97 protein-coding genes, 1 tRNA gene and 3 pseudogenes (1 of these 101 running past the window's edge) are annotated in these 115,343 nt (G+C 45.3%); 27 read left to right on the top strand and 74 right to left on the bottom strand.

Going from position 1 to position 115,343, the window contains the following annotated elements:
• The 10 genes from CS562_RS18570 to CS562_RS18525 form a co-directional block, all read right to left on the bottom strand.
• A protein-coding gene (locus tag CS562_RS18570; protein ID WP_099857812.1) for a contact-dependent growth inhibition system immunity protein crosses the window boundary here: on the bottom strand, positions 1 to 335 show its 5' portion. The gene continues 82 nt to the left of window position 1, outside the view; 335 of the gene's 417 nt are visible here — the first part of the coding sequence; it begins with the start codon at positions 333 to 335; its stop codon lies off the left edge, out of view.
• Between the two features lie 75 nt (positions 336 to 410).
• Positions 411 to 899: a hypothetical protein gene (locus CS562_RS18565; protein WP_099857810.1), complete on the bottom strand. Its 489-nt coding sequence runs from the start codon at positions 897 to 899 to the stop codon at positions 411 to 413.
• A gap of 1 nt (position 900) precedes the next feature.
• Positions 901 to 2,196 (bottom strand): WXG100 family type VII secretion target, encoded by a 1,296-nt coding sequence (locus CS562_RS18560; protein WP_099857808.1) that lies wholly within the window; start codon positions 2,194 to 2,196, stop codon positions 901 to 903.
• Positions 2,197 to 2,375: 179 nt separating this feature from the next.
• Complete coding sequence (locus CS562_RS18555) at positions 2,376 to 2,753, bottom strand: hypothetical protein (protein WP_099857806.1); 378 nt, start codon at positions 2,751 to 2,753, stop codon at positions 2,376 to 2,378.
• A 314-nt stretch (positions 2,754 to 3,067) separates the two neighbouring features.
• A complete protein-coding gene (locus tag CS562_RS18550) occupies positions 3,068 to 5,521 on the bottom strand; it encodes an RNA-directed DNA polymerase (RefSeq protein WP_099857804.1) in 2,454 nt (817 codons plus the stop codon).
• Between the two features lie 279 nt (positions 5,522 to 5,800).
• Positions 5,801 to 7,495: a histidine kinase N-terminal 7TM domain-containing diguanylate cyclase gene (locus CS562_RS18545; protein WP_099857802.1), complete on the bottom strand. Its 1,695-nt coding sequence runs from the start codon at positions 7,493 to 7,495 to the stop codon at positions 5,801 to 5,803.
• Positions 7,496 to 7,826: 331 nt separating this feature from the next.
• Positions 7,827 to 8,597, bottom strand: a complete 771-nt coding sequence (locus tag CS562_RS18540) for an AAC(3) family N-acetyltransferase (protein ID WP_099857997.1) — start codon at positions 8,595 to 8,597, stop codon at positions 7,827 to 7,829.
• Positions 8,598 to 8,790: 193 nt separating this feature from the next.
• Positions 8,791 to 10,215, bottom strand: coding sequence for an L-arabinose isomerase (araA, locus tag CS562_RS18535; RefSeq protein ID WP_099857800.1), 1,425 nt, complete (start codon positions 10,213 to 10,215; stop codon positions 8,791 to 8,793).
• 271 nt (positions 10,216 to 10,486) lie between these two features.
• Positions 10,487 to 11,182, bottom strand: coding sequence for an L-ribulose-5-phosphate 4-epimerase (locus tag CS562_RS18530; protein ID WP_099857798.1), 696 nt, complete (start codon positions 11,180 to 11,182; stop codon positions 10,487 to 10,489).
• A gap of 3 nt (positions 11,183 to 11,185) precedes the next feature.
• Entirely contained in the window at positions 11,186 to 12,802 is a 1,617-nt protein-coding gene (locus CS562_RS18525) for a xylulokinase (RefSeq protein WP_099857796.1), read from the bottom strand.
• Between the two features lie 395 nt (positions 12,803 to 13,197).
• On the opposite strand from CS562_RS18525, the gene CS562_RS18520 reads away from it, so the two are divergent.
• Positions 13,198 to 14,289, top strand: coding sequence for a GntR family transcriptional regulator (locus tag CS562_RS18520; RefSeq protein ID WP_099857794.1), 1,092 nt, complete (start codon positions 13,198 to 13,200; stop codon positions 14,287 to 14,289).
• Positions 14,290 to 14,386: 97 nt separating this feature from the next.
• Here the strand turns inward: CS562_RS18520 and CS562_RS18515 are convergent, their stop codons facing one another.
• On the bottom strand, positions 14,387 to 15,148 hold the full coding sequence (locus CS562_RS18515; RefSeq protein ID WP_180287180.1) for a leucine-rich repeat domain-containing protein: 762 nt from the start codon (positions 15,146 to 15,148) through the stop codon (positions 14,387 to 14,389).
• A 160-nt stretch (positions 15,149 to 15,308) separates the two neighbouring features.
• Between CS562_RS18515 and CS562_RS18510 the strand changes: the two are divergent.
• The 5 genes and pseudogenes from CS562_RS18510 to CS562_RS18490 form a co-directional block, all read left to right on the top strand.
• Positions 15,309 to 15,425, top strand: a pseudogene (locus tag CS562_RS18510) (GntR family transcriptional regulator); the annotation flags it as partial.
• Positions 15,426 to 15,798: 373 nt separating this feature from the next.
• A complete protein-coding gene (locus CS562_RS18505) occupies positions 15,799 to 16,884 on the top strand; it encodes an iron-siderophore ABC transporter substrate-binding protein (protein WP_099857790.1) in 1,086 nt (361 codons plus the stop codon).
• Positions 16,877 to 17,917 carry a FecCD family ABC transporter permease gene (locus CS562_RS18500; protein ID WP_099857788.1) on the top strand — a complete coding sequence of 347 codons (1,041 nt, stop codon included), beginning with the start codon at positions 16,877 to 16,879 and terminating at the stop codon, positions 17,915 to 17,917. The genes CS562_RS18505 and CS562_RS18500 overlap by 8 nt, the downstream gene beginning before the upstream one ends.
• Positions 17,914 to 18,945: a FecCD family ABC transporter permease gene (locus tag CS562_RS18495; protein ID WP_076287221.1), complete on the top strand. Its 1,032-nt coding sequence runs from the start codon at positions 17,914 to 17,916 to the stop codon at positions 18,943 to 18,945. The genes CS562_RS18500 and CS562_RS18495 overlap by 4 nt, the downstream gene beginning before the upstream one ends.
• Positions 18,945 to 19,760 carry an ABC transporter ATP-binding protein gene (locus CS562_RS18490; protein ID WP_099857786.1) on the top strand — a complete coding sequence of 272 codons (816 nt, stop codon included), beginning with the start codon at positions 18,945 to 18,947 and terminating at the stop codon, positions 19,758 to 19,760. The genes CS562_RS18495 and CS562_RS18490 overlap by 1 nt, the downstream gene beginning before the upstream one ends.
• 121 nt (positions 19,761 to 19,881) lie before the next feature.
• Here the strand turns inward: CS562_RS18490 and CS562_RS18485 are convergent, their stop codons facing one another.
• Both CS562_RS18485 and CS562_RS18480 read right to left on the bottom strand, forming a co-directional pair.
• Positions 19,882 to 21,099 (bottom strand): sensor histidine kinase, encoded by a 1,218-nt coding sequence (locus tag CS562_RS18485; RefSeq protein WP_099857784.1) that lies wholly within the window; start codon positions 21,097 to 21,099, stop codon positions 19,882 to 19,884.
• A 272-nt stretch (positions 21,100 to 21,371) separates the two neighbouring features.
• Positions 21,372 to 22,511, bottom strand: coding sequence for a 5-methyltetrahydropteroyltriglutamate--homocysteine S-methyltransferase (locus tag CS562_RS18480; RefSeq protein ID WP_099857782.1), 1,140 nt, complete (start codon positions 22,509 to 22,511; stop codon positions 21,372 to 21,374).
• Between the two features lie 165 nt (positions 22,512 to 22,676).
• Between CS562_RS18480 and CS562_RS18475 the strand changes: the two are divergent.
• Positions 22,677 to 23,012 (top strand): annotated as a pseudogene (locus CS562_RS18475) (SDR family NAD(P)-dependent oxidoreductase); the annotation flags it as partial.
• A 98-nt stretch (positions 23,013 to 23,110) separates the two neighbouring features.
• On the opposite strand, the gene CS562_RS18470 reads toward CS562_RS18475, so the two are convergent.
• The 5 genes from CS562_RS18470 to CS562_RS18450 all read right to left on the bottom strand — a co-directional run bounded on the left by CS562_RS18470 (position 23,111) and on the right by CS562_RS18450 (position 29,764).
• Entirely contained in the window at positions 23,111 to 23,611 is a 501-nt protein-coding gene (locus tag CS562_RS18470; RefSeq protein ID WP_099857780.1) for a GNAT family N-acetyltransferase, read from the bottom strand.
• Between the two features lie 133 nt (positions 23,612 to 23,744).
• Positions 23,745 to 25,598 carry a hypothetical protein gene (locus CS562_RS18465; RefSeq protein WP_099857779.1) on the bottom strand — a complete coding sequence of 618 codons (1,854 nt, stop codon included), beginning with the start codon at positions 25,596 to 25,598 and terminating at the stop codon, positions 23,745 to 23,747.
• Positions 25,599 to 25,609: 11 nt separating this feature from the next.
• The gene (locus CS562_RS18460) at positions 25,610 to 27,901 is read right to left on the bottom strand and encodes a glycosyltransferase family 2 protein (RefSeq protein WP_180287179.1); all 2,292 of its coding nucleotides are present in this window, start codon (positions 27,899 to 27,901) and stop codon (positions 25,610 to 25,612) included.
• The gene (locus CS562_RS18455) at positions 27,901 to 28,998 is read right to left on the bottom strand and encodes a bifunctional glycosyltransferase family 2/GtrA family protein (RefSeq protein WP_099857775.1); all 1,098 of its coding nucleotides are present in this window, start codon (positions 28,996 to 28,998) and stop codon (positions 27,901 to 27,903) included. Before CS562_RS18455 ends, CS562_RS18460 begins: the two co-directional genes overlap by 1 nt.
• A 232-nt stretch (positions 28,999 to 29,230) precedes the next feature.
• Positions 29,231 to 29,764 carry a YceI family protein gene (locus CS562_RS18450; protein ID WP_099857773.1) on the bottom strand — a complete coding sequence of 178 codons (534 nt, stop codon included), beginning with the start codon at positions 29,762 to 29,764 and terminating at the stop codon, positions 29,231 to 29,233.
• A 225-nt stretch (positions 29,765 to 29,989) separates the two neighbouring features.
• Between CS562_RS18450 and CS562_RS18445 the strand changes: the two genes are divergently transcribed.
• On the top strand, positions 29,990 to 30,712 hold the full coding sequence (locus CS562_RS18445) for a YheC/YheD family protein (protein ID WP_099857771.1): 723 nt from the start codon (positions 29,990 to 29,992) through the stop codon (positions 30,710 to 30,712).
• 85 nt (positions 30,713 to 30,797) lie between these two features.
• On the opposite strand, the gene CS562_RS18440 is transcribed toward CS562_RS18445, so the two are convergent.
• From CS562_RS18440 to CS562_RS18425, 4 genes are all read right to left on the bottom strand, one after another.
• Positions 30,798 to 31,136: a hypothetical protein gene (locus CS562_RS18440; RefSeq protein ID WP_076287210.1), complete on the bottom strand. Its 339-nt coding sequence runs from the start codon at positions 31,134 to 31,136 to the stop codon at positions 30,798 to 30,800.
• A 192-nt stretch (positions 31,137 to 31,328) separates the two neighbouring features.
• Complete coding sequence (locus tag CS562_RS18435; RefSeq protein ID WP_099857769.1) at positions 31,329 to 33,452, bottom strand: 5'-nucleotidase C-terminal domain-containing protein; 2,124 nt, start codon at positions 33,450 to 33,452, stop codon at positions 31,329 to 31,331.
• 184 nt (positions 33,453 to 33,636) lie between these two features.
• Complete coding sequence (locus CS562_RS18430) at positions 33,637 to 34,899, bottom strand: polysaccharide deacetylase family protein (protein ID WP_099857767.1); 1,263 nt, start codon at positions 34,897 to 34,899, stop codon at positions 33,637 to 33,639.
• Between the two features lie 33 nt (positions 34,900 to 34,932).
• A complete protein-coding gene (locus CS562_RS18425) occupies positions 34,933 to 35,592 on the bottom strand; it encodes a hypothetical protein (RefSeq protein ID WP_246317866.1) in 660 nt (219 codons plus the stop codon).
• Positions 35,593 to 35,985: 393 nt separating this feature from the next.
• Here CS562_RS18425 and CS562_RS18420 point away from each other — a divergent pair, with 393 nt between their 5' ends.
• Positions 35,986 to 36,963, top strand: coding sequence for a YndJ family transporter (locus CS562_RS18420; protein ID WP_099857762.1), 978 nt, complete (start codon positions 35,986 to 35,988; stop codon positions 36,961 to 36,963).
• A gap of 172 nt (positions 36,964 to 37,135) precedes the next feature.
• Complete coding sequence (locus CS562_RS18415; protein WP_099857760.1) at positions 37,136 to 37,585, top strand: HEAT repeat domain-containing protein; 450 nt, start codon at positions 37,136 to 37,138, stop codon at positions 37,583 to 37,585.
• Between the two features lie 762 nt (positions 37,586 to 38,347).
• On the opposite strand, the pseudogene CS562_RS18405 reads toward CS562_RS18415, so the two are convergent.
• Positions 38,348 to 38,476: pseudogene (locus tag CS562_RS18405) on the bottom strand (ATP-binding cassette domain-containing protein); the annotation flags it as partial.
• A 252-nt stretch (positions 38,477 to 38,728) separates the two neighbouring features.
• Here CS562_RS18405 and CS562_RS18400 point away from each other — a divergent pair.
• The gene (locus CS562_RS18400) at positions 38,729 to 39,757 is read left to right on the top strand and encodes an NAD-dependent epimerase/dehydratase family protein (protein ID WP_099857759.1); all 1,029 of its coding nucleotides are present in this window, start codon (positions 38,729 to 38,731) and stop codon (positions 39,755 to 39,757) included.
• A 126-nt stretch (positions 39,758 to 39,883) separates the two neighbouring features.
• Here the strand turns inward: CS562_RS18400 and CS562_RS18395 are convergent, their stop codons facing one another.
• Positions 39,884 to 40,414: a DedA family protein gene (locus CS562_RS18395; protein ID WP_076287203.1), complete on the bottom strand. Its 531-nt coding sequence runs from the start codon at positions 40,412 to 40,414 to the stop codon at positions 39,884 to 39,886.
• 272 nt (positions 40,415 to 40,686) lie between these two features.
• On the opposite strand from CS562_RS18395, the gene CS562_RS18390 reads away from it, so the two are divergent.
• Positions 40,687 to 42,738 (top strand): serine hydrolase domain-containing protein, encoded by a 2,052-nt coding sequence (locus CS562_RS18390; protein WP_099857996.1) that lies wholly within the window; start codon positions 40,687 to 40,689, stop codon positions 42,736 to 42,738.
• Positions 42,739 to 42,864: 126 nt separating this feature from the next.
• On the opposite strand, the gene CS562_RS18385 is transcribed toward CS562_RS18390, so the two are convergent.
• Positions 42,865 to 44,667 (bottom strand): helix-turn-helix transcriptional regulator, encoded by a 1,803-nt coding sequence (locus tag CS562_RS18385; RefSeq protein ID WP_180287178.1) that lies wholly within the window; start codon positions 44,665 to 44,667, stop codon positions 42,865 to 42,867.
• A 112-nt stretch (positions 44,668 to 44,779) separates the two neighbouring features.
• A complete protein-coding gene (locus tag CS562_RS18380; RefSeq protein WP_099857755.1) occupies positions 44,780 to 45,370 on the bottom strand; it encodes a sensor domain-containing protein in 591 nt (196 codons plus the stop codon).
• A gap of 173 nt (positions 45,371 to 45,543) precedes the next feature.
• On the opposite strand from CS562_RS18380, the gene CS562_RS18375 reads away from it, so the two are divergent.
• Complete coding sequence (locus CS562_RS18375) at positions 45,544 to 45,930, top strand: aldo/keto reductase (RefSeq protein WP_083678755.1); 387 nt, start codon at positions 45,544 to 45,546, stop codon at positions 45,928 to 45,930.
• A gap of 328 nt (positions 45,931 to 46,258) precedes the next feature.
• On the opposite strand, the gene rlmH is transcribed toward CS562_RS18375, so the two are convergent.
• The 4 genes from rlmH to CS562_RS18355 all read right to left on the bottom strand — a co-directional run bounded on the left by rlmH (position 46,259) and on the right by CS562_RS18355 (position 49,619).
• A complete protein-coding gene (rlmH, locus tag CS562_RS18370) occupies positions 46,259 to 46,738 on the bottom strand; it encodes a 23S rRNA (pseudouridine(1915)-N(3))-methyltransferase RlmH (protein ID WP_062327777.1) in 480 nt (159 codons plus the stop codon).
• Between the two features lie 292 nt (positions 46,739 to 47,030).
• Positions 47,031 to 47,198, bottom strand: a complete 168-nt coding sequence (locus CS562_RS18365) for a CxxH/CxxC protein (RefSeq protein ID WP_063870633.1) — start codon at positions 47,196 to 47,198, stop codon at positions 47,031 to 47,033.
• Positions 47,199 to 47,521: 323 nt separating this feature from the next.
• Positions 47,522 to 48,043, bottom strand: coding sequence for a hypothetical protein (locus tag CS562_RS33495; RefSeq protein ID WP_240342994.1), 522 nt, complete (start codon positions 48,041 to 48,043; stop codon positions 47,522 to 47,524).
• A 298-nt stretch (positions 48,044 to 48,341) separates the two neighbouring features.
• Positions 48,342 to 49,619, bottom strand: coding sequence for a S1C family serine protease (locus CS562_RS18355; RefSeq protein WP_063567361.1), 1,278 nt, complete (start codon positions 49,617 to 49,619; stop codon positions 48,342 to 48,344).
• Positions 49,620 to 50,348: 729 nt separating this feature from the next.
• On the opposite strand from CS562_RS18355, the gene CS562_RS18350 reads away from it, so the two are divergent.
• A complete protein-coding gene (locus CS562_RS18350; RefSeq protein ID WP_053781978.1) occupies positions 50,349 to 50,561 on the top strand; it encodes a hypothetical protein in 213 nt (70 codons plus the stop codon).
• On the opposite strand, the gene CS562_RS18345 is transcribed toward CS562_RS18350, so the two are convergent.
• The 27 genes from CS562_RS18345 to rpsF all read right to left on the bottom strand — a co-directional run bounded on the left by CS562_RS18345 (position 50,530) and on the right by rpsF (position 82,446).
• Positions 50,530 to 51,336 (bottom strand): MBL fold metallo-hydrolase, encoded by an 807-nt coding sequence (locus tag CS562_RS18345; protein WP_062327768.1) that lies wholly within the window; start codon positions 51,334 to 51,336, stop codon positions 50,530 to 50,532. The two genes, CS562_RS18350 and CS562_RS18345, sit on opposite strands and share 32 nt — an antisense overlap.
• 6 nt (positions 51,337 to 51,342) lie before the next feature.
• On the bottom strand, positions 51,343 to 52,086 hold the full coding sequence (yycI, locus tag CS562_RS18340; RefSeq protein ID WP_091001357.1) for a two-component system regulatory protein YycI: 744 nt from the start codon (positions 52,084 to 52,086) through the stop codon (positions 51,343 to 51,345).
• Positions 52,087 to 52,318: 232 nt separating this feature from the next.
• Positions 52,319 to 53,599, bottom strand: coding sequence for a YycH family regulatory protein (locus CS562_RS18335; RefSeq protein WP_076287198.1), 1,281 nt, complete (start codon positions 53,597 to 53,599; stop codon positions 52,319 to 52,321).
• On the bottom strand, positions 53,583 to 55,433 hold the full coding sequence (walK, locus tag CS562_RS18330; RefSeq protein ID WP_076287197.1) for a cell wall metabolism sensor histidine kinase WalK: 1,851 nt from the start codon (positions 55,431 to 55,433) through the stop codon (positions 53,583 to 53,585). Before walK ends, CS562_RS18335 begins: the two co-directional genes overlap by 17 nt.
• Positions 55,433 to 56,155, bottom strand: coding sequence for a response regulator YycF (yycF, locus tag CS562_RS18325; RefSeq protein ID WP_099857753.1), 723 nt, complete (start codon positions 56,153 to 56,155; stop codon positions 55,433 to 55,435). The genes walK and yycF overlap by 1 nt, the downstream gene beginning before the upstream one ends.
• 262 nt (positions 56,156 to 56,417) lie before the next feature.
• Positions 56,418 to 57,950, bottom strand: coding sequence for a peptidoglycan DD-metalloendopeptidase family protein (locus CS562_RS18320; protein WP_099857751.1), 1,533 nt, complete (start codon positions 57,948 to 57,950; stop codon positions 56,418 to 56,420).
• A 610-nt stretch (positions 57,951 to 58,560) separates the two neighbouring features.
• Positions 58,561 to 59,346: a dermokine domain-containing protein gene (locus CS562_RS18315; RefSeq protein WP_099857749.1), complete on the bottom strand. Its 786-nt coding sequence runs from the start codon at positions 59,344 to 59,346 to the stop codon at positions 58,561 to 58,563.
• A gap of 226 nt (positions 59,347 to 59,572) precedes the next feature.
• Complete coding sequence (locus tag CS562_RS18310; RefSeq protein WP_076287194.1) at positions 59,573 to 60,859, bottom strand: adenylosuccinate synthase; 1,287 nt, start codon at positions 60,857 to 60,859, stop codon at positions 59,573 to 59,575.
• 444 nt (positions 60,860 to 61,303) lie between these two features.
• Complete coding sequence (dnaB, locus tag CS562_RS18305) at positions 61,304 to 62,665, bottom strand: replicative DNA helicase (RefSeq protein ID WP_062327745.1); 1,362 nt, start codon at positions 62,663 to 62,665, stop codon at positions 61,304 to 61,306.
• 1 nt (position 62,666) lies between these two features.
• Positions 62,667 to 63,110, bottom strand: a complete 444-nt coding sequence (gene rplI / locus CS562_RS18300) for a 50S ribosomal protein L9 (RefSeq protein ID WP_024629550.1) — start codon at positions 63,108 to 63,110, stop codon at positions 62,667 to 62,669.
• Positions 63,107 to 65,095 carry a DHH family phosphoesterase gene (locus tag CS562_RS18295; protein ID WP_099857747.1) on the bottom strand — a complete coding sequence of 663 codons (1,989 nt, stop codon included), beginning with the start codon at positions 65,093 to 65,095 and terminating at the stop codon, positions 63,107 to 63,109. The genes rplI and CS562_RS18295 overlap by 4 nt, the downstream gene beginning before the upstream one ends.
• Positions 65,096 to 65,106: 11 nt before the next feature.
• Positions 65,107 to 66,027, bottom strand: coding sequence for a DUF2232 domain-containing protein (locus CS562_RS18290; RefSeq protein ID WP_256716698.1), 921 nt, complete (start codon positions 66,025 to 66,027; stop codon positions 65,107 to 65,109).
• Positions 66,024 to 66,326, bottom strand: a complete 303-nt coding sequence (locus CS562_RS18285; protein WP_024629547.1) for a MazG-like family protein — start codon at positions 66,324 to 66,326, stop codon at positions 66,024 to 66,026. Before CS562_RS18285 ends, CS562_RS18290 begins: the two co-directional genes overlap by 4 nt.
• A gap of 260 nt (positions 66,327 to 66,586) precedes the next feature.
• The gene (locus CS562_RS18280; protein ID WP_063567369.1) at positions 66,587 to 67,012 is read right to left on the bottom strand and encodes a CBS domain-containing protein; all 426 of its coding nucleotides are present in this window, start codon (positions 67,010 to 67,012) and stop codon (positions 66,587 to 66,589) included.
• A gap of 185 nt (positions 67,013 to 67,197) precedes the next feature.
• On the bottom strand, positions 67,198 to 68,232 hold the full coding sequence (locus CS562_RS18275) for an LCP family protein (RefSeq protein WP_053781967.1): 1,035 nt from the start codon (positions 68,230 to 68,232) through the stop codon (positions 67,198 to 67,200).
• Positions 68,233 to 68,552: 320 nt separating this feature from the next.
• Positions 68,553 to 70,145, bottom strand: a complete 1,593-nt coding sequence (locus CS562_RS18270; protein ID WP_099857745.1) for an MFS transporter — start codon at positions 70,143 to 70,145, stop codon at positions 68,553 to 68,555.
• A 232-nt stretch (positions 70,146 to 70,377) separates the two neighbouring features.
• The gene (locus tag CS562_RS18265; protein ID WP_257219551.1) at positions 70,378 to 72,798 is read right to left on the bottom strand and encodes a S9 family peptidase; all 2,421 of its coding nucleotides are present in this window, start codon (positions 72,796 to 72,798) and stop codon (positions 70,378 to 70,380) included.
• 121 nt (positions 72,799 to 72,919) lie between these two features.
• On the bottom strand, positions 72,920 to 73,810 hold the full coding sequence (locus tag CS562_RS18260) for a D-alanyl-D-alanine carboxypeptidase family protein (protein ID WP_099857741.1): 891 nt from the start codon (positions 73,808 to 73,810) through the stop codon (positions 72,920 to 72,922).
• 251 nt (positions 73,811 to 74,061) lie between these two features.
• On the bottom strand, positions 74,062 to 75,888 hold the full coding sequence (locus tag CS562_RS18255; protein ID WP_099857739.1) for an oligopeptide ABC transporter substrate-binding protein: 1,827 nt from the start codon (positions 75,886 to 75,888) through the stop codon (positions 74,062 to 74,064).
• Between the two features lie 19 nt (positions 75,889 to 75,907).
• Positions 75,908 to 76,813 carry an ABC transporter permease gene (locus CS562_RS18250; protein ID WP_063567375.1) on the bottom strand — a complete coding sequence of 302 codons (906 nt, stop codon included), beginning with the start codon at positions 76,811 to 76,813 and terminating at the stop codon, positions 75,908 to 75,910.
• A 29-nt stretch (positions 76,814 to 76,842) separates the two neighbouring features.
• Positions 76,843 to 77,805: an oligopeptide ABC transporter permease gene (gene opp4B, locus CS562_RS18245; RefSeq protein WP_099857737.1), complete on the bottom strand. Its 963-nt coding sequence runs from the start codon at positions 77,803 to 77,805 to the stop codon at positions 76,843 to 76,845.
• Between the two features lie 7 nt (positions 77,806 to 77,812).
• On the bottom strand, positions 77,813 to 78,745 hold the full coding sequence (locus CS562_RS18240) for an ABC transporter ATP-binding protein (RefSeq protein ID WP_099857735.1): 933 nt from the start codon (positions 78,743 to 78,745) through the stop codon (positions 77,813 to 77,815).
• A gap of 4 nt (positions 78,746 to 78,749) precedes the next feature.
• Complete coding sequence (locus CS562_RS18235) at positions 78,750 to 79,748, bottom strand: ABC transporter ATP-binding protein (protein ID WP_076287680.1); 999 nt, start codon at positions 79,746 to 79,748, stop codon at positions 78,750 to 78,752.
• A gap of 732 nt (positions 79,749 to 80,480) precedes the next feature.
• The gene (locus CS562_RS18230) at positions 80,481 to 81,074 is read right to left on the bottom strand and encodes a M15 family metallopeptidase (protein WP_076287184.1); all 594 of its coding nucleotides are present in this window, start codon (positions 81,072 to 81,074) and stop codon (positions 80,481 to 80,483) included.
• Between the two features lie 216 nt (positions 81,075 to 81,290).
• On the bottom strand, positions 81,291 to 81,563 hold the full coding sequence (gene rpsR / locus CS562_RS18225; RefSeq protein WP_062327715.1) for a 30S ribosomal protein S18: 273 nt from the start codon (positions 81,561 to 81,563) through the stop codon (positions 81,291 to 81,293).
• A gap of 55 nt (positions 81,564 to 81,618) precedes the next feature.
• Positions 81,619 to 82,104 (bottom strand): single-stranded DNA-binding protein, encoded by a 486-nt coding sequence (ssb, locus tag CS562_RS18220; RefSeq protein WP_024629535.1) that lies wholly within the window; start codon positions 82,102 to 82,104, stop codon positions 81,619 to 81,621.
• A 48-nt stretch (positions 82,105 to 82,152) separates the two neighbouring features.
• Positions 82,153 to 82,446 (bottom strand): 30S ribosomal protein S6, encoded by a 294-nt coding sequence (gene rpsF / locus CS562_RS18215; protein ID WP_024629534.1) that lies wholly within the window; start codon positions 82,444 to 82,446, stop codon positions 82,153 to 82,155.
• Between the two features lie 201 nt (positions 82,447 to 82,647).
• Between rpsF and CS562_RS18210 the strand changes: the two genes are divergently transcribed.
• On the top strand, positions 82,648 to 82,842 hold the full coding sequence (locus CS562_RS18210) for a YjzC family protein (RefSeq protein ID WP_053781958.1): 195 nt from the start codon (positions 82,648 to 82,650) through the stop codon (positions 82,840 to 82,842).
• Positions 82,843 to 83,240: 398 nt separating this feature from the next.
• Here the strand turns inward: CS562_RS18210 and CS562_RS18205 are convergent.
• The 4 genes from CS562_RS18205 to CS562_RS18190 all read right to left on the bottom strand — a co-directional run bounded on the left by CS562_RS18205 (position 83,241) and on the right by CS562_RS18190 (position 84,862).
• Positions 83,241 to 83,331, bottom strand: a tRNA-Ser gene (locus tag CS562_RS18205).
• A 112-nt stretch (positions 83,332 to 83,443) separates the two neighbouring features.
• Positions 83,444 to 83,653, bottom strand: coding sequence for a DUF951 domain-containing protein (locus tag CS562_RS18200; protein ID WP_063567381.1), 210 nt, complete (start codon positions 83,651 to 83,653; stop codon positions 83,444 to 83,446).
• Positions 83,643 to 84,584 carry a mechanosensitive ion channel family protein gene (locus tag CS562_RS18195; protein ID WP_099857733.1) on the bottom strand — a complete coding sequence of 314 codons (942 nt, stop codon included), beginning with the start codon at positions 84,582 to 84,584 and terminating at the stop codon, positions 83,643 to 83,645. The genes CS562_RS18200 and CS562_RS18195 overlap by 11 nt, the downstream gene beginning before the upstream one ends.
• A gap of 14 nt (positions 84,585 to 84,598) precedes the next feature.
• Positions 84,599 to 84,862: a putative Se/S carrier protein gene (locus CS562_RS18190; protein ID WP_175380713.1), complete on the bottom strand. Its 264-nt coding sequence runs from the start codon at positions 84,860 to 84,862 to the stop codon at positions 84,599 to 84,601.
• Positions 84,863 to 84,978: 116 nt separating this feature from the next.
• Between CS562_RS18190 and yyaC the strand changes: the two genes are divergently transcribed.
• Positions 84,979 to 85,584 carry a spore protease YyaC gene (gene yyaC, locus CS562_RS18185; RefSeq protein ID WP_099857731.1) on the top strand — a complete coding sequence of 202 codons (606 nt, stop codon included), beginning with the start codon at positions 84,979 to 84,981 and terminating at the stop codon, positions 85,582 to 85,584.
• Here yyaC and CS562_RS18180 read toward each other — a convergent pair.
• The 12 genes from CS562_RS18180 to rpmH all read right to left on the bottom strand — a co-directional run bounded on the left by CS562_RS18180 (position 85,559) and on the right by rpmH (position 97,865).
• Positions 85,559 to 86,059 carry a DUF4446 family protein gene (locus CS562_RS18180; RefSeq protein WP_099857729.1) on the bottom strand — a complete coding sequence of 167 codons (501 nt, stop codon included), beginning with the start codon at positions 86,057 to 86,059 and terminating at the stop codon, positions 85,559 to 85,561. The genes yyaC and CS562_RS18180 overlap by 26 nt on opposite strands.
• A 219-nt stretch (positions 86,060 to 86,278) precedes the next feature.
• Complete coding sequence (locus CS562_RS18175; protein WP_099857727.1) at positions 86,279 to 87,460, bottom strand: aminotransferase class V-fold PLP-dependent enzyme; 1,182 nt, start codon at positions 87,458 to 87,460, stop codon at positions 86,279 to 86,281.
• A 152-nt stretch (positions 87,461 to 87,612) separates the two neighbouring features.
• Positions 87,613 to 88,458: a ParB/RepB/Spo0J family partition protein gene (locus CS562_RS18170; RefSeq protein WP_024629526.1), complete on the bottom strand. Its 846-nt coding sequence runs from the start codon at positions 88,456 to 88,458 to the stop codon at positions 87,613 to 87,615.
• Positions 88,451 to 89,212: a ParA family protein gene (locus CS562_RS18165; protein ID WP_024629525.1), complete on the bottom strand. Its 762-nt coding sequence runs from the start codon at positions 89,210 to 89,212 to the stop codon at positions 88,451 to 88,453. The genes CS562_RS18170 and CS562_RS18165 overlap by 8 nt, the downstream gene beginning before the upstream one ends.
• Positions 89,213 to 89,397: 185 nt before the next feature.
• On the bottom strand, positions 89,398 to 90,216 hold the full coding sequence (gene noc, locus CS562_RS18160; protein WP_076287180.1) for a nucleoid occlusion protein: 819 nt from the start codon (positions 90,214 to 90,216) through the stop codon (positions 89,398 to 89,400).
• 761 nt (positions 90,217 to 90,977) lie between these two features.
• A complete protein-coding gene (rsmG, locus tag CS562_RS18155) occupies positions 90,978 to 91,700 on the bottom strand; it encodes a 16S rRNA (guanine(527)-N(7))-methyltransferase RsmG (protein WP_099857725.1) in 723 nt (240 codons plus the stop codon).
• Positions 91,700 to 93,589, bottom strand: coding sequence for a tRNA uridine-5-carboxymethylaminomethyl(34) synthesis enzyme MnmG (gene mnmG, locus CS562_RS18150; protein WP_099857723.1), 1,890 nt, complete (start codon positions 93,587 to 93,589; stop codon positions 91,700 to 91,702). Before mnmG ends, rsmG begins: the two co-directional genes overlap by 1 nt.
• A 221-nt stretch (positions 93,590 to 93,810) precedes the next feature.
• Positions 93,811 to 95,187 (bottom strand): tRNA uridine-5-carboxymethylaminomethyl(34) synthesis GTPase MnmE, encoded by a 1,377-nt coding sequence (gene mnmE / locus CS562_RS18145; protein ID WP_076287177.1) that lies wholly within the window; start codon positions 95,185 to 95,187, stop codon positions 93,811 to 93,813.
• Positions 95,188 to 95,408: 221 nt separating this feature from the next.
• Entirely contained in the window at positions 95,409 to 96,110 is a 702-nt protein-coding gene (gene jag / locus CS562_RS18140; RefSeq protein ID WP_076287176.1) for an RNA-binding cell elongation regulator Jag/EloR, read from the bottom strand.
• Positions 96,107 to 96,991: a YidC/Oxa1 family membrane protein insertase gene (locus tag CS562_RS18135; protein WP_076287175.1), complete on the bottom strand. Its 885-nt coding sequence runs from the start codon at positions 96,989 to 96,991 to the stop codon at positions 96,107 to 96,109. The genes jag and CS562_RS18135 overlap by 4 nt, the downstream gene beginning before the upstream one ends.
• A gap of 74 nt (positions 96,992 to 97,065) precedes the next feature.
• Entirely contained in the window at positions 97,066 to 97,416 is a 351-nt protein-coding gene (gene rnpA, locus CS562_RS18130; protein WP_076287174.1) for a ribonuclease P protein component, read from the bottom strand.
• 314 nt (positions 97,417 to 97,730) lie between these two features.
• Positions 97,731 to 97,865 (bottom strand): 50S ribosomal protein L34, encoded by a 135-nt coding sequence (gene rpmH / locus CS562_RS18125; RefSeq protein WP_024629517.1) that lies wholly within the window; start codon positions 97,863 to 97,865, stop codon positions 97,731 to 97,733.
• A gap of 783 nt (positions 97,866 to 98,648) precedes the next feature.
• Between rpmH and CS562_RS18120 the strand changes: the two genes are divergently transcribed.
• The 9 genes from CS562_RS18120 to gyrB all read left to right on the top strand — a co-directional run bounded on the left by CS562_RS18120 (position 98,649) and on the right by gyrB (position 109,770).
• Positions 98,649 to 99,323, top strand: coding sequence for a GntR family transcriptional regulator (locus tag CS562_RS18120; RefSeq protein ID WP_076287173.1), 675 nt, complete (start codon positions 98,649 to 98,651; stop codon positions 99,321 to 99,323).
• A 249-nt stretch (positions 99,324 to 99,572) separates the two neighbouring features.
• Complete coding sequence (locus CS562_RS18115) at positions 99,573 to 100,934, top strand: GntP family permease (protein WP_076287172.1); 1,362 nt, start codon at positions 99,573 to 99,575, stop codon at positions 100,932 to 100,934.
• A gap of 98 nt (positions 100,935 to 101,032) precedes the next feature.
• Positions 101,033 to 102,568: a gluconokinase gene (gene gntK, locus CS562_RS18110; RefSeq protein WP_099857995.1), complete on the top strand. Its 1,536-nt coding sequence runs from the start codon at positions 101,033 to 101,035 to the stop codon at positions 102,566 to 102,568.
• 770 nt (positions 102,569 to 103,338) lie between these two features.
• On the top strand, positions 103,339 to 104,685 hold the full coding sequence (dnaA, locus tag CS562_RS18100) for a chromosomal replication initiator protein DnaA (RefSeq protein ID WP_024629513.1): 1,347 nt from the start codon (positions 103,339 to 103,341) through the stop codon (positions 104,683 to 104,685).
• 221 nt (positions 104,686 to 104,906) lie between these two features.
• Positions 104,907 to 106,049, top strand: a complete 1,143-nt coding sequence (gene dnaN / locus CS562_RS18095) for a DNA polymerase III subunit beta (protein ID WP_099857719.1) — start codon at positions 104,907 to 104,909, stop codon at positions 106,047 to 106,049.
• A 16-nt stretch (positions 106,050 to 106,065) separates the two neighbouring features.
• Positions 106,066 to 106,281 carry a S4 domain-containing protein YaaA gene (yaaA, locus tag CS562_RS18090; protein ID WP_024629511.1) on the top strand — a complete coding sequence of 72 codons (216 nt, stop codon included), beginning with the start codon at positions 106,066 to 106,068 and terminating at the stop codon, positions 106,279 to 106,281.
• 57 nt (positions 106,282 to 106,338) lie between these two features.
• Complete coding sequence (gene recF, locus CS562_RS18085; protein WP_024629510.1) at positions 106,339 to 107,451, top strand: DNA replication/repair protein RecF; 1,113 nt, start codon at positions 106,339 to 106,341, stop codon at positions 107,449 to 107,451.
• 13 nt (positions 107,452 to 107,464) lie between these two features.
• Complete coding sequence (gene remB / locus CS562_RS18080; protein ID WP_017691405.1) at positions 107,465 to 107,713, top strand: extracellular matrix regulator RemB; 249 nt, start codon at positions 107,465 to 107,467, stop codon at positions 107,711 to 107,713.
• 146 nt (positions 107,714 to 107,859) lie between these two features.
• Entirely contained in the window at positions 107,860 to 109,770 is a 1,911-nt protein-coding gene (gene gyrB / locus CS562_RS18075; protein ID WP_076287169.1) for a DNA topoisomerase (ATP-hydrolyzing) subunit B, read from the top strand.
• Between the two features lie 88 nt (positions 109,771 to 109,858).
• On the opposite strand, the gene CS562_RS18070 is transcribed toward gyrB, so the two are convergent.
• Positions 109,859 to 110,785, bottom strand: a complete 927-nt coding sequence (locus CS562_RS18070; protein WP_099857717.1) for a YheC/YheD family protein — start codon at positions 110,783 to 110,785, stop codon at positions 109,859 to 109,861.
• A gap of 425 nt (positions 110,786 to 111,210) precedes the next feature.
• Between CS562_RS18070 and gyrA the strand changes: the two genes are divergently transcribed.
• Complete coding sequence (gyrA, locus tag CS562_RS18065; RefSeq protein WP_076287167.1) at positions 111,211 to 113,766, top strand: DNA gyrase subunit A; 2,556 nt, start codon at positions 111,211 to 111,213, stop codon at positions 113,764 to 113,766.
• Positions 113,767 to 113,983: 217 nt separating this feature from the next.
• Positions 113,984 to 115,102 (top strand): HD-GYP domain-containing protein, encoded by a 1,119-nt coding sequence (locus tag CS562_RS18060; protein WP_099857715.1) that lies wholly within the window; start codon positions 113,984 to 113,986, stop codon positions 115,100 to 115,102.
• The last annotated feature ends 241 nt before the right edge of the window (positions 115,103 to 115,343 follow it).

Genomic DNA, 115,343 nt, shown 5'->3' with positions numbered 1-115,343 from the left:
TCAATATTAGACAGGTTTCTGTTAATATCCTGAAGCAAAGATGCAAGCTGTGATAATTCTTCAAATTGATTTAATTCAATCGAGTAGAGTATTTTTAATAAATGACCATCATACATTTCCCCAGCAAGTGGATCACCTTTTAAAATTTCCAAAGCTTTTTTTATACCAAGATCCATAAAAATATTTTGAGCTAGCATTCTACTAACATCTTCTAATTCTATCTCATCTATTGTTTTATCGATAAGTCTGTTGTACCACTGATCCAAAGGATACTCAGATTCTTCGGTCTGAATATTTTGATTTAGTGCGTAAATCTCTTTAATTGGCTTGTTCATTTATTCTACTCTCCCGCTGGCAGGATTAACTTATTATTCAAAGATAAAACAAAAGGTTCAGCTCTATTTGTAATATTAAATCATCTTCGGATCTTTATAGCACCAATCAGAGTCATAAGTCATTGAATGTATCTTTTGTATATCTTCCCAGGTGAAGACCCAATCGTAATCAGCCACCCAAAAATAGTCTGATCTATTAAGATTCAGATATTCATAAACAAAACTAAGAATGACCCCTTCTGCTCCAAACACTTCCTCTATTGTCCCCACTCGAATGAGTTCGTAATTAGGATCTAAATCAAGATCTTCATAGTCACTGAATATTACACTCTTATTTTCTTTTGCCTTCACATACATAATGAATTGATGATTATTCTCCTCACTATTATAGGAATGAGCCAGTATGTTCAACGTTGTAGAAGAAAATATTCCGTTTTCAAGGTTTTTATGATTATCAAATATAAGTCGGTTATCGGAGTTAAACACCGCAATCATAGTGTCGGACAAAAATTTTTCTGGCGTATACTTCTCACGCTCCGTTAAGAAAAATGCAGTGGTTCCCATTTTATTTTATTACCTCCTTTAATTTTTCCAACGAATTGACGACGGTAACGCCATAAGACTTAATATCTTTTAACATGCTCTCATGCTCATCTCTTAGTTTATTTAAGGGTTTATCGATATATAGGACAACTTTTTTGTTTTCAGGATTGAAAAAATCAGGATGATCGCGCTGAGTCATTTTCAAAAATTGCTCAGAGTCTACAGCTTTAATGGAAGCCTTCACTTCAATTATCACATCTTTTGTAACAACATCTAAATCTCCGGCAGGTTGACCATCCTTTTTTAATATCTTTAGTCCAAATCCAATGATTTCTGTTTCGTCTCTTACAAAATTCGCAACCTTTGCTTCCGTTGCTTTACCAATGTTGGAGCTACCCAAAAAGTTATCAACATCCCGATTAATATTCTTTGGATGCTGATCTACCCATGTGAGTTCAGACCCAGCGAGGTTAGTGTACGTTGTTTTGCTCTTTTCCTTAACTAGAGTTCCGCTATTTGTAATCTTTTGTGGATTCACAGAAGCAACAGTCTGTGCCTTATCACTCTTCGCCTTAGCAGCCTCTATATTCTTCTTAATTTTCGCCACGGCTGGACTAGATGATGGTAAGCGAAATGGACCCTTGCCTCCCGGAACACTCCCACGAACCATCTGAATCGCCATAAACACTTGGGCAAACTTTAGAGAGGTAACCATGGTTCGAGCATAAGAATCAGAGACAGTTTCTCCTGTATAGGGATGTATTCCGTTCTGGAATGCCTTGATCTGTAGTGAAAATATATCATCCCCAGGTGGTTCAACCTTCACACCTTCCATGCGATTAACATCCAGATGTCCATGATCCTTCTCATACGCCTGAAGGGCAGCCTGATCCGCATCACCATCCTCGTTGACAGGCATCCACACCCACTTTCCAAACATATTGATTCGTGCCATCCGATATCCCTTATCACCCGAGCTTGAATCACCTGCTGAATTGGTCATGATTGCTGCGGCACCGACTGCTCCAGTTGCACCACCCAGACTTACCAACTGAGCATCTGCATCCTGGAAGCGCGTAGCGATGTCCTTCAATTCCTTGGATGTATTCACCATACTCTCCAGCGCTTTATCCAGTATAGGGCGTGATTGCTCAAACTCATAGAAAAACCGCTCCTGCGTCGCACCCATCCACATTGTCTGAATGAACATGATCTGTCTCGTCAGATCACCACGTATACTCTCCAACTGTTGTCTGGCTTGATCCACCTGATTCGATACGTGATGCAGTTGTTCAGGGGTTACTTTGATTGTACTCATACGTTTCTCCGCTCATTTAAAATAGGATTAACCAATGTTAGCAGAAGTTTGTAGCATAGACCATCCGGCTAACATCCTGATTTGACCATTTCTAAAACATAAGCTGTACCCATCATCGGTGCTAGGGTCCTATATGCATTTACCTATTTCAGAGTACTTATCACCAGCAAATAATCCCCTTACCCTATCTCCTCCAAAAACGCCCGATACCGCCCAACCTGCTCCTCCGTCGCACATTCCCGCAACGATTCCAATAGTGCCGCGCATTTCTTGAAATACCGATTCATCTCAAGCTCATCCGCTAACCTGAGTGCCTGCAAAATGAACTCCACCGCTTTCTTTTGCCTTCCCATGCATTGTTCGTATAAAGCCCGGTGATAACAGTGATGGTACATATTTCCGTTGTTTGAAGAATCTATTTCTCTACCGACATCCTGAACCTGACTCGCAAACATATGTAAAACTCGATCGATCTGCCAACGATACCGGACCGCAGCCTCTACAATCGTTCTCAGACCTTCTATACATTCCTCTGGATGCTCTAGCAGAAAATTCACATACTCCTCCAGCAGCTCTGCATGCCCCGCTTCAATCTCCCGCGTATCGGAGTATTAGAAAGAGGCGAAAGAACCTTTTCCATAGATACGCTGGAAAAGGTTTTAGTCGCCTTAAATGTACCACTTATTGAGTTAATGATTACAGAAATATCCATCTCAAAATGACATACTACGACAGCAGACAATTGATGAATTCATTGTCAAGACAAGTAAAATGACAGATGAGCAAATTAGAATTATCCAAAGAGTTAATACCGAAATATTTCGTGCTTTTCGTTGATTGTTTCATTCGCTCCAAACTAAATTCCGAAAATCTAGTATTCATCTTCTTCCCCTCTGTTTCTAATTCTTGAAGTTCTATTAATGTTTGTCGTTAAAAAGTTAAATATCCAATTATCCTTAATTGTTAGTTCCCTTTCTGTTTCTGGTTGCTCCAGTTCCCTTTCTGTTCCTGATTGCTCCGGTTCCCTTTCTGTCCCTGGTTGCTCCGGTTCCCTTTCTGTCCCTGGTTGCTCCGGTTCCCCTTCTGTCCCTGGTTGCTCCGGTTCCCCTTCTGTCCCTGGTTGCTCCGGTTCCCTTTCTGTCCCTGGTTGCTCCGGTTCCCTTTCTGTCCCTGGTTGCTCCGGTTCCCTTTCTGTCCCTGGTTGCTCCGGTTCCCCTTCTGTCCCTGGTTGCTCCGGTTCCCCTTCTGTCCCTGGTTGCTCCGGTTCCCTTTCTGTCCCTGGTTGCTCCGGTTCCCTTTCTGTCCCTGGTTGCTCCGGTTCCCTTTCTGTCCCTGGTTGCTCCGGTTCCCCTTCTGTCCCTGGTTGCTCCGGTTCCCCTTCTGTCCCTGGTTGCTCCGGTTCCCTTTCTGTCCCTGGTTGCTCCGGTTCCCTTTCTGTCCCTGGTTGCTCCGGTTCCCTTTCTGTCCCTGGTTGCTCCGGTTCCCCTTCTGTCCCTGGTTGCTCCGGTTCCCCTTCTGTCCCTGGTTGCTCCGGTTCCCTTTCTGTCCCTGGTTGCTCCTCTAACTTGTTGATTTCTAAATCCAGCCTATTTCCAATGTCGTCAATTAATTCATTCTCCAATGAGAATGAATATTCTTTAATAACATCCTGTAGTATATCTTGAGTTGAGTTACAATTTTCTTCTTTGTTATACTGCTCGATACAGATTGAAATTATCGAATGTTTCAATTCCTCTAATACCTTGGAATGATTAGAATCTATGAATGATATACTACAATTCAAAAGCTGAGAAAAAAACCTATCATCTTTAATACACTGATCGTCTTTGTCTTTTCCAAGCCAGCCCTGTACACAACACTCGTAGTAGAACAACCAACTACTGTTGTATAAACTATCATCCACTAGAAGACTCTTATAATAAGAAAAGTCTAACTCTCCCGATAAAAGGCCTTTTGAATTTAATATCATCACAAGTACATTTACAATAGCATTATCATTTTTCAATAATAATTGAGCTACATCTTCAATGAGAGGTATATCGAGTTTTACAGCAAAACTTAGCGCCCAAAACACTTCGTAATCATTTTTAAATTCGATGTTATCCCTTATTTGAGCATTAACAAATTCCAAAATTTTATCATAGTCCAATGGATAACTTCTATATTTGTAGCTCTCAATAATCTCAAAAGCTACAGGAATTATAGAAGGATCAACTAAAATAGATTGAAACAATAACGACTCAAAAAGATCCCAATTTTCCTTATGTATTACAACGTTTCTTATTACTTTTAACGCATAATTTAGAATCCCCTTATCCTCTAGTTTTGATTTGAATTTAAATGCTCCACTAAAATACTCCATTAAATCAGTTCTTTGAAGTAAAATAGAATTTTGAATACTGTTATTATTAACTCTAAATTTAAATCTCTTGAAATAAAACTTCCATTCTGGTTCTAGAACCTGCGGAATTTTTATAATTTTAGTCTTGTTTACATTTATATCCAATTCGTATTTCTTTAAAATTTTATTTATTATGTTTAACGCTCTTTCTGCTTCTTCAGATGAACTAAAATAATACTCCATGTCGTCAGTGTACCTAAAACCCTTTAAATTTCCGCTATACTCTTCCTTAAACTCAACATCAATTGCTACTCCTATTATTTCCTGTATGATCAATGAACTAATAGGTCCAATAGGTATACCAATTGTTTGGCCATCCTGCATATTTCTCACTAATTTGTCGATATTGTTCCCTATAATTTCAGACTTAGTGTTTGATTTAGCATACTCCTTAGTGTGCAGTGCCCACGGGATAGCATGAGTATAAATACTAGGGTAATATCTCGATATATCTAATTGTAAAATGTACCTTTTTAAAGCAAGATTATCAATTCTTCTTTTTATTTTTTCAGACATCTCATATCTTGGCCTTATCCTGTCAGTATCAGAATTTTTAGGGGTTGTTAATGAATATTCTGATTTCAAAAAGTGATCCTCGAGTGTCTCCCAATTCTGTTCAATTAGATTGGCCAATAAAATATAATGTAGCGGATGTGGTATAGATACCGTTCTCCTAAAGTTATCTCCTTTAGGCACAGATATATCTATTAACTTAGTCCATTTATTTAATGTATTACTTGATAGTCTTGACTTTGAGAGATCCAGAGATTCTAATTTTTCACTCATAGTGGCAGAAACGAACTCACTTGGAACTTCTTTTGGAAAAAAACCACTATTCAACATTTTTCTCGCTATGTTCTCGTTACTTGACATAAAATCACATCCATATTCTTTTCCATATATAATATCCTGATTAACAAACATACTTGGATTTCATTTGAAATCTATCCTGATTTAAAAATCAACAATAAAGTTTACCTATAGAAGCTACTTAGATGGATTAACACTTTAGGATGTCAACCACTAATTATAAGCAACTCCAATTTAACTAAGATGGTTATATTCACTTATGATACCTTACTCCGCTCTGTCTGTAACGATAAGCTTTAAGGAAGTTACTCAACAATTTGAAATTCTATCTCTCATCAATGCTAAAAAACTGAATATATTCTTCATGCCATGAAGTCCCTCCGCTCTCGACAATCAAAAAACAACCCGCTCTAACTCCGCAAATTCAATCCGATTACGCCCATTCTGCTTCGCCTGATACAACGCCTTATCCACCGCAGCGAACAGCTGAATCAGATACCCCTCCGGGTTATCCGGTACATGCTCCAATTCAAAATCCTCAATCGACAGAATGCCTATGCTGATCGTAATGGACACCTGTTCAATCTCGTGATCCACCATAATGCGGTTGGACTCCACAGCTAATCTTACGCGCTCCGCGATTTGGTTCGCCAAATCATGCTCCGTATACGGAAGGTAGATCATGAATTCCTCCCCGCCATATCGAGTTAGAATATCGGTGCTCCGAATGGATTCTTTGACAGCCTGAGCTGTACGATGCAGCACTTCATCCCCGATGACATGTCCGTAGCGATCATTGATCGCTTTGAAGTAGTCAATATCCAGCAGTATGAGTGAAAACGGCGTTTTATATTGAATGTTGGTGATGACCTCGTGATTCAGGTGTTGGGTCAGATAACGGCGATTGTAGCAGTTCGTCAGACTATCCGTCAGGGCGAGTTCTTCCAGCTTGCGATTGGCCTCGGACAACTCCAGACGAATGCGATCCAGGGCATGATTACGCTCCTGAAGCGTCTCGTTCTGCCGATTCATTTCTTTAACATAGAAGCGCTCTTGAGAGACATCCTGGAACGTAAGGATATGTCCAATAGGCGCGCGAGCAGCATCAACAATGGGAGACGCTTGGAGGATATAATGACGGATGTCATCCCGCCCCACGAGTACTTCAATTTGAGACAAGGTATTGTCCTTTTGCTTATACTCATCCAGAAACTTCTGACGGCTGCCCTCTACACGAACAGAACCCAGAAATGCCTCCATATCAAAAGAATCCCCCACATGCAGATCCATGAAGGATCGGGAGGCTTTGTTCAATTCAATAATCATCTCATTCTCATCCAGTACAAGGATGCCGTAAGGAATGGTATTGATCACATCCTCATGGGCAATGGAAACCAGATCGAACACATTGTACCTTTTAATGACATAGACGAAGAAAAGGTCGGACACGAAGATCCCCAGCGAAGTCAGTCCGGGAATAATGAACGGTAAATACGCTCTTAGAACCACATTAAGCAGAGCGTCGATTGTTGCAAAAGCAGCCAGCACGAATATGCCCCATAGCGTAACTTTCACCTGATTTTTAATCATGGAGGACGTTCGAGAAGAATAAAGTGCCCGGAACAAAATAAAGAGGGATGTTACAAAGTAACTCACGAGTATAGCCATGACAACCCAGAACCAGTGTCCATATTCCCGCTCGATATAACCGCCTTCCAGCGGAGTTACAAACCAGCCCCACGGGTTCAGGATCACGCCAACCGCTCCAATAACCGCAGGGATGAACAATAGGAAGGATTTTTTTGGGCCTAATCGCTCCGCTTCACCCGTAATGAAGATCGTAAGCAGCAGCCAACCACTCCCTAGTAAGGAAACGGCGACAAAAGATAACGTAACATAGAACAACTGCAAGCCGGGGTCCTTCGTCAACGTACTCGCAAATTGACAGAATGGCCAGAGCATCATCAACCCATGAAACAAAAAGTAAACCTTATGTAAGTTCGTAATTCTAACCGTTGCAAAAACATATACGTATACACCAAACAATAGGACGAATAGAAAGAGATCATACCATACTAATGGGCTCACGAATCTTCTCCTTTTTGCATGCGACAACGAAGATAGTATTGAACTGGGTTATTCCTTAACGCTATGTGAACCTTCGATAAACCTTTAAAAGATATTCCTATATTATTGCTATTGGTTAATTTAACCACATCTTATCACACCGCTAATGGGGTGAGTAGCCCATACAATGGCAAACCAACCAACCTCTGATTGAATTTTGCGCAATTTTTGCGTTTTTGTGAATGAAATTGAACGTTTAGATGTAAACCGGGAGGAAAGAAGACCTTGTTAGCTGTCGTAAGAGGCAAGCAGGTACGTATGTAGAGCCCTCCGTCACCGGACGGCCCTCTCCTCATTCGTGTACAGAAGCCAAAGGCAAATTGTCAGAGAACAAATCCGGATTATCTTGGAGCATGCCTGTGATCACTTCCGTCAACAAGGCTGCATCACACACTCTGACAATCGCATCGCCAAGCTGTCCCTTATGCATCGCACCTTTACGTTCAAGAACGTCATCCGCTTTCCAAAAATGCTCCGACCATGACAATCCGCAATGTCTCCGGGAAGGCACCGAAATTTCGGTTCCATCGGGTAAAACCGTGCGTAACATCTCGGGCTCATCCGTTAATCTGCCCGGGATGTCGACCCATTCTTCGATACCATGGATAAACGTATTCCGTTTCAGATCAACGCCGACCAAAAGAATGGTTGCCTTCCGATCAAGCAGTTTTCCCCAGGCTGAGCCTCTCGCACAAGGTGTATCGAAAAGATGATCGTCCTTCGTAACTGCTTCGGCGTCGCGTCCCAGAGCGGCTACCGAATGTGTAGGGTGCCAAGAACGTACTACTTCAGGTCGTTTGCGAAATAGTTCAGGAAGAATACCGACGCAGCATGGCGAAGATTCCACGTGGAACATCGGATTGTCCGCATTGATCGTGGACCATGTATGTGTTGGCAATACCAGCAGTCCGTCCTTCATATACTCGGTCAATGCATCCAGCACCGTATCCGCACCGCCTTCGACTTCGCCCATACTTTTCATGGAAGAGTGAACGAGCAGCGTCCCTTGATCGTCAATGCCAAGTTGGCGCAGTTGGTGTAGCAAACTTTCTTGGGTATGTATCATGAATAGATAACCTCCTTTGGGCTATTATAGCAAAATAGAGCGTAGACGACGGTACTAACGTTATCCTTTGCATTGGAGAGAGCACAAGACCCGTTTCAGGCCATACACCATACGCCTCATGGCAAGACAAAGGGCCGGGGAACCCCCCGGCCATAAGGAAAGAATTTGTATAAGTCCATAAATAACAAAACTATTTAATCACAACGTACTCCAGGTTCACCAATTTCGCATAGGTCACGATTTGATCCGTAGTCAGGTTCAAAGATACTACGGTATGGTGACCGCCGCCATTCTCAATCCAAGCTCTAACCCCATCCTGGAAGTTAGGCTTCACATTCCACAATACACGTGCTACCGGCAGATTAGGTGCTGGAACCGTTGGCTCGAATGCGGATACTTCGTTGATCAACAGTTTGTAATGTGTTCCGAAGTCCGCCATGGAAACCACGACGCCTTCTCCTGCTTTGCCATCGAATACGAGACGTGCAGGATCTTCACGATCGCCAATACCCAGTGGGGACACGATGATTTTAGGTTTGTTGCTGGCGAGTGTCGGGTCAACTTCAAGCATGTGGGATTGAAGGATAGCCTCTTGACCAACTGCCATCTCGTACGTGTAATCCTCCATGAAGCCCGTGTTTTCGTTGTGAGCCATGACTTTGAGCAGGCGATCCAACGCAGCCGTTTTCCAGTCACCCTCACCGGCAAATCCGTACCCTTGCGCCATCAGGCGTTGCACAGCCAGACCCGGAAGCTGTTTCATGCCATGCAGATCTTCGAAGTTCGTCGTAAAGGCACTGTAACCACCTTCGTCCAAGAAACGTTTGATCGCAATCTCATAGCTCGCTTGCACACGTACGCTGGCTTCCCAAGCTTCCTTACTGTTCGTGCCATAATCGAATTCATACAACTCTGCATACTGAGCGATCAAATCATCGATTTCTTGCTCCGTTACGGCATTCACGTATTGCACGAGGTCGCCGATACCGAAATAATCGACTGTCCATCCGAATTGGATCTGTGCTTCCACTTTATCCCCTTCGGTCACGCCCACGTTGCGCATGTTGTCGCCAAAACGAGCAACTTTGATGTTAAAGCTTTCATTATAAGCTACCGCTACGTCCATCCAGTCAGCAACCTGCTGTTGCACTTCTGGGCGCTCCCAGTAACCAACGACGATTTTGTTTTGTTTTCTCAGGCGTGCATTAATGAAGCCATATTCGCGGTCACCGTGAGCCGCCTGGTTCAGGTTCATGAAGTCCATATCGATCGTCGCCCATGGAATGCTTTCATTGAATTGTGTCGCGAGATGAAGCAACGGTTTTTGCAGCAAATTCGTACCCCGAATCCACATTTTTGCGGGCGAGAACGTATGCATCCAGGTGATCACACCCGCTACTTCGTCGCGGTAGTTCACTTCCTTCATGATGCTCGTGATTTTATCTGCGCTTACGGCCAAGTCCTGCAATACCAGCGGGTAGGGCAGAACGCCGCTTGCATTAAGGGCATCCGTGATTTTCTGTGCGTTGGCTTTAACCTCGCCCAGTGCTTCTTCCCCGTACAGATGCTGTGAACCGACGACGAACCAAAACTGTTTAGCTGCTGTTGCTGACATGTAATCATCCTCATTTCATTTTTATAGTTGAACAAATGGGTTACACTTACCACTCCGATTGCAGTACCATCTTCCGATCGCTGGTTATCCCCGGATTTCTTTGATCAATTTTAATAAGGATGATATCCGGTTATAAAGGAGAGCGCTTCGCTTCTACAGATTGGTACTGCACTCTCCGTTATCGTGTAAAAGTTTGATACAACTTCATTGGTAGTAGTAACAAACAACTTATTCGCTTGAATTATTATCAACCGATCGCTACATAACCAAATTACTTCTGTCCGTAATAGGCGTCTTTTCCGTGTTTCCGCAAATAATGTTTATCCAAAATGCCTTGCGGCAGTTCTTTTGCAAAGTTATTCAATTGCCGCGCATACAGGTTCATTTTGCACACCTCCTCCAGCACGACGCTGTTCACAACCGCCGACTTGGCGTCTTTCCCCCATGTAAACGGTGCATGTCCATGAAGCAGAACTGCCGGGATTGCCATCACATCCAGCCCGCGCTGTTCAAATGTTTCAATAATGAGGCGGCCCGTCTCCGCTTCGTATCCGCGATCAACTTCATCCTGGTTCAAGAAACGGGCACAAGGTACGGCACCATAGAAGGTGTCAGCATGCGTCGTCCCCATCACGGGTACGTCCAGACCAGCTTGCGCCCAGATGGTCGCCCAAGTGGAATGAGTATGCACAATACCACCGATTTCCGGGTAATGTTTGTATAGCACAGCATGTGTCGCGGTATCAGAAGAAGGTCTCATTTCGCCCTCCACCACATTGCCGTCCAGATCCACCACAACCATGTCGCTTGGCTTCATCTTGTTATAGCTGACACCGCTCGGTTTGATGACAAACAGGCCACTATCCCGATCCATTGCGCTGACATTACCCCATGTGAACTTCACGAGTCCGTGCTTCGGCAGCTCCAGATTCGCCTCATAGACCTCTTCTTTCAGTTGTTCTAACATGTGTTAGTCCCTCCCGTTCTCTACCAGATGATCTACCGCCGCCTGCTCAATCGCGAGGCCCTTCCGGTAGCGTTCGATAAATGCTTCAAACCCTTTGACATCCGATGCATCCGGCGAAACTTCCTCACCCTGGACATCGCTGAAGACCTTCTGCTCTAGGAACACATCCAGACTCTCCTGCTGATCTTTGTTGATCATGTACGAGGCCAGAAGCGCCATACCCCATGCGCCGCCTTCACCCGCTGTAGACATGACTGACACCGGCACGTTCATCGCTGCGGCTACAATCCGCTGACCGACGACAGGGGTCTTGAACAGACCACCATGAGCCAAAATGCTGTCAATCGCCACATGCTCGTTCTTCGTCAAAATGTCCATGCCGAGCTTGAGTGCACCAAACGCGGTGAACAGATGCGTGCGCATGAAGTTCGCCAGATTGAAGTTGCTTTCCGGGGAGCGGACGAACAATGGACGGCCTTTATCGATGCCGGTAATGTTTTCACCCGAGTAATAACCGTAGCTCAGCAAACCGCCACCATCCGGGTCAGCTTCCAACGCCTTATTGAACATCACGCTGAACAATTTACCGGTGTCGACTTCGTATCCCATAGCCTCGGAAAATTCACGGAACAATCCAAGCCAGGCATTAATATCGCTGGAGCAGTTATTGGCATGCACCATGCCTACCGGACTGCCGTCTGGTGTCGTAACCATATCGATCTCGGGATACACTTTGGATAATTCCTTCTCCAAGACGATCATTGCGAAAACGGACGTGCCGACGGAGATGTTGCCCGTACGCTTCCTCACGCTATTCGTTGCTACCATGCCCGTTCCGGCATCGCCTTCTGGCGGACAGAGCGGAATGCCTGACTGCAAATCATTCGAAGGGTCGAGTAGCTTAGCTCCCGCTTCGGTTAACTCACCAGCATTCTCACCAGCGAGATAAACCTTGGGAAGAAGGTCCTCGACCTTCCACGGATAACCTTTACTTGCGATCAGTTCATCGAACTGCTTGATCATGGATGGGTGATAGTTATGCGTAGACTCGTCGATTGGGAAAATGCCCGAAGCATCGCCGATACCGATGGCTTTATTGCCCGTCAGCAGCAAGTGTATGTAACCAGCCAGAGTTGTCAGGTGATCGAAGCGAGGTACATGGGTCTCTTCGTTCAAGATCGCTTGGTACAAATGAGCGATGCTCCACCGTTCCGGTATATTGAACTGTAGAAGATCCGTCAGCTCCCTCGCAGCCTTCCCGGTGGTCGCGTTACGCCACGTCCGGAACGGTACCAGCAGTTCTCCCGCGCTATCCAAAGCGATATATCCATGCATCATGGCGGAGAATCCGATGGAACCTACCGTTTGCAACGTGATTCCGTATTTCCGCTCTACGTCTTGCTTCATCTCACGATACGCAGTCTGAAGACCTGTGATAATATCCTCTTGGTCGTACGTCCAATATCCGCCTTTCAGGAGGTTCTCCCATTCATAACTACCTGACGCGATGGTCTCAAAACGTTCGTCAATCAACACCGCCTTGATCCGTGTCGAACCAAATTCAATGCCTAGTGAAGTGGCTCCCTTGCTAATCGCTTCTTTCATATCCACATGACTCATGATCACGTAGTCCCCTCTCTGACCACAGTAGGTAAAAGTAAAAATATAATTGCCTTAAAGATGATTGAATTGGATTCATATTTCGGTTCATTGAAAAGAATGCGCTTTCCTTTTCTGACAGCCTTAGTATATTTTTTGTACGTACATTTGTCAATAATATATAATAGTTATACTTACATTAGTTAAGATATAACGTCTAAATGATCTCATTTCTGTGCTTAAAAGGTTATTTTGTAGGGTACACATTTCTGTTTAAGGATGGGAATTGTACGGTTTATTTTGTAAAACTGGCTGTTACATAGCCATTCCATTCGAATCATGATAAAATATGTACGTACAACTATGAATATGACGATGTTTTTTATAGATAAGTAACGATGAAAGAAGTGGACTGCGTGAAGCCAAAGTATCAGGTCATCATTGACGATATCAAAAGCAATATCCTATCGGGAACCTATAGCGTAGGCGAACAAATCCCTACCGAATCCGCACTGCAGGACAGCTACAACGTGAGCCGCCAGACGGTGCGAAAGGCCATTTTGGAGCTATCAAACGAAGGCTTTTTGAGAAGCGAGAAAGGTTCCGGCACCTATGTAAGCAATCTGTATCGATCCAGAACTGGCGGGAACACGATGAAAAAAACAATCGGCGTCATCACGACGTATATTTCCGATTACATCTTCCCCTCCATCATCCGCGGCATTGAAGGCCGATTAAATGAAGACAATTATTCGTTGCTGTTAGCCAGCACCAACAACGACGTTGCACAAGAGAAAAAAGCGCTAGAGATGATGCTCTCTTACGGTGTGGATGGCCTGATCGTCGAACCGACCAAGAGTAATCTGTACAACCCCAACATAGCGTACTACCTTTCCTTTAAAGAGCAGGATGTACCGTTTACAATGATTAATGCCTTTTATGAAGAGCTGGAGGTGCCTTTCTTCTGTCTGGATGACGTGCAGTCCAGCTACCTAGCTACTCGGGAACTGATCGCCAAGGGACATAGCCAGATCGGCATTATCGCGAAAATGGATGATTTACAAGGGAAATATCGGATGAAGGGATATATCAAAGCGCTGGGCGAAGCCAAGTTGCGGTTTCATCCCGAGCAAGTGCTTTCGTTCGATACGGCATCGAAGCCGGACCTCTCCACCAATCTGGAGGTGTTCCTGGAGGAAAACAGAGATGCGCTAACATCCCTTGTCTGTTACAACGATGAGGTGGGCCTAGAAGTCGTACATGCATGTAGAAAGCTGGGCATTTCCATTCCAGACGAGTTATCCATTATCGGCCAGGATAATTCTTATATCGCCAAGAACGCCAACATCAAACTCACGACGTTAACTCATCCCCAAGAGCAAATGGGCCGTGACGCTGCGGATTGGGTCATCAAGAAACTACAAGGCAAAAAGGATCTGCCCACCAACACCTACTACCAGCCCGTGCTGGTTGAGGGTGAAACAGTAAAAGAAATTGTGCTGGAATAGTATTGGGACTAAGCATGAAAAAAGGGCCGTTGAATTGTTCAACGGCCTCTATCCATATATAAGTGATTAAATTACTCCCACCGAGGAGAAACCGAATCTACTTCGTTTCAGCTTCATTTTCATATTCCAAACTCACAATGACACCTTTCTTCTCCAGTTTTTTTATAACCTGCTCCGCCTGTTCATTCAACGGATTGCCGGCCAACGATACCTCTATTAAATGGGGTATGGTGTCGAGCACTGCAATATCTTGAATGAGGTTATCCTCCACATAAAGATACTCCAATGCTGGATGGTTCTTTAACGGACTTAAATCTTGAATTTTATTACCATCCATAATGATCCACTCTAGATTTAGTTTCTGAAGAGGACTTAGGTCTGCTACCTGATTGCCGCTGGCAAGCAAACTGGTCAACTTATGTAAATTTTTCAATGGTGTTAGGTTTTTAATTTGATTACCACTAATCAAGAGACTTTCTAGATTACTTAACCCGGAGAGTGGGGATAGATCTGAGATCTGATTCCCTTCAAGAACTAAGAACTCTAGTTTTTTCAACTTGCTGAGCGATGTAATATTTTTTATTTTATGACCGGGCATAATTAGATCCACCAGGTTAACGGCATGTTCAAGTCCTTGCAAATTGGAAATCTTGTTTTTGGTATCCTCGGCATATAACGATTTTAATTTCTTCAGATCGCTCGTCTTGACTTCTTTTTTAGATGATATCTTCAATGTTGTCCGAATAACTTTTGACAGAGCCACATCTTTAATAACAGGTGCAGCCGACATGGTTGTTGCCGGTAATAATATGAGAACCAAACAAAATACAATCATATTTTTTACGAATTGAGTAGGCATTTCAGTCTCCTTTAAGCATCTTAGATTATGTGTCATATGTTTATATAAAATTCCCAGAAAAGTACATCTTTTACGATGGTACTTCCTTTCTTCAACTTTGTCCATGATGAATACGTTTCGTCAAATCGCCGCCATCTCCACAACCAGAACAGTAGACCCTGAAACGGCAGATTTGGGCATCAAGAAACTGCAGGGCAAAATGGATCTTCCCACCAACACTTACTACCAGTCCGTGCTGGTTGAGGGAGAGACAGTCAAAGAAATTGTGCTGGAATAGTATTGGGACCGAGGTTTGGTTGATGTAAATTAAGGTATAACCCTTTATCTATCCAGGCAAATATTAAACTTGAGTCGACGAAAAGCTCTACACAGTTTGTGAGTATCACGACTCCATCCACCAATATGTGGACGGAGCTTTTTGCGTCTGTTTTTCTAAACTTTTTCACTTGTTTAATGAAGAAATTGATACTTAACCGGAGGTTACCATTTACAAATTTTTCATTGACACTTCCTTTCAAATAAAGATATATTTATTGATGTTGATAATCATTCTCATATGTAAAACGTTTTATATTCATCTGCTTTGATGAGTTTTCACAGCCTGAAAGTCAGAATCAACAAATATATTACAGATTAGAAAGGGGAAACACATGAACACGAAAAGAAAGCTCTCTTTAATGACACTACTTATTTCGGTAGTGCTGATCCTAGCCCTGGTAGGTTGTGGAAGCAAGCCAGCAACTCCTGCAGCGAGTCCGGCTGCGAGTGATTCAGCAACGACCGAAACAACCGAAACACCAGCCGCTCAAGATGAGAATACCGAATATCCGATTACGATCAAGCATGCTTTGGGAGAAACCGTTATTGAGAAAAAGCCTGAGCGTGTAGCTACGGTTCAATGGGCTAACCATGATGTCGTTCTCGCTCTTGGACAAGTTCCTGTAGGCTTCTCGGCGGCAAACTTCGGCGTTCAAGATGACAGCGGACTCTTGCCTTGGACTGCGAAAAAACTCGAAGATCTCGGCGTAACAGACCCGAATGTTTTCAAGGACACAGACGGTCTTGATTTTGAAGCCATTTCCGATTCCAACCCGGATGTTATTCTTGCAGCTTACTCCGGTATTACTCAGGAAGACTACGATCTTCTTAGTGAGATTGCTCCAGTTGTAGCTTATCCGACTGCTCCTTGGGCAACAACTTGGCGTGAACAGGTTCTCTTCAATTCCGAAGGTATGGGCATGAAAGCAGAAGGCGAGCAACTGATTAAAGACACTGAGGCTATGATTAATGAAAAAGTAAGCGCCTATCCTCAGATTAAAGACAAAAAAGTGGTTTGGGTAAACTTCTCAGCTGAAGATATGTCTAAACTGCATATTTATACACCTGTAGACTCCCGCGTCTCATTCCTGAATGAGTTGGGACTGGTTGTTCCAGAAAGCATCACTAGCCAAATTACGGACCCTAACAGCTACTCCCTAAGTCTAAGTGCTGAGAATGCTGAAGCCCTTAATGATGCGGATATCCTTGTTGGATACGGAAATGCCGAGTTGTTGAAAGCTCTTCAGGCTGATCCGCTTCTTGGTAAAATTCCAGCAGTTAAACGTGGTTCAGTAGCATTCATTGAAGCAGATACACCTTTGGTTGCTGCTGGAACGCCAAACCCACTGTCGATCTCTTATACGATCGATGATTATCTGAAACTGATCGGCGGAGCTATTGATAAAATAAATGAATAGTTCATCGATTCCGAATAACAATCAACCACGCTTGAATATCCCGAAAAATTTCGGGCTGGTTCTGGTCATCTGCTTTATCCTGCTCATTGTAAGTGTGGTAGCCTCACTGGTCCTCGGTTCTCGGCCAGTGGGGTTTCATGAACTAATCGACGGATTATTTCACCCGGAAGTAGACTCCTATGGGGCAAACATCGTGCGCAAACGGATTTCCCGAACTGTCTTCAGTTTATTATGTGGGGTGGCACTCGGAGTATCGGGAGCAATTATGCAAGCCGTCACGCGAAACCCGCTTGCTGACCCAAGTATATTGGGTGTTAACACAGGCGCATCTTTGTTTGTGGTATGCGGCATTGCGTTCCTGAACATCAGCAGCGCGGGGCAATATATATGGCTGGCTTTGGCTGGGGCTGCGATTACTGCAGTATTTGTATTCGGAATCGGCTCTATGGGGCGTGGCGGCGCCACGCCCATTAAGCTTGTTTTGGCAGGAGCTGCTGTAAGCGCTGCTCTTTCATCTCTGGTCACCGCCATCATGATTCCCCGCTCGTATGTCATGGACCAATTCAGGTTTTGGCAAGTGGGAAGCGTCGGCTCGGCAACCTGGAGTGGGATCGGCACATTCATCCCGTTTCTGATCATCGGAATTCTCATTGCGTTTATTACCGCTCCCGCACTTAACGCGTTAGCGCTGGGAGATGATGTGGCTACGGGATTGGGCGTTCGAACCGGAACACTGAGGCTTATTTCCGCCCTTGCGGGTGTACTGTTATGCGGAGCGGCTACCGCTCTGGCTGGACCTATTGGTTTTATCGGATTGTTATCCACTCACGTCATACGCCTTATTATTGGGCCTGATTTACGCTTCGTCATACCCATGTCAGCCATTGCTGGTGCGATCATTCTGACAATCTCCGATGTAGGGGGCAGACTCGTTAGTAACCCTGGCGAGCTTGAAGTCGGCGTAGTGACTGCATTTATAGGTGCTCCCATACTCATTATTCTAGCTATACGATCGAAAGTGCGTTCATTATGACCAATCATTCTATTGAATTTATTATGGCGGGAAGACGTCAAAGACGCCGCCGATGGATCCTTGTCACTAGTCTCCTTGCCGTACTGGCATGCATTCTATGCTGCGCCATGCTTTTACTAGGAAACACGATATATCCGGTGAAGGACGTCATTCAAGCCCTTTCCGGTGAAAAAATCAAGGGTGTCTCTTTTGCCGTGAGTACCATACGTCTACCCAGAATGCTGACCGGCCTTTTTGCCGGATTTGCGTTCGGTATTGCAGGTTACACGTTCCAGACCATGTTGCGGAATCCCCTTGCAAACCCCAATGTCATCGGGATCACGTCTGGTTCAAGTGCTGCTGCTGTTTTTTGCATCGTCATTCTTCATGCAAGTGGAGCCGTCGTGTCCTTCGCTGCGGTAATTGCAGGCCTGGTCACCGTTCTGTTCATTTATGTACTATCAAGAGGAAAAGTATTTTCCATCGGACGATTGATCCTGATCGGTATCGGCATACAAGCGATGCTTGATGCTGTCATCTCCTATCTTCTTCTGGTTAGTTCTGAAAAGGATGTTCCCTCAGCGCTCAGATGGCTCACAGGTAGTCTTAACGGTTCACAGATGCACGAGCTTCCGCCTCTTGTGATCACCGTCATCATCTGTTCGCCGATCATCATCTTGCTGGGCAAACATCTCAGCATTTTGGAGCTTGGTGAACAATCGGCATTTTCCCTGGGCGTAGACACGGACAAGACCAGAATTGCACTTATTGTGAGCTCTGTCTGTATGGTTGCGATTGCTACGGCTACCACAGGTCCGATCGCTTTTGTCTCATTCCTTTCGGGCCCTATTGCCAAAAGACTCGTCGGTGTGGGCTCCTCCAACATTATTCCGGCAGGTCTTGTTGGTGTCAACCTTGTCCTGGCATCCGATCTTATCGGACAATTTGCTTTTGAGTACAGATTCCCCGTAGGCATCATTACCGGATTACTCGGAGCACCTTATCTGATCTTCCTGTTAATCCGAATGAATCGAAAGGGGGAACTATAATGAAAGCAACACATATTTTTCAAGCCGAACAACTCGTCGCAGGCTATGAGAACAAAACGATTATACATGGTGTGGACCTCGTTATACCCAGTCATAAGATAAGCGTTATTATCGGATCCAACGGATGCGGTAAGTCCACGCTTCTTAAAACGATGGCCAGGCTCATCAAGCCCATATCCGGCAAGGTCACTTTAGACGGTAAGCCCCTATCCAAAATCCCACCCAAGCAGTTAGCTCGTGTGGTGGGGCTGCTACCCCAGTCTCCCATTGTCCCGGAAGGGATCTCTGTAGCGGATCTGGTCGGCAGAGGACGGTTTCCGCACCAATCCTTGTTCAGTGGCTGGACCAAAAAAGATTACGAGGCCGTTGCCGAAGCAATGACCATCATGAATATCACCGAGTTTGCCAATCATAATATTGATGAGCTCTCAGGCGGCCAACGACAACGTGTCTGGATAGCCATGGCATTAGCGCAACAAACGGACATCCTGTTTCTCGATGAGCCGACAACCTTTTTGGATATCACCTATCAAGTCGAGATTCTTGACCTGCTCACGGAGCTTAATCGGAAACACGGAACAACGATCGTCATGGTGCTTCATGACATCAACTTGTCCGCACGTTATGCAGATCATATCTTCGCACTTCATACAGGTAAGCTGGTCGCTGAAGGAGTACCCTCAGAGGTCATTACAAGCACACGGGTCAAAGACATCTTCGGCCTGGACTGCACGGTAATTGATGACCCGATTTCGGGATCTCCGATGGTTGTACCAAAAGGGCGATATCATGTGAATCATGAGGTAACTTCCTAACAGGATTTAAACCAAACAAATCTCTAACCTTAAAAGGGCAAGTTAGCGCCGTTGTCACGACTGACGCTAACTTGCCCTTCATTTATCGTAAGCTTTTAACATAAGACCCTTCATGTATCCTTTACTTCCCCTCCGTAGCCAAGAAGCGAATCGTAACGGTCGTTCCTACACCTTTCTTACTCTCATAATTAATTTCCCCGTCATATTTTTCTACAATATTAAAACAGATCATTAATCCTAATCCGGTTCCATTACTTTTTAATGAGTAAAACGGAGTCCCGAGCGACCTCACCTCATCCTCTGACATTCCGCTTCCTTCATCAATGATTTTGATCTCGATATAATGATGATTCCTCTTGGCAATCACAGTGACAGGTTTCCCCATAGTCGAGGCTTCCAAAGCGTTTTTAATTAAATTCATCATCAGCTGCTTAAACTCGATTGGATTAATAAAAATGAAGCAATTCTCCTCTGCCTCGATATTCAGCTGATTATCAGATAACATCGCATAGGAACGAACCAGACCTGTCACGCTCTGAAGAGCATCGTTCACATCCACTTTTTCTGGTTGCTGATCTCTATTGGGCTTGGAAAGGGTTAGAAACTGAGAGGTAATCTGTTCAACGGTATTTAACTCATCAATCATTAAATTAAACTTCTTTTTGATTGGATCATCAAATGCAGGATCTTCTCTGTATAACTGCAAAAAACCTCGGACAACGGTGACTGGATTTCTAATCTCATGCGCCACAGCTGCCGTCAAATGGGCTATCATCTTTAAACGCTCCGATTGTTGTAATTGTTCATGATAGAGCTGCTGCTTTTTCATACGACTAAAGGACAAATGGAAAATGAGAAATAATAATACCTGACTCGCTATAATATTAATGAGGTTCCCCACGATGTCATGATGTACATACGAATATATTTTACCTTGATCAATCAGGATGATATAGCCAAACGTGATCACAATTAAAACTCCATTCAGAATGATGGAGAAATAAAACAATTTTAAATCAAAAAACAAAATGGCAAGTAAGGGAATCAAACAAATGAGAATGTACGTAGTCCAGGTCTCTGGATATAAGAAGAACATGGTATAGAAATAAGCAAAGCCAAACAGGATGATGATCTTTCTGAAAACATAGGTTTCATGCTTGGGGTAGATCAACAAACAAACCGCTAGAATGGCCACACAAAAAAAATGGAAAACATAGCCCACTGTAATTCCGCTTAATTCTGTCGTCGATAGGATTAATCCAGATAACATAAGAGCAATGAGAGTTAACATCGAAATATAATATGTTTTTCGGTTCACCTGACTGTACAATTCTTTCATCCACTCACCACTTTAAATTAATGTCGACACCTTCGGTATGTATGTAGTCCTTTTCATTCCTATATTTAAAGGCATCCAACTGGATGCCCTTATCTATAATAGCATTGTATCTCATTTAACTACCTATAAATATGAAAATTTGAAATAAACGATTCCCAACAACATAAACCAATTAATAGCCATAATAGGGCACGGCTCAAAATGCAAATTAGCCGTACGGATCAATGTCCGTACGACTAATTTCGGTTGAAAATATGCTTTCAGCTTATGGACTATTTCCAGAGCTCTTCAGCAATTTCTTTAATAAACGCAAGCTTCTGCCATTGCTGCTCTTCTGTCAGATGGTTGCCTTCTTCCGTGGAAGCGAATCCGCATTGCGGGCTCAGGCAAATCCGGTCCAGATCCACATATTGCTTCGCTTCTTCGATACGCTTCAGAATATCTTCCTTGTTTTCAAGCTCACCAAATTTGGAAGAGAACAGCCCAAGCACGACCTGTTGGTTGTCCTTCAGGAAACGAAGTGGTTTGAAATCGCCTGCCCGGTCGGTATCAAACTCCAGATAGTAACCGGAGTAGTTATCAATGTTCAGGAGCGTTTGCGCGATCGGCTCATAGCCTCCACCGACACCGGCATATGTTGATACGTAATTCCCACGGCATACATGTGTCGTTACGACGAGGTCCTCCGGCAAACCGGATACAACTTCCTCGTTCAACTTCGCAAGTTCGTTCGCATAATCGGCCACATTTACGCCAATCTGCTCCATGAATGCCATGAACTGCTGGTCGCAGAGTGCGCCCCACGTGCAATCGTCAATTTGAATGCTGCGGCAACCCGCTTCATACAAAGCCAGAATCGCCTCTTTGTAAGCTTTAGCAATATCCGTAAGCAACTCTTCCCGGTTCGGGTAAATGGCTTGCGTACTTTCTTTATTTTCTGCCCGGTCCAATTCAAACAGGAACTGTGCTGCAGCAGGAATGGATTGACGCGCAACGACGTCATCGCCAGCAACGCTTTTTAAGAATGCATAATGTGAAACAAACGGATGGCTGCTGAAACTTACTTTGCCCGTCAGACGTGCTGTTTCGGGTCTGGATTTCGCACCGTTAAACTCATAGCCTTGATCAATGATGGTACGGTCAACACCGTCAAGTCCCCAGAAGAAGTCCAGATGCCACCAAGAGCGACGGAATTCCCCGTCCGTTACAGCTTGAAGGCCAACTTCTTTTTGTTTTTGCACGAGCTTCACAATTTCAGCGTTTTCTACTTCCTCTAGTTGCCCAGAAGTAATTTCACCGTTTTGGTATTTCGCTCTCGCCTCTTTCAACGCGCTTGGGCGCAAGAAACTGCCTACAATATCATATCGAAATGGAGTGACGGTCCGCTGTTTAGGTTCTGTTTGAATGCTCATCGTTTAATCTCCCCGTAAATTAATTATAAGATTAAATATAACATATCCGATCGGATTTAATGTTCTATGAATGGGCTATAGCAGGTTATAGTTATAAGCTATAACTGAGTCCGATTTTCCTTTACCCGTGAGGTATATCCCTATCCTAAAGAGAAATTTAATTACGCTCCTTTTCATCTATCCATGCTGTTCGCTCCTTATCTTGCAACCAAAGCGGTACTTCACTCCTTTACAATCAGCCTGAGACACCAGCTTTCGGATACATCTGTAGAGGTCATTGAAGTTGCTCCTCCGGCAGTAAGTACAGATCTGGGTGGAGCAGGATTGCATACGCATGGAGAACCATTGGATGCCTTTGCAGATGGAATTTTCGAAGGATTACAGGAGGGTCATAAGGAAATTGGATATGGTACTTCTGTTGCTCGCTTACGTATGTCCCGAGATGAAGTCGATGAATACGCAGAAAATATGTATAACGCAACGAAAAACTTCATTGAATAACTCGCCTATGAGACACCGTGTGACTCACCCGTTTCTCTGTATATTAACAAAGAGGCCATTCCAGCTACGGAACGGCCTCTTTAAATTTTATATAAAACTCATGTATCTACTAACCTTGAATACATATGGAGATCGTTAAATGTTCCTTCTAATGTGAAACCGAGCTTTTGTAAGAGCTTTATCGAATTCACATTTTTGGGATCAACCTTTGCTTCGACTCGGTTCAGTTTTAAAGATGAGAATGCATGATCTACCAAAGTAGAGACCGCCTCTAAAGCATATCCTCTTCCCCACGATGATTTAGCAATATCATATCCAATTTCTGCTTTTAAGTTGTCAAAATCCAAAGAATTATAACCGCAAGAACCTATAATTTCGTTGGACTCTTTTTTAATTATGGAGAAACGAATAGCCTTACGATCTTGAGAGAGATCATCCAGAAGTTTGATCATTTCTTTCGCTTGCTCTACGTTAGTAAAACAACTAACATTCATAAATTTAGTAACCTCGGGATCAGACCAAACGGTGAACAAGCTCGAAGAATCCGACACCTTCATTTTTCTCAATTGTAAACGTTCTGTGTGTAACTCTGTAATCAATACTTTTACCTCCATTAGGATTTAATAGTTAGGTTTAAGATATTGATATCTGCGCATAGTTCAGTCCCTTCAATTCCAGGCTATTTACATTATAGCAAGAATTTTGACCGAATCAGAATCCACTCTATAGATCTCAAGTCAGCGTAAGAATGATCTGTTCTCCGGAACGGGTAATCTTGTAGATCCCCTCCTGCATGTCAATGCCATAGTGCTTTTTCAGCAACCACTTTGCGTTACGATCCGTCTCCACGACGACCAGATAATCGTAGCCGCTCAGGAGATTGTCCATATTATCCTCATAGAACAACACGATCCCGTCCACATGTGGAGCATACAAGAAATACTTCCCGACATACTGCATGTAATAATTCGTGACCTGCTGGTCCCTATCCGAGGCGTAGAACAGATATCTGTTGTTGTCCTCCTGCCCATCTTTATACCAGCGATCGCCGGTAACCGCATGGATTTTGTAAGGGAGCGTTGTATCGTAGGTTTTGGCAATCGAGACAATCCCGTTGTATTCCGATAAAAGGATGGTCGCCGCAATCGCCATACAGCCGATGATTCCTTTTTGATAGTGCCCCTTCGTCTCGACCGTCTTAAAGGCTTGATAATCAGGCACTTCACCAATCCGATAGTGGAATGAACGCTCCAGGTCGATTGCAGCACACAGCACCAGCCCGCCCGCGAACAGCACCACAATACTCGAGGCATAACGCTCAAAACCTGCCAGTACGATCGCCTCATCCATCGGCATGGAGAAGAGATACAGCGCCAGAATGCCTGCATAATACAGCAGCAATACAACATCCAGTGCAATCAGTGCTTTCCACAAATTCCACTTCTTCTTGAGCACCACATAGGCAAATATCGAAGCCACAATCGCTACAATCTCGAAAATGACAATACCGATGACCGGCCGTGTCGTAATATCCGTACTCGATTTTAAGAACAGCCACAGAATCTCATGCATCTGCTCCGCCGTTTTGCCGGATTGAATTCCGGAAGTGGCCACATCGAATTTGTTATCGACGCCCTGAAACACCGTTGCCATCCGCCAGCTCCAGCCGAAGTATGGAATCAGTGAACCGCAGATGGTGCCAATAACAGCCAGCGCAGTTTTCCAACTGAACTCTTGTCTGTGTTTTAGCCATGTATACACCAGGAAGATCAGGCTGATGGCTGCGAAAATAATGCCTGTGCTTTTAATGACTGTCAGCACACCTGCAAGTGGGAGCATGATGATACATGCTCGCTTGATATCATGACGATATTGGTATATGACCGCCAGGATGGCGAGCGCATAGATAGGAAGCAAGAAATCCACAAGCAGGTTGGTAATCCGAATCGTTAGGTTGAAGAAAGAAAGTGTAGATAACCCGAGTCCAAGAAATGCATACAGCAGAAAACGTTTCTTCTCGGATACAATGCCAAACATGGCGTAAAAACAGGAAAAGATGAGCAGACCTTGTGCCAGGAGCATCACGGACTGGGAATGTCCCATGAAGCGACAGACGTAATAAATAAATGATGAGGTCCCTAGCGGATAATTTTTAAAATCAATTAGGTTCGAATCCGGTGTCGGAAAAGTATCTGTGCTGAGCATCTGCTTCAAGACAATCGCCCAGTGGGAAAAATTATCGTAGTGCGTTAGTTGATTTTGGAAGAGTACCAGCAAGAAAATGAACGTCCCTGCCAGGAATGAAAACTGGAATAAGGAAAAAGAAATGCGAAAGGATGCTCCTCGGCGCATTCCGAGAAACACCATTCCTCCATACAATAGTAATCCGACGAAAAGAAGGACAAGGCTGCCAATGTAGAGCTGCCCTGCCAAACCGCTAAGAAAGACAATACATGCTATGGAGGAAAACACAAATACAGGGATGAACTCCCAACGTATCGATAGTGCCTTTCGAACAAACTGCATGTAACCCATAAAGGAAAATATCAATAAAACTCCCATCACAAATTGAAGCAAATACAGCATATCTATCTCTCCTAACCCTCTCTGGTGAAACGCTCGGCATGTGGATGGGTCAAATCACTCAGCAATTGATCAATCAAACCGCGCTCCACGATATCATCAATATTCTCCACCGAGAGAAGCACTTCGCGACGATTGGCTGTTGTTTTCCCTGTATGCTGCAAGATGACTTCAATATTACTCTTCGTATAAAAAGTAACGACCTCTCCTGCCGTAATATCACCATGAAGACCCGTGGCGGAAAAGAAACGATAATTGAAGCTGCGCAGCGTACATCCAGCATGATTGGTGAAATGAACTGGAAGCTGAAGGGAAAGCCTTGGCATTTTTCGTTGATCCGATCTAGGTTGAACAATACGTTTTTTTACATTGCGAAGCATATCGTCGTAAGCCGTATCCCACAGATTCATTTTCTCTGGCAATGAGTGTTTACGATCGTAGATGATTTGCATGTATTGACGGTTATCCGTCTCATCAATCGGCTGAACCGTAGCGGAATAACGCCACCCTTCTCCATCCTGTTTCACATAAACAATGACCGCATGAAGATTGGCCTCATACCGCTCGGATTTTACGACCAGAGAGATCGTCTTCTGTTCAGGTAGATAAATGGGATAGGGGACATAAAAGGCAATACCTTGTTCAGATACATCTACAGTCTTGGCCTGATAGCGCAGATTCGTGTCCTGGTCGTGGATCATGACATCCTCCTGCGCCCGAATCCGCTCTGTCTCCCGATACGCACGACGCCCGATCATGAAGAACAGGGCATAACACAGCGCAATCATATTATGAATGAGCCAGAAAATAATGATACTGCTGAAGAACAGCGCGATGCCATATTTACCGTTAACGTACCGAATCACAGCCGCAATCGAAAGCAAAAGCAGGAAGATATGCGGAAGTGCATATAACAAAGCAGACATCCATTTCCGACCGTTCGCTCTGCTTTTATTCGTAACCTTGAATTTTTTCTCGCGGATGCCCAGCGTTTCAAGGAGAACCGGCCATATCAGATAAGGCATAAATATTGTATCAATAACCTGACTCCAGCGCTGATTCCGAATATTGCTCGACAGATAACGCATCGATACACTGTAGAAGAAATAGGACGGAAGCCAGAATATTAAGATTTGCCAGAAGGTTGTGTTTACAATCTTGAAATCAAACAATGCAAATAAAATAGGAGCAAGAATGAAAATCAAACGGTTAAAGAAGGACCACCAGTATAAGAAACTGCTTAAATAGGTTACCCTCGTCCAGAAAGGAAGCTTCTCGGATATAGGAGCACGTGTATTCTGCAGGCTCTGAATAATTCCCCTTGCCCAGCGTATTCGCTGCTTAATCATGCTCGGGACTGTTGTTGTCGTCTGCCCGGCAGCTTGAACCTCTTGAGTCGCATAGGTAATATAGCCTTCCTGCTGTAGGCGGATGCTTGTCTCAAAGTCCTCGGTGATTGTGTTCAGCGGAAAACCGCCGATGTCTTCCATGCCTTGCCGGGAAATGATCGTATTACTTCCGGTATAGGCTACCGCATTGGAGGCATTACGCAGGATGTTCACTTCTCTGGAGAAGAAATCCTGTTCATTCGGAATTCCTTGCTCTGCATACAAGTTAAACTGGAACAGATCCGGATTATAGAAGCTTTGAGGGGTCTGTACCAGCCCCAGCTTGAACTTTTTATCTATTTCATCCTCACGGCGAAGCCGCCATCTCCCGTTCTCTTCTATAAACGTGGAGAGCAGGAAATACGGGACGGTTTTCATCAAAAAGGTGTGTTGCGGGATCATATCTGCATCAAAGGTTGCAATGAGTGGAGAAGAGGTTTTGCTCAGGGCATTATTCAGGTTACCTGATTTGGCATGTTTGTTGCCGGGAAAACCCAGATATCCTACGCCAAACTGCTTCGCAAGCTCCTCCACCTCAGGTCGTGCTCCATCATCACACAGATAGATGTGAACCTTCTGCTTGTCAGGGTAATCCATGAACGTACAAGCATTGACGGTTTTATACAAAAGATCAACCGGCTCGTTATGGGTGGCAATGAACACATCCACATGAGGATAAAAATCGGGAGGGACGATGGGAAAGTCGAGCTGGGTACGTTCCTTTTGCATCTTTTGAAAAAACAATTCAAAGGTGGTCAGTACGGTTACCGTTTCAGCCACAATTAAGAGCATGCCGAAAATGACGTTCAGAACGCCTTCTCCCCATGGCAGTGTAAAGAACATCCGCCATAGCAAATAAATCGACATCAGGATCATGGTGATGACAAAGAAAATATGTTGTCTTTTTTCGTTTTGCACTACAGCTGCTTCCTCCTTGCTGCAAATACCCATCTTCGCTGCAATTGAAAACTGAGCAGGAACAGCAAGGCATCACAGACAAATTTCGCGATTTTCTCATCCACGAAGAAAATCGTATGGAACAAATATACCCCCGTACTGGAAAGCACAATCACGAAACCGCACAACGTCAAATAGCGCCATAGACTGCCCTGGCTATCCTCTTTACGGAATACAAAGTGCCTATTTAGTACATAGTTGACGACAATAGAGATAATTCTTGCAATCACGGTTGCGAGCAGAATTCTTAGATAATCCTGCTGACCCAATATAGGCCGCAAAAAGTCGATCAAAAACCATGCAATTCCCAAATCAACGACAGAACTCGCAACGGAAGAGGAAATAAAGCGCAGGAAGTTGGAAAACAGCACACCCATTACCCGAGCGCTGTCCTGAACAGCTTTAAAGTGTGTCCCTGCATTTCCATTCTCATAGATGACTTGAATCGGCATGGTATGAATCGGTATACCAGATTGAATGCACGAGATGAGCATCTGCAGCTCATATTCAAAACGAGTGCCGCGAACATCTTGCATGAAAGCAAGTAGTCCGGGGCCAAAGGCTCGAAGTCCGGTTTGGGTATCTGACAGTTTTTTGCCGTAAAGTATAGCAAAAATAAAGGACGTCATTCGATTGCCCAGCAAAGATTTCGGCGGTATGCCTCCCTCACTGAAGTTCCTTACCCCGAGAACCAATGCATCAGGGTGCTGTCTGGCTTCTTTGGCAAGTCTGTATACATCCTCTGCTGCGTGCTGCCCATCTGAGTCCGCAGTGACGACGAACGAAGACGCACCGAACTGCTGTCCGATATACTTAAATCCGGTCTTAAGTGCAGCACCCTTTCCCAGATTTTCCGCATGCCGAAGCAAGACACACCCGTTCTCACTCAGCTCTTCGAAAATCGATTGATACGCCTCACCAGATCCGTCGTCCACAATGACAATATGGGTCAAGCCATATTCTCGCAATTGCCGTACATAGGCTAGAAGTCTCTCATCTGGCTCAAGCGATGGAATAAGGATGATCGTTTTGCCGTCTTCACTTTTATCTATAATCATCCTAGTTAAGCCTCAATTCGACATATTTTCACAAATTCTTTTTGAATACTGTGAGTATAACATCGAAAGAGTATACAGTAAACGAACAACTTGTATATATTTTGGTAAAAAAGTTGTATACACATTCGCATTAATGTATAGGCAAAAAATACTAGAAATAGGACTGTGGTATACACAACAAAAAACTCGCCATAATTATGGCGAGTGCATGTTCAGATATCATGTAACAATGCTATTCTATTCGAATTGCTTCGATATAAAGCTCGATGTTTACTTCATTTCCGACGACAATTCCACCCGTTTCCAGAGGCGAGTTAAAGCTCAAACCAAATTCATTACGATCGATACTGGCAGTCGAATGAAACCCCACACGTTCCCTGCCTCGAGGGTCTTTATTAAACCCTTCAAAAACGGTATGAAAAGTGATAGGTTTTGATACTCCATGCAGCGTTAGATTGCCTGCAAGTTCATATTGCCGCTCGCCAGCAAGAACGCAGTTGGTACTTTGAAACACAATCGCTGGATACTTGGCAGTATGAAAGAATTCTTCGCTCTTAAGATGTTCATCGCGTTGCCGCTGGCGAGTTGTGATACTATTTGTGTCGATGGAAGCCTGAATCCCCATAGTTGCTATATCATTGGGGTCAAAACTTATAACCGCTTCGAACTGCTCGAATACACCTTTGATTTTATTAATCATTAAATGCGTCACCGAAAACTCAACAGAGCTGTGGTCCGGATCCACTTCCCATTTGACATTGCTCATAAATAAATTCCACCTCTATAATCATATGATGAGAAAGGTCGCCCCTTCTCCAAAGCACTGCGCTATTCGCATGTTCTTAATATACAAAAGGGCTACTGACAACGTAATGTCAGTAGCTTTTTTGCGTTCTAGCTTTTCTCATAAATATAGACGAATGGCCGCTTATGCTGATCCCTAATTTGAATTAGAATTACCGTAGAAGTCTGGAAAAAGGCTGTGATTCCAATGTTAATCAAAAGAGATAAATGGCTGCAGTATCGCATCCTCCGCAATGCGTCCTCTCTCGCCGGACGGTTACCTGAAACACAGTTACTTATAAAGGACACTTTAACGAAAATGCTGCTTCAATATCAAAGCATCGTACTGAAACCTCGTAACGGAAGTTATGGAAGAGATATTATTTTTATCAAACGGAACGGTGTAAGAACCTATCGTATTCAAAATGAAAATAATGTGGTCATCATGAGAGACACCAACAAGGTACTTCAATGGCTCCTCAAAAGAAATAAAAGTCATGGATACATTGTCCAAAAACGTCTGTATCTTGCCCAAATTGGGCACAAGCCGTTCGACATTCGAATCATTATTCAGCGCAAAAAAGGCTCTTCAGCCACTTGGAACGTTACCGGCTCCTACGCTAAAGTTGCGGCGCAGGGGTATCTGGTCACGAATGTGACTAGCCGCACCATTCCAGTGCTGGAGGCTCTCAAATTAGCTCGAATCGAAGATCCGAGCTTGCTTGTCAAAGCGGAACACATTGCAATATCAGCTGCCAAACGACTGGGAGAACGTTACCCTAAGCTTAGACAAGTCGGGTTCGATATAGGTATCGACAGGAAACGTCGAATTTGGATCATTGAAGGTAATTATAAACCGGACCTACGGCCTTTCCAGCTTTTGAAAGATTCCTCAATGCATCGCAAAATATTATGGTACAAGAAACATTAAAGCAAAAAATGAGACGACCAGCCTTTTTCTACGGCCAGTCGTCTCTTTAGGTTAAGTTTGATGCTTATGATGATCGCTTCAGTTATTACTTGCGGCGTCTCGTGGCACTAGTAACACGTGTCACTTGGAACTTATTTACCCCTACCTGTATAATGGCAAACTGGCTGTAAGAAGTACCGGAAGAAGTATACGGCTCGGCTTCAATATTCCCACTTGGCGTTCTAACCGTTGCGGTGATTCTAGTCAACAAACAAGCCCCACGACTGGAAGCTCTCCAAGTCTCGTCACGCAGAACACTATAGTTGTCGTCACTACAAAAGATGGATGCATATTCAACTTTTCCAGACGCATTAAACGAAGTAGAGTTATAGATCTGAACAGGGTCATAACCACCTCTTGGTCCTCCAGGTCTTCTATTTCCCATTATCAAAACCTCCTTATTATTGATAGTTTTATTAAATGCACTTCAAATGTTTTGGTAAGGTATAAATGTGGACAAGGAACAAAAAGTGCGTTTGTCCGGTGGCCTGAGGGGCCTTATAAGGTTGTCATCAAAACAAAAAGAACCACCTGTGTTGTTACACAGGTGGTTCGAGAATGATAGATTCTTTTTAAATTATGAAGCTTTTGCTGCAACAGCTTTTTGAATTAAAGCTTTTGCATCGTTAGTAGAAAGACCTTGTTTAGGTTGAAGCAGGTTTTTCTCTGCTGCACTAAGAATACCTTTGTCAATCAGTTTTGCCATCGATTTCACCGCATAGGTAGAAACGGTTTTGCCATCTTCAAAACCTGCAATGATCGTAGCCGCATTTTTATCAGATGCTTGATCTTTCAGCAATTTAGCAAGAATGGTAGCTGCTTCTTCACGAGTGATATCACGATCAGGATTGAAGTTACCACCGTAACCTTGAATGAATCCAGCATGAGTCGCTTCAGCGATTGCATCTGCATATGAAGCGTTAGCAGCAACATCCTTGAATGCAGGTAGTGTAGCTACTTCGTTCAGTTTCAACAGGTCTACAAGAGCACTTACAAATTCAGCACGGGAAATGAATTCTGTTGTTGCAGGTGTTTCTGTTTCCTCTGTAGATGCAGCTAGATTCGTGATACGTCCTTCGATTTTAGCCACAATGTCAGCGCCTTTATACGTATCTACAATGTACTGGTAGAATACATCCAGATCGATAGGGCCAGCCAAGGATGATTTAGCATCTACTAGCACTTTATAGTTATCTCCACCTGCAGCCATAAAGTTGTTAACTACAGCTGTATATGTTTTTGCAGGATCAATAGGTGTGCCATCTTCCAGACTAAGGCTAGTAACACGTTCTGCAACTGGCTTGTTGAAGTCTGCAGTATATTTCAAACCAGAGATCTGTAGAGTTTTTGTGTTTGGTGTACCGTCAGCGTTGGTACCCCATTGTTGCTGCAACAACGTTTTAATTTGTTCGCCAGTCAACTCCAGTTTCACTAGAGTATTGCCAAAAGGTTGGATTTTAGCAAGATCAGCAAAGGTCACATCGCCTTTTGGCAGATCCGCACGAATACCACCCGGATTCATAAATGCAAAGTCAGCAGCACTTGCCTTATCCCCAAAGTCTGCTTCACGCATTGAATCTGCAATGAGGTTGCCCAGAGCGGCTTCGTTATTATAAGCATCTGTGCGGGTAACAGAACCATCTGTTGTACCAACTGGCTTAGTCAACTCAGGATGCTTGTCTAATGATTTTTTAATAATAGCCAACGTTTCAGGATCTTCTTTTACACCCTCTTGGAAAGTCGTTGTAACGGTAGCTGATTTCTCAGTTACATCCCCAGTAGCAGGGTCAATCATCAATTTAATATCTTCAAATGCCGTACCATAAGAGAACGCTTGAACGATCAATTTTCCATTCACTTCACCGTTAGCCAAGGCATGATTGTCACCTGCGACGATAACGTCAACAGGGGAATCTGCTGGCAAAGCTTTTGCTAAATCAGCCGCTTCTCCAGTGGTTACGCCTTCTTTGGTTGTTGCTGGATCATGTGCCAAAACGATGATCGTTTCTACACCTTGATCTTGCAATTCTTTTGCATATTTATTAACGGCTTCAACTTCTTCTTCTGCGCTTAAGAAACGCACACCAGCTGTCCCAGATGGGGATACTTTGGCAGGTGTGGATTTAGTCACTAATCCGATGAATCCGATTTTGACTCCGCCTACTTCTTTAATAACATACGGCTTAATCAATGTTTTGCCAGTGGCAGTTTCAATGACGTTTGCATTGACGTAATCAAATTTCGCACCAGCATGAGTTACTTTGCCTTCTTTTGGATCAAGGCCACCAAAGATTTGTGCCTTCAAGGCAGCGATACCTTGGTCGAATTCATGATTGCCTAGAGAACCTACATCAAAGCCCATCATATTCATCCATTCCATGGTAGGCTCGTCACGATCGAGAGATGAGACTGGAGCAGATGCACCCACAGAGTCTCCATTATGGAAGAGTAGGGAATGTTCATATTTTGCTTGAGCTTCTTTTAAGTAGGTTGCTAGAATTGGAGCCGTTCCTGCCTTTTTATCACTAACGATCGATGTGGTATCTAACTGACCATGGAAGTCATTGATACCAATCAAGTGTACTTCTACATCTTTGCCTGCGGCAGAGACAGAACCCGCTGCGCCCAATAGTTGGGTGAGTAATAGTGCAGCAGTTGCCACACGAATTGTGCTTTGGCCCAGAACTTTTTTCCAATACATGAATTAACAAAACCCCTCTCCAATTATAGATCCTGAAATATTTTACCATAGTTCAATTCATAAAAGTCGTAGAATATATTAAATGGATGTAAAAAATTTAAAGATTGATAGAGAAAGGACATACCTGTATCTGGATTTTAACCAAAGCTAGTTCTTGGGGTTTCAATCTGCTCTGAGGTCTTTTTTATTTGAAGATGACGAATTTTAAATTTTTTTCTTTTAAGTGTTTAAGAATAGCCGGAAGTGCTTCTAATGTGTTTTTGTTCTCATGCAGCACATATACTCCGCCAGCAGCTTCGACCTGATGAAAGTATCGAATAATATCCTCTGGCTTCTTCGCATTCCAGTCCTCTGGATCTCGATTCCAGAGAAGGGTCTTCATATTCAACTTCTTAACCTCGGAGACAAGTTTGTTGTTAACTGCACCGTATGGTGGACGGAACAAAGTAACCGTTTTATGCGTCAATGATTCCAGAACGCTGTTTGTCTTCGACAAGCTCTCGCTCTGATCCTGTGGGGTGTCCTTTGGAAGCAAACTGTGATCCCAGGAATGATTCCCAATCGCCATTCCATGTTCACTCGCATAGATAACAGCATCTCGATTTCGTTCCACCTTCTGCCCTACAAACAGAAATGTTGCCGCTACCTTCTGTTCTGTCAGAATGTCCACAAACTGCTTCGTGAGTGTGGAAGGTCCATCATCAAAGGTTAAAGCCACATATTCCTTCGGTAAACCAAAGAAAGACTCCTCTTTATCAATGTCGATGACTTCAAAGGATTCGTGATTACTGTCAGGCTGATCGGATACGTATGATAGGACGATAGGATTTGTTCTGGCAGCCGTAACTGAAGTTTCCGTCTTGTATGGTTCACTTATAGCTGTAAGCACCATCGGCGCTTCAAAATCATCGTCTTTTTCCCCAGCCATCGCCACCCCGACTGATCCGCTAAACGTATTTGCAGAATCGTCATTCCCCTTCGAAGTGATAGATAGAACAATCAGAAAGCCGATAGTTACCAGGGACAGAATCAAAATTTTGGGCATGTGTGCAGACAATTGCCGCAGGAGTTGTGTCCGTTGCTGAGCGGGTTCCGCTACTCTGTCTTCCACTGGAACGGGCGGAAGGTTCCTGATCCGCTTAATTTCATTTATGTATGCTTCGCTGCATGCAAAATACTGCACATCCCGGGAAACTTCTGTAGTTCTAATTATGGAACTATAAAAGGTATTTCGGTATGGATCCCACTTGGAATAGGGAGAGAGTCTGATCCTGTCTCCATTTAGTGGCTTCAACATTTCAAGCCCAATATATGTAAACTCGTCAATATTAATTTCGTATATAGCTTGCCTATCCTCTTGGGACACTGCGACCGTGATTTGATTTACACCATCCGAGGTCTTCCCAAGCGATAACAGCTCCATTACCTGCGTAATGTATGTCTCCATACCATTCGTCCTCTCTTCCGATCAGCAATGACTTTAATCGATTGGAGATTCCTCGGTTGTTCCTGCGTTCGATGCAAACGGAGATGTCAATCTGTTAGTAAAGTCATTTACAACATTAAGCAAATGCGTTTTCTCCTGGCGAAGAGCATCGAATTTCTGTTTCATTTGAGTGAGCTCGGATTCATATCTTACATTCTTCTCCTCAAGCTCGCTGATTCTCTTATTCTTATCGGTAATCATCTCATTGTGCTTCTGAAGCAGGCCGGCATAATTCTGGCGTTCAAGCTCAATTACACCTTTAAGCTCCTCATTTTGACCAGACATAGTGGATTGAAGCTCCCGAAAGTCTTCCATTATTTGATCGACCTTCAGATTCTTATCGGCCAGCTTTCGCTCCAGCTCCAAAATGCTCTTCTCGCGTTCCTCAATGACCTTGCCCAAGTTCTTTAGGTCTCTGTTTAAACGATCGTTTTGTCCGTTCGAATGGTTTAATCGATCCTGCAAATCATTATGACTCATTTCGACATGCTGCTTGTCCTTAATCATCTGCTCTACGGCGAATACCAGATCAAGCGAGCTCTTATCCATAAGACCCTTATTGATTAAAACAGAACTTGAAGGCTCTTCCTTCACCTCGGAAGGAGTCAAATTTAGCGACACTTCCTCTTGTGGCTCGTCCAAGTCCCTCCTCATGTCAAGGTCCTCTCTCGATTGCTGCTCAAGTCTACTCTTCTTCTTTTGGAACGGTGAAAACATATATTAAATCACCTTTTCTAGGATAATGTTGATAAATGTCGATTTATGGCATATAACCGCATATTTATTATCGGAAATTTACCTTTATTTTTTAATATATTCGATAAATAAACATCAGAACGCAGAAAAAAGAGACGCGGACATCACTCCAGCGTCTCGTAGGGCTATTTTCCATGACTCCATCAACCACAGTAAGATAAGCTTATTTTCATATATTTACAAATTAATGTGTTAGACTACTAAAAGAAGAATTGCCGATCTATACTAAAGAACGCTGCACAACTGGATGCAGGCAGTTATTACGATAAACGTAGTTAGAAAGGAAACCCCATGAATCGTTCCCTGAAGCAACTAATAAAATCATTATTAGCACCAGCGTTCCCCGGTGGAATCATAACCATTCTGATATTTTATCTTGATTACTTTCAATTCGAACTTGTTGAAAAGTTTCTACTTTTTGCGGCTTTCGTCATTGTACCTCTTGTGATTTTACTTATGAACCATGACGAAAAGAATAAACATCAACGAATGGTTTATGCTGCTATGAAATGGCTCCAGTTTCCCGCTGCGCTTCTTACCCTAGCCTCGGTAATGAGTAGTAAGATGTGGGGGTTAGAAAGTACGACAATCCCAGGGATTCTGTCCCTTGGGTGGCTACTGTTCACACTGCTGCTTGGCATCTATGGCTTCACCACTATTGTGATCGCTAAAGGAAAAGCAGCGGAAATAGCGATTGGAGCGGGGCTCGTTTATTTTTTTATCGGGGGCATTTGGTTTACCTTATATCAATATCAATTGAACCTCTTCCAAGCTAATCCTGCAACGCACGCATTAAGCTCAGTTCACTTTCATTTCTCATCTGCTATCGTTCCAATTTTTATTGGTGAACTTGGACGCATCATGACGAAGAAAAGCTGGTATCCCTGGGTCGTTGCCATCGATATCATCGGACCCATCTTGATTGCTATTGGTATGATTTTCTCCAAGCCAATTGAATACATTGGTGTCACTTTGTTCGCCTGTAATATTGTGATTTACACCGCTTATCTCCTTGCTTACTTGAGGAAAAACGCTTTGGATAATAAGGCGACCTTCTTTTTAGGCCTATCTTGTCTAGCCTTTTACACGGTTGTTGTGCTTTCCTTTTTATATCCGCTACTAAAAAAGATATTTTTCTTAACCATACTTGATTTCATTCCCGTTTACGGATCTCTGCATGCATTTGGTTTTGTTTTATGTGGACTGATTGGTTGGGTGTACACGGTAGACTTCATTAAGAGAAAAAAGATGGTCAAGGAGAATAGATAGGTTGATACATCTATATGAGTGATTACATACAAAAACATGAATTGGTGAATGTGATGTATAGGGTGTCAATCGGCTTCATAGGAGTAGTTTAGTCACGTTCGTGCTATAATAGTGTTCACATAAATAACATTCATCATTCTGCCGAGATGGCGATGATTAAGGAGATTGAATTTTGACGAACAACCATGATATTGGAGCAGTTAACGAACTACCGGAAAACTTTGAAGAGCTCAAACGAGCGGCTAATCGGACGAGTTGGAGAGAAAGACTAAATGCGGTGAACGAATTGGGGAACTGGGATACAGCCCCTACCATTAAGTTACTGCAGCATGTTTTGAAAAATGATCAGGTGTTCCAGGTGCGTGAAGCTGCATATTTCAAGCTGAAGCAGTTGGATGAAGATGTTCAAATGCCTGCCAAAAACAAAGGTGAGCTGTTTAAAGGTCTTAACAAAATTTTGCTGCGAATTAAAAAAAGCCTTCCTGAAGGTCACACATTTGAGCAATTCAAGGAAAAACTGCAAAAGACACGCCTGGATATTTATGATACTTACGAGGGCGACAAAGATGCTGAGTTCGATTCCTGGCTCCATGGAATTTGGGAGACACTAGGTAGAAAATAGCTGCCGTGCAGGCTACAATGTAGTCTTTGGACAGTCTCCAAACGGCTGATTTAACACTCGACCCTTTGCTTTATCACGATCGCTATTATACCGTTTACCGTATAATAGCTGAGTACAAAGCCACTCCAGAAAAATGGAGTGGCTTCTTTATTTCTTATTATTTAGATTGTCACCAGATTTTATCTCACTCTTTAGCACTTTGAAGTATGAATGCATTTAATCGTTCCGACACGAATATCTAGTGCTGCAAAATCATCGATCGTTGCCAACGTTTTTTCCTCCTCCATTGCGTTTTACTGCTCTAGGCGGAACGGCTGCAGGAGTCGAATCCCTTCCTCAATGGATCCCTCCATCAGTTCTAAGAGCTGGGGCACCAGTTCCTGCATCCGGGGGGCGCTCAGGTTCCGATCGAGGGCATCCCGGTTTTCCCAGCGCTCGTAGATGATGAATGTGCCTAGCAAGAGAGGCCTTGGAGGATCATCCGTAACATAAATCTGAAACTAAAGGTCTCATAGGATCCCATCAAGGCTATTTTTCGCCGTCACTTATGGTACGGTTCAGTTTAACGGGCCTATCGGCGAAAAGGGCTAGAAAAACAACCATCGACGATATTGAAAGTCGGCGACTATCACACCTGCGCTAAATCATGAGAATTGCCAAAAACCTGCTACTAGATCTTGTATCTCATCCGTCCCTAATTTGGCGAAAATATAGAGAGACCCAAAACCAAAAGGATAACTGTAATCATCTTGAAGCATGGTTTTCCATCAGTATATCAATCAGTGTACTTTTACCACTGCCACTTGTTCCTATAAAAGCGCAATGTTGTGCCTCTTCAAACGTGAATGAAATGTTTTTATATAGCTTATTATTAGATGTATTGATGAACATAGGTTTTGAGTTTACCGTTGTTAGAGTAACATTGTTTACAAACAACTTCAATCGATGTGTATCCCTTACCCTCACTTGGAAATATTAATATTTCCTTTAATTCTTTTGCTTATATCCTAAGCTCACTTTATATAAAAAATACAATTTGACTTAAAGTCCACTTTAACACTTATCATTATATTGAAGAAATACAGCCTCAATGCTCAGGAGATATTATTATCATTCAATGTTGTTGAGAGGGGATACGTAAAAATGGAGCTAAACGATAAGATTGTTATTATTGGGGTAACAGGTTATATTGGCGCATGGGTTGCCAAAAAGTTAACAGATATAGGTTATACGCAGATTGTCGGAACGTACCGAAATGAAGCAAAAGCTGGGCAGCTTCAAACGATGCTACCAAACGTAAAATTTTACAAAGCAAACCTAGGTGAAACAGAAAATTGGCATGAAGTATTAAGTGAAGCGAAGTGGATTTTTAATCAGGGGAGTGCCTCCAGTCCCGACGACAAAACATTTAAAGATAGGGGCCGCACGAAAGAAAAAGGAATCCGCATGCTCTTGCAAATGGCTGCCCAATCAGGCACTGTTAAAAAGATCGTGCACACCACTGCAGAGTCAACTATTGCTTATGGCAACGATGATCCGTCAAAAACGACGTTTACAGAGGATGACTGGACCAATGAAGACAGGGAAGGCTTATTCGACCACAATATGGTATCGAAGACGATGGAAGAAAGAGCAGCCTGGTCATTTATCCTCTCCGATGAAAATACAACAAATATAATCATGACAACGATCCATCCTACGCATGTCATGGGACCAAGCTTTGCGCCTTGGCACAATGATATGATCTATGCCATGCTTCGCGGCGATAGAGCTATGGCAGATTCGCAATTGTATGGGGTTGATGTGCGCGATGCCGCGGCAATGAATATTGCTTTGATGAAATCGACTGAAGCGAATGGAACGCGTCATTTCGCCTCTGCTTTTAAATCAACATACTCTACCCTCTTAAATTTGATTAAAGAACAATTTACAGATGAACAGATTAAAGCCGTGTTAGGTCATGCTGCTCGAATTATCCCTGGAGATGAAGCGGCGGATATATTGAGCCATTGTCATTCAACGTCATACTATCAAGATATGGTACCTCGTATGTTAAACCGCATAGAGTACAAGACTAACTATCCTGACGTGTACGCGTATCAGTATACAGAACCCAATACTACAGTCATAGAAGCCATGGAAAAAATGTTGAAGGATAAAAACAAAGGATAACATATTAACGCAAATAAAAGTGTAGCCTCCCTATTGCGGGAGGCTACACTTTTATTGTTCATCTTTCTGGAAAATACTCACATACATCACTCAATATAGCGCTGTACTTCCTTTCGCCCTCTATTCTCAAGAGGAAAACAATCCAAAAATAGAAGCATAATAATCCGAAAAATCAATATATCTCCCTAGAAAATAACCAATTGTAATAAAAATCGAACACCAGCACAAGGCTCCGAGGCCCGAGTAGAGTATATATTTCCGTGGGCTCATAGCACTCATCCCTGCAAGATAACAAGTCAGATGACGGAACCCTGGTATATAGTAACCAATGCATATCGCCCAGGGGCCGTAACGCTGAAACCAATTCTCTGTTTTCTCTAACCTTTTGGTCGTGAGCCTGACCCATTTTCCATACTTCCACAGCAACGGCTTGCCGAACTTCCGCCCAAGGGAGTAACTGCACAGCATACCAGTCATAGCCCCGATTACGCTGATCACAAGGGATATCGGAAAATAAAGCAGCCCAATTGAAGAAAGATAGCCAACAATCGTCATGAGAACCTCATCAGGCACAGGCAAACCAATAATGCCAAGCGCAAGGCATAAGAAGATGCCAATATAACCGTACTGGATAACAATATCTTGTAAGAAAGCCATGATGTTCACACTCCAGTTCTAATGGCTTTGGGCAAGGAAGACTGTCCTCGTCTCCTGAATGTTTCATCGCCCTTCCTGGTATCCTACTGCCTCCCTTGTAAATAAACCTAGTGCCGAATTGTCACATGACGCTTTCTAAATAGCTGGAATGTCATAGATGACGAAATGCAACTTGTTGGTGTGACAACTCCTTTGCGATACTGGGCTCAGCCGATGGTTAAAAGGCAAATCCAATGGTTAAGGAGATATCATTTATGAAGAATACGAAGAATATGAGGAACACGAAGAAATGGATTCACAAGAATCGCGCAGTTCTACTATTAACTGTTCTGGTGTTAACGGGTACAGTCATTAACGCTTGTACGCAAGTAGGGAACGCATCCAATGCCCCGCAGACTCACCCGCCAGTTACATCTGAGGTTACCAGCCTGAAGGCGCCGCAGGATGCCAAACAACTAGAGGGACCGCTGGATACCAAGGAACTGGAGACCTTTGCAGATGGCATTTTTGCGGATGCGATGAAAAAGTATAATACGGTTGGTTCTAATTTCGCGGTCGTTTCGAATGGTAAAGTGCTATTAAGCAAGGGGTACGGTTATGCCGACAGGGAAAATAAAATTCCGGTAGACAGCAGCACCGTTTTCCAAATTGGTTCTGTAACGAAGCAGTTCACGGCATTGGCAGCGATGCAGCTGGTCGATAAGGGAAAAATTGATTTGCATCACGATATCCAGGAATACCTGGGAGGGATGAAGGTACCGAATAAGACAGGCAAAAAACTAACGATGTACGATCTGCTTACGTATACCAGCGGCTTTGACAAACCGGATATTCTCTCGGGATCGAAGCCGGAATATGTGAAGCAATTCTACCCGATGAAGGAGGCTCTTGAAGCGAATATGCCGACGATTGTCAGACCTCCGGGGGAAGCGTATACCTACGATAATTTTGGGTTCACACTGGCGGGGTATGCGGTAGGGCAAGTAGCCGGCACGTCATACGCCCAGTATATGGAGGACAATATTTTCAAGCCGCTGGGCATGAACTCGACGAATGTGCGGTTTAAACCCGAACTGCTCAGCAAAATGGCTGCCCATTATGATCCTAAAGGCAAGCTAATCCCCTTGGAGGGATTCATACCAACCGATCGGCCTAGCGGCGGCATGGTATCAAACGCAGATGACATGGTGAAGTACCTTATGATGCATCTGAACAAAGGAACGTATAAAGGCAAACAAATCTTAAGTGCCAAGAGCATTGACCAAATGCACACCTATCAGGTGTTCCCTGACAAAGACTACCCTGTCACAACCATCGGATTTGAAGGCTACTTCAAAGAGAAGATGAATGGTCAACATGTGGTTATCAAAGGGGGAAATGTGACCGGTCATTCGTCCTTAATTGTTCTTCTTCCAGAGAAAAATACAGCGTTCTACATGTCCTACAATAACGACTCCATGATGAGTCTCGACGTGTATGAGGAATTTATGAATCATTACTATCCGAGAAAAGAAGCGGCTCCAAAGCCATCCTATTCGGCAATCAGTGAGCAGCAGGCCAAGGACTACGTGGGATTGTACCAAAACACGCGTCTTGGATCCATGCGGACCCTCGTTTCCTATTCAAACGGAAAATTGGTTACGGAGACAGGAGATCTGGGCAAGAGTACGCTGAAAATGATCCATCCTTTACTCTTTGAGGATGAATCAGGCAATAAAGTAGCCTTTCAAAAAAATGGGGCAGGCAAAATCACCTATTTCTATTACATGGCACTTCCTCACTACGTGGGTTATGCACAAAAATTAAATATGAATGCGAAATTCACTGATGTACCGGCCGGCAGCAAGTATGCGTCTTATATTCAAAATCTCCATGCTTTAAAGATCATGGACGGAAAAACAGCTACCCGCTTCAATCCGAATGGAACGTTAACTCAGGGTGAGTTCTCGGCATTGCTGATACACGCCCATGGCTGGGAAAGCATGCCTGATACGATTGAACCCAACAAGAAGCAGATGTTGTCCGGAGTGCCTAATTATAATTCTAATTCTCCTATCACCAGAGAGATGGCGGCAGTGATGATCCAAAACCTGAGGCAAGCTGAGCCTGGATCCAAGAAGGTTACATTGCGTGGCGAAAGTGATGCCTGGGCAGTTAAAGCCATCACAACCCTTGTATCCCAAGGCATCATGGACCCGGATACTAAGATCAATCCGGACGGCTCGATCAACTTCCGTTCCAAGCAACTACTGAAGCGGCAGGAAGCGAGTGCCTTATTGGATCTGGCATTTGATTACTACACATTGCCAATTGCCAAACGGTAATGAACGTAAACCCTAATTCTGAATAAGTAAAAAACGGCCTTTAAAAAGCTAAATGGCGGATGCCGACATACGAAGCACAATCACTCCGTATGCCGGCATCCGCCACCATAATACATAACTCGGGGGTTATTCCAGAAGCCCGGCCTCCCTGGCTTTTTCCACCGCTTCCTCCCGGTTGCGGACCCCCAGCTTCATATAAGCTGATGATGCATAGTTTCGAACCGTACCATCGGATAAATATAATTTGGAAGCAATGCTTTTATATCGCAGCCCTTTGGACACGAACTGTAAAATTTCAAGCTCCCGCGGCGTTAACTCATAGGCCGATGACGCTTCTTTGACTAACGAAGGATCATCCCCGTTATTGTCCGCTTCCAGTTGGGCAAACAATTTGTGCGACATCCCCTGATCGATCAGCGTGCCCCTGCGGTAGACCGTGCGTATCGTTTCAGCCAGATCTAACGGCTGCATGGACTTCAACAAGTACCCGTCCACCCCGCTTCGCATCGCCTCTAGAGCCTGTTGGGTATCCTCGAACGTGGTGAGAATCAGAATGCGGATGTCGGGCCACAATTCTTTTATCTTACGGGATGCGGAGATTCCATCCATATTCGGCATTTCCAGATCCATAAGCACCAGCTGCGGCTGAACCTGCCTGCACAGCTCGATCGCTTGCTCGCCATCCTCTGCCGTCCCAACAACCTGCAAATCCTGCTGCTCCTCCAGCAGAGTTCGCAGGCTTTCACGAATAAAGGGCTGATCATCGACAACCAACAGACGGATGACTTCATCCTTAGGCTCCGTTTGTCTAGGCAGCGTACAGGTTACCAGAGTGCCTTCTTCCGGCTCCGTATAGACGGCCACATGGCCTTGCAAGTTCATCGCCCGCTCCTTCATGGCACTGAGGCCGAAGCCCTCTCTCACATGCTCTATCCCGCGGCCGTTATCTTGGATTTCCAGTCTCGTCTGCTGGGGCTCGAATTGCACGGACACCTTAATCTCTGTCGAGTTCCCATGACGCACAGCATTCGTCAACGACTCTTGCAGGCAGCGATAGAGTGCTGTCTTCGCTTGCTTCGTTACAGGGTATTCCTCCCCGTAGGCATGGAAACGAACCGTCACGTTGGCATGCTCCTGAAACTCCTCCGCCAGCTTCCTCAAAGACTGAAGCAGCGGGAGCGCCTCATGCGGCGATTCGATTTGATGCACGTAGCTTCTGACCTCCTCCATATTTTTGCGGCCCAGGTTCAATAGGGAGTTAAGCCTTTCTGTTCCTGTATCCGTTGTCAGCTCAGGACGCAACGTTTCCAATCCCATAATCAGCGAAGTGTAGGCATGGCCGACGGTATCGTGAAGCTCTTTGGACAGCCGGTTCCGCTCTTCGGCAAGCGTAATGCGCTCAATTTGGGACAGATACTGCTCCAGCACCCCATTTTGGTCGCGGATAATTTCGCCTTGGCGAGAATTGAGCGCAAGTAAATGGAAGGAAAATCCAAAAATATACGCCAGCCCAATGTGAACGGCCATGACCCAGTATTCACTCTGCTCTGCAAGCAACTTGATTATGGCAGGCAGAAGCAATATGGATATAGGCCCTGACCAGAGATAACTCCTTTGCGAACTGTGGGCAGCAATTAAAAAGGCATACAGCAGGAATGAGAAGTAGGCTTGTGGAAAAAATGAAGCCAGATATAAGCACAACCCGCCCGAGATCACGATTTCAGTAAACAGGTAGTATTTAAAATCGAGCTGCAAGCAAAGCCATGGAACAGAAAAAGCAATCAACTGCCACAGCACAAGAACCACAATCGGCAGCGTGAAATATTGCTCTAGCCCTATGGTCGTAAACATGAGAGAAATGCTGCATATCAGACGAATTATGAACATGAGCCAGTCGTACCAGTACCATTGCTTGACCATATCAAACAAAATCATCAACCCCTAAAGACTCTCAGTATGACATTACGTAACTAGTATTGAGTAAACTGCTATAGCCTAAACTACCATCCGACGACCTATGCAGCGAAGCCCGGCATGACGTCTACCGGTTCACATGCTTGATCATCAGGACCGTGTAGCCGCCTATCAGGCGCGTCAAGCGGTCCGTAAGCCTGTAGCTCACCATCATCAATACGCCCCCTGTAGCCGACACCATCATGGCTTTGGCAACCGTATCTACTGCCGGCATACCCATAAAGGAAAGGTCGATGAACCGATAGAGGAACGGAACCGCAATCAATATAAGCGGCGCCGCGTAGAGCAAGATCGCACTGATCAGACTAAATATCCCTATCGGAAATTTCAGCAGCAGCCAGCAAATTGCGATCCAGTTGCGTAGATTCAGCAGCTCCTTTTTCACTTGGAGCCAGTTGGACACATCGACATTCACGGTTTTAACGCAAGGCTCGGTGGTAATGTCCGTATAAATTTTGGTCTGTACTCGTTCAAATTGCAGGAAGGCGGTTGTCGTCCGCATAACGTGAGTCAGGAGAGGAACGCCCGCGACGGTAAACGAAAGGCTCACGCCCAATGTAAGAGCGACCAGATAAAAACTGAAGTAAAACAATCCTGTGACAAAAGTAAGCAGCAGGAAATAGCCATTTTGAACAAAGCTGACGACGGTTCTGGCCATCAAATAGTCCACATCCTTTCCAAGTAGTAGATGTATTCTATGGATCTTGATGTCATATCCGCCAGTGTCATAATGTCATGTGACATGAAATGAACGGAGCTGTTCAAATACCAAATTAGCTGCGACCAATTCAGTCACATCTTCATCCGGGTGTTTTTTTGCAATATGGTCTAATGCTCGAGGCCGAAAGTAGTTCATCTGGGGAGCTGTCCTGCTCGTTGCTGCATATAGAAGAAGAAATACTCCCCCTCTGCCGTGAACTTAATATTGCAGTTGTACACTATAGCCCCTTAGGGCGTGGGTTCTTAACTGGAAAGATCAAATCTGTTGATACACTCGTAGAAGATGATTACAGAGGGAATACACCACGATTCCAGGGAGACAATTTCACTTACAATCTTGCATTGGTTCAACGTTTAGAAGAATTAGCTAATGAGCTGCATATTAATCCTCCTCAGCTTGCTTTAGCATGGTTACTGTCTAACGGCGAAGACTTGGTTCCTATACCTGGGACAAAAAAGAGTTCTTACGTGGCAGAAAATATAGGAGCTAGACATTGAGCTACCTAAAGATGTTAAGGATTTTATAGATAAAACGATTCCAGTAGGCACGGCTGTTAGTGACCGCTATCCTGCAAATTCCATGACGTTGCTAAATCAGTAAGCATGGTGGAGGTAGGGCGATTTCACTTACCCACCATAACTTGCTTGAGAAAGTAGTAATTGACCAAAATCAAAAATGGCGTTTAAGGAATAAGCTCCTAGACCGCTATTTTCTTCAGTATTAACATGATTTTTTGTTAAAATGAGCTATCATTTACGTTTACTGATATGCATTTGAGATAGCACCATACAATTATTCAAGTTTACTCTTTCGTTTGCATTCGTTCTATTTGTGATATGGTTCACCTCGATTAATCTTCACTGCGCGATAAATCTGCTCCACCAGCACCAGCCGCATCAACTGGTGCGGCAGAGTCATGCGCCCGAAGCTCAAGCGCTGCTTCGCGCGGCGCAGCACCTCATCAGAGAGCCCATGGCTTCCTCCGATGACAAACACGACATGGCTCGTCCCATACGTGCCGAGCTTGTCGATCTCCATAGCCAGCTCCTCGGAACTCCAGAGCTGGCCGTCCAATGCGAGCGCAACCACATGCGCCTCGCTCTTCACATGTGCGAGGATGCGTTCACCCTCGCGCTCCTTCACCGCCCGCACCTCGGCTTCGCTCAGGGTGTCGGGCGCTTTTTCGTCTGCGACCTCGATCATCTGAAACTTGATGTACGGGGCGAGCCGCTTGGCATATTCCTGAATGCCCAGCGTCAAATATTTTTCCTTCAGTTTGCCTACGCCAATAATCTGAATCAACATGAAGATTCATTCCTCCTAATCGTCTTGCGAGATAATCTATAAGTAAGATGCTTCAACGCATCGTTTGTTCCAATAAAGCTAACGAACTCCACATACCTTATCCAGCCCCATTACGGCTCCTTTAAAACCTAAAGAATCCGAGACACGCTATTACATTCAAAACACGCCAAAAACACAAAAAGAGCGCTCCGACACGCTCTCTTTGCTCCTTACCTGTGATGTTCATACCGGATGGCAGGCGAGCGAGTGCATCCATGACAGACGCACCAACTGCGGATGCCTACACAGTACGCTAAACGACCAGATACTCGGCCTTTTGTTCGCACTCGGCGCACTTCGCAGGCGGGTCCCAATCGGCAAATTCCGTCTCCTTCAGATCAACGATATCCGGAGCGTCCTCATACTCATCAACAAACATGTCAATGGCGATGTCCACGTGTTCTTTGCATACAACGTACATCCGTTCAAGCATCCTTTCTGTATCCAGCTATGCTCCCGATTCACAACCGCTTATCCATACAGGATAGCCACTTCTCTGTTCTATCACACCTGCCGCGGAAAAGAAACCCCTAGCCCCCATTTATCGTGTCCAACTTCCGTCAATCCTCTCATTTCAGCACAAAAAAACCAAAAAAGCGTCACTTCTCGACACCCCGTTGGCATCCCAAAGTAACACTTCTCCAAATTCCGAATCTATCCCACTCATTCGTTACTATTCAGATTACCACACATATGAAATCCATCGTCCGATTGTATTCAATCCACCCTCAATAGATATGGGTCTTACTCCAGCCCCGACTGCGCCTTCGTCAGCAACTTGCCGCCCTGGAATGCGATTACTGCATTGGCTCCCGAACCCCCGGTGCCCTTATAGTTATAAACCACCATATTTTCCGCTTCGCTCAATGCCTCGCCTTCGCCGCCAAGGATATCGATAACTTCCTCCACCGCCATGCCGACCTCAAGCTTTTCATACTGGGCAAACGTAATCAGCACCCCATCGCCCTTTCCAGCCGATCCGTTATTTCCCGAGCCAACAGGTGCTTTACCGCCAGGCTCATTCACTGCAATCACGGTGGTGCTCAGCTCCTCCAGCTTCTTCTCCAGATCCGCGATCTTTTTGTTCTGCTCACTATTCTTCTCACTCTGGTCCGCAAGCTTCTTCTCCAAACCTGTAATCTTCTCCTGTAAACCACTAACATCAGCAGTCCCTGACGGGGACACCTCAGAAGTACATGCGGACAAAACAAACAGCGCAGACACCAGGCCTGTTCCCCCCAACATGGTTTTCGTCAAACGTTTCATTGAATTAACCCCTTCCAATCCAGATTGAGAATACAGATCGACAAACAGATGTTACTCGCACAGCCGCCCATCACCAACACATTCCCAACAGTTTACCATAAATGAAACCCTCTATAACAGAGACTTTGGCTCTGGTCCTAACCTATCATTGGGAAACGACAAAATTCCCCCTGTAACCTCATGAATTTGGTTTATATGTAAATCAAGATTAGTGCAATAAAAAAGAGCGGATCAACGAGTTGATCGACTCTCTTTTATTACCCTGTTTCTGTGTGCCATGCACATGAGAGCAATTCTCTTACTCCGGTTTATCCGTGAGCTTCACCGACACCTTCTCAGCGTTGCCATCCCGGTAAAAGGTGATTTCAATCGTATCGCCGATCTTCTTCTTATCGTACAGATATTTCCGCAAATCAAGCGTAGAGGTAATTTTTTGCCCATCAAATTCCGTAATGACATCATTCAGCTTCATGCCCGCTTCGGATGCTGGACCGGACGCTTCCAGTACAACCACACCGCTGTCCACGTGGGATGGCAGCTTCAGGTCTTTACGCTGCTCGTCATCCAGTGGGGCGTACGGATTGCTCAGATCGACAGTATACACACCCAGATATGGACGAGATACTTTGCCATTCAGCAGCAGGGAATCGACTGTTTTCATCACTTCATTCATCGGAATCGCAAAGCCAAGGCCTTCAACGCCTGTATCCGAGATCTTCATCGTGTTGATGCCGACCAATTTGCCGTTCAGATCGGCCAACGCCCCGCCACTGTTGCCTTCGTTAATCGCCGCATCCGTCTGAATCACGTTTTGTTCCCAGTCGTACACACCATCCTGATTAATGGATACCGGCAAGATCCGATCTGTGTAACTCACAATACCGGATGTCAGTGTGCCACCAAGGCCTAGCGGATTACCGATCGCCAGCACCGTTTGACCGCGCTGAAGTTTGCTGGAATCACCAAGTTCTGCGGCTGGACCGATGCCCTTATCATCTTGCACAGACAATACCGCAATGTCACTCACCCGGTCTTTGCCCACCAGCTTCGCCTTATGCGTTTCCCCATCCACCGTTACAATCTCCAGATCACTCGCGCCTTCCACGACGTGATGGTTGGTCATGATGTAGGCTTTGCCATCTTCCTTCTTGAAAATGACGCCTGATCCCAGCGCGGAATCCTCCATCGACAGGCTGCTGCCCGTCTTATGGTTCACGATGCTCACCACGGAAGGGCGAACCTTCGCCGCTGCCTGGATAATCCGGTCATACGGATCAGCCGCCTGCGCTGTCTGTGTACCGCCTCCGCCGTTCCCTGCAGCGTTCGCCAGAGGTAATGATGCAGGCTGCATGATAAAGCTGAACAGCGTAACGGTCACGATGGAGCTGATTACCGAACTGATCACGGCTACCTTGACCGTGGAGCTAAAGCCCGAGCGTGACTTCCGTGGATTCTGCCAGCGGTCCCGTCCTCTGCCCCTGCCTCCAGGGCGAATGATCTGAAGTTTACCTTTCTGTTCAGGTTCGGCGCGTCTTGATACTTTGGTTGAATAAAAATCGTCTCCAAACAATCCCATCGTGATCCTCTCCCCTTCGTTGTCACGCATCAAGACCCTGACTGCCGCCCGATCGTTTTGGCATGGCCAACGATGGTGTTCTCACATAGCCCACTCCGCCGGCAGACGAACCTTCCGATCGCTGTTACTCACAAATTTTATTGATTACCCTATAATAAGGTAAAAATTTGTTCATAAAGGCGAGCACTCCGTTTCTTCAGGTTCCTTCTGCCGTCTCCGTTACGTGAAGACCCCAACGGTTTTCCATGCTTTCTTGTGTTTTAAAAATCGTTTTGCATATCGCTGCCATTCCCATTAACTCGGAATGAAGCGTCTATGTACAACAGAACGGACATCCCATTCTGCCTGTGACTCTATCAGAAATGCTCTCGCATTCTACGACATACCTTTTTGCGCGCAAAACAGCCTCTACTATAAAAGCTCCTTATATACTAAACACGCCAAATCTTAAAAAGTTGCATAATTACGAAGATTAACGGAAATTTCCGCTATAACGCGCTTAACAATAAAGGTCCATAGTATCTATCACCACAAAATCCAGTTCGCTAAGCGCAATTTTGCCTATTCCCGTGAACTTTTTCATCTTCTTAAGCAAAATGCGGCCCCTGGTTCAGCATACACGTCCCTTACGTGTAATTATAGCGGCAAAAAGAGGAATGTTTTCCATCAAGCCTGACTACAATAATAGTAAAAGACAATTCGAAGCTTCATAGAAGGAGGATTCACATTATGGATCGCACGCGTACACTCACAGCCATGGATGAAGTTCATATGGCGGCCAAGCTGGCCGATCTCAAGGAAGAACATTACCGCAATACCCTTGCCCTAAGCACGATTATTGAACTGCTCGTCGACAAAGGCATTCTGACCCGTGAGGAAGTGGAGCGCAAAGCTACCGAACTCGACAGCTTTATGGCTCACCCACCCTATCCCATGGCGTAGGCCGATCATAATACGTATCACAGAGCTTGAACTCATGATCCCGATAAAAGCAACCACGGCTCTCCATCGCATCACGTACGGTCATTTTCGCCAAGTCCATCATATTATGATCCCGGCTCAAATGTGCCAGATACGTGCGCTTGATGCGTCCGTTCATTAGTTCACTAAGCGCAGCTCCCGCCGCTTCGTTCGACAAATGCCCAATGTCGCTCAGAATGCGGCGCTTGGTGTTCCATGGATATCGCCCCATGCGCAGCAATTCGACATCATGATTCGCCTCCAGCACAAGTACATCCGAATCCGAGATCGCATCGCGAACCTTGTCGCTCATATATCCGAGATCTGTCGCGACGGACAATTTCTCACTTCCATCATCGAACGTGTACCCTACCGGTTCCGCCGCATCATGGGAGATGCCGAAGGATTCCACACGCAGGGAACCAAAATCATGCTTTTCTCCCGTCTCAAACACCCTCCGGTTTTCCTCTGGAATCGCCCCAACGGACTTCTCCAGTGCCGCCCACGTATTCGTATTTGCATAGATTGGTAAATTATATTTCCGAGACATCGCGCCTAGTCCTTTAATGTGATCGGAATGTTCATGTGTAACCAGAATCCCGTCCAGCTCTGTTCCCGAAATCTCCCGTTCCAGAAACAATGCCTCCAGCCGCTTCGCACTAAGACCTGCATCAATCATGAGGGACGTGCCCCCATGCTGTATAACCGTGGCATTCCCTGTCGAACCGCTGGATAACACGGTAAAATAAATCCCCATAACGCATTACTCCCCTGGTTTGTCTGTCTTGGGACTGAATACATCCCCACTGATGCCCTGCACGTACAACACTTCGCCACTTTCCAGCACGAACCGCCATGCCGGCATCGCCACCTGCATATCTGAATTGAACAACTGGCCGTAATAGCCCAACTGAATATCTTTCACAATCGCATCATTTGGCAAAAAGTTCTCGATCAGCGTACCCAGCGCCTTCGACGCCGGAAGCACCTGCTGATCGCTTTCCTCCGCTGTCGTAATCCGCACCGGAGTCTGACGGTAACCCGTAATTTTCTGATCGCTGTAGAATAGCTCCAGACTAACATTGAAGAGCGGCCATTTGCCATCCACCAACGGATGCAGCACAAATGCCCCATCCTCCGCCATCAGCTGATCCCATCGATACGTACCGATCTGGGGAATCTCGTCCTGTAGTGCATCCTCCAGCTCGCTTTGCGAGAAGATCAGCTTGCTGTCCACGGTATTTTCCAATTCAACATCAATGCCTGTCTTGTTATCTTCAATGAACTCATACGACAGTTTCGGCAGCTTCGGCGTCTCATTTGGAATAGGAGCCAGCACCTGAATGCCCTTCTCCTCCATCGCCTGTTGTGTATTATCCGCCAGCGAGGTGAAGTCCAGATTGGCTCCGGCCGTCTCCCGCGCATCCATCCAGATCTGGTATCCCAGCACCAGATTGAGCAGCAGGAAGGCATAGATCAACACATTTTTCGCCCGTCCCCAATCCAAAACATCCACCTCCATCATTTGATAAATACGACTACTATCACACTTACCACTCCGTGGTCAGAACAACCTTCCGATCGCTGTTATCCCCAGATTTCTTGATTCCCTTTTCCCAAGGGAGAAATCCGGAGATAAAGGCGAGCGCTTCGCTTCTTCAGGTTATTTCTGCCCCCTCCGTTAACGTGTGATTCTAAACCTCGCCCGGATATCAAATGTCTTCATATCCTATAACCCATCAAGAAACGGTGGTTTCCTCCCCGTTTCCGAAGCGGATTACCCACACCGGGATGAGCTTCAGCCCATCCTCGATGCTGGATGGACGGTACGCCGGATACACGTCTACGACCTTACGGTTGGTACCCGCCACCTTCTGGATGAGCGCCTTCAGCTTGTCCCCACCGGGCAGGGTGACCGATTTCTTCGTCTCCGCACCTTCGTTCAGATATTCGAGCGAACGCTCATAGCTGGATACCGTCTCCTGCTGCATCTCCATGCTGATTGTGCCGAACCTGAACTGCATTGAGTCCATAATCGGGAAGCTGCTGTAATATTGCTGGAACTGAAGTTTCGTCTTCGTATCGGTTGTATCCAGCATCATGCGCGAACGACCTTTCCAGCCACCATGCTGATTCACAAAATCAACTGCGGACAGCGCATCCTTCGCTGCGTCAATCTGTCCCGCAGGCGGTGCCGCCGGATCGGTGTAGCTAATCCAGCGCTGTTCTTGCTTCACTTGCAGACTGCGCTTACTGTCTGTATAGATCTCCGATCCATCCTTTTCCCGAATGTTTCGGGTCATGCTTGGATCAAAGAATAGGCTGCGCTGCATTTGTTCGACAGTGAACTGGCCTGTAGGCACGTCAGCCTCAATCGTCTCCAGTGCTTCTGCCGGGATATAATATCCGCCGTCCATCAGCGTATAAGGTGTCCAGCTGCTGCCGAAGTCGACATGCTGCTGCACGTCCTGTACTGTCAGATCCGCCTGCGTCGCCTCATAGACCACATCGCCTTTGGCGCTGAAGAACAGTGCGTGAGCCTTTGTTTCATTTTTGGCGGTATAGATCGAGATCCGATTAATCGTTTCCCCTTGGAAGAGGGAATCTGTACCTAGCCGCATCACGCGCTGTAACAACGCTACAGGGATGCCTTCTTTGAATGACAGCTCAAAGCCAGGATTCTCCTTACGAATCTGATCCCAGTTGACCGATTGCACGCTCCGACGCTGGAAATCATCAAACGTACGTCCTTGCAATCGTGAATAAATCAACTGATAGAACGTATTGCCCGGATAAAACACCGTATGTTTGTCCTCTCCCAGATGAATAACCATCTGATCCGGGAAAATTAAATCTTCAATATTGCGCTCCTGGCCCATATTCTCGGTTTTCACATAGTTCGTCTCTGACGTCACAATCGAATCGCCACCACCGGGCAAACGATAGATTAAGAAGTAACTTTGTACCAAACTGGCAACGACGAGGGAAGCAAGCACCAAAGATTTAATCCGCTCTTTCAAGGTGCTCACCTCCTTCCTCACGCATAGGCAGTGTGAACGTTACCGTCGTCCCCACGTCCACCTCGGACTCCAGTGAGATATTACCGTCATGGGCCTTCACAATTTCCCGGGCAATGGATAACCCAAGCCCTGTGCCGCCCATACTGCGGGAACGAGCCTTATCTACCCGATAAAACCGCTCAAAAATGCGGTCCAGATCTCGCTGTGGAATCCCCATCCCCGTATCGGTCACTGATATGGCGAGAGTATGATCATCATTGCGTCTGGCTGCAATTGTAATCGTGCCGCCTTCGAGCGTATATTTCAGCGCGTTGGACACGACATTATCAAGCACCTGATCAATTTGGTCGCGATCCAGCGGAACTGCTGGAATTCCGTTCTCCACAGAAAGCACAGGTTGAATATCCTTCTGATGCATCTGGAACGAAAAACGATCTGACACTTCTTCCAACATCTCCATGATGTCAGTTGGCTGTTTGCGCAGCATCGCTTCCTTGGAATCGAGTCTGGACAGATGCAGCAAATCCGTAACCAAGCGAATCATACGCTCGGTCTCATTCTGGATTACCCCAACGAATCGTCCAGCGAGCTGCGGATCTTCCAGAGCTCCATCATCCAGCGCTTCTGCGTAGCTCTTAATGGTAGTCAGCGGTGTACGCAGCTCATGAGAGACATTCGCCACGAATTCACGTCGTGATGCTTCCAGTTCTTCCTGCTCCGTAACATCTTGAAGCACAGCGATCGTGCCGGTAATGCCTAGCTCACGACGATGAACCGGTGTAAACGTCATGCGGATGACAACGGGATCTTCTTGTCCCGCAGGCGCAATCTGGAGCAGCGTCGAGCCTGTAAAACCACTGGCTAACGCTTCTGCATCTTCCGGATCAATGCCGAGCAATACGGCAAAGTGTCGTCCCTCAATGTCCGCCGGACGCATGCCCAGAATGCTGCTGGCACGGCGGTTCACCAGAATGACTTTGCCATATTCGTCCGTTGCGACCACGCCATCGCTCATATTGGTCAGAATGGACGTGAGCTTCTCTTTCTCCTCTTCGTTCTGGGAGAGTGCATCTCGCAATCTGCTGGTCATATAGTTGAACGCCCGACTGAGCTGCCCAATCTCATCCGTTCCGAATACAGGGGTCTGCTGATCAAAGTTGCCTTCCGCGACTGCCGTCGCCCTTCGGGTGACTTCCTTGATCGGCTGCGTAATCGTATGTGACAGAATGACACCGAGCACTGCAGTTAATACCAAAGCAATCAAAATGCCGGAGATAAAAATCTTGTTAATGCCCTCCATTGTGGCATATAACTCATTCATCGAGGCGGCGATGTAGACCGCGCCGATAATCTTGCCGCCGGACAGCACCGGCTTGGCAACGACCTTTTTGCGAACATTATCCTCGTCCACGATATATTCCTCATTGTCCCGAATGCCTTGCAGCGCACGGCTGACAACGGTTTGGGTGTTTTTGCGCCCAACATAGTCTGAGTGGGAACTGAGCGAGGTGGTCAGCACTTTCCCGCTGGCATCCAGCACCTGAATCTCGGCGCCGTTAATGTTGAACAGGTTGTTAACCAACACACGCAGGTTTTCCGTTTTGTCCTCACCAGCCTCAGCTTCCCCACCAGCCATCGTCTCCCCTACTAGCACAGAGAGCATCTCAGCCCGCGCCTGCAAATCCTCAGTGAAGTTGCTGGTCAACGAGTTCTTCATCGCACTCACAAAATAAACGCCGATCAATTGCATCGCAATCAGAATCAGCAGTACATAGATAATAATCAGTTTCGCCTGAATCGTTCGAAAGAACGAAAATCGCGAGAAACGCCCCATTATATCCCCACGCTTTTGGGACTGCGCACGAGATAACCCAGCCCGCGGCGAGTCAGAATCGTTTCCGGTTTGCTCGGGTTCTCCTCAATCTTCTCACGCAGACGACGAATCGTAACATCAACGGTACGCACATCCCCGAAATATTCATATCCCCATACCGCCTGCAGCAGATGTTCACGTGTCATGACCTTACCGGAATGCTTCGCCATATAATAGAGAAGTTCGTACTCACGGTGGGTCAGATCCAGCGGTTCGCCACCTTTGTAAGCTGTATACATGTCCATATCAAACGCCAGATCAAATAAGCGCATGACCTGTTTCTCTTCGTCTTCCGGCGCTTCAGTCGTAATGGCAGGCTTCTGCCGTCTGCGCATCTGTGCTTTCACCCGGGCGAGCAGCTCGCGCGTACTGAAAGGCTTCGTCACGTAATCATCCGCGCCTAGTTCCAGACCGAGCACCTTGTCGATCTCGCCATCCTTTGCGGTCAGCATAATGATCGGCATCTCCAGATGGGCACGCACCTCGCGGCACACATCCATACCATCCTTACCTGGCAGCATCAGGTCCAGCAGCATCAGATCCGGCTTCTCGGATAACGCCAATTCAACCGCACGAATGCCATCAAAAGCGCAGATGACCTCGTACCCCTCTTTTTCCAAATTAAACTTCAGAATGTCCGCAATGGGCTGTTCATCGTCCACCACCAAAATCTTCCCCTGCATCGGCTGTCTTCACCCCTATATCCTGCTTGATCCGCCTGAGCGGTCTATCTCTCTTATTCAACTTATATAAATTGTGTTTCTACGATTTCATTGAATATAGTCTATATCATATGGCTTGTTGCCTATAGTCTATAGTTTAACATACCTGAAGCACCGTCACATCCCGATCAGGGCCAATGTGCAGCCCAAACTGAAAAATTTTTACAGCAGCAAAAAACAAGGCCAGCATCTACTGCCAACCTTGCCCTGGATTGCGATATATCTAGTTCAAGTATGTCAACGGATTTTCCACCGTTCCGTTCTTGATAATCTCGAAATGCAGATGAGTTCCGGTCGAACGGCCCGTATTGCCCATGACGCCGATGCTCTCACCTTTTTCGACGACTTGTCCAACCTTAACACCAATGCTGTTCAAGTGCCCATAAAGTGTTTCGTATCCATTACGATGGTTAATAATAATAACATTGCCATAACCACTCTTCTGTCCTGCAAAAGTAATCACGCCCTCATCAGACGCCTTCACGTCCCGGTTACCGACAAGATCGACACCTTTGTGCTGACGACCCCAGCGTTGTCCAAAGCTGCTGCTCATCGTAGCGTTGGATACCGGCCAAGCAAATTCACCTGTACCTTCACCGACCACTTTGGTTCCACTAAGGACCACTTCAGTAACTGCTGCCTTGATGACTTCCTGACCAAGCCATTCCTCCTGAACGACTTCACCATTTTCCTTCGTTATCCGATATTGCATGCTTTTCAAACCGCTTTGACCTGGACGCACCACTTTGGTTGTACCTGCTTTGAGCTCAGCACTTTTGCGTACTTCCACTTGTGGCTTGATCTCAATCTGTTCTACCACCTGCTCTACCGATTTAACAGTAACGGCTGGTTTTGGTACCGTCAGTGTAAGCTCGTCCCCAATTTGCAGCGACGTTTCTTTGATGCCCGGGTTATGTTTGCGAATCTCGCTTTGCGTAATTTCGTATTTGGCAGCAATGGAAGAGATCGTATCTCCTTCACGCACGACATAAGTTACAGGCGCGTCTTTACCAACGGTTAAAGCTTCAACCGCCTCTGATACATCCCATATTTTGTTTGGGTCAGCCTTCACTACATCTGTCGCTACATCTTCCTTGATGCCCACCGACTTCAGCGTAGTACTCGGCCCCTCGGCTTTCTTCGTTGAGTTTGCCGATACCGACTTCGTCTTGAGCGAACTGCGCAAAGCCGATGCCGATATGTACTTGTTCTGCACTTGTTCCAGAATCGCATCTGCTGTAGCCTGGTCCTTCACAATGCCGATTACTTCACCGTCTACCTTGAGCTCTACACCCTTGGCATAGGCGGTAAGCATGTCGCCGAGCTTGTCCAGCGTCTCATCGCTGTTCACTACGGGCTTGTATGCTTTAATGGTTTCAGTCGTGATGCCGTCTGTGTTCAGCACCATTTCCGCTTCTGGATATTTATTTTGGAATTCCTCGGTTTTGTCTGCAAATAATTTCTGTAATTGCGTCTCATCCGTGATGGTGCCAATCTCATTTCCTTTAACCATCACTTTATAATATGGGACGGTGTTTGCAGCAACGTATTGTTTGCCTGCGAATCCGATCGATGCAGCGATGAATAAACCGCATGCTGCTGTTATGATCCATTTGCGCGAGGCCAGAACGCGCTTTTTGTTACTACTGAAGTTGGACATGCTCATGTTGTTTTTGTCTTCGGCCGTCCGGTGTTCCCCGGATTGTTCGTGTTCCCGGTTCTTGCCCGGTTGGCGTATGCCTCTGAAACCTTTCATGATTCTCTCCTTTTCAGCACTTCTCAGTTCGCATTTCTGTCAAGACATCACCCAATGTGTCTGTCCCATGCTTGTCGATATTTGTATTCGGGTGTCCGCAAATCAGGACTTTAGCTGCGCTCGTAAAAGTGTCAAAATTTTAACCTTTTATCACACCCGTATACTTTAACACAGGTTTTACACTCATTTCAACTGTACACGTCATAGCTCAAAGCCGCGCCACGCTTGGTTTTCCTGTATTATCCATAAGATGGAAGAACAGAAATCTTCCCCATAACGCCTCTACTTCAGGTATACTATGTACTTTGATCATTTTTTAAGACTAGGTTCTAAGACCCACTGAAATGTGTTTTCTTTTTCATAAAAATACAAACTGAAATCCCTCGCCAGATCAACTCTGGTGAGGGATTTCGTTGAACTCTTGCTATAGAGTGCCTCATATGGGCTAGATTATATGCTAACCAAATTCTGCTTTTATTTCATTTTCCAAATGGCTTGAATAAATAAATCGATTCTAAATTTAGCTTTCAGAACTCGATCTCTCGATCGCCTTTTTGAATATTCATCAAAGGGTAGCAGACCTACGGATCTCACCCTATATGAACTTGGTCTATTCCGCCTGAAGGACTTCCATCAGATTATCATATTCTTCGCTCGTCAGATACTTGGAGATCACCTGCTCAATATCACGCAACTCCTGTTCCGTTAAGCCTCCTTCCATGGCGCCTGAGATTTGCTGCATCTCTTTCTGAGGCAGCTTGTTCATCAGCAGGCTGAAAATCTTTTCTTTTTCCTCCAACGGTAGCTTGTCTTTCTTACCTGTGATGTCATCCGGAGAAACTACAATCTCATCATTCCCTGAAGAAGCCGTACCAGTGGAGTTCGTACCTGTTCCGTTGCCAGATGCTGTATTGTTGCCAGTTGTTGTCCCAGAATCGGTACCGGCATTTCTACCAGCATCTGCGTCTGTTCCCGCGGCTGAGCTGCCCCCTGGATTTGATCCCGTAGCGGAGGAGTCCGTTCCTGAGCCTGCTCCTTGACCCTCGTCTGATCCCGTACCCTGTCCTTGGCTGTTGCCTGTATTCGCGCCTGTTTCTCCGCTTTCTGTTCCATTGCCCATGACAGATATCGCATCTTCTGGAACGTGTTCCTCCTCCGCACCTGCTGGCTGATCTGTCGTGCCCGTTCCCGGCTTCTTCTCTTCACCAGACTTACCACCTAATGCCCCCTGAAACATGGCCGTTAACCCCATAGGCTGCCCTTCCCACTGAATATTGAAACTCGCCAGCAGCGATTTTACATATGACTGAACGATTAATCCGGTTGTCAGCAGGGTCAATGAACTGACCAGCATCACGGTAAGCAATATTTTAATGAACCATTGAAGCAACTTCATTCCCGTTCTCTCCCTCCGTTTTCCGACCCCATATCACATTCAATGTTTCAGGATCTATGAGTCTACTGTTAACCAGTATTGACGGAAATCCGGGGATTATATCAGGAAGGCGTGCGAAAAACCCCAGCTATCGCTATTTAAGCGATAACTGGGGCTCTATGATGCCTATATAGGCATATCATTTGGATGAACGTTTAGCTTCGAATTGCCGAGTTAACCTAGCTACTTATTCGTAGATAGGAAGAACTTGATTCGTTTGCTCACGGTTACGACCTACAGAGAAGATAGCGATTGGAATGCCTGTCAGTTCGGACACACGCTTCACATAGTTCTGTGTGTTCACAGGCAGGTCTTCCAGCTTCTTCGCTGCTGTGATATCTTCGCTCCAGCCTGGAAGCTCTTCGTATACCGCTTCACATTCTGCCAGCATTTTCAGGCTTGCCGGATAGTGAGTGATAACCTCGCCGCGGAATTTGTATCCTGTGCAGATTTTCACCGTTTCCAGACCTGTCATTACATCCAGGGAGTTCAGGGACAGACCCGTAATTCCGCTGACACGACGAGCGTGGCGAACAACAACACTGTCGAACCAACCGACACGACGCGGACGTCCAGTTACAGTACCGTACTCATGTCCAGTCTCACGAATTTGGTCACCAACTGCATCATGCAGCTCTGTCGGGAAAGGACCATCTCCTACACGTGTTGTATAGGCTTTAGCCACACCGATAACCTGTTGAATACGAGCTGGGCCTACGCCAGAACCGATACATACGCCGCCTGCAGACGGATTGGATGAAGTAACGAATGGATAAGTACCTTGGTCAAGATCCAACATAACGCCTTGTGCACCTTCGAACAATACTTTTTTGTCCTCATCGATGTATTCGTTGAGCACCACTGATGTATCACGCACATAAGGACGCAGAATTTCTGCATATCCCAGGTAATCTTTCAGAATTTCTTCTACATCTACAGGCTCGCCGCCATAGACTTGCTCGATTACACGATTTTTTTCTTTTACCAAATGACGCAGTTTCAGTTCGAACTCTTCCGCATCCAGCAGATCAACCATACGAATACCGATACGGGCTGATTTGTCCATGTAACATGGGCCAATTCCCTTGCCAGTTGTACCGATTTTGTTCGGGCCTTTGCTCTCTTCTTCCAATGCATCCAATACCATGTGATATGGCAGGATGATGTGTGCGCGTTCGCTGATGGACAGGTTTTTGGTCGTAAAGTCATTGTCATGAATATAGTTAATTTCTTCGATGAGTGCCTTCGGGTTGATAACCATACCGTTACCAATTACACATGCTTTATCTGTGTAGAAGATACCCGATGGGATCATCGTCAATTTATATTTTTTGTTATCGATCAGAATCGTGTGTCCTGCATTGTTACCGCCTTGGTAACGAGCAACCACATCTGCGGATTCCGCCAAATAATCCGTAATCTTGCCTTTACCTTCGTCTCCCCATTGCGTTCCCACTACAACTACCGTTGACATAGTACATACCTCCGTGGGTGCCTTGCGCACCTTTGTATTGGTCTGTCCGTCCTCTATCTCGGCAGGAATTTGAAGTGAAATTACCAGCGGAGAAGCGTGCTAACGGACAGTGAAAATCCCCCTCGGTTTACATCCAAGGGAAGGTTTTCGCTGCTTTAACGCAGCAGTACTAGTGTACCAGTCCCTTTTTTCAAAGTCAAATCAAATGGCGAACAATTAGATATAGTCAAACTCTAATGTTCGGAATTGACTCTATATTGCGACGCAAAAAACCGGCGAAGCCAGTCAAATCTTGCTTGACGGCTAACCCCGGTTATACGCTACGCGTTTAAATCCAACGCTATATGTCGTATTCACAACGTATTTACAAGTTCATATGATCTAATGGTTGATGTCGGGGACAGACGATTTCACTTCCCAATTGAAGCAGTCTGTGCCTGTCCCCTACATGGCAAAGGCATCATTATGTGCCCGCTCGTAGTTAACGAATTTATTAAAGTTTTTCAGGAAGACCAGTTCCACCGTGCCTACCGGACCATTACGCTGTTTGGCGATAATAATCTCGATAATGTTTTTCTTCTCGGTCTCCTGGTTATAGTAGTCATCCCGGTACAGGAACGCAACGATGTCGGCATCTTGCTCGATCGAACCCGATTCCCGCAAGTCACTCATCATCGGACGTTTATCCTGACGCTGCTCTACACCCCGGCTCAGCTGAGACAAGGCAATAACCGGAACTTCTAATTCCCGACCAATCTGTTTCAGTGTACGCGAAATCTCGGATACCTCTTGTTGACGGTTCTCGCCGGCTTTACCACGTCCACTAATCAGTTGAAGGTAGTCGATCAGAATCATACCAAGGCCTTTCTCTTTCTTGAGACGACGGCATTTCGCACGAATGTCAGCTACGGTGATCCCTGGCGTATCGTCAATGTAGATGTTTGCTTCATTCAAGGCTGCAATGCCCATCGTCAGCTTCTGCCAATCTTCATCACCTTTGAAGTCACCCATACGCATGACACCCGCATCCAGATTGGCCTCTGCACAGATCATACGCTGTACGAGCTGTGCCGCTGACATCTCCAGACTGAATATCGCAACCGTCTCCTGCGCTCGAATGGCTACATTCTGAGCGATATTCAGGGCAAAGGCGGTCTTACCTACAGATGGACGTGCAGCTACAATAATCAAGTCACTACGCTGGAATCCGGCGGTCATCTTGTCCAGATCGATGAAACCTGACGGAATACCCGTCGTCGTTCCCCGGTTCTGATGCAGCGTCTCCACGCGGTCGAATACTTCCATCAGTACATCCTGAATGGCTATAAAACCGCTACTGGAACGTCGGTTGGAAATCTCCAGAATGCGCCGCTCTGCTTCTCCAAGCATAGCCGCGACATCCTCACCACCCGTGTATCCTTCACTCACAATTTGCGTAGCTGTACGAATCAGGCGACGCAGCATGGATTTCTCTTCGATAATCTGAGCGTAATAATCCACATTCGCGGCAGTCGGAACACCATGAGCCAGCTTCGCCAGATAACTGACGCCGCCGATGTCCTCGAGCTCGCCTTTATCCTTCAGCAGCGAAGTCAGTGTCACGAGGTCAATCGGTTGGTTTCCCTCGCCAAGCTGGATCATCGCTTCAAAAATTAATTGATGGGGTTTATCATAGAAATCCTCGGTTTGCACCCGTTCCATCGCTGTAATCAGGGCTTCGCCCTGCAACAGGATTGCACCCAGCACGGCCTGTTCGGCTTCCAGGTTCTGTGGGGGAATCCGGTCGAATAACATTTCGCCGCCCATCTTACTCTTCCGTTACCTGTACCTTCAAGGTAGCCTTCACTTCAGGGTGAACCTTGACGGTGACTTGTGTTACGCCGAGTGTGCGAATAGGCTCGTCCAGCTCAATTTTGCGTTTGTCGACTTTCAGACCTTTCGCTGCCAGAGCTTCTGCGATTTGTTTGCTCGTGATTGCCCCGAACAGACGGCCGCCTTCGCCAGATTTTGCTTTCAGCTCAGTTACTTCAGCTTCCAGCTTTTTAGCCAGAGCTTCCGCTTCTGCTTTCTCTTCCTGCTTACGTCTGTCTTCCGCTGCCTTCTGGTTGTCCAATGTTTTCATGTTACCATCTGTTGCTGGACGTGCGATTCCCCGTGGCAGAAGGAAGTTCTGTGCGTATCCCTCGGATACTTCCTTCACTTGTCCTTTTTTGCCTTGACCCTTCATATCTTTTATAAAAATGACTTTCATTCGAACAAACCCTCTTCCTTTTCGATTTCAGCCAGTACGTTCGTCAGCCGTTTTTCCGCCTCTCCAAGCGTTCCTTCAAGCTGCACGGCAGCATTCGTCAAATGTCCGCCACCGCCCAGTCGTTCCATGACCACCTGAACATTCATGCGCCCCAGCGATCTCGCGCTGATGCCAATCAGTCCATCCGGACGTTCACTGATGACAAATGAAGCGACCACGTCAGTCATATTGAGCAATGTGTCCGCCACTTGGGCGATCATCATCTGTGGAATCTTGTTGCCAGGGTCTGTGACCGCCAGCGCAATGTTCCCGTATACCATTTTAGCATGCTTTATGATTTCTGCCTTAGCAATATATTCTGACAAATCTTCTTTCATCAGCCGCTGGATCATAATGGTGTCTGCACCACTACGACGCAGGAAGCCTGCCGCTTCAAACGTTCTCGATCCTGTATGGAGTGCAAAATGCTTTGTATCCACCGTAATCCCGGCCAATAACGCCGTCGCTTCCAGCGGAGTGAATTGCACCTTGTCATGAATATATTGGAGAAGCTCAGTCACCAGTTCTGCTGCCGAAGATGCATAGGGCTCCAGATAGATCAGCACTGCATCGTTAATGAATTCTTCACCCCGACGGTGGTGATCCACAACCACAACACGCGTAGCCGATTGAACTAGCTTCGGCTCCATTGTCATGGATGCCTTGTGCGTATCGACAACAACGAGCAGCGTATGCTCCGTCATCATCTGGGTTGCCTGTTCCGGCGACACAAAGGCTTTGGACAGCTTTTCATCCTTATTCACCTGTTCCATCATGCGTTCAATGGAAGGGTTGGGCCCATCCAGTACAATTCGTGCTTCCACATTGTACAGACTCGCCGCTTTCCATACCCCAATAGACGCGCCAATCGCATCCATATCAGGCATTTTGTGACCCATGATAATCACGCGGTCGCTCTCCTGCATCAAATCACGCAATGCATGCGCGATAACCCGGGCTCTTACCCGTGTACGTTTCTCCACCGCGTTGGACTTCCCACCGTAAAAGGACAACCGCTGTCCAGATTTTACGGCAGCCTGATCGCCGCCACGGCCAAGTGCCATATCCAGACTGGACTGAGCCAGTTCCCCCATCTCACTGATGGTATCCGAACCAAATGCCAGTCCAACACTTAGTGTCATCGGCACCTTAAGATCAGCCGTCATCTCCCGGACTTCATCCAGAATGACAAACCGGCTCTGCTCCAGTTCCTGCAAAGACTTATAGTTCAGCATCATGAGATAACGATCAGAGGAGAGGCGGCGCAGGTACACCTCATACCGCTTCGCCCAGGACGTGATCTCACTTGTTACGCGGGCAATCAGTGCAGTTCGCTGCTGGTCGTCCATACCCTGGGCTGCTTCGTCCAGGTTATCGAGGACCAGAATGCCCAGTGCAATGCGTTCATTCTCATATTTATCACGAAGAATGGCTAGCTCCGTAATTTCGTAAACATATACATACCGCTCCTGCGGGTTATGGATAACTCCATAAAATCGATCATCCAGTTGGAATTCGTCATGAAGTTCCTTGGACGGCTCCTTGGTCCCATCCTTTTTTTCCTTCGGTTGAGGAAGTTTAGGAAATAAATTTTGCAGCGGATTGCCTACCATCGTCTTCTCTTGGAACATGTCCGCGACGAAGCGATTATGCCACTCTACGGTACGATCTTCGCTGTACAGCACAATACCGAATGGGAGCATGCTGACCGCTTCTCCCTCCATTCGCTTAATCCGAATGGACAGGCCATTAATGTAGTCGTTAAGCTCACGACGGAACGCGAGCTCCGCCTTAATCATGACGATTCCCAACGCCGAAGCCAGTATCAGACTAATCAAACCAAGCGTCCAGTTGTAGATGGTCACGAACATAACAAGCAGAAGCAGCAGTATGAACGCCCATACGGTATAGTAGCCGTGCCAGCGTTTCTTCAGAAATTTAGGCATGACTCATCACCCTATCGTTTTGGTTTCGATATTGCCTCGCGAAGCGGGAACGCCAGATCGATAATCCCGATAATCCGCAACGGTCCAATGAAGAAGACTGCCGCCGCCAGCAAATACGGTACAACCGGATTCCATTTCTTTGCATGTGAGAGAAAGAAGAAGAATCCGATAGCTTGAATCATGAAGCCCAAATTGATTAGAGGCGACAAGTTCATGGCAATCATGGTCCAGTACGATCCGTCACTCTGTCTGGATATCACTTCGAACAACAATGCCAGGAAGTAATACCAGATCAGGGCACGCGGCATACGCCATTCACGCGCAGGTGGAAATTTCGGTACAACCACACCCATAACGTTCAGAATCGGACGTGCAATGAGATGTGTGATTAGAGCCATGACCAGAGACGTGACCACCAAGGCGAATGGAATCATAAGCTGAGTCTGTCTTGCGACATCTTGAGTCATTTCAGGTGTCCATACAAACCCATTTACCATCTGACTGGATGAATTCGTCAGCGGTTCAATCGTCAATCTGACCACATCATCAATATAACTCGACAAATCAAACTGGAAGATTACACTTCCAATCAACAGGACCAACAGATATTCGGCCAGCATGGCTCCACTTCCTACCATTAGGGCGAACAGGGCTGACTTCTTTTTCTTGTACGCATTGCCCATAACAATGGCGGGCAGGGTGAACAAAAGCAGTAATAACAAATAAATCGGACTAAATATGACCAAAATAATCGCCACTGGGACGAGATGCCATATGAATGATTTTACTGGTAATGAAGCAAACAAAATAACTCCAGGTATCATCATGAAAAATATGGCCAGAACCGATAAAGGAGTTAACAGCGAAAGTAGCAAGAGCAGATAAACTACGCTCCAGACAGCTGATTTAAAGCTAAATTTCAACAAATTCACCTCTTACGCATGTGATCTTCTAGCGCGGAAATATCCTGGTACCAATCTTCCAACTGGTGACCTTCCTGTTTATGCTTTTTCAATTTCTCAACAAGCAGTGCATCCAGATCCTTGAAAGGAATACCGAGCCTGCGGCCCAATATGTAACTACTCATCATCAAACTGGCGAGACTGTCCCCGATTCGGGTTGTACTGCCTTCCCATAACGCTTTGAATAATCGGGATACCTGATCAAGCACTTCGGTTTTAAGCCATTCAATCACTTTAGCGCGTTTGGCTACATCCAGTTCTTTAGGCATATTGGCGAAAGTCACTCTCCCCCGAAAAAGCTTTATTCTCCATTATAGCATAAAAAGGGGGGCCGCAAAATTACCCCAAAAAGCGGAGAAGTCCTCCGAAACTTATCTCAGGTACTTTGCGGGGACCCCGTAGAACGAATTCGTATTTTATCTTGTCGAAAATTCATTTAAGTTCGCGTTCAGCTCTTCTTAAGTTTAACATGATACCGGACGGCTGTGATTATCCACGCTGCTGCAACAATATCGAAATTTGTTTCGACTTACTTCACTTTCATGGATTCCTTGGCTACAATACCCTCGCAATACTCAATAATTTGACTCCGTCTTACGATCCCAATGAAGCGCTCCATATCATCAACAACCGGCACAAAGTTCTGCACTTTGGCCAAATTAATCAAATCCTCCATGTTGGCTTCAATGGATACCGGTTTGATATCCAGCCGAAGTGGAACGTCCTTGAGCAGAAATTTTGAAGCGTTTTCAAATGTGATCTTTCCCTCGGCGTTCTTCATATACCACAACAGGTCACCTTCGGTAACTGTACCGATATACTTGCCTTCCTTATTCAAAATGGGCACCGCCGTGAACCGATGATATTCCATCCGTTCCAACGTTTGCCGCAGAGTAGAATCCGACGTCACGCACGTAACTTCTTGTTTGGGTAGCAAAAAAAATGCGATGTTCATACCCTTAAGTATCCTCCTTGTGAAATTTCATCAGTCAGCTTATTACATTCAACTTACATAGTACGCATTAGAACGCAAGATGTTCCAAAAGGACATAATTCCATCTACAAAGTAAAAAAAACAGCAGCCCGCCAATAAACGCACTGCTGATCGTTGTCAAAAACATAACGGCTGTATGGAATTGGTTACTCGATCTTCTGCCGGTCAGGAATCATCACTTCACCGGCTGGGGTCGACTCATCCATCCAGTTGTTAATCAGCTCTTTGGCATATTGGACGTCTTTCTCATCTGCTTTGCCATAATAAATTCCGTCTTTCCGCATCCCTTCGCCCAAAATAGTGAAGCTTGAGATTTGCGGTTTTTCCTGAGTCAGTACCTGTTTAGCCAGATCAATAATGAAGGAAGGCTGCATATCCGTCTGAAAGCTGTCTCCCATAATCTGAATCAATTCCGGGATTTTGCTAATGGCGTTCAGATTAAGCATCTCATTCGCCATGGCATTCAGGAAAATCTGCTGCCGCTTGGTGCGATTAAAATCGCTATCCTCACGGTATCTTACATAGTAAAGTGCTTCCTGCCCGTCATAGATCGGCTTACCGCCTTCAATTGTGAACTGCACATGTTCCGGGTTCTTGTTCACAATGTCCTCATCAATCGGCAGCTTCACGCCACCAAGCGCATCAACGACTTTTTTGATCCCGTCAAAGTTAATCGTTGCATAGTAACCTACATCCGCATCGAGAAACTTCTCCACCGTATTGATAGACATATTCTCCCCACCGAAGGCGTAGGCATGCGCGAGCTTGTCATAATCATCCTCGCCATCCTTGTTGGCATCACGTCCAACAATCTGCACATAGGTGTCACGTGGAATGGACACCAGGAGTACTCGAGATTCTTTCGGACGAACAACGGCATAGATAACCGTGTCTGAGCGCCCACGTGTTTTCTCATAGGCACGTTTGTCTGAGCCTAGCAGCAACACAGAGAACGGTTCTTTGCGATATACTGTTGGGTCGGGCGTATTGTTGCCCTCCTGAGGAACATAGGAACGGGACAATTGATCTTCAACTGAACCAGCGAGAAACAGATCGAAGGCTGCTACAGCAAGCTGCTGACGAAACAAATAGCCCCCGATTAACAAAACAACGAGCGATACGAGCGTTATATATAGACCTTTTCTTCTTTTCTTCTTCTTATCTTTAGTTCTGCTTGTCATCCATCGATTCCTTCTTCACTGTCAAAATGAAATTCGATACTACTACGATATAAGTTGAATTTAACTTATCCTGACCCCGCAACGGTACAGTGTTAATGATCCGTTCAACTTATATACTTACCATTAAACGTGCGCAATGGCTGGTGACACGGTGTTCTCTGAAGTTTTCTCTATCTGAAAAGAAAACGCCGCTCACGCTCGTTCTATTGTAATCATTGCTGGATGATGAAAAGTTACAATACGGTTAAATTGAAAAGAACAGCGCCCTTTTTTTACTGGCAAAAGGTGCACTGTTCTCTTGATGTGGAATGGCCATCCATTCAGTTTGTGGAGGCTGTCTCCACCCGATTCCTCTTCTCTTTATGACGCAGACGTCCTGTAATAAGCGCAGCGACCAGCGTCAGTACACTGAAAATAACCGCTGACCAGAACAGCCCATTATAACCCTCGCCGGTCGTCTGATGTAGAGCCTGCAGTAGCACATCTCGAATGCCCGGATCAGGAATTTGGGACAGTCCTTCTGTTAAGCTGGAAATATCGCTCCCTGAGGCCGAACCGCCGCCAGACGCATATTGTTGGAGCGCTTCGGGCGGCACCTGAATGCCCTGATCTGCAAGACCCTGCTGAATATTGGATCCCAGGTTGGAGAAGGAACGAGCAAGGAAACCGGCAAAAATGGTAGGGGCGATCGCCATTGCCATCTGACGGAATAAGGAACTGGTCGCTACCGCAATGCCCTTGTTGTTCTCACCCGCTTGCTCAGTAACGAGTACGTTCACTGGAGCTCCCAGCATCATACCGAAGCCAATCCCCACAAGTACACTCGCAATCACGAATTGCCAGATATGCTCTACCCATAGTGGGAAGAGCAGGAAGCCGATAGCTGACAGCAATCCGGCTACAGATAACGTCCAGATTGGTCCTTTGCGGTCAACCAGATAACCGCCACCACCCGCACCAATGCCTGAAGCAAGAGCAAGCGGTGTAAACCAGTAGCCGGAGGCTGTGTTGGATACCCCGAGGTATTGCTCAACAAAGCCTGGAATAAAGATCACAGATGCCAGAATGGCTCCTGAGAAAAAGGCAATCAGTAGCGTCCAACGAAAGGACGCAATGCCCAGAAGCTGTGTAGATACAACAGGATCACGTTGTGATCCTTCCAGCCTTTTTTCAAGAAAGTAGAAGAGCACCAGAATGACCACACCTGCCAGGAAGAAACCATAGAACGTTGGTGAGCCAAGACTTTGCAGCATATTTACGCCATCCAGGTTGCTGAAGCTGTACATCAAACTAAGCACACCCAGCGTCAGGACTGCGATACCACTCCAGTCCACCGCCTTACGGCTCAGCTCCTGTTCTTCATGAATATAACGGATGCCTGCAATAAACAGCAAAATGGCGATCGGTACATTGATTAAGAACAGCCAATGCCAATTCCCCGTAATGTCGAGAATAAAAGCACCGATATTCGGTCCAAGAATCGCCGCAACCCCGTTCATCCCTCCCAGAAGACCCAAGGCTGTGCCCTGACGCTCCGCTGGGAACTTGCTTAATACGTAAGAGCTCGCAATGATAAAAATCCCGCCACCACCCAGCGCCTGGATGACACGAGCAATCAGGAAGAAGGTAAACGATGTGCTTAGTGCAACGAGTAAAGACCCGATTCCGAACAAAGCCACTTCAATCAGAAACAGCTTCTTGCGTCCATAACGGTCGGAGAGCTTACCTGCAATCGGCACACTCACCGCAAGTCCGAGCGTATAGAGCGTAATTGTCCACGCTCCCCACGTCGGCGACACGCCAAACGACGCATTTAAAGTCGTCAGGGACGACGTAATAATTCCGTTATCCAGCGCAGCCATAAACACCCCGATAGCAAATAGGATAAGCGGCCATTTCATTTGTTTTTGCATCCCATGTTTCCTCCCCAATCAGATTGCAATCCAGTAGCGTAAGGCTGTAATGATACATATATATTAAACCAAATCGAACATTAATGACTCACTGGTCATTTTAAAACAGAATGGTTTCATATGTCAATTTGTTAATATGCTTGTATACCTCATTCAATTCCCTGCTCCAAAATAAAACCGTCCCTCAGGTTGAATGGAACCCGTGGGACGGCCTTCTTGTTGAACTAAGCTACTATTGCTGCATTAGGTGACGATTCAGGAATTTTTCAATGGCACGATATAAATCCAGTTGATTTTCAACATTGCCGAAGCCATGTCCTTCATTGGCTTTTAACATATAAGGCACATCTACTCCACGCTTGCGCAGAGCCTCCACGATCTGATCAGACTCGGCCTGTTTGACACGCGGATCATTTGCACCCTGAACCACGAACAATGGGGCTTTCATCTGATCGATATGGAACAGTGGTGAGACAGCTGTCAGCAGCTCCTTGTCTTTCTCCGGATCACCCATACGTTCATAGAACATGTTGCGCTCCGACTCCCAGTAAGGTGGGAGTGAATCCAGCAGCGTGAACAGATTAGATGGCCCGACATAGCTAATTCCTGCGGCATACACTTCTGGTGTGAATGCCAGTCCTGCCAGAGCAGCATATCCGCCATAAGATCCACCGTAGATAGCTACACGCTTCGCATCAACCGTTCCCTCTTCAACCAGCCAATTTACACCATCTGTGAGATCGTCCTGCATCGCTTTACCCCACTCTTTGTTGCCAGCATCCAGGAATTCTTTCCCGTATCCAGTAGAGCCACGAAAATTAACCTGTAGTACGGCATAGCCACGGCTTGCGAGAAATTGAATTTCCGGATTGAACCCCCACGAATCCCGCGCCCAAGGTCCACCATGAGGAACAACAACCAGTGGCAATTGGGAAGTCTCGTCTCCTTGTGGAAGCGTCAGATAACCATGAAGCGTTAAGCCATCACGTGACTTGTACGTAATGGGTTTTACATCCGACATTTTACTCTCATCGATCCAAGGTGCCGCGTCAGCTAACTTATCCAGCTTACCTGTCTTGGAATCGTAGAAGTAATAGGTGCCCATAGATTTATCGCTATACGCAATGAACAGAACCTGACCTTCTTCACTTATGTTTGAAATGCTTACTTCTTTACCCGGAACTTTTGCCTGAATATCCTGCATCAATTTTTTGAAATCATTATCGAAGTATTCATAGTTAACCTTGTCAGTCTCATAGACAGCTGCAAGGATTGTGCCTTTTTCTTTAGAAGGAACGAAACTGGATACATCCACATCCTTATTTTCATAGATGGTTTTCGTTACTTTTTTACTGCTTGGGCTATATTCGACAATCGCAGTTTTATCCCGCTCCAGATTGGATACTGCATAGATGTTTTTGTTATCATACGTGAACATCACCGGCGCAAATGTTTCTCCCAGCTTGGTGGTCATCAAATTCTCAAATGGTTTATCTTCCGATTCACGATACATCAACGAAGAGACATTACCATCACTGGATATGGCCACACGGATTTTACCCTCATGGTCCGTAAGCCAGCCCGTAATATTGCCCGGGTTCTCTGCAGCAAGCACAGCCTCACCTGTCTTGATGTTAATCCGGTACACGTCAAAGATTCGGGGATCACGTTTGTTCATACCTACTAGAATTTCATCTGGAATATTCTCCAGAGAGTCTACCAGGATCGCTCTTGTATTCGGATATGGTGTCAGATCCTTGCTGTTCTTCCCATCGATATCCGTTACATAAATATGATAGTTCTCGTCCCCTGCTTCATCCTTTACATATAACAGCTTATCCTTTGTCGCCCATACAAATCCCGCTATACTGCGTTCAGTCTCACTTGTGATACGTACCGACTTGTCCTGACCATTTTCTTTCACCACAATATTCATTCGGTTGTTCCACGGCTCCATGTAAGCCAGATGTTTACCATCCGGAGACATTTGGAATCCTGCTTGAGCCGGCTGTTTGAAGAAGTCTTCCAGAGGTGTAAGACCTTCTGACTGTACATCAAGCCCAAGAGCGAGGTACAACGCATCAGCAAACTCACCATGGGTCACTGAATTTTTGGCATTAAACGCACTGCCTTCAATAATAAAATGCTGCTTCAGACGAATCGCATCCTCCGTATGTACCTTCGGAATCTGCGCCATATCACTGTATACAACCTGAATGCCATTATCCTTCAGTTCAAATGCCCGAGTAAACAACGATGCCATCTGTGCTCTTGTGAGAGGTGCATCTGGTGCATACCCTTTGGCTTGTCCTTGAATAAGACCACTTTGCTTCAGCGCGTAAATGGCAGGAGCAGCTTCATCCTTAGCCAATACATCTGCGAAACCTGTAAGAGACGCTGGAGCATCCAGTTTAAGTACACGCTGCAGAATGATTGCTGCCTGAGCACGAGTAATCGGCGTTTGTGATTCTCTCATTCCATCTGTTGTGCCATCTATGTATCCCAGTTGCTGTAGTGTCTGTGTTGCCTTCGAAGCAATGGATTCAGCGACTGTCGCCGTAGGCTTCACCGCTTCTGCTGCCTGGACCACTGGTTGAATTAGAGCGATTGACATCGCCATGCTAAGCGTGAGAGCATATACCTTTTTACTCATTGCGTTCAAGCTAGTTCCCCCTTTAAAGTTAATTACATCATAATTTGGAATTATACGTAAATCATTTTACCATGATCCACCATTGGTTAACAGCGTAGAGCCCCCACGTTCCATTACCCCCTTACTTTGAACCGGAAAATCCATAATTGAATAGCTTTCGTGTCTCGATGAAACGTCCCTCACGACTATCCGAACCCAGTACAACGGAGATCAGCCGCTTGCCATTTCGCTCAGCCGTTCCAACGAAATGATAGCCGGAATCCTCATCATATCCGGTCTTCAATCCATCGTTGCCATCGTAAGCATAGGGTCCGCCAAAAGAGGACAGCATCCAGTTGGTGTTGCTCATGTACATTCCTTTTTGGTGCATTGATACCTGCATTTGGCTGGAAACTCTCAATATTTCGGGGTAGTTATTTAGCAGATAACGAGCAAGCTTGCACGCATCTATAGCAGTCATTACAGTCTGGCCTTGTATTTCCTTGGGACGATTCGGACCGAGTCGTTTTTCGCTTAAACCTGTTGCATTGGTAAACACCGTCTTGTCAGACAGTCCGATCTCGGTAGCCTTCTGATTCATCTTTTGTGCAAAAGTCTGCTCTGTCCCACTAATATGTTCAGCTAGAGCAATAGCAGCGTCATTCGCGGAATAGACGGCTACAATCTGGAATAGCTCCTGCACAGTAAATTGCTCTCCTTGTTTCAAACCCAGGTGGGTTCCACCTACTGAACTTGCATACAGGCTGATATTCACTGGGTCGTCCCAACGCAATTGTCCGTTGATCACGGCTTCCATTATCAGCAGTTCTGTCATTAATTTGCTGATTCCTGCAGGTGCAATCTCTTCAGAACCGTTAAAGTTGATTAGTATCTGCTCAGAGTTCATATCCATTAATACAGCCGATTCAGCCTTAATCCCCGGTTTGCCCACCAGCATGTCCGGTTTTACACCCAAATATATAATGACCAGTAGAGCCAGCAGCATTCCTGCCCGTATCCACCATCTTTTCATCGGAAAATCACCTCTTACAGATATAGACGAAGTGAAGAGGCATTTTGTCTGCACTTTTTTGAAAAAAAGTTAAATTTTTTTTATTTTTTTGTCACCAAAAAAACATGGACCCCATACCCCCATGCCAGAGTGTACGGAATCCATGTTTTTCAAGACTTTTTGTATTCATACCTAGAAGATTCTTTTCAATTAGATCTAGCAACCGAATTCTTAAAAGGACCCCAATCCTTATTGTTGCTAATGCTTTTTTATTACTCTGCTACAACCGCTTTATCTGCATTAACTTGAATGTCATTCAGATATAAACCTGTTCCGTCACCAATCGCGTAGTTCATTACACGTTTGTTCACTGGTGCTACAACAGCACGGTACAATGTCGGGAATACAGGAACTTCATCAACCATGTACTGTTGCCATTGGTTGTAGATCTCTTTACGTTTGTCTACGTCAAACGCTTCAGCAGAGACACCTTGTGCCAGCAACTTGTCATTTTCTTCGCTGGAGAATCTCGAGAAGTTGTACAGTGCATCACGGCCATACAGACCTGCTGGATCTACGTCAATACCTACGCCCCAAGCAGCTTGATATACATCAATATTTGGATCATCTTTACCTGTGTTACCTACACGGTCATAAAAGTTGTTGAACTCAACCATTTCCAGGTTTACTTTCAGACCGATTGCTGCCCACGATTGAACATAGTAACGTGCCAGTGGTTCAGCTGTGTCGCCACCTGTCATCGATACAAAGTTAATTTCAAGTGGGGAACCGTCCGGTTTCGTACGGAATTCACCATCCAGTTTATAACCTGCTTCATCGAGCAATTTTTTCGCTGCTTCTGGGTCATATGCAACACCCGGATTGTTAGAATCATGGAATTCTGGGTGAGACGGCGGAATCAATGTTGTTGCATTCCAACGCAGACCGTTATAGAAACGTTTGCCCACTTGATCGTTATCTACAGCCATCCACATGGCTTTACGCAGATTCTTATCACCCATTTTTGCTTCAGCATTTGTTACAACTTTGCCGTTTTCAGCATCCCATGTGCCCAGTTTGAAACCAATGTAGGTGTAAGCACGATCGATTGCACCCAGGAATTCAACGTTGGACATATTGGCATTGTCTTTATATTGATCTGTCGGGAATGAATCCACGAGGTCTACCCCGCCAGATTTCAATTCTTGAACAACCGTTGTTGGGTTGATTACTTTCAGAGTCACTTTATCCAGTTTTGGAGCTCCACGCCAGTAGTCATCGTTTTTAACGAAGGTTACAGACTCACCTGGAGTGATTGTTTCCACTTTAAATGCACCAAAACCGATTGGTTTTTCACGTACTTCTTTGGAAGAAGACATTTTCGCTACATCCATATCACCAAAGATATGTTTAGCCAGTGGATATGTCCATACGCCACCTGTCAGCAAGGAAGGTGTAGATTCCTTGTACGTAATGCTGATTTGTTTTTCGCTAAGAACCTTGATCCCAGAGATCGTTTTTGCTTTTCCAGCGTGATAATCATCCATACCTACTACACTTGTAAAGTTGGAATCATAACGTGGACCATCATAAGCCTTGTTACCGATAACTTCATAAGCAAACTGCAAATCTTCAGCCGTTACCGGCTTGCCGTCATGCCAGTTAACATTATCACGAATCGTCAGTGTAAACGTTTTGCCATCTTCCGATGTTTCATACGTTGCTGCACCGTCGTTGGTATATACATAGTCTTTGTCCCAAGTCAGCAAACCTTCATCAAACCATTGCAAAACCATTGCATCTGGATTACCGGAGTAGAAGTTAAAATTCAATGTTCCTTCAAACGCAGTATCGGATACAAGTCCGTATGTTATGGATCCACCCTCAATTGCAGTGCCTTCATTCGTTTTGACGTTGTTGAAATCTTCAATCGAGTAAACGCCTTCTTCTTTAGTAGGCTTTTCCTCTGTTTTGGTTTCCCCTGTGTTCGTAGAAGGCGTTGGTGTTGCTGCCTCTTTCTCCGAGCACGCCGCAAGCGCAAGTACGAAGACCAACATCATCGTGAAAAATAGTCCCCGTGAAAATAATCCCTTTTTCATGAACCTTTCCTCCCTTTTTTTAACCTCTTCTTTGTCTTGCATCAGTCGCACGCTTCAGGGCCTGTCCGACATTATTTATACTCAACATCAATACCAGAATAAGTACTGACGCAGGTAGCCATATCCACCATCTGTATTCCAGTGTTTGCGGATTACGAGCATAGCTTACGAGTGTTCCAAGACTGGGTGTACTTTCCGGGAATCCAAATCCCAAGAAGGAAAGTCCCGATTCGAGGCCAATGTTGGCAGCGAGATTCAATGTCATCGTTACGATGATGATGGAGCTAAGATTAGGAAGAACCTGTGAGAGCATAATCTTCAGATGGGACGAACCTAATGTTTTTGAAGCTTTTACATAGTCCAGTTCCCGTTCCTGTAATGCTTTGGAGCGGATCAACCTGGCAATCCCCATCCAGAGAAAGGCTGTCATAATTAATGAGAAAGATACAATATTATATTTGGGTACTGCAGTAACAAAAGCGATAACAATCATCAGCATCGGAAGAATCATGAAGAAATCAACAACGCGCATAAACAGGTTATCAATCATTCCACCGAAGTAGCCGGATAAAAGACCCACCAGGATACCTATACAACCCGTCATTAGCGTGACGATAATACCAATGGTTAGAGAATTACGTGTACCGATGATCAGTTGTCCGAACACATCGCGACCGCCATAATCAGTTCCCAGCCAATACTGCGCGGAAGGCGGCTCATACAAGGCGAACAAATCTACTTTAACTATTTCAGCTTGATCCAGGATCAAAGAAGTACCATAGACCAGTAGTATGACCAGTCCCAAAAATATGAGCGAGATTAGTGCCACCTTATCTCTGACAAGCTCCCTCCACAAGATACTCAAGCTAGAGGGGCTCTTATCAATCTTCTGTGAAGTTATAACGACATCATTGGCCTTGCTCATCTTATTTTCACCCCGAAATCTTCAAGTTCTTACTTGATCCGAATACGCGGATCAACAATACCCAGAATAATGTCAGACAGCAACGATCCTAGGATTGTAGCTATGCCATATAACAAAACGAGTGCAGTTACTACACTGAAATCCCGAAGAGAAATGGAATTCAAGAACAACTGTCCCATACCTGGATAACTGAATATACTCTCAATGAAGATGGTACCTCCGATAAGTCCCGTTATCTCATAACCGAAAAATGCGGCGATCGGCAACAAGGAGTTTCTTAAAATATGTCTGTTGTAGATTCGAGATTCCGAGGCCCCCTTGGCTCTCGCAGTAAGGACGAATTCCTTGTGCTTGATATCAATAATTTCACTACGCAAGTATTGGACGGTAGATACCGTTGCAATTAATGCCATAGATAGTGAAGGTAATAACAAATGATAGAATTTGCTTGTTATATAGCTGAATGTACCTGGCGTTAGTCCAGGTTCCACGCTTCCCCCGGTTGGGAACCAGCCAAAATGGAATCCAAAAATCCATAACATCACCAGTGCGAAGATAAACAATGGGGCTGCAAAGCCCAAGTAGGTATAACCTGTGATCAACCGATCAGACCAAGTATCGTTGTACCGACCACTGATAATGCCAAGTGGAATGGCAATCAGATAGGTAAACACAAGTGTCGCCAGTGCAAGCCAGAACGTATTGGCTACACGTTGACCAATCAGATCAGAAACTGGCATTTTAAATCGGAAAGATTGTCCGAAATCGCCTTGTGCAGCATTTTTAATCCAATCCCAATACTGTACATACCATGGATTGTTTAATCCAAGTCGTTCCCGCTGTTCATCGAGCGCTTTTGGATCAATACTCGGATCGAGTAATCCGGTAAGTGCATCCCCAGGCATCGCCTTGGCCATCAGAAAGACCAAAAGGCTAAGCAAAAAGATCTGAGGGATCATAATGATAATTCTGCGTACTATCGTTTTCCACATATGGTCTTCAACCTTTCTGAGGTAGAGCTACTCGGTGAGTATCGGAAATGGATTGGAGCGAGTATGCCAGCCCTTCCTCATCAAAGAAGTTTCGGTATGAATTTTCATACTCGGATTTGACCTGCTGACGGAAGGCTACCATTTCTTCACGTTTTTTCGGGTCCATATCCGGAATGGCTGCAATTAAACGCTTGGTATAGATATGTTGTGGATTCTCAAAAATATCATCCGTTGTGCCTTGCTCCACATATCGACCTTTATACATAATTCCGATCTGATCACACATATGACGGATAATGCCGAGATCGTGACTGATGAACAGGTAGGTCAGATTCAGCTCTTTTTGAATTTCCTGCATGAAATTCAGCACCTGTGCTTGTACAGATACATCGAGTGCGGATACTGGCTCATCTGCGATGATCAACTTTGGCTTTAATGCAATCGCACGAGCGATCCCAATCCGTTGCCGCTGACCCCCGGAAAACTCATGCGGATACTTATAGATCGATTCGGGACTCAATCCGACCTTCTCCAGAAGATCACGGACCTGACGTTTCTCTTCCGTAGCCGTCAGTCGTTCATAATTGCGGAGTGGCTCAGCAATGATGTCGATAACACGCTTCTTGGGATTTAACGAAGAGTACGGATCCTGAAAGATCATCTGCACATCACGCTGCAGTTGTCTATCTTTCCGCCTCTCAGTAGCTAGATCTCTTCCGTTGAAAAGAATTTTCCCGGCTGTCACATGGTTTAAGCCAATAACGGCTCTACCCGTAGTCGTTTTGCCTGAGCCTGATTCACCTACAAGGCCGTATGTTTGCCCCTGCTCAATGGAGAAGCTCACATCATCAACGGCTTTGATGTTACCAATTTCACGCTTGATCAACCCTCCGCGAATCGGAAAGTGAATTTTTAGTCCTTCTACTTCGAGTAATGCCATTATGTTATTCCTCCTCAGCTTGATCAGGGAAATGAAAGTGCTGATAACAGGTACAGCGTACAAAATGACCTGGCGCAATTTCATGCATCTGTGGGTTTTCTTCATGAGCCGAATCACTTATCCATGGAATTCGAGCCTTGAATCGGCACCCTTGGCGAGGAAGATTTTTCAGTGATGGAACAATGCCTTGAATGACATGAAGCTTCGATTTTTCTTCAGAAATAGTAGGAATAGAGTTTAGTAGAGACCGTGTATATGGATGCTTGGCATCCGTCATAAGAGTATAAATATCTGCAATCTCCACAATTTCTCCTGCATACATAACTGCTACGCGATCAGCCATCTCGGCAACGACTCCCAGATCATGCGTGATCAGGATGATTCCTGCGTTAATCTCGTTCTTCAATTCGCGGATAAGCTCCAGAATTTGTAGTTGGATTGTAACGTCAAGCGCTGTCGTTGGTTCATCGGCAATCAACAATTCAGGTTTATTGGCAATCGCAATCGCGATAACAACTCTCTGTCTCATACCACCCGATAGTTCGTGAGGATATTGCTTGTATAATTGTTCGGGACGCGGAATCCCTACTTGGTTGAGTAAATCAATTACTTTGTCTTTCTTTTCTTTCGAAGATAGCTTCGGTTGATGCAGTGTCAGAATCTCTTCGATTTGTTCACCGATCACCATCAGAGGATTTAATGCGGAAAGTGGGTCCTGAAAGATCATTCCCATCTCTTTACCGCGGAGTTTGTTTAATTTGTTTGGAGATATACCAGCAATATTCTGCCCTTTGTATAGAATCTCCCCTTCAATTTTGGCTTTGTTATGCAAACCCATTATGGAAAAAGCAAAAGCACTCTTGCCCGATCCTGATTCTCCCACAATAGCCAGTACTTCATTCTTTTTAACCGTAAGGTTAACGTGATCAACTGCTGCATAATAGTCATCTTCAATTCTGAATGATGTAGTTAGATTTCTGACTTCCAATAGCTCTGTATTCAAATCAATCACCCTAACCCCATAATTTCCGCAGACTGTATTCATGTGTAGAAGAATGCATCCACTGTATATTTCCATGTTCTTGAAGATAATGAACGAAAGTGTATACAAAATAACAAATCATTAGGAGAATCCATTTTTGACTACTGCTATTTAGACCGATGGTCAATTAATGCTGACAATTCCTAGCGGGATTATAATGCAAAATAATTAATGTAATCATACGTGTAAATTTAGATGACGTCAATGCTTAATTTGAGATTTATGGTATAAATGTTTTTTATAGCACAGTTTTGGGTATTAGTTATACTTTAAAGGGAATAAATCAAGGAATTTCAGAGCCAGGCGGATACTTTTAATGGTAAGGTTTGAATCTTAAATATACCGATTATCTAAATATATGACATTATCATTACACGTGTTGTGTAGTTAAATGTTAGAAATGTAGATATAACAAATTATTATGTTAGGTATGAGGGAATTGTGGAGGTCTTATTTTATTTGGAAGTGAAATTGGTTTCTATCCAAATTCTGTACTTTTAGAGGTGTAATTTAGATATTACTAAAGGATTGAAGTTAAATTTCTAGTTATTATAGTATAGTTTCATTTAATCGCTTATGTAAAGAACAAATTGTCATCTTTTATCATTTATTTTACAAAAGAAAGAAAAAAGCCCTGCAAAATGCAAGGCTTTTCTAATATTTATACATATAGATGTATATATAATATCCTATTTAGTGTGTGTCCGGAGGTCTTTTCCCACGCTTCAAATCGTTGATACTTAATCCAAAGTCCATCTGCAAGTGAGGATAATCCGGGAAGTTAGCCCAATCTCCTCCCCATGTAAACCCTAGTTCTTTGGCAAGCTCCACAACTTCCAACCAATCTGGCTTTCCATTGCCGTTATCATCACGTTCCATATCCCACACTACATCTCCTTCAGGAGTCCGTAACGCAAAATCAATGGCCAAACCATAGTTGTGATAGGACTCTCCCCCTTTGGCGTTGGTAACGATATTTCCGGAAAGGGAGCGTCCTTGATTATAGAGGGCATCTTGTTCGTCTATGCTGCGGAAATCATGTGTAATCACGACTTCAATTCCTCGTCTAGCTGCCTTTCGAACCAACAACTTCTCACTTTCCGCGACTACCGGGTGGAGTCCTGTGATCGGCACGGCTTCTTGTACGTTGGTTCGTGGCCATATATCATAGGTATCTCCTTTTTGCTGTAACCACACATATATAATGGAAAGCAAAAACGTAGCTACGATCCAAAATCGCAGACTACTCTTGCGTCTCTGTTTTACTTTACGTTTGGATGTATTCATGCTCTCTCCTGATGGTGGAATCTATATTCGTTCAACTCAAACTACCTGATATCAGCAATATAATAGACTCTATTATAAATCATTTACGCCTTAATTGCTTCTATCGTCGCAACTCTTACGAAATCCAATTACCAGGAGATAAACACCTTGATTATTTTCAGATGCAAAAAAGCAGCCGGCTATAAGCCGACTGCTTTGTATCCATGCTGAGTAAGACTACTCAGTTGTGTATGGCAGCAATGCGATTTGACGGGAGCGTTTGATGGCAATCGTCAGCATGCGTTGATATTTAGCGCTAGTACCTGTTACACGGCGTGGCAAAATTTTTCCGCGCTCGCTGATAAATTTACGAAGCAAGTCCGTATCTTTATAATCGATGTGAGTAATTTTGTTAGCTGTGAAGAAGCACACTTTACGACGTTTGTTACGGCCGCCACGGCGAGCCGGTCTTTTATCGTTGTCTCCGCCTTCTCTTTGCTTGAAGCTCATGCTTTTCAGTCCTTTCCTATCGTTTAGCCAATCACTCTAAGAGTGTCGGTTCACGTTAAAATGGCAAATCATCATCCGATATATCAATCGGTTTTCCGTCATCGGAAAAAGGATCCTGATTGTTGCTACGCGAATTATTGTTATTGTTCGCGCGCCCGCCGCCTCCGTAAGAAGGCTCTTCACGCATTGGTTGCCCACCGCCGCCACCGTTATTATCACGGTTAGCTGACTCCAAGAAACGGACGTTATCGGCAATGACTTCGGTCACGTATACACGTTTTCCTTCGTTATTCTCGTAATTCCGTACTTGAATGCGTCCTTCGACTGCAGCTAGGCGTCCTTTGCGCAAATAGTTTGCACAAGTCTCAGCAAGCTGTCTCCAGGTTACGACCGGAATGAAATCCGCTTCCCGTTCTCCCCCTTGGCTTGTAAACGGTCTGTCCACTGCCAAAGTAAATTGCGTAACTGCTACTCCAGCTGGAGTATAACGCAACTCAGGATCCCGGGTTAACCGGCCGATCAGAATGACACGGTTCAACAATGTAATCCCCTCCTTCAGAGCGTATTGGTGCGTTGATCACGAGTTGTCTTAAGCAGACTTAACGTCGTTTGTAATGAGATAACGAATTACTTCGTCAGAAATCTTCATGAGACGCTCAAGTTCAGTAACTACTGCTGGTTCAGCAGTGAAGTGTACCAAAACATAAACACCATCACGGAATTTCTTGATCTCATACGCAAGACGGCGTTTACCCATAACGTCGTGAGCTGTAACTTCACCACCGCCGTTGGAGATGATGCCTTGGAATTTATCGACTGTAGCTTGAACAACTTCTTGCTCAACATCAGGACGAATAATGTACATCACTTCATATTTGCGCATAATTTTCACCTCCTTATGGACTCTGGCCCTCAATCTAGGTTGAGAGCAAGGAACGAGCACAAACTCGAACTATATTAATATAACAAAAATGACGCCCCAATGCAAGCAAACGTTCCCTCTTCTCATTACACATGATCATAACTCCAATGGAGCACACTACAGAAGCAACATTGAAATCCATTTTGCCGAGGAGGTTTTATCATGGGTGAAAGAACCGAGTTTGAACCAGGAGACAAAGCTCCAAACGATGGTGAGTACACCGAGGTTGGTGAGAAGAGCTTTCATACGGAGATTAATAATCCGAAACGGGTAACCCTCCAAAAGGGCGAAGCTTTCCCTGAAACAAGCAATCAGAATCGCAAGTGGAAAAAGCTTACCAAAGCCCGCGTCCACTAGGCGTAAAGATTTTTTTCAGACTGCTGTATATAAAACGTACTAATGCACATAATACAATCAGGCGATGCACGAGAGAGGTGTGGTTCCGTTGGACAACGAAGCCGAACATTCACTGTTGGAGATTCATCACGTAATTTAAGAAGCACGATGGTTGTGTGTAAGGCCTTTGTCTGAAGCACGAGCAAGTTTCTGATCGTTACGACCGATTGTTTCCTAACAAACCGAATGCATCGCCGAATGAAGAGCCCTTAGGGGCTCTTTGTTTTTTTTCAATTACAAATGATAATCAATCAACAAAATTAAAAATAAAAGACCTTCCAGATGGAAGGCCTTTTTTGCATGTATAAAGCTCAACACACGTTGAGTAAGTTGTTCAATTAAAAAGCAAGATCTATTAGTGGCGGAAAGGGTGGGATTCGAACCCACGCACGCTGTGACACGCCTAACTGATTTCGAGTCAGCCCCCTTGGGCCTCTTGGGTACCTTTCCGCAGCAATAATGATTATAGCATGATCATTTACAGAACGCAATACCTAAGCTGTGCCTGCATGTAAACGTTATTATGGAGTGCGAAAAGAGTAAACATTACCGCATTTTTTCATTAGGATTCAGACGAATCCTCTGTTGAACGAAGTACCTTTTTCATGTTTTTCTCGAATTTCGCTCTGGGAATTAATACACTGTGTTTACATCCTACACATTTGATACGAATATCCATGCCCATCCGGATAATCTCCATCTCATTGCTGCCACATGGATGCTGCTTCTTCATCTGCACAATGTCCCCAAGCTGGAAACTTTTACGCTCCACCAATGCCATCCCCCTCATCCTTCTCCTGAGCTGCTGCTTGCTCTAATGCTGCTTGATTGCTCATCTCATGATACTCCAGTGTTTTCTTCACATCACTCTGGATTTGGCGCTCTACAGATGCCCTGGAGTTAGGCAAGCATTCAGCAACAATGCGAACCACATATTCCGAGGTAGACATCGACTGGATACCAAGCACGTCAGGTACTTTAACGATGTTCAGATCTCGATCCTCAATCCCAGTCAACGCTCGTTTCACCAAGTGTACTGACTCGTCCAGGGTCTGTTCACCCTTCATGGGAATGTCCACAACTGCAAGGGAATTAGACATCGAGTAATTAGTTACACTTGCAATCGTACCATTTGGAATAATGTGTACCTCACCCTGCCAGCTAACCAGCTTGGTTGTTCTCAGTCCAATGACCTCAACCGTTCCTTTATAAGTACCTGTTTGAATAACATCGCCTACTGCGAATTGATCCTCCAATATAATGAAGAAACCCGTAATAACATCCTTCACCAATCCTTGGGCACCAAAACCGATAGCCAGTCCAAGTACTCCCGCACTCGCTAACAATGGTCCAACTTTCACGTTGATCTCAGATAACAGTAACAGAATCATAATGAAATTACATGTTATGGAGGTCGCATTTTTCATCAACTCTCCCACCGTTATAAATCTCCGTGGGTTGACTCGAATCTTGCCTTCCTGCTTACGTGCCATCGTGCGATCTATAATGCGTGATACAATCTTAATCACAATACGTGTAATAATGAAAATAATAATGATGCGGATTGAGCTGAACAGAATATTAAACCACATATCTGCATCAGCGACTTTATCCCATAATTTATCTGTCCAGCTTATAGCACTTTTTACAACGTCCTTTGGAGACTCATTGTCTGTCGTCGTAGCAAACTTAAATGGCAACATAGATCAAACCTCCTCTACATGGGTATGTTATCATAGCTGTCAGCGGTTTTGAAATAGAGGCCACGGATCTCCACAAATTCGTTACGAATGATCTGTATCACTCTCTCCAGATCTTCTTTTGGAAACTGAATACATAGAGCACAGCCCGCTGTGATCTCTTTTGGGGTAGGAAATAAGTCGATCTCAATCTCGGCAAACTCCAGCAGCATTTCTGCCCGCAGCGCCTGCTGGGTGGAATCAAAAGCAATCAGCATCCAATCATCAATCCACTCGTCCATGTCCGTCTCCTTTCGCGATACATTCATCCCTTTGAAAAAGCTTGTCCCCACGAAGTATAAAACGTTCTATCCTTCCATATACTGTTACTACTATTCCAAGGGAAAGGATAGATCCTATGAATCCCATTTCGCATTCCTTCTCATCTCAAGACATGGCCAGCCTGAAAATCCCACATACAGATCCAGGCATTCACTCAGCCATCATTCATCGTTTAATGTTCCATCTCTATAAAGCTCATTCTTTGCAAAATGTAGTTGTCGTCTGTATTGGTACAGATCGCTCTACCGGTGACTGCCTTGGCCCGCTCGTCGGCTCATCGCTTGCCAAGTGGGACAGCCCTCTATTCCATCTCTATGGCACATTGGATGAACCCGTACATGCAATGAACCTACAGGACACCCTTCATAAAATACACAACACACATCACAACCCTTATGTTATCGGCATTGATGCCTGTCTGGGACAGTCTTCGAGTGTAGGATGTATTCAGGTCGTGAATGGACCGCTCAAACCAGGAGCAGGTGTAAATAAAGAATTACCGCCGGTCGGCGATATCCATCTTACAGGTATCGTTAACGTCGGCGGCTTTATGGAATACTTTGTTTTACAGAACACACGTCTCAGTCTCGTCATGCGCATGTCCGAGATTATATCCAGCAGTCTCTATTCCGCTATTCGCGAATGGCATACCCGTTCTACTCTGCTTGCTGTGCCAGAGTAATGGCTTCCTTTTCCTCAGGGGAAAGAGTATACGTGGACTCTCCCCCTTTAAGAGGTTTAGCATATACATAGGAACCGTCTCGATTATAGATACCAGTGAGTACCATACCGTCCTGGCTATCGTTAACCATTGCCATGGAGAAACTAAGATCACTGCCAAGCTCCCCATATGCGTTATACCGTTTCACGCCCACTTTACCCTGGATACGGGTCAGCTTCTGCATGACAGCCTGTAACTGATCCGTTTGCAGTGTATGCTCATCCTCAATGCTGTCCATCTGAATTTTCAGATTGATTAACAGCGACTCCAGATCTTCCACTCCACTGCCAGCCATCATGGCCTCATATTTCCGTTTAAACTTCCGTAGCTTTGCGCCTTGAGCAATACTTATGATAAGCAAAATCACCAAAAGTAAAGCCATGCCGCCAATAATCCATATCAGCTGTTCCAGAATCAGCTCATTTAATTCAGCCATGTAGTGCAACTACCCCTCTGTTGGTTTGTTCAGGTTAACGTTTGTACCTTCAAACGTACTCCACATCATACATCATCGATCCATTCAGCCAAGAAAAGCATCCAACGCTCTAATGTAACCGTCAAGCTTACCCTTATTATTCACCAGATAACCCATACAGCTAATCACTCGTTTTAGCCTCTTACCTCTTTTGCTTTTTGCTTATTCAAGCGTTGAAATTCATGTTTTATTAGGACTGATTCCTACCGATTTTGATGCTGCTAATTCGATAACTGCTTCGATCAACGCATCGACATCTTCTCTTGATGTACTATACCCCACGCTCGCTCTGACAGCCCCACTTGCCGTTGTACCAGCTGACTCATGGGCAAGAGGTGTGCAATGAAAACCTGAGCGCACAGCGATGCCATAACTTCGGTCTAATTGAAAAGCGAGCTGAGCCGAATCATACCCTTCAACAGTAAAGGATAACAATCCCGTACGCGGCTGTCCAATTTCAGGGCCAAGCATTCGAATCCCCTGTACTGATGATAACCCATCCATCATATGCTGAGTCAAATCCCACTCCTGTTTATATATGAATTCAGGTGTCAGTTCAAGCACATGCTGCACTCCGGCTGCCAGACCTGCTATACCCACGGTATTGGGCGTACCCGCCTCATAGCGATCAGGACGAACAAGTGGCTGCTCAATTGCCTCAGATTGGCTTCCTGTCCCGCCGTGAAGCAATGGTTGCACATCCAGCTCAGGAGCAATGTACAGTCCACCTGTTCCCTGCGGTCCCAACATTCCTTTATGCCCTGGAAAGGCGAGCATATCGATGCCAAGCTGCTTCACATCCATAGGGATAATTCCAGCACTTTGAGCAGCGTCAACAAGCAAAGTCACCTGATGTTTTTGACACATCAGTGCAATTTCACCAATAGGCAGAATACTCCCCAGCAGGTTCGAACTATGCGTGCAGACAACCAATCTTGTATTGGAACGAAACAAGCGTGCGAATTGGACCAGGTCGATCTCCCCGGCTGCATTAACAGGCACATAATCAACCTCTACATTACGAGATCTGCGCATGTACTCCAGTGGCCGTCTTACTGAATTATGTTCAGCCATCGTAGCAATGACATGATCGCCTTCTCTTAGCCACCCTTGAATAGCTAGATTCAAAGCTTCTGTGGTATTAGAACCCAGAGCGATATCATTGGCATTACGAACACCCAAAAGAGTGGATATCGCTTTTCTGGCACCAAATAAAACTCGGCTCGCCTGTACTGCCATCCGGTGACTTCCTCTGCCTGGGTTCGCCCCTGCCACATCCAGAGCCTTTATCATGGCTTCCCCGACAGCAGGTGGCTTAGGCCAAGATGTCGCTGCATGATCCAGATAGATAACTCCCTCCACCTCATGACCACCTCTGTCCCTAATTGATTGTTATGGTTTGATATAATCCCTAGAAACAAACAATGACATATCGTTTCTCCATGGTACAGAGGCGATATGTCATCACATGAAAAAGCCCCGCATGTTGTTCATCGATCATGGAGTCATGACTATTATTGCAACAGTTCCAACAGTCGCTCCAGATCTTGTTTGCTGTAGTAGTTGAGCTCAATTTTGCCTTTATCTTTGTTATGCTTAATTTTCACCGTTGTTTTAAACCGTTCACGTAAAGACTCTTCCAATGTATCAATAAACGGATCTTTTTTCTTTAACTTGGATTTTGCTTTCGCTTCACCCGTTTTGGAACGATCCAATTGTTGAACAGCCTCTTCCAGTTCACGTACACTCCACTGCTGATCAATAGTTTGTTTTGCCAGCTGCTTCACAAGGCTTTCATCTTTAACGCCGACGATAGCACGTGCATGCCCCATTGACAATGTTCCACGTGAAACATGATCCTTCACTTCTTCCGGCAATGATAACAAACGCAGGAAGTTAGCGATGTGAGAACGTGATTTGCCCACTTTTACGGAGAGCTCTTCCTGGGTTAATCCAAACTGGTCCATCAGCCCCTGATAAGCAACTGCTACTTCCATCGCATTCAGATTCTCCCGCTGCAGGTTCTCGATTAAAGCAATTTCCATAACCTGCTGATCACTGAAATTACGAACTACAGCAGGCACAGTGGCATTACCGCAATACTGGGAAGCTCTGAAACGCCGTTCACCAGCAATAATCTCATAACCTCTCAAAACAGGTCGTACAATAATAGGTTGTATAACACCATGTTGACGGATCGATTCAGCGAGTTCATGTATCGCATCCTCGTCAAATACTTTACGAGGTTGGTAAGGGTTTGCCCGCAGTTGACTAATCGGGATTTCTACGACTTTATCATCGTCATTAATTGAAAGCGAAGGAATGAGGGCATCAAGACCTTTTCCAAGCCGCTTACTCATAAGAAATCACTTCCTTTGCGAGCTCTAAATAAACTTCAGCCCCACGGGATCGAGGATCATACGTAATGATTGACTGCCCATGAGAAGGCGCCTCACTAAGCCGCACATTGCGCGGAATAATGGTCTGATACACCTTTTGTTGAAAATACTTCTTCACTTCTTCAATCACTTGAATGCCCAGATTCGTACGAGCATCAAACATCGTCAGCAATACTCCTTCAATCTGTAGGGACGTATTCAGATGTTTCTGCACCAAACGCACCGTGTTAAGCAATTGGCTCAACCCTTCGAGCGCATAATACTCACACTGAATCGGAATGATCACCGAATCGGAAGCTGTCAACGAGTTAATCGTTAACATGCCGAGGGAGGGTGGACAATCGATCAGTATGTAATCATAGTTTTTTTTCACCATGGCGAGTGATTTTTTCAGGCGGACTTCCCGTGATATCGTCGATACCAATTCAATCTCGGCTCCGGCAAGCTGAATCGTTGCAGGTATGATATGAAGGCCTTCAATCTGAGTTTCCACAATCGCTTCCTGAGGGGGAACCTCATTAATGATGACATCATATATACAATTGGCCACATCTGCTTTGTTGATTCCGACTCCGCTGGTTGTATTCCCCTGGGGGTCAATATCGACAAGCAGTACCCTTTTCCCGAGCGAAGCTAGTCCTGCACCCAAGTTAACAGATGTCGTCGTTTTCCCCACACCGCCCTTTTGATTTGCTACGGCCATAATCTTAGACAATTACTTCACCTCAAATAAAATAGGAGTCTTTTCTTGTAGGTTGTGAACTACAGTTAACAAAAAGCAGGTGGCTATCATCCACACAAACATCAACTACCGTTTCTTCATGGTGCTATTCTACGCTGTTCATGCCACTCTCAACTTTATAGACAGAAAAAGCGGCCCATTGCCGCCTTAAGCTTCAATTATTTGCGTTTCGGGATATGGATAACGATCTCGTAATGGTCCTCATGGTCCGCTTCCTTGGTTTTGATGTCTAGACCGGAGCCCGATACCATATCAATGGATTGACGAATCGTATTAAGTGCAAGTCTAACGTCCTTCGTAAAGGAGATACGTTTGGATTTTTTGATCTTCGAGGATTCCTTGTAAAAGGCAACTCGTGCTTCCGTTTGTTTGACATTTAACTCTTTATCAATAATTTCGCCGAGCAATTTCATTTGCAGCTCTTCCGTATCCAATGATAGCAAAGCTCTGGCATGACGCTCCGAAATCTTACGTTCCATCAGTGCTGTCTTAATGCCCTCCGGAAGCTGTAACAACCGGATTTTGTTGGCGATCGTCGACTGGCTTTTGCCTAATCGCTGCGCAAGACTTTCCTGTGTAAGTTGGTGCAGGTCAATCAATTTCTGATAAGCAACAGCCTCTTCAATTGAAGTGAGTCCCTCACGCTGCAGGTTTTCGATCAATGCGATGGACGCTGCCTGAGAGTCGTTGAATTCACGCACAATGGCCGGAATATGATCCAAGCCCAGTTTTCGAACTGCACGCCAGCGACGTTCCCCGGCGATAATCTCATATGATCCATTTCGTACGCGGACGACAATCGGTTGTATAACTCCATGTGTCTTGATCGTCTGCAGCAACTCATCAATTTTATCATCATCAAAAATAGTACGGGGTTGATATGGGCTGCTCACAATTTCATTGACCGGAATTTGTTTAATCTCATCTCCGTTATTGCGCTCCGCCAAACCAAACAACTTCGAAAATTGTTCTTTCATTCCGTATATTACCACCTAGTTTCGTAATAGCTCCCGCAGAATTGCAGGTGCTTCTTATTCAATATGCGACCCTTCCAAATGCTGTCGTTCTTCGAATAAGTTTTGCCTTCCATGACGCTTTCTGTAACCTATACAATAACGCTCAAAAATCTATCTACACATATAATCTATGATCTCTGTAATCCAGGACCGGATACTTCTATTCTATCATCTTTTCTTCCATAATCCTATGTTTACCTATTCTTTAAACTCTTCTAATTTTCCTGCTTTTTCTTCATGAACATTAGCTATATGACCTGTTTGTACCCATTAAGATATGGAAGATCTCTGTAAACAGGACCTGCTCCTAGTAGCTACGCTGTGTGCTCTTTTAATACCATGTAAAAATGAATTTTCATAAGATAGCCTCAGTGGCAGAATAAAATCTTCCTTACGTGTCTTTCTATTCTATAGCTACTACTATTGCCGATGCTCTTCTCTATCCATAGGTCAATGACCTTCATTCAAGAATAGCTGTAACAAGAAAAATGATTTTCCAGCAAGAAAAACTTCTATGCTAAATGAATTAAATTTCCGATTCTGTTTTCTCTACTCTTATGTACTCATAATGTGGATACTATCTATACTCAGATAAAAAATCAAAAAAACAAAAAGAGGATGTTTCACGTGAAACATCCTCTTTACTCTTATCCTAAGTTCTTCATTAAATAAACGAAAAATGATCATCTTACCTTTTAATACATACGATGTTGTGCCAAGAACTATACCAAAGGTGTTTTTAATGGTGTTCCTGGTTTACGTGGATATTTAAAAGGTGTCTTATCAAACTTCTGAATCAGAATGATATGACGTGCCGATTCTTCAACAGGCAGCTGGAACGGATGAACTGCTTTTACCCGTCCTTTCAGCTGGTTAAAGCTGAATTCAGCTTCCTTCATTTCTTCGCGCGGGTCTCCACCCTTCATGGCAGCGAATAATCCACTTTTGCGAACAAATGGCAGACAGAATTCGTTAAGCACCGCTAGCTTAGCAACTGCACGCGCAGTAACAAGGTCGTAGCTGTCACGATATCCTTCTTTGCGTCCAAGTTCCTCCGCGCGACCATGAATCAATTCTACATCGGTCAAGCCGAGCGTATCTACAAGATGCTGCAGAAAGCCAATACGTTTATTTAGCGAGTCAATGATCGTCAGCTTAATATGCGGGAAACAAATTTTAAGAGGTAGTCCTGGGAACCCTGCCCCTGAACCAATATCTGCGAGTTTGTTTACCTTAGAAATATCTGTATAAAACGCCAGCGATACCGAATCATAGAAATGCTTTGTATATACTTGTTCACGTTCGGTAATCCCGGTTAAATTCATCTTTTCATTCCAAGCTACCAGCTCCTGAAAATACAACTCGAATTGCTCCAACTGGCGTTCATCCAGCTCCAGTCCATGTTTCTTCAGGCGCCGTTGTAGCTGCTGTTGAATATCGTCCATTATTGTCCCCTTGCTGCGGTTACACGGTTATAATGCTCCAGGTAAACCAGCAGAATGGAGATATCCGCAGGAGTAACCCCAGCTATACGGGACGCCTGTCCTATCGAGATTGGACGAATCGTAGCGAGCTTCTGCTTTGCTTCCATGGCAAGGCCATGAATTTCGTCATATATAATCGTGTCCGGAATTTTCTTTTTCTCCATTTTTTGCAAACGTTCCACGTGGATCAATTGTTTCTCAATATAACCCGCATATTTGATTTGAATTTCCACTTGCTCTTTCATGTCAGCAGTCAGTTCCAACTCAGAAGGTGAGATCTGCTCAATCCAGTCATACCCAATCTCTGGGCGGCGCATCAATGTAAGAAGTGTGCTGCCATCCTGAATCGGTGTGGAACCGATCTCTTCCAGCTTCGAATTTACTTCGACAGGGCGAACTTTAGCTGCCTTCAGACGATTCACTTCCTGTTCTACTTTTGCCTTTTTGTCCAGGAATTTAGAATAACGCTCATCAGGAATCAAACCAATATCATGACCAATTTCCGTCAAACGCATATCGGCATTATCATGACGAAGCAACAAACGATATTCTGCACGAGAAGTCAGCAGACGATAAGGTTCATTCGTACCTTTGGTTACGAGATCATCGATCAGTACACCAATGTACCCTTGGGAGCGATCGAGTACGACAGGCTCTTTATCCTGTACTTTACGTGCAGCGTTGATACCGGCCATTACGCCTTGCCCTGCCGCTTCTTCGTACCCGGAGGTTCCATTAATCTGCCCTGCTGTGAACAGACCTGGCAGACGTTTCGTTTCCAGTGAAGGCCACAACTGTGTAGGCACCATTGCATCATATTCAATAGCGTAGCCATTACGCATCATTTCTACTTTTTCCATACCCGGGATGGAACGAAGGACCGCCAATTGAACATCCTCTGGCAGACTTGTAGACAGACCTTGTACATAGTATTCCGATGTGTTTTTGCCTTCTGGCTCCAGGAAAATCTGATGCTTCGGCTTGTCGCTGAAACGCACAATTTTATCCTCGATCGATGGGCAATAACGCGGTCCGGTACCTTCAATAACTCCTGAGAACATTGGAGCACGGTGGAGGTTATCATTAATAATCTGGTGTGTCTCCACAGACGTATACGTCAACCAGCAAGGCAGCTGCTCATTATCGGAAGATTCCGTTTCATAAGAAAAGAACTTCGGCTTGTCATCACCTGGCTGAATTTCCGTTTTGCTAAAATCAATCGTATCCTTATGCACGCGCGGTGGTGTACCTGTTTTAAAACGAACCAGGTCGAAACCAAGCTCACGCAGATGTTCGGATAACTTAAGGGAAGGCTGTTGATTATTTGGACCACTCTCGTACATCAACTCACCCATAATTACTTTACCGCGCAGATACGTACCTGTTGTCAAAACAACGGCTTTGGCCCGATACTCGGTACCCGTCTGAGTAACCACACCTACGCACTGTCCGTCTTCAACGATCAGCCGATCAACCATGCCCTGACGCATCGTCAGATTGCGTTCATTCTCCATCGTTTCTTTCATCGTATGCTGGTAAGAAAATTTATCCGCCTGAGCACGAAGCGCATGCACAGCAGGTCCTTTACCTGTGTTAAGCATTCGCATCTGAATAAAAGTCTTATCGATGTTCCGTCCCATTTCTCCACCAAGTGCATCAATCTCACGTACGACATGTCCTTTTGCCGGTCCCCCAATAGATGGGTTACAAGGCATGAAGGCCACCATATCCAGATTGATGGTAATCATCAGTGTTTTCGAACCCATACGGGCTGCAGCCAATGCCGATTCCACACCAGCATGTCCTGCACCAACGACGATTACATCATAACTTCCGCCATCAAAAGCCATTCCAGTTTACCTCCTTTTTGCCGCCGCACGCCTAAATTCATGCAAACGATCTATTTTCTGTAAAAACTACGAAACGCGATTCACACTAAATGGAATGCATTTCGATCTATATTAAGCCATCAAGTCTATAGATACTTCAGACATATTCGCGGATTCTTTGACCACCCACAGATGGACTTTATTATCATACTACTTTTCAGAGCCGGTATGTTTGTCAGGTGTTATTTTCCGAGGCAAAATTGAGAGAAAATTTGATCAATCAACGCATCATGTGCTGTATCGCCCACGATCTCACCCAGCTGCTCCCATGCCAGACGAACATCGATCTGGATCATATCAATGGGAATCAACTGCTCTGCCGCTTCATAGGCATCAATGAGCGACTGTTTCGCTTTTTTGAGCAAAGCAATATGACGCACATTGCTGACATACGTCAGGTCGGCCGACTCCAGCTTGCCGCTGAAGAACAACGTCGAGATGGCATCTTCCAATCGGTCCACGCCCAGATCATCTTTCACCGACATCGGAACAAGCCGTTCCTCAGGGATGTAACGAAGCAGCACTTCGCGGTCCGCCTGCGGCGCTAAGTCCATTTTATTCATAATAATTATGGATTGTCTACCGCGGATTTGTTCCAATAATTCAATCTCGTCCTCATGCAGCGGCTCGGCAGCATTGATAACCATCAATAACAGATCAGCCTCATTGACAGCAGAGCGCGAACGCTCCACCCCGATTCTTTCCACGACATCCATCGTTTCCCGAATACCTGCCGTATCGAGCAGTTTGAGCGGTATATTGTTAATCGTAACAAACTCCTCAATGACGTCACGCGTTGTACCCGGAATGTCCGTTACAATTGCCCGGTTGTCCTGGGCCAACGTATTGAGTAATGAAGATTTCCCTACGTTTGGCCGGCCTACGATCGCAGTTGTGATCCCTTCACGCAGTATCTTTCCTTGCTCTGCTGTTACCAGCAATTTATCGATTTCAGTCATCACCTGACTGGATTTTTCTTTAATAAATTCAGAGGTTAGTGACTCTACGTCATGCTCAGGATAATCAATATTTACTTCGATGTGAGCAAGAGTCTCCACCAATGTGTATCTGAGATCACGCAGCTTGGACGACAATTTGCCCTCCACTTGCTTGAGTGCAACGGAGAACGCCCGATCAGATTTGGAACGAATGAGATCCATGACCCCTTCCGCCTGGGACAGATCAATCCGTCCATTTAGAAAGGCACGCTTTGTGAACTCGCCGGGTTCAGCGAGGCGAATATCGAGCTGCAACAACAGATCCATTACGCGCTTAACCGACACCACTCCGCCATGGGCGCTAATCTCCACGACATCCTCTGTTGTGAAGGATCGTGGCGCCCGCATCACTGTAACCAATACTTCCTCAATTTTCTCGCCAGTCCCCGGATCTACAATATGACCATAATGAACCGTGTGGGATGCTGCCTGTGTTAGTGGGGTTTTGCTGCGAAAAATCTTCTCCGTCTCCGACACCGCATCCGGGCCGCTCACCCGGATTACAGCGATACCCGCTTCTCCGACCGCTGTTGATATCGCTGTAATCGTATCACTAATCATCGTTATCTCTCCTTGCTCTATTTTAAAATTGCGCCCCTCGGGACGCTATATTAATTTCTATATATAGTTCAGTTGTTCGGTTACACAACGCTTCTTATCGATCATTCATATCTTGATATGGCTTTATTGAAGTCGCTCTATAGTTTTGGAAAAGTACTTCTGTACGAAAAAAGCAATGGCTTCTGCACCGGGCAGGAAGCCATTGCGTCTTCAACTTCGTGTTATTTCGTCGTAATGACCACGCGCCGATTAGGCTCCTCGCCCTTGCTGTATGTCTTAATCTGCGAGTGATTTTGCAATTTCGCATGAATGACTTTGCGTTCGAGTGGCGGCATTGGCTCCAGCACAACTTCCTTGCCAGTGCGAATGGCCTGTCCAGCCAAACGTTCAGCCAGATCCTCCAGCGTCTTGCGTCGACGTTGACGGAAATTCTCTGCATCAAGTACGATGCGAACGAAGCTTTCCGAATAACGATTTGCTACAATGTTCGTTAAATATTGAAGGGCATCCAGCGTCTGTCCACGTCTACCAATAATCATGCCCAGGTCTTCACCGGCAATATTGAAGATATGTCCATCCCGCTGTTTTTTGATATGCACTTCAACATCCAGTCCCATACCTGCTGCCACTTCTTTTAAGAAAGCAGCCGCTTCCTCATAGGGATTTTTAGCAGCCACACCCTCAAGTGTTTCTTCAACCTGAGGTATATGTGCGGCCGGCTTGATCGGCTGTGAAACAGGTTCAGGCACAGGCAGAAGTTTCACTTCCACTTTAGCGGCCTTAACCCCGATCAAACCCAGGAATCCTTTTGACGGCTGCTCTAACACTTGTATCTCGACCTTGTCCCGGCTCACGCCAAGCTCAGCCAATCCTTGGTTTACAGCATCTTCAACGGTTTTTCCTGACGCAATGACTTTGGTCATTTCGATTTTTTGGCCCCTTTCGAACCTTTTCCAGAGACAGTTGCCTTGCCACCGTTTTTGCGTTTAGCTCCATTTCCATTTTTGGAAGAGCTGGTCTGCTTCACGTTGACCTCAGCCACGACTTTATCATTATTCCGGTAAAGGAAATAGTTTTGCACGATCGTGTAGATATTACTGTAGAACCAGTATAGTGGCAATGCAGCCGGGAACTGATACGACATAACGAAGATCAATATCGGGTACACCCACAGCATGAATTGCATCGGTCCGACTTGCTGTGCAGGATTCATACGCATCATCATCCACGTTTGGACAAATGTTGTGATGGCTGCCAGCACTGGCAAAATAAACAGGTGATCGGGTGATCCGAGTTGTAGCCACAAGAAATCATGTGTTCTCAGACTGGAGTTTCCGTAAATTGAGTTATAAAGTGCGATGTAAATCGGCATCTGAATGATAAGTGGCAGACAACCGGCCATCGGATTAACTTTGTTCTCCTGAAACAACTTCATTGTTTCTTGCTGAACTTTCTCAGGTGTATCTTTATACTTGGCTTGAATTTCTTTCAATTGCGGCTGAATAGCTTGCATCGCCTTGGAACTGCGAACCTGCTTCATTGTCAGCGGCAAGATTAACGTCCGAACAATTAACACCATCACAAGGACGGCCAGTCCATATTCACCGTTAAACCAGTTGGCAAATGTATCGAGCGCCAGTGAGAACCAATAAATAACATTGGCTTGCCAAAAAGAATCACTATTCTTCAGATCTTCCGTAGTAACCCCCGAACCTTGCGGAGTACACCCGGCTAGTACAGTGACCATTGCAATGACTGCAATGAGGAGAATCCACTTCCCCTTTGATGTCTTCAATCGCGACACTTCATAACCCCTCTCTTAACCATTCCATTCCACCGTAAATCATACCATAATTAGGAGGACAAATAAACCGAAGCTTACCGCTTGCCCGACTTCAAAAGAGAGCCCTTGCGCAACGCGTGCAGCAGGCTTTTTTCCATATCCTTATAAGACATGTCCAAAGCACCTTTTCTGACGATAAAGATCAGATCCATCTGCGTGACAATCTCATTCTCATGATGACGTACAATTTCCTTAATCATGCGTCTCATCCGGTTGCGTACGACAGCGTTTCCGATTTTCTTGCTGCAGGATACACCCACTCGGAATTGTTCTGTATCTTTACGACGACAGCCATACACCACAAACTGATGATTGGCAAACGATTTCCCATACCGGTATACGCGGCTAAAGTCCGCCCGGTTTCGTAAACGCAGTCTTTTATACACGGCGCTTCTCCTTGCTGTTTTCCACCAACATTATTGACGAAGACCTCATTACTGATTTAGTATAGGCTTTCTTGAATAACGATAAACCGTCTTGGCGGCAACTTCATTTGGGACGATTGTTGATCAGTCATTTCAACTGAGCAAACATTCATCCTTATATAAGGAACGTTTTCGAAAAAACGGATCTCATTCATTGAACATAAATGTGTACTTATGCTTTTGCGCAGCCAATTCAGACCTGACCTTTACCAGCATCCAGTCTGAAATGACCTATTTAAGAAAAAAAAGACCACCTCGGTGGTCTTCACATGCATTTAAGCACTCAGGACTTTACGGCCTTTAAGGCGACGTGCAGCCAGAACTTTACGTCCGTTGCTCGTGCTCATTCTTTTCCGGAAACCATGAACTTTTTTACGTTTGCTAACGTTCGGTTTGAATGTAGGTCTCAATGTATTGCACCTCCTCACAAGGAAATACTTATGTGATGAATCACTTTCATCTTCACAGAAAACACCTTTATACATTTAACCACGAACACCTGGAAAAGTCAACTGCGAGCCACGTACCTCCCTTCTCCTTTTAATGCCTATTCCACCCTACCGAAACGGCCATGGATGCGTTCTCCTGTTTATCACCTTCATAAAGCATCAATTAGAGGCTCCAAAAGTTATCCCCAAGTCCCGGTTCATTCACTAAAAATCAAATTTTACGGTTATCCACACCCCTCAATCCCCTTAATCTTATCTTTCATCACCTCTTCAAGTTATTCACATGTGGATAACGATTATTTAACGTTGATTTACTGTTTCTTTGGCCCATGTTTCGGTTAATATTCCTACGTTTCTGAAGAACTATAGTGAGGTAGTGATCCAATAGATGAGCAAATATTTTGGCTTTTGAATTGATATACTTTAAATTTAATGTATCCGCTTTATTCTTATGGTTTACAAGTTTTCGAGAAAAGTGTAGGATAAAAAAAACACATCTTGTATACAAGTATACTTATTGGAAAGTGCAGTATATATCCTGACACATTTAAAGGAAGACAATTATTCCTCCAGCTCTTTGATAAATCCATTTGAAGCAGTATAACGTTCCTAAATTCAGCAGGCGCACAGAGAATAGAACCACTTATTCTCATCATAAGGATTGATGTAAATCGCTCAATCTGCAAAATAGTTGTGCTATGATCAGTATTGAACTGATTACTTATAATAGGAGCGTTAGCCACTATGCTGTTTCCTTCATCCTGGCTTCAGGGAGCTTCCCGCGGGGAAGCCATTGCCTGCGAACTAAGACTGCGGATCATTAGCGGAACCCTTCGTCCTGGCGAAATTTTGTCAGAAAATCGGATTGCCGCTGATTTTGACAGCAGTCGCTCACCTGTACGTGAAGCGTTAAGAACATTGTCGAATGAAGGGCTCATTCGGCTGGAGCGTATGGGTGTCGTTGTTATTGGATTGAAAATTAAAGATGTCGAGGAATTGTACGATGTACGTTTCCTGATTGAAAGTTTTGTGCAGCAGCGGCTTGCGGGGGATGTGCCAGATCAATTGATTACCCAGCTACGTAATGTAATAGACAAAATGGACTTGGCTGGACGCCATCAAGATGCGGTTGAATTCGCATATCAGGATCTCGTTTTTCACGAGACTATTATTGAAGCTGCCCAGCATTCCCGTATTTTACATCTATGGAGAAGCATTCGTTATGTTGTCATGACGGTTATGCTGCTCACCACCCGTAGGGTCTTTGTTCAAGGCGAGCAGAAAGTAAGCGCTGTAATCGGCAAACATCGTTTGCTGATCGAGGCTCTTGAATCAGGTGATAAAACACGCATTCAAGCTGGAGTTCGCACGTATTTTCAGGATTCAGGCAAGACGCTGCACGAAAGCTTTGATTCTTAATGACTTGTAATGAAATTCCATTCGTCAATTCATGGAATATCTGTGCAGAGGGTTCGCAATCATATCCGTTGTGAATGATTGCCCTCCAACTTGTCGACAAGTATACAAAATGCGATTTGTTTCAATTTTTTGGGGCATATTAAGAGGGATTCAAGCCGCCCGTGCTACATGATCGTAAAAGTGTCTTCCCTCCACCTGGTCATGGAACCGTTGTAAGCGTTATATATCAGAAAAAAAGGAGCATACCTCATGAGCACTCTTTTTGGGCTATCCCATAATGCAACGTTATTGGTCTGGACATTAATTGCGATTGTCTTCCTGATCGTGTTGATCTCCAAATATAAATGGAATCCTTTCATTACCCTTTTGTTGTCCGCACTAATGCTTGGTTTGCTTACAGGTATGAAGCCTGCGGATGTCATTTCCTCCATTACGGGAGGACTTGGCGGAACACTTGGAACGATCGCCATCGTTATTGGTCTGGGGACCATGCTTGGTAAGATGATGGCTGAATCCGGCGGAGCCGAGCGTATTGCTACCACACTGGTGGATCGTTTCGGTGTAAAACGTGTGCACTGGGCGATGATGATTGTTGGTTTTATCGTCGGTATTCCTGTATTCTTCGAAGTCGGCGTCATTCTGCTGATTCCGATCATTTTCACCGTTGCACGTAAAACCAATATGTCGCTGCTGCAGATCGGTATTCCGATTTTGGCAGGTCTCTCTACTGTACATGGTCTCGTTCCACCTCACCCGGCTCCCATGATTGCCATCGAAGCGTTCAGCGCCGATTTGGGTAAAACGATCTTGTACTCCCTTATTGTAGGTATCCCGACTGCTATTATCGCTGGACCTCTGTTTGGTAAATTTATCGGTAAAAGAATACATACCGAACCGCCTGCAGAGCTGGCTGAACAATTCGCTACGAAAAAAAGTAACAACTTGCCCGGTTTCGGCATAACCCTGTTTACCATCTTGCTGCCGGTCATTTTGATGCTTATTGGCTCCATCGCCAATATCGTAGACCCAGACGCTACAAGCGGATTTACCGTTTTCTGTGAATTTATTGGCCATGAAATTATAGCCCTGCTGATCTCCGTCGTGTTCGCCCTCTTTTCGCTCGGTTTCTCACGGGGGTTCAACAAACATGACATCTCCCGCTTCACCAGTGAATGTCTGGCGCCTACGGCGACCATCATCCTCATCATTGGCGGTGGCGGTGCGTTCAAACAGGTGTTGATTAATAGTGGTGTAGGTAATGCCATTGCTGAGGTCGCCACACATGCCAATATTAATGTGATCCTGTTCGCCTGGCTTGTAGCCGCACTCATTCGGGTTGCTACCGGTTCTGCAACTGTGGCCATGACGACAGCAGCTGGTATTGTAGCTCCGGTCCTTGCACTAACGCCTGGTGCCAATATTGAACTTGTCGTACTCGCTACCGGTGCAGGTTCACTTGTACTATCTCATGTGAACGACGCAGGCTTCTGGATGATCAAAGAATTCTTCAACATGAGTGTGTCTCAGACGTTGAAGACGTGGACCGTTATGGAAACACTATTATCTGTTGTTGGACTGATCTTTATTTTGCTGCTGAGTACAGTCGTATAAATTGACTACCTATATAGAAGAAGAAAATAAATCCACACCATTAGAGTTTTATTTTATGGGTTCAAAAGAAAGAAGGTTTATGTAAAGTGAACAACTATATGATTGGTATGGATATCGGTACAACCAGTACCAAATCCGTACTCTTTACGGAACAGGGCGAAGTTGTAAGCACCTCGACTCAGGAATATCCTTTATACACCCCAGCTCCCGATGTCGCTGAGCAGGATCCAGAACAAATTGTGCAAGCCGCCCTTCGCTCCGTACGCGGCGTGATGGATCAAAGCGGCGTAGCTGCCGAACAAATTATGTTCGTATCCTGCAGCTCTGCCATGCACAGTGTTATTGCGATGGGACAAGATGGTATGCCCCTCACTCGCTGTATCACTTGGGCTGACAACCGGAGTGCTGCCTGGGCCGCCAAACTGCAAGAGGATGGAATCGGGCATTCTATCTATTTGCGAACAGGTACACCGATCCACCCCATGTCGCCACTGACCAAATTAATGTGGCTGCGTCATGATGAACCTGAACTATTTCAACGTACCGCCAAATTTATCTCTATTAAAGAATATTTGTTCTTCCGTCTGTTCGGCCAATATGTCGTGGATCACTCCATCGCCTCATGTACCGGCCTGCTCAATCTGGAACAACTGGATTGGGATGCAGAAGCACTTGAGGTTGCAGGCATTACACCTGACCATCTATCGCAGCTCGTCCCGACCACACATATCATAGAGGGAATGGATCGCACATGGGCTGAAAAAATGGCTCTCTCCCCCTCTACTTCCTTCGTCATCGGTGCAAGTGACGGGGTATTGTCCAATCTGGGCGTAAACGCCATTGAACCTGGCGTTGTTGCAGCAACGATCGGCACTAGCGGCGCGATTCGCACCGTCGTTGACCGTCCGGTTACCGATCCAAAAGGTAGAACGTTCTGTTACGCCCTCACCGAGAATCTTTGGGTTATCGGCGGACCTGTGAATAACGGTGGCATGCTGTTCCGCTGGGTACGGGACGAATTCGCTGCCTCGGAAGTCGAAACAGCCAAACGGCTCGGCATCAATTCCTATGATGTACTTACTAAGATTGCGGAACGCGTCAGCCCCGGTTCGGAAGGACTTCTATTCCATCCGTACCTTTCAGGGGAACGCGCCCCTTTATGGAATCCGGACGCCCGGGGTTCCTTCTTTGGTTTGACCCTTCACCACCAGAAAGAGCATATGATTCGTTCCGTTTTGGAAGGGGTTATTTTCAACCTGTATACGGTACTGCTGGCCATGGAAGAACAGATCGGACAACCTACCTCCATTCAGGCAACGGGTGGTTTCGCTCGTTCCCCACTCTGGCGTCAGATGATGTCCGATATATTCAATCAGGAAGTCATTGTGCCCGAGAGCTTCGAAAGTTCCTGTCTGGGGGCCGTCGTGCTCGGTCTTTATGCTACAGGGCGAATTAAGTCGCTTCATGCCGTTTCATCTAAGGTGGGTACAACACACAAGCATACCCCTATTAAAGAACATGCATCGATCTACCAGGAGCTGCTCCCCATCTTTATTCGCATATCGCGAAAATTGGAAGAAGAATATGCAGATATCGCGGATTTCCAACGTAAATTTTCCGCTCATATCGAGTAAATCATGCTTTTATAACCACCAAAAAGAGGTTGTTCTCTTAGACCACCATTCCGGTCTTCAAGAACAACCTCTTTTTGGCATACGCAAAACTGCTGCAATGGGGACACATCCATCTCCAAAGTTTGCACGCTTATCCATCCCACCTCTTTTAGGAATAAATCCTACGTTCAATTCATACAAATCAGTAAACGTTCCTTGGTACCAACAGGCCCTCTTCTTGATCTCCTCTGCCTTTGATTTTGTCGTTTCCTCAATTCCTCTCTTCAAAAAAGGAAAAAGGGTATGAAGAGTCACTCCCCTGTAAATCCCCAAAACGGCCATTTTCACTTTACGGTTATCCACAGAGAGGTTATTCACAAACAGAGAATACTTTTACACACAATTCAGCATCATTTGACGAATAACCTGTGTATAAAATAATTTGGGTTTTTGGGTCATCTTGTCGAAAGTTAAACAATTTATAAACAATATATTGTGTTGTGATTAAAAATTATACACAAGTTATTGAATTTGTGGATAAAATCACGCGATACATTGAAATGCCGGGCTTCTTTTGCTATGATTGTATTACTTTTGGATGTGAATATGTGATCTGACCCATAATATTATCAACAGCCTGTGGATAAAGTTGTGAACAATTTTCCGTTGTTCATTCTTTTTTTGTTTTCGACCTGCGGGGGTTTGGGGATAAATTCAACAATATATCTCTTATTTCGACACTGCATCATGGCTTAAGCCACACTTGGAACATGTAAAAGGAGTGACAGTCTGTGGACAGCCATACTTCTGATTTATGGCAGCAAATTTTATCAATCATACAAAACAAGCTCAGCAAACCCAGCTTTGACACTTGGTTCAAAGCAACCAAAGCTACCAAGCTGAATGATCGTTCGATCGTCATATCCGCACCAACCACGTTTGCCGTCGAATGGCTGGAGAGCCGTTACACCAAACTGGTCGGATCGACGGTATATGAACTGCTTGGCAAACAGGTCGATGTGAAATTTGTCATCGAGGAGAACAAGCCTGCTGAACCGGACCCTCAACTGCCAGCGCCAACGCCTACAGTTGTTCAGGAAGAAGCGGTACTCAGCATGCTGAATCCAAAATATACATTCGATACATTTGTCATTGGGCCGGGCAACCGTTTTGCCCACGCCGCATCGCTGGCGGTCGCTGAAGCGCCCGCCAAAGCATACAATCCTCTGTTTCTCTATGGAGGGGTAGGTCTCGGCAAAACTCACTTGATGCATGCGATCGGACATTACGTCTTGGAGCATGATCCGGGCAGCAAAGTTGTTTATTTGTCATCTGAGAAATTCACGAACGAATTCATTAACTCAATCCGTGATAACCGCGGGGAGAGCTTCCGTAACAAATACCGTAGTGTCGACATTCTGCTCATTGATGATATTCAGTTCTTAGCTGGAAAAGAATCGACGCAAGAGGAATTTTTCCATACGTTTAATGCGCTGCATGAGGAACGGAAACAGATCATTATCTCCAGCGACAGACCGCCGAAGGAAATTCCGACCCTGGAAGAACGGCTTCGTTCCCGTTTTGAATGGGGGTTGATTACGGATATCCAGCCTCCAGATCTGGAGACACGGATTGCTATTTTGCGTAAAAAAGCTCGTGCGGAAAACCTGGATATCCCGAATGAGGCGATGATGTACATCGCCAACCAGATTGATACCAATATTCGTGAACTGGAAGGGGCACTGATTCGGGTTGTTGCCTATTCTTCGCTGACTAATCAAGATGTAACCACTCATCTAGCAGCTGAAGCACTGAAGGATATTATTCCTTCCAGTCGTCCAAAAATGATCACTATTCACGACATCCAACAAAAGGTCGGCGAGTATTACAGCCTTAAACTTGAAGATTTCAAAGCACGGAAACGGACCAAGGCCGTTGCGTTCCCAAGACAGATTGCTATGTATCTCTCTCGTGAACTTACAGACTTTTCTTTGCCCAAAATCGGTGAAGCATTTGGAGGGCGAGATCATACCACCGTCATCCACGCGCACGAAAAGATCTCCCAGGCGATTAAAGTCGATCAGGATCTCTATAAAGTTATCAACAACTTAACCGAAAAAATTAAGAATCCAACCTGAATAAGTCCCAAGCCTGTGCACAACGTATACACATGTGGATAGGCTTGGGCTTATGGGTTTATACCCACTTATCCACATATTCAGTGCCCCTATTACTATTATTACTATAAAGATCTAAAAGATATCATCTCCAAATAAGCGATTTCGAAGCTTGGCCTCCGGCCTTTTGAAAAACACATTTCAACACCTCTACACCCAAAAAATCAGCTAGGAGTGAAACCATGAAAATCAGCATAATGAAAAACTATTTAAACGATTCCATACAGCAAGTATCCAAAGCGATCTCGAGCCGTACGACGATCCCAATTCTGAGCGGTATCAAATTCGACGTTAATCATCAAGGTGTGACGTTGACAGCAAGCGACACCGATATTTCAATTCAATCCTTCATCCCGCTTGAAGATGGTGATAAAAGTGTTGTTCAGGTAGATCAACCCGGTAGTGTAGTTTTGCCAGCCAAGTTTTTCGTGGAGATCATCAAGAAGCTGCCATCGCAGGAAGTGCACATGGAAGTCAAAGATAACTTCAACACCTTTATTTCCGCAGGAGCTACAGAAATTCAACTGGTTGGTCTTGATCCGGAAGAATTCCCAGTATTGCCAAGCATCGAAGAAAACCAAACGGTCTCCATTCCAGGAGATTTGCTCAAAAACATGATCAAACAAACCGTATTCTCCATTTCCACTCATGAAACTACGCCGATTCTGACAGGTGTACTCTGGAGTTTGGGTGACAATGAACTGAAATTTGTGGCAACTGACCGTCACCGTCTTGCTACTCGTTCAGCAATGCTGGATAATGCAGAAGGTGTGAGATTCAACAATGTGGTGATCTCGGGCAAAACGCTGAACGAACTCAGCAAAATTGTGCCAGATCAAAATACACTTGTGGATATCGTTGTCGCTGACAACCAGGTTTTGTTTAAAATCGACCGTGTTCTGTTCTATTCGCGTATTTTGGACGGAACTTATCCGGATACTTCTAGAATTATTCCGACTTCGTACAAAACAGAACTCGTTTTGGATACAAAAAAATTAAGTGAATCTATTGACCGGGCTTATTTGCTGTCGCGTGAAGAAAAAACAAATATTGTGCGGATGCAGACGATGGATTCCGGATCAATCGAAATTTCATCAAGCTCTTCCGAGCTGGGGAAAGTAAGAGAAGAGATCGAACCTGCCGACTTTAACGGCGAACCCCTGAAAATCTCGTTCAACTCCAAATATATGCTGGATGTGCTGAAAGTGGTGGAGAGTGAGCAGCTGATGATCGCTTTCACTGGCGTCATGAGTCCTATCATCCTGAAACCGCTGGACGACAGTCACAGCTTGTACGTCATATTGCCTTACCGGACGACCAACTAACGAGAGGAAGATCATAGTGAACCAAGTAGCGATTCGTACGGAATATATTAAGCTTGACCAATTTTTGAAACTGGCCGATTGCATACCAACTGGAGGTATGGCCAAAGCACTGCTTCAGGACGGACTTGTACGTGTGAATAAAGAGCCTGAGGAACGCCGGGGACGCAAGTTATACCCTGGGGATATCGTTGAGGTGGACGGAGAAGGTTCGTTCGAAGTTGTCGCACAATAAGAAGACCAGTTAGATCCTGCTGCCTCCTGACGGACGGGATAAAAGGGAGGTTACCGCGTGTTTGTAAACAGCATAGATCTGCAGCAATTCCGCAATTATGAACATCTGAGACTGGATTCATTTGGTCCTGTAAATCTTTTGATCGGGCAAAATGCCCAAGGTAAGACCAATCTTGCAGAAGCCATCTTTGTGCTTGCACTCACTAAGAGCCACCGTACATCCCGTGACAAGGAACTGATTCGTTTCGGTGAAGAACGTGCAAGGCTTGCAGCAGAGGTCGACAAAAAGTACGGATCGGTCAAGCTCGAGCTATCTTTGTCGCAACAAGGCAAAAAAGCAAAGATCAACGGTTTGGAACAGCGCAAGCTGAGTGATTTTGTCGGAGCGCTTAATGTGGTGATGTTTGCACCGGAAGATCTTGAGATTGTCAAAGGCACACCGGGGGTCCGCCGCCGGTTTCTTGACATGGAGATTGGACAGGTTGCTCCAGGTTACCTGTATCATCTGCAGCAATATCAAAAAGTGCTCGTTCAGCGTAACAATCTGCTCAAGCAATTATGGGGGCAGAACGCTTCAGCGCAGACCATGCTTGAGGTGTGGAATGAACAACTGGTGGAGCATGGTGTTAAAATCGTCAAAAAAAGGAAACAATTCATAAAGAAACTGCAAAAGTGGGCTGAAACGATTCATCAGGGCATCACCGGAGGCGGAGAAGTCCTGCGTCTGGCCTACCTTCCTTCCTTCAGCGAAGCCGCTGAGGAAGATGAAGCTGTCTTAATGGACCAATTTATGATAAAATTATCACAAATGAAAGAGCAGGAGATTCGCCGAGGCACAACGCTTAGTGGGCCGCATCGGGATGACCTGTCCTTTTTCATTAACGATCGGGAAGTACAAACGTATGGCTCGCAGGGGCAGCAGCGCACAACGGCGTTGTCCCTTAAACTTGCGGAAATTGAACTGATTCATGAAGAAATCGGAGAATATCCGGTCCTGCTGCTAGACGATGTACTGTCTGAACTGGATCCTTTTCGTCAAACGCAGCTGATCGAAACGTTCCAGAGCAAGGTGCAAACCTTTATTACGGCTACCGGCATCGAGAGTCTGAACGTTGACAAACTCAAAGATGCCAGTATTTATCACGTTCATGCCGGACAGGTTGAACGCTAAGGAGTGAGGGCTTATGTACATTCATCTGGGCGGCGAGAAGATTATCCGATCTTCCGAATTGGTCGCTATTTTTGATATATCGATTGAAAAATCCTCAAAAATTTCCAAGCAGTATGTCACGCATGCCGAGCAGGAAAAAACAGTGGAGCATATTGGTGAAGAGGAAGCCAAGTCCATTGTCGTGACCAAAAACATTGTGTACTACTCGCCTATTTCCTCAGCTACGCTCAAGAAGCGAGCTCACATTTTTCCTGATCTCTAGCCTATCGGCGGTACGAGTTATTGTACCTTTTGCTGCTTGTCTTTATTTAGATTGCTTACTGGAATTAAGGGAATATGTTCATTTCAGCATGCATTCTTAGTTAACGCATATTTACGATATTGAATCTATAGAAGTAGGTGAAAGGCATGTCTATGAATCAACCGTCATATGGTGCAGATGAAATTCAGGTACTTGAAGGGCTGGAAGCCGTACGTAAACGACCGGGGATGTATATTGGTTCCACCAGTGCCAAAGGTCTGCATCATCTCGTTTGGGAAGTAGTGGACAATAGTATTGACGAAGCACTCGCAGGTTATTGTGATCATATCGAAGTTACTATTCATGAAGATAACAGCGTCACTGTAGTCGATAACGGGCGGGGGATTCCTGTCGGTGAACATGCCAAAATGAAACGTCCTGCACTTGAGGTTGTAATGACTGTTCTGCATGCAGGCGGTAAATTTGGCGGTGGCGGGTACAAAGTATCCGGTGGTCTTCATGGTGTAGGTGTATCTGTCGTCAATGCTCTATCAGCGAAAGTAGTTGTTACAGTTAAGGTTGACGGCCATGTGTATCAACAGGAATACCGTCGCGGTGCTCCGCAGTATGATCTGAAAACGATCGGAACAACGGAGGAAACGGGAACAACGGTTACGTTCCATCCGGATCCGGAGATTTTCACGGAAACAAGAGTTTATGACTATGAAACTTTGCTGACTCGTATTCGTGAGCTCGCGTTCCTGAACAAGGGAATTGGTATGACTTTAACCGATGAACGTACAGGTGTAACCAACTCTTTCCTGTATGAGGGCGGTATTATCGAGTATGTCTCCTTCCTGAACCAGAAGCGTGAAGTACTGCACGAAAACCCGATTTATGTAGAAGGATCAAGAGACAACATTCAGGTTGAAGTTGCATTGCAATACAATGACAGCTACACCGAGAATATTTACTCTTTTGCCAACAACATCAACACACATGAGGGTGGAACGCACGAATCCGGATTCAAAAGTGCCCTTACCCGGATTATCAATGATTATGCGCGAAAAGCCGGCGTAATCAAAGACAGCACGGGTAACCTGTCCGGGGATGATGTACGTGAAGGTCTAACAGCGATTATCTCAGTCAAGATCCCTGAACCGCAATTTGAGGGACAGACGAAGACCAAGCTGGGTAACAGTGAAGTTCGCGGAATTGTGGAATCCCTGTTTGCTGAGAAGCTGCAGGAATTCCTGGAAGAGAATCCTTCCGTATCCCGTCGCATTTTGGAAAAAGGACTGCAAGCTGCCCGTGCACGTGAAGCAGCTCGTAAAGCACGTGAACTCACGCGTCGTAAAGGTGCACTCGAAGTCAGCTCTTTGCCAGGTAAATTGGCCGACTGTTCATCCAAGGATGCTTCAATCAGCGAATTGTACATCGTCGAAGGTGACTCTGCCGGTGGATCGGCGAAGCAAGGACGAGATCGTCATTTCCAAGCGATTTTGCCACTGCGTGGTAAGATTCTGAACGTGGAAAAAGCACGTCTTGACCGGATTTTGGGTAATGCGGAGATCAGAGCAATTATTACTGCAATGGGTACCGGAATTGGTGATGATTTCGATATTGCCAAAGCACGTTATCACAAAATCATTTTGATGACGGATGCCGACGTCGATGGCGCCCACATTCGGACATTGCTTCTGACATTCCTTTATCGCTATATGCGCAAAATCATTGAGGCTGGTTATGTATATATTGCCCAACCGCCATTGTTCAAGATTGAGCGCAATAAAGTGATTCGTTATGCTGGTTCCGAGAAGGAACGTGATGAAATTATCGCAACTCTCGGTGAGAATGCGAAATTCAATATCCAGCGTTATAAAGGTCTTGGCGAGATGAATGCCGGACAATTATGGGAAACGACGATGGACCCTGAAAGCCGGACCATGCTTCAAGTATCGATCAGCGATGCGATGCTGGCCGATGCCATGTTCGACACCTTGATGGGGGATAATGTTGAACCTCGTCGTGACTTTATTCAGGAAAATGCAAAATACGTGAAAAACCTCGACATCTAACGATATTCGAAGAGGCGCCTGCGAGGGCGCCTCTTTTACATTATGGGGTTAAGCTATAGAGATTTTAGGTTGGTCTCTGGAGTGCCTGTTATCGGTGTGTGCGGCTTTTGGCAGTGGAGGCCTGGGCTTTGGGGGAGGTGCGAGATGTCTTCCCTTTTTTGGAGGGTAATCTGCCGTACGCTCTCGCATAACGCTTGATCTTTCGGTACGTTTCCTTATCAGGCAATAGGCCAAAAGCATAGATACCTGGTAATGTGTTGACTTCAATAATCCATGGCCGTCCATCTTCATCCAGTGCGATATCGATACCAATCTCTTTGAGCCTTGGAAATGACCTCTGAAGCTGTACCGCCGTATGAATGCCTAAACGATATAGCTCACTGCGTAGTTGCTGGAACCGATCCTGATCAAATTGAGGGCGTACCAACTCATTAAAGGTGGCCAATCGTCCGCCTCCATGAATGTTGGTAATGATCTTGCCCGGTGCAGCAACTCTTCCCAGAATACCTGTCGTTTCCCAGTTGCGTTCTAGATTCTTCTGGGTCAGTACCCGCAGGTCGAAAGGTAATCCATCATGTTTCATCAGCGGAATACCTTGCTGAATGATGTATTCGCGATTCTGGATATGTTCAGTGAGCGCCAGATCCAGCTCATCGAGGGAATGGAAGTATTTTTCCTCCGTCCCATATCGAAGTTCATACGTGGTCAGAGGGACTTCAGCAGAGATCTCGGCACTGACTTCAGCTTCGGATGGGGAGAGTGGATCAACGGCGTTTTCCGATGTGTTTGAATCGGTAATCGGGTGTGGTTTTATACGGATGGTTTTTACCCGCATGACGCCATTGCCATAAGTTCCCCGATCCGGTTTGATATAGTTTGACTCGAATAATTCAGTCATCCGTTCCAGGGTCTGGCGATTATATTGTCGTGTTACTGGTATATATTCATTCACATTTCGGCTGCGTTGTAACACAGCTGTCTTGGTCCATTTGCTGGAGACACGCTGGATGCCCAAGAGCCATCAGTCCTTTCGTGTTTTAATGGGGTTTATAAGAGTGGCAGACGCGTAGAAATCAAAGGACAAGAGATGATTTCAGTGGTATAATAGAGAAATATGGCGTTTTGTGCGGTTTTGTTGCACAGATGTAGTTTGATCGTAGAACGGGAACGGTCTAAGCCTGAATATACACAGTACAATTGCCGCTTTTTCTAGCATTGTATGTGCAAATGGGGAGGAAGGCAGGGCGAACCCCCAGACTCTCTAAAGTTCCCGGAAGAAAGGCTATTGCCCAGCGGACGTTTAATTGTTTACCTTTTGTGAAAGTAATATAATAAAGAGTAGCGTCCTTGTGCGGTTTTAGCCTTGTTAGGCTCTTCACATATAATTAATTTTGAATGATTGAATGGAATGTTTGTTGAAGGACAAGAAGGAGGTCCAGCATGGCGGAAGAAATGAACTCGCAGATTAAAGATCGGGATATTGGCGTCGAGATGCGTGAATCGTTTATGGATTATGCGATGAGCATTATTGTGAGCCGTGCCTTACCTGACGTGCGTGACGGATTGAAGCCGGTTCACCGGCGTATTCTGTACGCAATGTCCGAGCTAGGCATGACACCCGATAAACCACATAAAAAATCAGCTAGAATCGTCGGCGAAGTTATCGGTAAGTATCACCCACACGGTGACTCTGCCGTATACGAAACGATGGTACGGATGGCACAGGACTTCTCCCTGCGCTACATGCACGTAGATGGACATGGTAACTTTGGATCGGTGGATGGCGATATGGCAGCAGCCATGCGTTATACGGAAGCCCGGTTGTCCAAGATTGCTATGGAAATGCTCAGAGACATCAACAAGGATACGATTGACTTCCAGCCGAACTATGACGGTGAAGAAAGTGAACCTATCGTTCTGCCAGCTCGTTTCCCTAACTTGCTTGTCAATGGTGTCGGCGGGATTGCGGTAGGTATGGCGACCAATATTCCTCCTCATAACCTGGGAGAGGTCATTGACGGCGTACAGGCTATGATCAAAAATCCAGACATTACTTCCATGGAATTGATGGATTATATCCACGGGCCAGACTTCCCAACTTCCGGTTATATTTTGGGACGCTCCGGAATTCGCCAGGCGTATCAAACCGGACGTGGTTCAGTAACGATGCGGGCCAAAACTAACATCGAAGAAAACAACAACAAAGCACGGATTATCGTTACGGAACTTCCTTATCAGGTGAACAAGGCAAGACTCGTTGAGAAAATTGCTGAGTTGGTACGTGATAAAAAGATTGATGGTATTACGGATCTCCGTGATGAGTCTGACCGTAACGGTATGCGGATTGTGATTGAGCTTCGCAGAGACGTGAACCCGGGTGTAGTGCTGAACAACTTGTACAAGCATACTGCGATGCAGTCTACCTTTGGGATTAACATGCTAGCGATTGTAAATAAAGAACCTAAGATTTTGAATCTGCGTGAAGTGTTGTATCACTACTTGCAGCATCAGATTGAGGTTATACGTAGACGTACACAGTTCGAATTGAAAAAAGCGGAAGCACGCGCACACATTCTGGAAGGCTTGCGTATCGCGCTGGATCATATCGACGAAATTATTGCGTTGATTCGTTCATCCAGCAATACGGATGCAGCCAGAGAAGGTCTGATTGAGCGTTTCTCACTCAGTCATGATCAGGCTCAAGCTATCCTCGATATGCGTCTGCAACGCCTGACAGGTCTGGAACGTGAGCGCATCGAAAATGAGTATAACGAACTGATGGTCAAAATTAAGGAATATCGTGAAATTTTGGCCAACGAGCACCTGGTGCTCGAAATTATCAGCACGGAGCTGCAAGAAATCCGTGATCGCTTCAGCGATGATCGTCGTACCGAAATCACTGTAGGTGAAGAGAGCATTCTGGACGAGGATCTGATTCCGCGTGAAGAAGTTATCATCACTATTACCCATACAGGCTATGTGAAACGTCTGCCGGTATCCACATACCGCAGTCAGAAGCGTGGCGGACGTGGGGTTGTGGGAATGGACACCAAAGATACTGACTTTGTTGAGCATCTGTTTGTGACCAACTCTCACAATTACCTCATGTTCTTTACCGACAAAGGTAAAGTGTACCGTCTCAAAGCTTATGAGATTCCAGAGCTTGGCCGTACAGCACGGGGGACGCCGATTATTAACCTGATTCAGATCGAGCAGGGTGAATCGGTCAATGCCGTGATTCCAGTTCAGGAATTCGAAAGTGACAAGTATCTGTTCTTTGCTACCCGTCAAGGGGTTGTGAAGAAGACACCGCTTGAGGATTACACCAATATTCGTAAAGGCGGTCTAATCGGGATCTCCCTGCGTGATGATGATGCCCTTATTGATGTTAAGCTGACAGACGGACAGCAAGAGATCATTATGGGTACAGCTCACGGGATGTCCATCCGATTCTCGGAAGGAAATGTTCGTTCCATGGGACGGAGTGCAACCGGGGTTAAAGGGATCACACTGGATGAGCAGGATGTTGTAATTGGTATGGACGTTGTAGATCAGGAACTGGATGTTCTGATTGTTACAGCCAAAGGTTACGGTAAACGTACGCCTGTCAGCGATTATCGGATGCAGACTCGTGGCGGTAAAGGGATTAAAACCATTAACGTCACAGATAAGAACGGTGCGGTAGTCAGTCTGAAAATGGTTAAGACGGAAGAAGATCTAATGATCATCACTTCCAGTGGTACGTTAATTCGAATGAGTATGGAAGGCATATCCACGATGGGTCGATACACGCAAGGCGTGAAGCTGATTCATATTCGCGATGAGGATGCCGTAGCTACAGTCAGCCGAATTGATAAGAATGAGGAAGAACCAGATGACGAAGAATTGCTTGAAGGTGCAGAAGCCGCTGATTCTGAAGGTCTAGAGTCAACTCTTGATGAGGGTGCGGTTTCCGATGCTGAAGTTGAGGGCGATGATTCAGGTTCGGAAGTATAGAATCAATTTTCTATAACGAAAATCATTTCATGATTTCAATGAAATTGGAGGGCTCCCATATGGGGGCCCTTTGTTATTTTCACGGCTCCAGGACCATTCTCCTCGAAATCTGGGATGTACAGCCTGATTTTTGAGTAATATAATGGGAATTAACGTGAAAAACCGGGACTATGGTCTTGATATCATTATAGAAGAACGATGAGTGAGGGGAATAAACATGGGATTAATCACCCTGTCTGAAGTCAAACCAGGACTTAAACTGGGAAATGACGTACAAACGCTTCGTGGCAATGTTCTGTTTCAGAAGGGCAAAGTCATTCTGCCTAAAGATGTGGAAGTACTCAGAGCCTTTATGATTCATCAAGTGGACATCGAGCAAGAAAGAACAGGGACAAGCAGCTCAGGTTCTAAGGCTTCATCCGCCTCTTCAGTCCATGCAGCTAATGAGAAGAACGGAGAACGGGCAGGGAAAGGCAGCAGCGCAGTCTCAGCACCCGCAGGACCGTCTCTGCATGAAGAGTATGAAAAGATGGTGGGACTGACCAAAAATGCTTTCCTATCCTCCTTGGCGGCTGAATTACCTGTATATGAGTTGCGTACACAGCTGGAAGCTTTGTTTGTTCATCTTAAACAGTATAATGTGCTTACCTTCAGTCCACGAGTGATGCAGGAACATGATTATGTGTATCATCATGCCGTCTTGAGTGCCATTACGTCTTATCAGTTGGCCCAGTGGATTGATCTTCCGTCCAAAGACTGGATGCAGGTAGCTTTTGCAGGATTGTTCCATGATATTGGTAATAACAAAGTAGATCCACAGATTCTCCATAAACCCTCTACGTTAACTGCGTCAGAGCAGGCTGAGATCCGACAGCATACGAAATATGGCTACCAGGTACTGAAACAGGCGAAGGCCATCAATGAGGGAGCAAGACTCGCAGCATTGCAGCATCATGAAAAAGTGGATGGGTCGGGTTACCCGCTGCAGCTCAGCGGCACGCAGATTCATATCTATGCCAAGATTGTAGCTATCGCTGATATCTTCCACGCTATGACTCTGGAAAAGATCTATCGTAGGGCACAGTCACCGTACCTGGTACTTGAACAAATTCAGAGTGAGGCTTTTGGCAAATTGGATCCTGCTATCGTGAATGTATTCGTCCAGCGTTCCACACAGATCCATAACGGTATCCGAGTGAAGCTCAGCAATAATCAAATTGGTGAGATTATATTCTCAGATCGGGATCATCCTACAAGGCCGATGGTATCAGTAGAAGGAACAATCATCAATCTGATGCAGCAAAGGCAGCTACATATCCAGGAAGTCATTGGGTAACTAAATCTTCAATTCATATATAAGAACAGGGCCTTTCCAATATGGAAGGGCTTTTTTATTAAACTTAAAGTAGAGTATGAGATTAGCATGCATAGGTGGAGAGATATTCTTACGCAAATTAAGCAGAGTAATGTATATAGGATCAGGCTTATATGGGAGCCATATTAGAGAGAGTGTAGAAAGAAATAACTTTAATGAAAAAAAAGCTTGCATTCCAAATCTGTACATGGTATATTCTAAT

It is taken from the genome of Paenibacillus sp. LK1 (assembly GCF_002750415.1).
In the GTDB taxonomy this organism is placed as follows: Bacteria; Bacillota; Bacilli; order Paenibacillales; family Paenibacillaceae; genus Paenibacillus; species Paenibacillus taichungensis.
This window is presented reverse-complemented; position numbering and strand designations above follow the sequence as displayed.

What these genes read in the sequence shown, in the direction of transcription:
- CS562_RS18565 (WP_099857810.1), bottom strand. Translation starts at nt 899, where the DNA reads ATGGGAACCACTGCATTTTTCTTAACGGAGCGTGAGAAGTATACGCCA.
- CS562_RS18560 (WP_099857808.1), bottom strand. Translation starts at nt 2,196, where the DNA reads ATGAGTACAATCAAAGTAACCCCTGAACAACTGCATCACGTATCGAAT.
- CS562_RS18550 (WP_099857804.1), bottom strand. Translation starts at nt 5,521, where the DNA reads ATGTTTGTTAATCAGGATATTATATATGGAAAAGAATATGGATGTGAT.
- araA (WP_099857800.1), bottom strand. Translation starts at nt 10,215, where the DNA reads ATGTCAGCAACAGCAGCTAAACAGTTTTGGTTCGTCGTCGGTTCACAG.
- CS562_RS18530 (WP_099857798.1), bottom strand. Translation starts at nt 11,182, where the DNA reads ATGTTAGAACAACTGAAAGAAGAGGTCTATGAGGCGAATCTGGAGCTG.
- CS562_RS18525 (WP_099857796.1), bottom strand. Translation starts at nt 12,802, where the DNA reads ATGAGTCATGTGGATATGAAAGAAGCGATTAGCAAGGGAGCCACTTCA.
- CS562_RS18515 (WP_180287180.1), bottom strand. Translation starts at nt 15,148, where the DNA reads ATGCCTACTCAATTCGTAAAAAATATGATTGTATTTTGTTTGGTTCTC.
- CS562_RS18505 (WP_099857790.1), top strand. Translation starts at nt 15,799, where the DNA reads ATGAACACGAAAAGAAAGCTCTCTTTAATGACACTACTTATTTCGGTA.
- CS562_RS18500 (WP_099857788.1), top strand. Translation starts at nt 16,877, where the DNA reads ATGAATAGTTCATCGATTCCGAATAACAATCAACCACGCTTGAATATC.
- CS562_RS18495 (WP_076287221.1), top strand. Translation starts at nt 17,914, where the DNA reads ATGACCAATCATTCTATTGAATTTATTATGGCGGGAAGACGTCAAAGA.
- CS562_RS18490 (WP_099857786.1), top strand. Translation starts at nt 18,945, where the DNA reads ATGAAAGCAACACATATTTTTCAAGCCGAACAACTCGTCGCAGGCTAT.
- CS562_RS18485 (WP_099857784.1), bottom strand. Translation starts at nt 21,099, where the DNA reads ATGAAAGAATTGTACAGTCAGGTGAACCGAAAAACATATTATATTTCG.
- CS562_RS18480 (WP_099857782.1), bottom strand. Translation starts at nt 22,511, where the DNA reads ATGAGCATTCAAACAGAACCTAAACAGCGGACCGTCACTCCATTTCGA.
- CS562_RS18465 (WP_099857779.1), bottom strand. Translation starts at nt 25,598, where the DNA reads ATGCTGTATTTGCTTCAATTTGTGATGGGAGTTTTATTGATATTTTCC.
- CS562_RS18455 (WP_099857775.1), bottom strand. Translation starts at nt 28,998, where the DNA reads ATGATTATAGATAAAAGTGAAGACGGCAAAACGATCATCCTTATTCCA.
- CS562_RS18450 (WP_099857773.1), bottom strand. Translation starts at nt 29,764, where the DNA reads ATGAGCAATGTCAAATGGGAAGTGGATCCGGACCACAGCTCTGTTGAG.
- CS562_RS18445 (WP_099857771.1), top strand. Translation starts at nt 29,990, where the DNA reads ATGTTAATCAAAAGAGATAAATGGCTGCAGTATCGCATCCTCCGCAAT.
- CS562_RS18440 (WP_076287210.1), bottom strand. Translation starts at nt 31,136, where the DNA reads ATGGGAAATAGAAGACCTGGAGGACCAAGAGGTGGTTATGACCCTGTT.
- CS562_RS18435 (WP_099857769.1), bottom strand. Translation starts at nt 33,452, where the DNA reads ATGTATTGGAAAAAAGTTCTGGGCCAAAGCACAATTCGTGTGGCAACT.
- CS562_RS18430 (WP_099857767.1), bottom strand. Translation starts at nt 34,899, where the DNA reads ATGGAGACATACATTACGCAGGTAATGGAGCTGTTATCGCTTGGGAAG.
- CS562_RS18425 (WP_246317866.1), bottom strand. Translation starts at nt 35,592, where the DNA reads ATGAGGAGGGACTTGGACGAGCCACAAGAGGAAGTGTCGCTAAATTTG.
- CS562_RS18420 (WP_099857762.1), top strand. Translation starts at nt 35,986, where the DNA reads ATGAATCGTTCCCTGAAGCAACTAATAAAATCATTATTAGCACCAGCG.
- CS562_RS18400 (WP_099857759.1), top strand. Translation starts at nt 38,729, where the DNA reads ATGGAGCTAAACGATAAGATTGTTATTATTGGGGTAACAGGTTATATT.
- CS562_RS18395 (WP_076287203.1), bottom strand. Translation starts at nt 40,414, where the DNA reads ATGGCTTTCTTACAAGATATTGTTATCCAGTACGGTTATATTGGCATC.
- CS562_RS18390 (WP_099857996.1), top strand. Translation starts at nt 40,687, where the DNA reads ATGAGGAACACGAAGAAATGGATTCACAAGAATCGCGCAGTTCTACTA.
- CS562_RS18380 (WP_099857755.1), bottom strand. Translation starts at nt 45,370, where the DNA reads ATGGCCAGAACCGTCGTCAGCTTTGTTCAAAATGGCTATTTCCTGCTG.
- CS562_RS18375 (WP_083678755.1), top strand. Translation starts at nt 45,544, where the DNA reads ATGCTCGAGGCCGAAAGTAGTTCATCTGGGGAGCTGTCCTGCTCGTTG.
- rlmH (WP_062327777.1), bottom strand. Translation starts at nt 46,738, where the DNA reads ATGTTGATTCAGATTATTGGCGTAGGCAAACTGAAGGAAAAATATTTG.
- CS562_RS18365 (WP_063870633.1), bottom strand. Translation starts at nt 47,198, where the DNA reads ATGTACGTTGTATGCAAAGAACACGTGGACATCGCCATTGACATGTTT.
- CS562_RS33495 (WP_240342994.1), bottom strand. Translation starts at nt 48,043, where the DNA reads ATGAAACGTTTGACGAAAACCATGTTGGGGGGAACAGGCCTGGTGTCT.
- CS562_RS18355 (WP_063567361.1), bottom strand. Translation starts at nt 49,619, where the DNA reads ATGGGATTGTTTGGAGACGATTTTTATTCAACCAAAGTATCAAGACGC.
- CS562_RS18350 (WP_053781978.1), top strand. Translation starts at nt 50,349, where the DNA reads ATGGATCGCACGCGTACACTCACAGCCATGGATGAAGTTCATATGGCG.
- CS562_RS18345 (WP_062327768.1), bottom strand. Translation starts at nt 51,336, where the DNA reads ATGGGGATTTATTTTACCGTGTTATCCAGCGGTTCGACAGGGAATGCC.
- walK (WP_076287197.1), bottom strand. Translation starts at nt 55,433, where the DNA reads ATGGGGCGTTTCTCGCGATTTTCGTTCTTTCGAACGATTCAGGCGAAA.
- yycF (WP_099857753.1), bottom strand. Translation starts at nt 56,155, where the DNA reads ATGCAGGGGAAGATTTTGGTGGTGGACGATGAACAGCCCATTGCGGAC.
- CS562_RS18320 (WP_099857751.1), bottom strand. Translation starts at nt 57,950, where the DNA reads ATGAAAGGTTTCAGAGGCATACGCCAACCGGGCAAGAACCGGGAACAC.
- CS562_RS18315 (WP_099857749.1), bottom strand. Translation starts at nt 59,346, where the DNA reads ATGAAGTTGCTTCAATGGTTCATTAAAATATTGCTTACCGTGATGCTG.
- CS562_RS18310 (WP_076287194.1), bottom strand. Translation starts at nt 60,859, where the DNA reads ATGTCAACGGTAGTTGTAGTGGGAACGCAATGGGGAGACGAAGGTAAA.
- dnaB (WP_062327745.1), bottom strand. Translation starts at nt 62,665, where the DNA reads ATGGGCGGCGAAATGTTATTCGACCGGATTCCCCCACAGAACCTGGAA.
- rplI (WP_024629550.1), bottom strand. Translation starts at nt 63,110, where the DNA reads ATGAAAGTCATTTTTATAAAAGATATGAAGGGTCAAGGCAAAAAAGGA.
- CS562_RS18295 (WP_099857747.1), bottom strand. Translation starts at nt 65,095, where the DNA reads ATGCCTAAATTTCTGAAGAAACGCTGGCACGGCTACTATACCGTATGG.
- CS562_RS18285 (WP_024629547.1), bottom strand. Translation starts at nt 66,326, where the DNA reads ATGCCTAAAGAACTGGATGTAGCCAAACGCGCTAAAGTGATTGAATGG.
- CS562_RS18280 (WP_063567369.1), bottom strand. Translation starts at nt 67,012, where the DNA reads ATGAACATCGCATTTTTTTTGCTACCCAAACAAGAAGTTACGTGCGTG.
- CS562_RS18275 (WP_053781967.1), bottom strand. Translation starts at nt 68,232, where the DNA reads ATGACAAGCAGAACTAAAGATAAGAAGAAGAAAAGAAGAAAAGGTCTA.
- CS562_RS18270 (WP_099857745.1), bottom strand. Translation starts at nt 70,145, where the DNA reads ATGCAAAAACAAATGAAATGGCCGCTTATCCTATTTGCTATCGGGGTG.
- CS562_RS18265 (WP_257219551.1), bottom strand. Translation starts at nt 72,798, where the DNA reads ATGAGTAAAAAGGTATATGCTCTCACGCTTAGCATGGCGATGTCAATC.
- CS562_RS18260 (WP_099857741.1), bottom strand. Translation starts at nt 73,810, where the DNA reads ATGAAAAGATGGTGGATACGGGCAGGAATGCTGCTGGCTCTACTGGTC.
- CS562_RS18255 (WP_099857739.1), bottom strand. Translation starts at nt 75,888, where the DNA reads ATGAAAAAGGGATTATTTTCACGGGGACTATTTTTCACGATGATGTTG.
- CS562_RS18250 (WP_063567375.1), bottom strand. Translation starts at nt 76,813, where the DNA reads ATGAGCAAGGCCAATGATGTCGTTATAACTTCACAGAAGATTGATAAG.
- opp4B (WP_099857737.1), bottom strand. Translation starts at nt 77,805, where the DNA reads ATGTGGAAAACGATAGTACGCAGAATTATCATTATGATCCCTCAGATC.
- CS562_RS18240 (WP_099857735.1), bottom strand. Translation starts at nt 78,745, where the DNA reads ATGGCATTACTCGAAGTAGAAGGACTAAAAATTCACTTTCCGATTCGC.
- CS562_RS18230 (WP_076287184.1), bottom strand. Translation starts at nt 81,074, where the DNA reads ATGAATACATCCAAACGTAAAGTAAAACAGAGACGCAAGAGTAGTCTG.
- rpsR (WP_062327715.1), bottom strand. Translation starts at nt 81,563, where the DNA reads ATGAGCTTCAAGCAAAGAGAAGGCGGAGACAACGATAAAAGACCGGCT.
- rpsF (WP_024629534.1), bottom strand. Translation starts at nt 82,446, where the DNA reads ATGCGCAAATATGAAGTGATGTACATTATTCGTCCTGATGTTGAGCAA.
- CS562_RS18210 (WP_053781958.1), top strand. Translation starts at nt 82,648, where the DNA reads ATGGGTGAAAGAACCGAGTTTGAACCAGGAGACAAAGCTCCAAACGAT.
- CS562_RS18195 (WP_099857733.1), bottom strand. Translation starts at nt 84,584, where the DNA reads ATGTTGCCATTTAAGTTTGCTACGACGACAGACAATGAGTCTCCAAAG.
- CS562_RS18190 (WP_175380713.1), bottom strand. Translation starts at nt 84,862, where the DNA reads ATGGACGAGTGGATTGATGATTGGATGCTGATTGCTTTTGATTCCACC.
- yyaC (WP_099857731.1), top strand. Translation starts at nt 84,979, where the DNA reads ATGAATCCCATTTCGCATTCCTTCTCATCTCAAGACATGGCCAGCCTG.
- CS562_RS18180 (WP_099857729.1), bottom strand. Translation starts at nt 86,059, where the DNA reads ATGGCTGAATTAAATGAGCTGATTCTGGAACAGCTGATATGGATTATT.
- CS562_RS18170 (WP_024629526.1), bottom strand. Translation starts at nt 88,458, where the DNA reads ATGAGTAAGCGGCTTGGAAAAGGTCTTGATGCCCTCATTCCTTCGCTT.
- noc (WP_076287180.1), bottom strand. Translation starts at nt 90,216, where the DNA reads ATGAAAGAACAATTTTCGAAGTTGTTTGGTTTGGCGGAGCGCAATAAC.
- rsmG (WP_099857725.1), bottom strand. Translation starts at nt 91,700, where the DNA reads ATGGACGATATTCAACAGCAGCTACAACGGCGCCTGAAGAAACATGGA.
- mnmG (WP_099857723.1), bottom strand. Translation starts at nt 93,589, where the DNA reads ATGGCTTTTGATGGCGGAAGTTATGATGTAATCGTCGTTGGTGCAGGA.
- mnmE (WP_076287177.1), bottom strand. Translation starts at nt 95,187, where the DNA reads ATGATTAGTGATACGATTACAGCGATATCAACAGCGGTCGGAGAAGCG.
- jag (WP_076287176.1), bottom strand. Translation starts at nt 96,110, where the DNA reads ATGACCAAAGTCATTGCGTCAGGAAAAACCGTTGAAGATGCTGTAAAC.
- CS562_RS18120 (WP_076287173.1), top strand. Translation starts at nt 98,649, where the DNA reads ATGCTGTTTCCTTCATCCTGGCTTCAGGGAGCTTCCCGCGGGGAAGCC.
- CS562_RS18115 (WP_076287172.1), top strand. Translation starts at nt 99,573, where the DNA reads ATGAGCACTCTTTTTGGGCTATCCCATAATGCAACGTTATTGGTCTGG.
- gntK (WP_099857995.1), top strand. Translation starts at nt 101,033, where the DNA reads ATGATTGGTATGGATATCGGTACAACCAGTACCAAATCCGTACTCTTT.
- dnaN (WP_099857719.1), top strand. Translation starts at nt 104,907, where the DNA reads ATGAAAATCAGCATAATGAAAAACTATTTAAACGATTCCATACAGCAA.
- remB (WP_017691405.1), top strand. Translation starts at nt 107,465, where the DNA reads ATGTACATTCATCTGGGCGGCGAGAAGATTATCCGATCTTCCGAATTG.
- gyrB (WP_076287169.1), top strand. Translation starts at nt 107,860, where the DNA reads ATGTCTATGAATCAACCGTCATATGGTGCAGATGAAATTCAGGTACTT.
- gyrA (WP_076287167.1), top strand. Translation starts at nt 111,211, where the DNA reads ATGGCGGAAGAAATGAACTCGCAGATTAAAGATCGGGATATTGGCGTC.
- CS562_RS18060 (WP_099857715.1), top strand. Translation starts at nt 113,984, where the DNA reads ATGGGATTAATCACCCTGTCTGAAGTCAAACCAGGACTTAAACTGGGA.